This window comes from Sarcina sp. DSM 11001 (assembly GCF_900101015.1).
In the GTDB taxonomy this organism is placed as follows: domain Bacteria; phylum Bacillota; class Clostridia; order Lachnospirales; family Lachnospiraceae; genus CAG-791.
This window is the reverse complement of the sequence record NZ_FNFZ01000021.1, coordinates 1-91113: the sequence shown is the minus strand read 5'-3', so window position 1 is coordinate 91113 and position 91113 is coordinate 1. Positions and strand designations below refer to the sequence as shown.

The window sequence follows — 91113 nt, the reverse complement described above, 5'->3', positions numbered from 1 at the left end:
CCGCAGGCTTTGAAAACAGTTCAGCACCGGCTGATCAGCTCAGGAAAGATCAATTATTTTAACAGTGCTGATCATGACACCACGCTGACAAATGTGGCTGCGGGACGCGGCGTCTGTCTGGCTCCGGGCTTCTTAAACGACCACAGCGGACAGTTCGCGTGGATCCCGTTCGACTGCAAGGAGGGCTTCTCCTGCGTTCTATGCACCCATAAAGAAGACCAGAGAGACAGTCTGAAAACCTTCCTTGATATTCTGAAAAAGCTTTACTCGGACGCGGTTGCGTTCCCACTGTAAAGAGCAAAAAAATAAGCCCGGGAGAATAACGATGAATAAATACAGATTTACTCACCTGCCCGGGGCCAGCTTATATTTCTTGTATTACCTGACTGAGAAGTGTTTTGGATTCTTCTTCTCCAAATTTTCAAACATGATATCCACGGGATTCTGGAACTCTTCATCATCCTCCCGGACCTCCATGGCGCCGATGAAATCGATCAAGGCTGCGATTTTCTTTTCCTCATTAACTACTGTTTTCTGGGTCAGATTGCACGAAAACAAACTTTCTATTCCTCATTTACTACTGTTTTCCGGTCAGATTGCGCGAAAACAAACTTTCTATTCCTCATTTACTACTGTTTTCCGGTCAGATTGCGCAAAAACAAACAAAAAGTTTAGGGCATGAAAAAAGCCCGGAAACGTTGAATTTCCGGGCTTCTTTGTGTCGTTGTAAAATATTCCGATCAGCGCTTGCTGAACTGAGGTGCACGCCTTGCGCCTTTGAGACCGTATTTCTTTCTCTCTTTCATACGAGGGTCACGGGTCAGGAAGCCTGCTTTCTTGAGGACAGGACGAAGGTCGGGATCAGCCTCGATCAGGGCACGGGAAATGCCGTGGCGGATCGCGCCGGCCTGGCCGGTGGTGCCGCCGCCCTTGACGGTGATCTTGTAGTCGTACTGGCCGGTAGTGCCGGTAAGGACGATGGGCTGGTTGACGATGACCTTGAGGGTCTCAAGTCCGAAATAATCATCAATGGTCCTGCCGTTGATGGTCATATTGCCGGTGCCGGGGGTAATGAAAACGCGGGCAACAGAGGATTTCCTTCTGCCGGTTCCGTAATAGGTCGCTTCTTTAGCCATTGTAAATCTCTCCTTTCAAACTCCGATTGGAACTTAGAACTTCAGCTCTTCGGGCTTCTGTGCCGCATGCTTGTGTTCGGGGCCTTCATATACGTGGAGCTTTCTGTACATGTCATCGCCAAGTCTTCCCTTGGGAAGCATGCCGCGGACGGCGTGCTCAATAACTCTGACAGGCTTTGTGCGGAGCATCTCACGAAGGGTGGTGTACTTCGCGCTGCCGACGTACTCGGAGTGACGGAAATAGATCTTCTGATCCAGCTTCTTGCCGGTGACTTTGATCTTCTCAGCATTTACAACAATGACATAATCGCCTGTATCCAAAAAAGGTGTAAAATAGGGCTTGTTCTTGCCGCGCAGGGCATTGGCAACTGCACATGCAAGGCGGCCGAGAGTCATGTCGGTCGCATCCACTACATACCATTTCTTCTCAATATCTGCTGCGCCTGGCACATAGGTTTTCATGTATTTTCCTCCATCGGTGCGTCACATGGTCCGGCATCTGACCTCCGGCCCATTTGTTTTATTTATTTCAGTGATTTCGTTAGATTCAAATGTGCGATGTCGCAGTGACAGGCTGCATCCGCCCAAAACCGGGGAGTCTGGGGCACACAAATAGATGCGTTCTGTCGTCGCACCCGAATATTTTAGCTTACACAGATACCAGTGTCAACCGGTAATTGTATTTTTTTCCGTTCTCTTTTCCCTTTTCCCGTTCGCATTTCCATTCAGTCTTTTCCCTTTGCTGAAGTGAAAAATCATCCATCTCAAGATACTTGCTGCTGATGGTTTTCTGGTCCACACCGGTTTCATTCATCGTGGATTTCCAAAATTCGGTATTTTTCTTAATCAAATCCCTGATAAGATTGATTGAAACAGCCCCCCGGCAAGTACTGGGAAGAGTAGTGTATGCAAGTGGAGATAACCAAGGCAACAAAAAAGAAACTCCGTTCAAAAGTTCGATTCGGCAGGGGAAGCTGAATCATCTCCTTTTTCATATTTCTTAATTATTTTTCCATATTCCTTAATGGCCTGATCGAATCGGTTCATCACATCCTGAGCTGCATAAAGTCCGTCCGCGTTCATCTCCAGATGTTTCAGCGCTATCGGGAAAATGGCAGGAGGTGTATCGATGTCCAGCAACGTCAGCCCGCGCAATTGATCAGCAGTCTGGTATACCAGATTCACACTGATCCATGCGTTGGAGTCTGCGTCTGTCCATCTGGAAAAGACCAGCTTGCTGCCTATAGGGACTTTTTTCTCGATGGAATCAGGGAGCGTGTAATCTTCTGCGCCGAGAGATGCGAGAACGCTCCCGATATTTGAATCGTGTCCGCAGAGAAAAGAGAATTTTCTGTTCTGGTTTTCCAGCTCATCTTTGACTTCAATCAGAAGCGGATGTGCCACATTCGGAGCCAGAAGCGGTGTTGAAAAGAGGATTTCCTGATAGGTGTCCTTGACTTCGCTGACTTTCTGCCATTGCTCTTTTGTAAGGACATGGCCAAAGGCAGCTTTTTCATCATCCTGTTCTTCATAATACTGGAGGACGAGTGCATCACTGATTCTGCCGCCCATTTTGAGAGAACCGGACAGGTTCGGCTCCTCGTTCAGCTTTAGTATGAGCTCTGTGTCATCAGTACGGAGCGACGCTGCTTCCCCGCTCCTCCAGGCAGGGGAATCCTCCATGTCGATGACATCCTCCAAAAGTCTGTAGTTGTCTGCCAGGGAAGCGATATCGTCCCCATATAGTTCTTTTACCTGTGATTCCACATCTCGGGTATATGCATTGTTGACGAAAGTCAACTGAGGCTTAAAAGTCGGATCCATACTGTCGTACTCGACGTGTGTCTCGACTTCCAGACCTGCCGTGGGTAGAAGTCCCGTTGCAAAGAACTGCGCTGTAGCAATCGTTCGCTGCTTTGCATTTGCATAGATACGAACAGAGCTGTCATCCGGTTGGTAATTCTCAGGAAAAAGTCTTTCTTTTTCCGCCCATCTTCGGAAATACTGCCCCATCATTGTCTCAAGAGCGCCGCCACGGAGAGATAGTTCACTGGGATTTGATGTCCAGGATATCCACTCATGAGGGGTAATTTCAGTCAGCACTGAGCCGCTGCCGCTCATGGGAGAGCGAATATTATGACGGCTGAGTACTACAACCTGCTCCAGGATATATCCTTCATGGGACAATGATCTAAGGCGACCGGCAGGATTTGGATTTTCCTCCTGATCGTGTTCCTGCGCAGCCGCCTGGGCGGTTTTATCAGCATACAATACATGTACATCGGCTGATGACGTGCTGCCTGTGTCTGAGACGTGCGCACCAGCAGATACATTCTCGTTCTGTGTCTGGACAGTATCATTTTGTACAGTCTCAGCCTGGCTCGAACCACCACAGCCCGCCAGAAGTAAGGCGATCAGGAACAGGGTGATAAACAGGTGTCTTTTCTTCTTCTCTTTTTTCATTTTTCTCAGGTTGTTTTATGAATGTCAAAGACCCTCTCCATGCCCGGTTCCAGGATCTCATACCGGACCAGGGTCAGTCCGCAGGCGGGAGCTGTAGGCCCTGCCGCGCGGCGGTCACAGGCATTCAGGATGTCCGGGATCTGGTCAGGCGTCTTCGCTCCCCGTCCCACTTCCATCAGGGTTCCCGCAATGATACGGACCATATTGTAAAGAAAGCCGCGTCCAGTGACGCGGATGACGATCTCCCGCGGCATGCGGGCAGCGGAACTGACGGAATCAGAACCGGGACCGGCATCAGAACGGCTGTCAGAAACGTTCTCAGAGCCTGTCAGTGTGATTTCAGAACCTGGCAGCGCGATTTCAGAACCTGGCAGCGCGATTTCAGAACCTGGCAGCGCGGTCTCAGAACCTGGCAGTGCGATTTCAGAACCTGTCAGTGCGATTTCAGAACCTGGCAGCGCGATTTCAGAACCTGGCAGCGCGGTCTCAGAACCTGGTAGTGCGGTCTCACATCCCGGCAGGATCTCCTCCACATCAACCGCCAGCACCTCGCGGACGGTAGTCTTCGCACTCGTATAAGTACTGCAGAAGCTCTTGAAATCATGTTCGCCCACCAGGTATGCAGCAGCCTCTCTCATTTTATCAATATCAAACCGGTACCGGGAAAAGTACGTATAGAGCCGCCGCATGGGATCCGGCATCTGCGCGTTCCAGATGCGGTATTCATAGGTCTTGACCGTGCTGCACCGGCGAGGGTGAAAATCCGCCGGAACCTCCATGGAGGTCTGGACGCAGATCTGGTCCGGAAGGCGAACGTTTATTGCATGGGCAAATTTTTCCGGGGGAATGCGGCTCTCCGTATCGAATACAGCGAGATTGCAGCGGGCGTGCACCCCCGAGTCCGTCCTGCTGGCCCCGATGACCTCCACTGGTACTCCGGTAAGCTCAGTCAGGGCGCGGTTCAGTTCTCCCTCGATCGTGGGAACACCGCTCTTCTGCGCCTGGAAACCGGCGTAATCCGTGCCGTCATAAGCGACGGAAAGAAGAATTCGTTTACTCATAATGCCATAACTTCTTCCGCGAAATGGTCAAGTTATTTTCGCATAATTCCTGACTGTACAGTTTGCGCAGAATGGATTTTTGCTGACAAAGCGGAAGAACGTATGACAATAATGAATCTACGATCCATGAGCATCAATCCATGAGCATCAATCCATGAACATCGATCCATGAGCATCGTCAGGTGATGGCAACGCTGTTCCGCGGAAATCCAGGCAGGCAAAACGTACAGATTCTTTCGCTACAGTTCCTGAGCCCTGACCCGCATAAAAGCGAAAGAGACAGGGGGACAGATACAAAAGGACCGTCCCTTTGTTTTACAAAAGGACCGTCCCTTTGTTTTAACCGTCCCTTTGTTTCCCAAGCGAAAGAGACAGGGGGACAGATACAAAAGGACCGTCCCCTTGTTTCCTTGTTTCAAAAAGGAAGCGGGAGAACTCTCACAGCCACGCACACCGCAAAATAGATGAAGAGGGTGAGGTAGGCTGCCCGGTCTCTGCCCAGATACACCAGCGGTTTCATCTTGGTCCTCCCGGCGCCGCCTCTATAGCATCTGGCCTCCATGGCCATGGCGAGGTCGTTGGCGCGGCGGAAAGCCGAGATAAACAGCGGCACGAGGAGTGGGACAAGGCTCTTCATTTTTTTTATGAGATTTCTGCTCTCGAAGTCGGCGCCTCTGGCGATCTGCGCTTTCATGATCTTGTCCGTCTCTTCCATCAGGATCGGGATAAAGCGCAGGGCTATGGACATCATCATGGCGATCTCATGCACCGGCACGCGGAAGCGCTTGAGCGGTCCCAGGAGGCTCTCAATGGCGTCGGTCAGCTGGTTGGGGGTCGTCGTGAGCGTCATCAGGGAAGACCCGATCACGAGGAGGGAGAGGCGGATCGCCATCTTGATGGCAAAGGCGAGGCCCTCTCTGGTTATTTTCAAAAAGCCGATACGGAAAATCACCTGGCCCGGAGTCAGGAACAGGTTGAAGGACATGGTGATCAGGAGAAGGATCAGGATCGCGCGCATGCCGCGGACAATATAGCCGACAGGAACATTTGAGAGCACGATCATTGCCGCGAGAAAAATTCCCGCGATGATATAGCCCGTAAAGCTGTCCACCACAAAAAGCGAAATGATATACACCAGAGTCCCCACGAGCTTGACGCGGGGATCCAGGCGGTGGAGCAGTGAATCTGTCTGGTAGTATTGTCCGAGTGTAATATCTTTAAACATATCCGTTCCCAGTCCTGTTACTTTATTTTTTTACGGGGATCTTTGCCAGAATCTCTTCAGCGGCCTGCTCGACAGTCAGGGCATTGGTCCTGACATCGAGACCCTTCTCTTTCAGCAGGTTCATAATGTAGGTGATCTGCGGAGCGGAAAGCCCCAGGTCTTCCAGCTCTTTATAGTGTCTGAAGACACCCTCGGGAGTGTTGTCAAAGATTTTTTTCCCGCCTCCCATCACGATGATCCGCTCGACATAGCGGGCGACATCATCCATGCTGTGGGAGACAAGAATGATGGTCATGGAATACTCTTTTTTCATCCGGGAGATCAGCCCGAGGATCTCGTCGCGCCCTCTCGGATCCAGTCCTGCCGTGGGCTCGTCCAGAATAAGGATGCTGGGACGCATGGCAAGAACGCCGGCGATCGCGACACGTCTTTTCTGCCCGCCGGAAAGGTCAAAAGGAGATGTCTTGAAATACTCCTCTTCCATTCCGACATCGGCAAGGGCTTCGACCGCGCGCTTTTTGCACTCCGCTTCATCCAGCCCCAGGTTCCGCGGACCGTACATGACATCAGAAAGAACGTCCACTTCGAACAGCTGATGCTCCGGGTACTGGAATACCAGCCCTACCGCCGCGCGGAGAACTTTCTTGTCGTATTTGTCCGAGTGGATATCCTCGCCGTTATACAGCACACGTCCTGATGACGGTTTCAGGAGTCCGTTCAGAAGCTGGACCAGGGTCGATTTTCCTGAACCGGTGTGCCCGATCAGACCGATGAACTGATTATCCGGTATTTCCAGGGTCACATCCTGCAGAGCTGAGGTCTGCATAGCCGTACCCTGCTCATAGACATAACTCACTTTTTCTAATTGAATTCCCATCTTCCGTCTGTTCCCCTGCTACTCTGTTTACTGTCTTCATTCCTTTCCGGCCTGGAAGGTATATTCAACCTGCTATTCAATCTGCAGCCTGGCAGATCCAGGGCCTGCTGTCCCTTCCCTGACTGGAAAACCAGTCTGCTCACTTCGCGTCAGGGCAGATTGCCCGGGCGAGCTCCTCTGATGTCAGAATCCCTTCCGGGATATCCACCCCTCTGCTGCGCAGGGTGTGCGCGAGCAGAGTGACCTGAGGCACGTCCAGATGAAGCTCCTGCATCTCTTCCACTCTGGAGAAAATCTCTCTGGGGGAGCCCTGCATGGCGATCCTGCCCCTGTCCATCACGAAGATCCTGTCCGCCTGTATGGCTTCTTCCATATAGTGGGTGATCAGGATAATCGTGATCCCCTCTCCCTTGTTCAGGGTAAGCGCCGCCCTGATGACGTCCGCCCGCCCTGAGGGGTCGAGCATGGCCGTCGGTTCATCCATGACGATGCATCTGGGATGCATGGCGATCACGCCGGCTATGGATACCCTTTGTTTCTGGCCGCCCGACAGGCGGTTGGGGGATTTTTTCCGATACTCGTACATGCCGACTGCCTTGAGGCTCTCTTCGACCCGTTCCCAGATTTCCTCCGTCGGCACTCCCATGTTTTCGGGGCCGAAGCCCACATCCTCCTCAACGACCTGGCCGATGATCTGGTTATCCGGATTCTGAAAAACCATACCGGCGGTCTGACGGATCTCCCAGAGGTATTGCTGGTCTCTGGTATCCAGTCCATTGATCCAGACTGCGCCCTCGGTCGGGAACAGAAGGGCATTGAGATGTTTGGCCAGGGTGGATTTTCCGGATCCGTTGTGCCCGAGGATCGCGATAAACTGCCCCGGCTTTACATCAAGCGAGACATCATCGATCGCGCGGATCGTTCCGGAAGGATTTCCGTCTTCGTCTCTCTGAATATAGTCATGGATCAGTTTGCTGACTTTGATCATATCGATCCTTCCTTCCGGGCAGGCCCTCAGCTGGTTTTCAAAATAGTTTCAGGGGTATAATGCCCCGCGCTGATTTTCAAAAAAGTTCCAGGGGCATAATGCCCCGCGCTGGTTTTTTCAAAAAAGCCTCCGGGAAATCCCTGGAGGCTTTTTAAAATCAATCTTTGGCTGCTGAAATCACGCCATACCGGGTACTGCAGCCTCATTAAGCAGATCAGACAAATTCCAGTACGACTTCCATCGCACCATCGCCGCGGCGCTGGCCGATCTTGATGATCCTGGTATAACCGCCGTTCCTGCCTGCGTACTTGGGGCCGTACTCAGTGAACATCTTGGCGACAAGGTCAACCTTCTTGGTGTTCTTTTTGCGTCCCTTTGCTTCAGTGGGAACTTCTACGACGGGATAGAGGTAGCGAAGGATCTGCCTTCTGGCATGCAGACGGCTGGGAGCATCCTTGGTGACCTGTTTCTCGACTTCGTCGTAAACAGTGACGCGCTTGCCGTCGATGACCTCTTTGACGCGCTTGCCGTCTTTGTCCTTGCGGGCAACCTTGGCCTTGACGGTCACGGTCTCAAAATTGTCGCGCTCCTTGACAGCCATGGTGATCATGGGCTCAACGATCTTGCGGATTTCCTTGGCGCGGGCCTCGGTGGTCGTGATCCTGCCGTGATAGATCAGGGCTGTGACCTGGTTGCGGAGCAGGGCCTTTCTGAGTTTTGTCTTCTTACCTAATTTTCTGTACATTGCCATGATATTTTCCTCCAGTTCATAGTTATGATGATGCCGGCGGCAGCGCTCTTTGGTCTTACCTGCTGCCGGTTCCGGAACGACCGGTCCGTCCTCTGTGCCGCTATGACTGCAGTTGCTGCAGTACACAATTATGTGTACTGCAACGGTACATTGCAGTATATAGTCATACAGTCATTCGTATCTTTCGCGGCGTCTATGACGTTTACAGGTCCTTAATTCCGGCATCTCCTGCTGCGCACCAGACGGATTTACCGCAGCGGGACGGACTCTCCTCAGGAGGGATCTTCGCTCGAATTGAGCTTCAGTCCCAGCTCTTTGAGCTTTTCGAGGACTTCTTCCAGAGACTTCCTGCCGAGGTTCCTGACTTTCATCATCTCCTCGGGGGTCTTGTTGCAAAGTTCTTCCACTGTATTGATGCCTGCGCGCTTGAGGCAGTTGTAGGAACGCACGGAAAGCTCCAGTTCATCAATACTCATCTCAAGTGCCTTCTCCTTGGGATTTTCCTTTTCCTCGGAGATCACCTTTGCGGTCCTGGCCTTCTCAGACAGGTTGATAAAGATACTCAGGTGCTCACTGAGGACCTTGGCGGCAAGGCTGACAGCCTCATCCGGTGCAATGGTTCCGTCAGTTGTGACATCCAGTGTCAGTTTGTCAAAGTCTGTCTGCTGGCCTACACGTGTATTCTCGACCGTCACGTTCACCCTTTCGACAGGTGTGTAGATGGAGTCGATCGGAATCACGCCGATCTTGGTGTCAGGGGTCTTGTTGCGGTCAGAACTGACATAACCCCTCCCTTTTGTGATCGTGAGCTCTACAAAAAGACGGGTGTCCTTTCCGCTCAGAGTGGCAATCACAAGGTCAGGATTCATGATCTCTATATCAGAATCGATCTGGATATCCGAAGCGCGCACAATGCCCTCGCCCTCATAGTCAATGAAGGCTGTCTTGGGCTCATTGGACTCGCTGTCGTTCTTGATCGCGAGGCTCTTAATGTTCATGATGATCTCGGTGATATCTTCCTTGACACCGGGGATCGTGCTGAACTCATGCTGTACGCCATCAATTTTAACCTGACTCACCGCAGCGCCGGGAAGTGAAGAGAGCATGATCCGGCGGAGGGAATTTCCCAGGGTGATGCCATAGCCTCTCTCCAGAGGCTCGACAACAAATCTGCCGTATTTCTTATCATCAGAGATCTTAACGACCTCGATGCTCGGTCTCTCAAAATCAAACACTCGTAAATCCTCCTTTGCGCTCTGCGCACAGTCACATTACTTGGAGTACAACTCGACGATGAGCATCTCGTTTACGGGAACGTCGATCTGCTCTCTCTTAGGCAGCTGGCTGACAGTGCCCTTGAGGTTTTCTTTGTCGACATCAACCCATTCGGGAGTAAGTCTGCCGCCGGTGACCTCGGCAATATCCTTGAAGCGCTGGATGCTTCTGGACTTCTCTTTTACCTCGATCACATCGCCTGCCTTCACGAGATAGGAAGGAACATTGACGACTTTGCCGTTGACAGTGATATGCTTGTGGCCGACAACCTGGCGTGCCTCGCGGCGGGTACGTGCGAATCCCATACGGTAGACGACGTTGTCCAGGCGGCTCTCGAGCATGGTCATCAGGTTCTCACCGGTCATGCCCTTCATCCTGTCTGCCTTGTCATAATAATTGCGGAAAGGCTTCTCAAGGACGCCGTAGATAAATTTGGCTTTCTGCTTCTCGCGCAGCTGGGTGCCGTACTCACTGAGCTTGCGGCTTCTGCGGATCAGCTGTCTCTTGGACTTCTTATCATATCCAAGGAATACGGGATCAAGGTCAAGAGATCTGCATCTCTTAAGTACCGGAGTTCTATTTACTGCCATTGTTCTAATCCTTTCTTATTTCTGCGCCCTGCGAAAAAGATCCGCAGGCACATGTTGTTTACAGCACGGATGTCCGGACAGTCTGTCCTGCCGGTCATTACCGTGTCTTCATCCAATCTGTTCAGGGTCTGTATACCGGCCGTGAAATACGGTCAGACTCTCCTTCTCTTGGGAGGACGGCATCCGTTGTGGGGAACCGGTGTGACATCAGTGATGCTGATGATCTCAAGTCCGTTGGAATTGAGCGCGCGGATAGCAGCCTCTCTGCCTGATCCAGGTCCCTTTACGAAAACATCGACAGCCTTAAGCCCATGGATGAGCGCTGCCTTTGTAGCCGTCTCTGCAGCCATCTGTGCTGCATAGGGAGTAGATTTCCTTGAACCTTTAAATCCAAGACCGCCTGCACTTGCCCAGCTCAGAGCGTTGCCCTGTGTATCTGTCAGGGTAACGATCGTATTGTTAAAAGAGGACTGGATGTGCGCCTGTCCGCGTTCAACGTTTTTCTTGACACGTCTAACCTGCTTCCTTCTGGAGGATTGCTGTTTTGCCATAAAACTAACCTACTTTCTTTCCCATTCTCCGTGCCCCTCAGGCCGCTTTCCCGGCGATGTCCCGGGGGCAGAATACTGTTTTTACATTAATTATTTCTTCTTGTTTGCGATGGTCTTCTTCGGGCCCTTTCTGGTCCTTGCATTGGTCTTGGTCTTCTGGCCGCGGACAGGAAGGCCTTTTCTGTGGCGGATGCCTCTGTAGCAGCCGATCTCACTGAGACGCTTGATGTTCATCGCGACTTCTCTGCGGAGATCACCTTCGACCATGTAGTCTTCGCTGATAACTTCACTGAGTTTCTTGACTTCTTCATCAGTCAGATCCCTGCACCTGGTGTCGGGATTGACGCCTGCCTTGTCGACGATCTTGGTTGCAGAGGTGCGGCCGATCCCGTAAATACTGGTCAGACCGATCTCAACGCGCTTATCTCTGGGTAAATCTACACCTGCGATACGAGCCATTGTAAAACTCTCCTTCTACTAAAAATCTACTGATTGACTGGGGCACAAAGACATGTTCCGTTTCATGTATTTTATGCCCAACCGGCCAAAGCCGGTCTTTCCACTGCGATCAGGATGCGGTCCCGGAAGGATCCGGACGCGGAAATCCCGCACCGCTTCCCCGTGTACCGGCTGGCTCCTCCTGGGAACCGGCAGAGTACATTTCATCGGCATGGTATCAAAGAGTAAAGAACCGCCCCGGTCTGTGTTGATTTGGGTTAACGGGGCGTCATCTATTCTATGATTCAGAGCAATTCAATTAGCTCGCTCAACCCTGCCTCTGTTTGTGTTTCGGATTCTCGCAGATGATCCTGACGATACCCTTGCGCTTAATGACCTTGCACTTATCGCACATGGGCTTGACTGAAGCTCTAACCTTCATCTCCTGCTCCTTTCCTGAATGACACCCGCGGCGGAACCCGCCAGGTGCCTGTTACCGGGTATGTCCGAAATCACCCCGCCCTTTGAAATGCGTAGCCGGAGCCGTTCCCGGCTCCTGACGGTTTAAGACAGGACAATTGAGCAAGGGTCTCCCCCTGCTCATTTACAGACAAATGCAATACTAACATACACAATATTGAAATACAAGATATTTTTATTGTATTTTTTAAAGAACAATACTAAAGCAATATCAGGAGCTGTTTCCCGCAGGGAAAACGGCTCCTGATCAAGCGGACATCTTCTATATTAATCTTCTATATTAACTATATTAAATATTAACTATATTAATAAGAATAAATAAGATTAATGAGAAGTCTTTCTTATTACTTATCTTATTACTTATCTTTTTACTTGTCTCTCCAGATGATCCTTCCTTTTGTAAGGTCATAGGTGGACATTTCCAGTGTAACCTTGTCTCCGGGCAGAATACGGATAAAGTTCTGGCGAAGCTTTCCGCTGATGTGTGCAAGGATGATCGCCCCGTTTTCAAGCTTCACCTTGAACATGGTATTGGGGAGCTTTTCCGTAACAATTCCCTCGAGCTCGATAACATCTGCTTTTGACATAAATTTTTCTCCTTTGCAGTCTATAAGAGCAGCCGGCTGACGTGATCTCTTATTCCTCGAACATCAGCGCCTGTTCTGTTCAGCCTTCCAGGATCGCGCTAATGGCATCAAACACTTCTTTCATATCTTTGGTTCCGTCGACAGTGCGAAGGACTCCCTTGTTCGCGTAGAAGTCGATCAGGGGCTGAGTCTGCTCATGGTAGACGGCGAGCCTGTTCTGGACAGTCTCGGGCTTGTCATCATCGCGCTGGATCAGCTCGCTGCCGCAGTTGTCACAGATCCCCTCTTTTTTGGGAGGAATAAATGTGATGTGATAGGAAGCACCGCATTTGGGACATGAACGGCGTCCGCTCATGCGGTCTACGATATTGCTGTCCGGAACATCCACATTGATCGCGTAATCGATCTGTTCGCCGGTCTTGGCGAGGGTATCTGTCAGGACTTCAGCCTGAGGGATCGTGCGGGGGAATCCATCCAGGATATATCCCTTTGCGCAGTCATCCGCTTTCACCCTGTCCAGAAGGAGCTCTACTGTGAGTTCATCGGGAACGAGCTGGCCGGCATCCATGAATGCCTTTGCCTTCTTGCCGAGCTCAGTGCCGTTCTTGATATTGGCGCGGAAGATATCTCCGGTGGAGATATGAGGAAGTCCGAACTTCTCCGCCATCATCTGTGCCTGTGTGCCTTTGCCCGCTCCGGGCGCTCCGAGCATAACGATTTTCATGGTTTACCTCCTGAGTGTTGATAAGGCACTGTTCTCAAAATTCGGAAGTTATAAAGTAACAGTGCCGAAAGTCCCGTAAATAAAGAACTTCAGGAAAACAGATGAATAATGATGTCATTTGGTTTATTTACGGGCCTGAGTTCCGGGATCCATAAATCAGCAAAAAACAGATTGCGACCGGGCACGGCGCAGGTCCGCCGCGCGGTCATAAAATGAAATGCAACGAAGGCGGACGGTAAAGTGGCTGTCCGCCTTCGAAATTTGTATCAGTCGTTGAGGAAACCTCTGTAATTTCTTACCAGCATCATGGACTCGACCTGTTTAATGGTCTCAAGCACCACGCTGACGACGATGATCAGGCTCGTTCCGCCAAAAGAGATCGAGGCATTGAAAAGCCCGCGGAAAATGAAAGGCAGAATACCGACGATAGTCAGACCAATGGCGCCGATAAAGATAATGTAGTTCAGGATACGGTTCAGATATTCACTTGTAGGTTTACCCGGACGGATACCGGGAATGAAGCCGCCGCGCTTCTTGAGGTTGTCCGCGATCTCGATCGGATTGAAGGTGATCGAGGTATAGAAATACGCGAAGAAGATCAGAAGCAGGATGTACAGCAGCAGTCCGAGAGTATATTTAATGTAGGAAGGATTACACCAGTAAGAGGAGCTCAGGTAGCGGAGGACCTCCGACCACACTCCTGTTCCTCTGTATCCCGCCAGAGTGGAAATGATTCCAGGGAACTCCATCAGGGATGAAGCAAAGATGATCGGCATAACGCCCGCCGTATTGACCTTGAGCGGGATGACCGATGTCTGGCCGGCGGTAAAACGCCTGCCGTTGATCTTCTGCGCGTAGGACACAGGGATCTTTCTCTCTGCGTCATTGAGCAGAATGACCAGGATGATCATGAGAAGAATGACCGCAATGATGATCACGGCGGCAAGGGCTCCGAAGGCCACATTCTTTCCGATTACAAACTGGGTGAACAGTGCGGCGATGTCTTGAGGCATCCTGGAAATAATGTTGATGCACAGGACGATGGAAATACCGTTTCCGATCCCGTGGACGGTGATCTGTTCACCGATCCACATCAGGAAGGCACTTCCTGCGGTGAGAGTGGCAATGACCATGATGATATTCAGGGCATTGAACTCTTCCAGAAGTCCCTGACGTCCGAATCCGATCGCCATGGCGGAGGATTCCAGCAGGGCCAGCGCTACGGTCACATACCTTGTGATCGCGGTCATCATCTTTCTGCCTTCCTCGCCTTCCTTCTGCAGCTCTTCGAGCTTGGGGATCGCGATCGTCAGCAGCTGTATGATGATCGAGGATGTGATATACGGCGTGATGTTGAGCGCCAGTACTGACATGTTCAGGAAAGAGCCGCCGGTAAACGCGTCCACAAAGCTGAACGCATCACCGGTCTGCTGCGCAAACCAGTCTGCGAAATAGTTTCTGTCTACACCGGGTACAGGGAGCTGACACCCGAAACGGATGACGATCATCATCAGAAAAGTAAACAGAAGCTTTATTCTGATTTCTTTTACTTTAAATACATTTTTGATCGAGTCAAACATTCTAACCAGGCCTTTCCGAAATACTTGGCCCCTCCCCCAGCACATCTCTGCCGGAGCCTTCGACCGTTAGGAGGGGGCTGCGCAGGAGCATCCTGTCGGGAAAACAAGGGCTCGCAGGAGCAGTCTCTCTGCCGGACAAAGTTTTCTACTGAAAGCAAAGTGCCGGGATAAAGGGGAAGCCATACCGGGTGTCAGACACTCCGGTATGGCATTGCTATTTCAATGACGATCAGCGGCCAATCGTTTCGGCTGTTCCGCCTGCTGCTTCGATCTTTTCCTTGGCTGCAGCGCTGAAGGCTGTGACCTTGACGGTCAGCTTCTTGCCCAGGTCTGCGTTGCCAACGATTTTGACGCCATCGCCGATCCTGCTGACAGCCCCGCTCTCAAGGAGAGTCTGCTCGTCAACAACCGCACCGTCCTCAAATCTCTCGAGGGTCTTGATGTCAATGGCAACGATGTCTTTCGCATTGTAGTTTTTGAAACCTCTCTTGGGAAGTCTCCTGTAAAGAGGCATCTGGCCGCCTTCAAATCCGGGCCTGGGAGCTCCGCTCCTTGCCTTCTGACCCTTGTGGCCGTAACCGGCTGTCTTGCCGTTGCCGGAAGCATGGCCGCGGCCTCTGCGGTAATTATCGTGCTTGGAGCCTTCCGCAGGCTTAAGATTATGTAAATCCATGATATACCTCCTGACTATTAGTTCAGCTCTTCGACCTTGACCATATGATTGATCAGTCTGATCTGACCCCTGGTCGCGGCGTTGTCAGGAAGGATCACAGAGCTGTTCAGCTTCTTGAATCCCATGGACTTGACAATCGCGCGGTTCTTGGGAACAGCACCGATGGTAGACTTGATCAGAGTGATTTTCAGCTTCTTCGGCTCAGCTGCTGTTTCTTTCACATCTGTAGGCATTTTCGATATCTCCTTTCAGATCGTTTTGTCTTGCTCCGGTCAGCCCTTGAGCTCAGCGACGGTCTTGCCGCGTCTTGCCGCGACTTCTTCCGGAACCTTCAGCTGGCTGAGGCCGTTGATGGTTGCCAGAACGACGTTCTGCTTGTTGTTGGAGCCAAGAGACTTGGTACGGATGTTCTTGATGCCGGCCAGCTCACAGACAGTACGTGCAGGACCGCCTGCGATGATACCGGTACCATCGGGAGACTTCTTCAGAAGGACGGAAGCACTGCCGTATTTGCCGATGTAATCGTGGGAAATGCTGGCGACTTCGTCGAGGGCAACACTGACAAGGTTCTTGGAAGCGTCTTCTCTGCCCTTGCGGATCGCCTCGGGGATTTCAGTGGCCTTGCCCAGGCCGCAGCCGACATGGCCGTTTCCGTCACCGACAACAACGAGCGCCGTGAAGCGCATGTTGCGGCCGCCTTTGACAACCTTCGTAACGCGCTTGATGGCCACAACCTTATCGGAAAGTTCCATCTGGCTTGTATCGATCATTGTATGTTTCATCACACATTCTCCTCCTTAGAATTCCAGGCCGGCCTTGCGGGCAGCGTCTGCCAGAGCTGCAACCTTGCCCATGTAGATGTATCCACCGCGGTCAAAGACCACTTCCTTGATACCCTTCTCGGCTGCTCTCTTTGCGATCACTTCACCGACCTTCTCAGCTGCTGCGATATCATCTGTATGCTCAACAGCATCCTGGATTTCCTTCTCGATCGTACCTGCAGCCACCAGAGTGGTCTGGGCGTCGTCGTCGATGATCTGTGCATAGATGTGTTTATTGCTTCTGTATACGGCAAGGCGGGGGCACTGTGCAGTCCCGCTGATCCTGTTGCGGATCCTGGAGTGCTTTTTCTCGCGGATCGCCTTCCTGTTTGCTTTCTTTACCATTATGAATTCCTCCAAGTATATGCCGCCGGATGCCTTCCTGTCACATCCTGATGTCCCAGGTAAGTCATCAGTTCCTCAGGTCTCTGCCTTCCGGCAGCCAGAACAGAATTATGGCTTATTCAGTCACGCGGACTGAAGCTGTAATTTATTTCTTGCCGGTCTTACCAACTTTGCGGCGGATGGTCTCATCCGAGTACTTGATGCCCTTGCCCTTGTAAGGTTCAGGTCTGCGCTTGTCTCTGATGTTGGCTGCAAACTGTCCGACGGCTTCTTTATCAATCCCCTTGACGGTGATCACATTGCCCTGGACCTCGGTGGTGACGCCTTCGGGATCTGTCATCTCAACGGGATGGGAATATCCTAAGCTAAGCGTAAGCGTATTGCCTGACTTCGCCGCTCTGTAACCAACGCCGTTGACTTCCAGCTTCTTCTCGAAACCGGCAGACACACCGACCACCATGTTGTGGAGCAGGCTTCTGGTCAGTCCATGAAGGGATTTTTCCTTCTTCAGATCATTGGGTCTCTCGATGGTGATGACGCCATCGTTCTGCGTGATCTTCATCTCACCCGGAAGGGTTCTCTCCAAAGTACCTTTGGGACCCTTTACAGTCACTTTATTATTTTCTGCTATCTCTACAGTGACGCCTGCAGGAATAGCGATTGGCATTTTACCGATGCGTGACATGCCCGTACCTCCTGATTGTATTTTCTTTTCTAAGCAGTATTCCATATACCGGATCCAGGTCTGTGCTGTGGATCACGGCATAATCGATATGGTCCTGATTCTTATTGATTTCTTTTTCCTTTTTCCCCGGGGCGGCCTGACGCCGCCTCTACGGTATTACCAGATGAATGCAAGCACTTCGCCGCCGACTTCGAGCTCTCTGGCCTTCTTGTCGGTGATCACGCCCTGGTTGGTGGAAAGGATCGCGGTGCCGAGTCCGTCAAGTACCTTCGGAACTTCATCCTTCTTGGCATAGACGCGAAGACCGGGCTTGGAGATCCTCTTGAGACCGGTGATGATCTTGTCATTCTTGTCCGCGCCGTACTTCAGGGTGATGCGGATATCCTGGAAATTGCCGTTGTCGACCATCTCATACTTCCTGATGTAACCTTCGTCGAGCAGGATGTTCGCGATCGCGAGCTTCATCTTGGAAGAGGGAATATCGACTGTATCGTGTTTTGCAGTGTTTGCGTTACGGATTCTTGTAAGCATATCTGCAATAGGATCGCTCATTGTCATTGATTTTGCCTCCTGATAGTGGATTCACCAAATTTCAAATAACTCCGCTTTGTTTAAGGGGCTGAAAACGAATAAATAGTTTCAGTTCCTTACCAGCTGGCTTTCTTAACGCCCGGAATCTGACCCTTGTATGCCAGTTCCCGGAAGCAGATTCTGCAGATTCCATACTTTTTAAGAACCGAGTGCGGGCGTCCACAGATCCTGCAGCGGGTGTAGGCTCTGGTGGAAAACTTGGGTTTCGCCTGCTGTTTCATTTTCATAGCTGTTTTTGCCATTATTTTATCTCCTGATTCTATATCCGTCGGAGCGTTCTGTGCTCACGGCTCTGGACTGTCCCAACAGGTTGACAGGGTTACTGCTGCTCCCTGGCAAAAGGCATATTGAAGAGGCGAAGGAGCTCCCTTGCTTCCTCATCGGTTTTTGCCGTGGTGGTGAAAATGATGTCCATGCCCCTGACCTTGTCGATCTTGTCGTACTCGATCTCGGGGAAGATCAGCTGTTCTTTGATGCCCAGCGCGTAGTTGCCTCTTCCGTCAAAGGAATTGGGGTTTACGCCGCGGAAGTCACGGACACGGGGAAGTGCCAGGTTGACAAGCCTGTCAAGGAACTCGTACATGCGGTCGCCGCGAAGTGTGACCTTGCAGCCGATAGGCATGCCTTCCCTGATCTTGAAGTTAGCGATGGACTTTTTCGCTTTTGTGATAACGGGCTTCTGTCCGGTGATGATGGCCATATCCCTTGTGGCTGCGTCGAGGATCTTCTCGTTCTCTCTTGCCTCACCGATGCCCATGTTGACGACGATCTTGTCCAGCTTCGGAACCTGCATGATGTTCTTGTAGCCGAACTTCTTCATCATCTGTTCGCGGATCTCATTCATATACAGATCTTTGAGTCTACTCAACGTATTTTCCTCCTAATATGCTGTTACTCCTGAGCTCCGTCAGGCGGCCGGCCGGATCACGCGATGCCGGTGATTGATGCCTGACAGGGCCTGAGCATAGTCGACAAACCTGCGCTCCAAAGCGTCACGCCTGTCACGCTGCGGCTGTATTACTCGACCACCTTGCCGGTCTTCTTGGCGATGCGGACTTTGCTCCTGCCCTCACCGCTGAAACCTACGCGGGTGACCTGGCCGTCAACGACCAGCATGACATTGGAGATATCCATGGCAGCTTCCTGCTGCACGATGCCGCCGTTCTGGTTTGCCATGGAAGGCTTCTGATGCTTTGTGACGATATTTGCACCTTCTACGGTGACTCTGCCTTTTTTACGGTCGACGGAGATAACCTTGCCCTCATGACCCTTGCTCTTGCCGGTCATGACTCTGACAGTATCGCCAACCTTGATCTTATTCATTGCCATAGCTCTCTCCTCCTTATAAGACTTCAGGAGCCAGGGAGAGGATCTTCATGAACTTCTTCTCACGAAGCTCTCTGGCCACAGGTCCGAAGATACGTGTGCCTGTCGGAGTCTGGTCGTCTTTGATAATGACTGCGGCGTTCTCATCAAATCTGATGTAGGAACCGTCTTTGCGCCTGGTTGTGTTGACCGTGCGGACAACGACAGCCTTGACAACATCACCCTTTTTGACGACGCCGCCGGGAGCTGCTTCCTTGACAGTCGCGATAATGGTATCACCGATCCTTGCATATCTTCTTGTGGAGCCGCCGCAGACGCGGATGCAGAGGATTTCCTTCGCACCGGTATTATCGGCAACTCTGAGTCTGCTTTCCTGCTGAATCATATCTGTTTTTTCCTTTCTTGCGGTTCTGGTACAGGCCCTTACCGCCGGGAAGCGTTTTCCCGGCCGGTGCCCGTACGGCCCAGAGGAGCAGGGGCGCGTCCCGCTTTCATCCGCGGGCTTTCACGGCTTTCTGCTCATACGGCCATTCCTGTAACTGCGATCTCGTCAGGCAGATTACGATGCAGGGTAATGATCCTACTGCGATCGATTACCTTGCCTTCTCGATGACGTTCACGACTCTCCATCTCTTGGTCTTGGAGAGCGGTCTTGTCTCCATAACGCGGACGGTATCACCGATTCCGCACTCGTTCTGCTCATCATGTGCTTTGAGCTTGTATGTCCTCTTGACGATCTTTCCGATCAGCGGATGCTTGATGTGGTCTTCGATCGCCACGACGACGGTCTTGTCCATCTTGTCGCTGACAACCTTGCCGATGCGGACTTTTCTAAGATTTCTTTCCACGGTTATTCTCCTTTATTCTCAGAATCTCCCCTGGCTGCCCCAAGGACAGCACAGGGTGCTGTAAATCCTGCTCACTGCTCATTGGCGCTGATCATGGTCTTGATCCTGGCAATATTTCTGCGGACTTCTCTGATCCTGGCCGTGTTCGTCAGCTGGTTCGTGGCATTCTGGAATCTCAGATTGAAAAGCTCTTTCTTGGCGGAAACAAGTTCCTGGTTCAGCTCTTCGATGTTTTTACTTCTAAGGTCCTCGACGTACGCTTTACTCTTCATTTAAACTGCACCACCTTCCAATTGCGCTTTCGAAACGATCTTGCACTTGCAGGGAAGCTTGTTGGCTGCAAGGCGGAGTGCTTCTTTTGCAGTCTCTTCAGGAACACCGGCGATCTCGAACATGACTCTGCCGGGCTTGACAACAGCTACCCAGTATTCCACAGCGCCCTTACCGGAGCCCATACGGACCTCAGCAGGTTTCTTGGTGACGGGCTTGTCAGGGAAGATCTTGATCCAGATCTTACCGCCTCTGCGGACGTAACGGGTCATGGCGACACGAGCTGCCTCGATCTGATTGGAACGGATCCAGACGGGCTCGGTGCAGACAAGACCGTACTCACCGTAAGCGATCTTTGTGCCCCTGGTGGGCGTACCTGCCATGCTGCCGCGGAACTGTTTACGATATTTCACTCTCTTGGGCATTAACATCAGCGGTCACCCCCTTCTGCTTTATCTGTGTTCTTTGTGGGAAGCACCTCACCCTTGTAGATCCACACCTTGACGCCAACCTTGCCGTAGGTGGTATTTGCTTCCGCAAAGCCATAATCGATATCCGCGCGCAGTGTCTGCAGCGGAATGGTTCCCTCGGAGTAAGTCTCGGTACGCGCAATGTCAGCGCCGCCCAGACGTCCGCCGCAGGCAGCCTTGATTCCGAGAGCGCCGGCCTTCATGGTTCTGCCCATGCAGGACTTCATGGCTCTTCTGAAGGAAATACGTCCCTCAAGCTGCTGCGCGATATTCTCAGCGACCAGCTGTGCATCCTTGTCGGGGTGCTTGATCAGCTTGATGTCAAGAAGGATCTTCTTGCCGGTCATCTTGGAAAGCTGTTTTCTGGTATTCTCGATCTCAGCGCCGCCCTTGCCGATGATGACACCGGGCTTCTGCGCGTAGACGACGACCTTGACGCGGTCAGACGCGCGCTCCACCTCAACCTTGGAGATGCCGGCGCTGTAGAGCTTTTTCTTCAGAAATTTTCTGATATTGTAATCTTCAACGAGCAGGTCCGCGAAGTCGCCTTCAGCATACCACCTGGAGTCCCAGTCCTTGATGATGCCTACGCGCAGACCATGAGGATTAACTTTCTGTCCCATTCTTGGCTCCTTTCATTTTTCCGCTTACGCTTCACTCTTCTTCTCGTCAAGGACGATCTTGAGGTTGCTCATCCTCTTCAGGATCCTGTAGGCTCTGCCCTGTGCCCTGGGCCTGATCCTCTTCATGGTCGGGCCGTCAAAGGCATAGCACTCGGCGACGTACAGGTTGGCGGGATTGAGGCCGAGGTTGTTCTCGGCATTCGCCACTGCGGAGTTGAGGAGCTTCAGGATCACTTCTGAAGCATATCTGTTGTTATATGTAAGGATGCCTGCTGCTGTCTCGACATCTTTGCCGCGGATCGCGTCCATGACGAAGCATGCCTTCTGAACAGGAATCCTGGCGTAAGAAAGCTTTGCGGAGGGACGGGTGTCCTTCTGAGCGTTTCTCTCTCGTTTAATCTGGGTTCTATGTCCGTTTGCCATAGTTCCACTCCTTTCAATGAATCAACTCCGGGGCTCAGCCTGCCGAAGACTTTCTCTCATTCTTGTTGTTGCCCTGGTGTCCTCTGTAGGTTCTGGTCATAACGAACTCTCCGAGCTTGTGTCCGACCATATCTTCGGTCACATACACCGGCACGTGCTTGCGTCCGTCGTGGACAGCAATCGTGTGGCCAACAAATGACGGGAAAATCGTAGAACGGCGGGACCAGGTCTTGATGACCTGCTTGCTGCCGGAAGCGTTCATCTCGTCAATCTTCTTCAAAAGGCTCTTATCCGCAAACGGTCCCTTTTTCAATGATCTTGCCATGGTAAGTATTCTCCTTATTTAACCTCAGCGCCGGCCTTTTTCATCCGGGTCGCTGTATTCACCTTTTTTTACTTCTTGGCGCCGCGTCTTCTCACGATCAGCTTATCAGAAGCTTTCTTCTTACGTGTCTTGTAGCCAAGTGCAGGCTTGCCCCAGGGAGTGGAAGGTCCCGGACGTCCGATCGGAGCCTTGCCTTCGCCGCCGCCGTGAGGATGGTCGTTAGGATTCATGACGGAACCGCGGACTGTGGGACGAATGCCCATGTGGCGCTTCCGGCCTGCCTTACCATAGTTGATCAGGTTGTGGTCGATGTTGCCGATAACGCCGATAGTGGCACGGCACTCCAGGGGGACCATTCTCATTTCGCCGGAGGGAAGACGCAGGGTAGCGTACTTGCCTTCTTTAGCCATCAGCTGCGCGCTTGTGCCGGCGCTGCGGACCATCTGGCCGCCCTTGCCGGGCTTGAGCTCGATGTTGTGTACCTGGGTACCAACAGGGATCGCAGACAGAGGCAGGCAGTTGCCGACTCTGATCTCGGCCTTCTCGCCGTTCATGACGGTCATGCCGTCAGTCAGTCCCTGGGGAGCAAGGATGTAGGATTTCTCACCATCCGCATAGCAGATCAGCGCGATGTTGGCTGTTCTGTTGGGATCGTACTCGATGCCGATGACCTTTGCGGGGATGCCGTCCTTGATTCTCCTGAAATCAACCAGTCTGTATTTTCTTCTGTTTCCGCCGCCGTGATGTCTGACAGTGATCTTACCCTGATTGTTGCGTCCCGCATTCTTTTTGAGGGACTCGACAAGTGATTTCTCAGGGGTCTTCTTTGTGATTTCGCTGAAATCCGATCCCGTCATGTTTCTTCTCGACGGTGTATAAGCGGTATACTTTTTAATTCCCATGATTGGTTCTCCTATTCATGTCTGTTTGCACCGCGCTGTGCAGGATCCGTATACCCGGCGGGGTCTTTTTTTCCAAAAGCCCCTGCACGGATCCTGTCTGATCCGATGCCCATGCAATGTTCATCAAAGTCCGCTGAAGACCTCAATGTCCTTGCTGTCGGGGGTGAGCTTGACGATAGCCTTTTTGGTCTTTGCCGTCTTGCCGAAGACCATGCCTCTTCTCTTCTTCTTGCCGTCGCAGTTCAGAGTGTTGACCTTCTCGACCTTTGCGCCTTCGAAAAGTCTCTCAACGGCAGTCTTGATCTGATATTTATTCGCATCGGGATGTACCAGGAAGGTGTACTTCTTCTCGGCCATCATTTCCATGCTCTTCTCCGTGATGACGGGCTTTAACAGAATGTCGTAATATTCGAGCGTTGCCATTATGCATACACCTCCTCGATCTTCGCGACAGCGTCTTTGGTCATGACCAGTGTCTGTGCATTCATGATGTCATAGACGTTGATCTCAGACGTCTGGGTTGTCTTGGTATCAGGCAGGTTCCTTGCGGAAAGGATCACGTTCTGATCCATATCGCCGAGAACGAAGAGGGACTTGCCGCCGATCTTCAGGTTCTCAAGAACCTTTGCGAAAGCTTTGGTCTTGATCTCGTCGAGCTTGAGCTCGTCGAGGACGATGACTCTGCCTTCCTGCACGCGGTCGCTCAGTGCGGACTTGAGGGCGATCCTCTTTTCCTTCTTGTTCATCTTGAAGGAATAGTCGCGGGGAACGGGCGCAAATACAACGCCGCCGCCCTTCCACTGGGGAGCTCTCGTTGAACCCTGACGCGCATGGCCGGTACCCTTCTGTCTCCAGGGCTTTCTGCCTCCTCCGGAGACCTCGCCGCGGGTCTTGGCTTTCTGTGTCCCCTGGCGCTTGTTTGCCAGATGCTGGACAACTGCCATGTGGATCAGGTTCTCATTTACTTCGACGCCGAAAATCGCGTCATTGAGGTCCATCTTTCCGACCTCATTGCCTTCCATATTGAAAACAGATACGTTCGCCATCTGCGTTCCTCCTTTCTAAAGACCTGTGATCAGGCGTCCGCCTTTGTGGTCTCTTTGATGGTCACAAGGCCCTTCTTGGGTCCGGGAATCGCACCCTTGACAAGGAGCAGGTTCTTTTCAGCATCCACGCGGACGATCTCAAGGTTTCTGACCGTCACCTGTACGCTGCCCATATGTCCGGGCATTCCTTTGCCCTTGAAGACCCTGCTGGGATCGGAACTTGAACCATTGGAACCCTGATGACGATGGAACTTGGAGCCGTGTCCCATGGGGCCTCTGTGCTGGTTGAAACGCTTGATGGCGCCCTGGAAGCCTTTGCCCTTGGTAACTGCAGTGGCGTCGATCTTGTCGCCTGCCGCGAAGATGTCAGCCTTGATCTCATCGCCGGGCTTGTATTCGGAAGCATTCTCGAAGCGGAACTCTTTGACGTGCTTCTTCACCTGAACGCCGGCCTTGTCGAAATGGCCCTTCATGGCCTTTCCGACGCCGTGACGGTGAGCAACTTCCTTCTTGCCGTTCTTGTCCACTGTGGTGATGCGCTCTTTCGCCTCGCCGTAGCCGACCTGAACTGCTTCATAGCCGTCATTTTCCATTGTCTTGATCTGTGTGACTACGCAGGGGCCTGCCTCAAGGACTGTCACCGGAATCAGTGTGCCGTCCTCCTGGAAAACCTGAGTCATACCGATCTTTGTTGCCATAATCGCTTTCTTCATTCTTACCTCTTTTCTGCCAGGGCATGGCCCTCGGCTTTTTGTCTACAGCGGACATCAGCGCATCCACAGCGCGCATTGGCATCCTGCGCATTCTGCTTCCTTCATATATGTTCCCTGATACAGGGATCATTGTTGATTTATTTACCGTCGGTCTGCTGTCTGGCCGGCGGGGGATGTGCCGCTCCTGCGCCGTTCTCTTCATCTTCTTCCTATATAATAAGGAATCGACCGGAATGAACGGGCCGGGATGTCATACTAGTAGAGGTTAACTTCCTCCCGCGCCGCGTGGCCATTGAACTGCGGGGCGGGCGCCGCCTGTGGGATCGTGTGATCCGGCGGTTTCTTTTTACCAACTGCACACGGAGAGTGCAGCAGCAAGCATTGTCAGGTCAGGTATTATTTCGTCTTCATCTTGATGTCGATGTAAACACCTGCGGGCATCTCCAGTCTCTGGAGAGCATCCACCGTCTTCTGGGTGGGAGTGATGATGTCGATCAGGCGCTTATGAGTGCGCTGCTCGAACTGCTCACGAGAATCTTTATATTTATGAACGGCGCGGAGGATAGTAACAACCTCTTTGCGGGTGGGAAGCGGAACGGGGCCGCTCACCTGGGAGCCGTTCTTCTTAACTGTTTCGATGATCTTCTTCGCGGAAGCATCCACGAGCTCGTGATCATACGCCTTCAAAGTGATCCTCATTACCTGATTTGCCATAAAAAAATAGTCCCCTTTCTTTTCGCACTTTTGGGTAAGTACGACAAGCGGTGACTGTACACTAGCCCGTGTGTATCGCGGTCTCTCAAAAATAAAAACCGTGCTCACACACGTCGTTTCTGCTCAGGCAGCGCAGCCGCCCTGCAGACATTTATCGGTACAGTGACTTGTCGTCAGATTTGCGAGCCGCTCTCCAAATGGCTCATGAAGAGTGCTCCAGACATTCGCTCCACGGAAAACCTGCGGAAGCTCCGCAGCAACCTCACGCTTCACAGCTATCATGTCACAGCAAAAAGTATATTAGCATGCTTCGCGGGGTTGCGCAAGCGGTTTTTGTCTCTGTATACCGATTTTTTTCGGTAAAAAATGTCCGGAAAGAGGTGCAATCGCTTCATTCCCTGAAAAAAGGTTTCTTCCCGTTTTAAAAGGATTTTTCCCGTTTTAAAAACTGAGGCCTGAGGTCCGGAGTGTCAGGGCACCCTGGACCTCAGGCCGATAGCAATCACTTTTCAATCGCTGTTCAATTCTTGTTCAATCCCGCGCTTTTCCTCTGAAGGATCAGCTCCGGGCAGATCACTGTTTGCGATGCACTTCGTCGTAAATCTTGGTGACGACCATCGAGGGTTCTTTTGTCATAAGGCTCACAATAACGTTTACCGCAAGACCGATCAGGAAAGCGGGGAGCAGCTCATAGATAGCGAACACACCGCCGAGACGGGAGATCCCGAATTTCCAGATAAAGATCATCAGGCCGCCGGCGATCATACCCGCGAGCGCTCCCTTGCGGTTGGACCTGCGCCAGAAGAGGGCCAGCAGCATGGTGGGACCGAAGGCCGCGCCGAAGCCCGCCCATGCGAAGGAGACGACACGGAAGACAGAGCTGTTGGGATTCCAGGCCAGGATAATGGCGATGGCGGCGACGCCTACGACTGTAGCGCGCGCCGCGATCATCTGTCCGGCTGCGGTCAGCTTGACGCGCATGAAATCCTGCAGGAAATCCTCCGACACACTGGAAGCGGCCGCGAGGAGCTGGGAGTCAGCCGTGGACATGGTAGCCGCGAGGATACCGGCCAGGATAACACCCGCCACAATAGCGAAAAGGAAACCGTTCTGGCTCATAAGGTCCGCTATCTTCATGATGATAGTCTCGGACTCCGAGGAACTGGAATTGAGCATGGGGATCTCTCCCGCGAGAGACATGCTGTAACCGATGATACCGATGAAAATGGCCACTGCCATGGAGATCACGACCCAGACGGAAGCGATCCTTCTGGAAATAGTCAGTTCCTTTTCATTGCGGATGCCCATGAAGCGGAGCAGGATATGCGGCATTCCGAAATATCCCAGGCCCCAGGCCATTGTCGACGCCACGCTCAGCAGGCTGTAGCTGGAAGCGGAATTTGTTGTGACATCATATCCCTGCATAATATTGAGGTAACCCGGAAGCGATTTTGCGTTTTCCATCACGACACCCATGCCGCCCGCCTTGTCGAGGCCGAAAAAGATGATCGTGATGAGGGCAATGGACATGACGATACTCTGGATCAGGTCTGTCGTCGAGACAGCGAGGAATCCGCCCATCGTCGTATAGAAGACGATGATCAGAGCGCCGAATATCATGGAAACATGATACTCGATCCCGAACAGGCTGTTGAAAAGAGTGCCGACAGCCTTGAATCCGGACGCTGTGTAAGGAACGAAGAATATAATGATGATCAGAGCTGCCACGACTGACAGTGTATTTTCCTGATCCGCATAGCGGCGGGAAAAGAAATCGGGGATGGTAAATGCTCCGATCCTCTCTGAATAGCGGCGCAGGATCCGCGCTACGAGCAGGAAGTTCAGGTAAGTGCCGACAGCCAGGCCAATGGCGGTCCAGCCGACCTCAGCCACACCGGCCAGATAAGCCAGGCCGGGAAGACCCATCAGCAGCCAGCTGCTCATGTCCGACGCCTCCGCGCTCATGGCGGTGACCAGGGGGCCGAGCTTTCTTCCGCCGATATAGAAACCGTCCGACGTATCCGCAGCGCCAGCTTTGTTAAAGATGACACCGACCAACATCATGCCGAACAGGTAGACCACGATCGTCGCAATAATGATTATTTGTGCTGTTGTCATACTCTCTCCTCTCCAATAGTTTCTAAAATTGTACTGATTCCGTTTAAAGTTCCGCGCTTTAACACATCAAAACGTCAAAACGTCAAAACGATAAAACGATAACCACAATATCTTACCACAAGTTAATTTTAATGAAAAGTCACATATTTACTTTTTTAAAAGCTGCAGGTAGACTATTAATACTGGTGATGTACCCGCGGACGACGCCCTGCGCCGGCCGGGATTTTACGCACTGATTTGATAATTATTGCAAATATTATAGACTTGCCCTCTTTGACCGGCCCCCGGGGTGCTTTTTTCGTTTCCTGAAAAAAACGATGCGGCATTGATCATGAATGAGAACCCCCCGGGTCAAAAGGACCCATCGCCGGTCACTTCTACATTCTGCGGCAGAAAGGACTGGCACCATGTGGATCGCTGATCAATGGACCGATTATGAAGTAATAGATACCTCCATGGGGGAAAAGCTGGAGCGCTGGGGACAGTACCGCCTCATCCGTCCTGATCCCCAGGTCATCTGGAATACCCCCCGCGGCAGGGAGTGGCGAAAACCCAACGCCCACTACCACCGCAGTAAAAAAGGCGGCGGTGAATGGGAATTCTTTGATCTCCCGGACGACTGGTGCATCCGGTACGGCAGCCTCACCTTCCGCCTCAAACCCTTCAGCTTCAAGCACACAGGCCTTTTCCCTGAACAGGCCGTCAACTGGGACTGGTTTTCCTCGCTGATCCGCGGCCGCATCAGATCCGGCCGTCCCGTCCGCGTCCTGAACCTCTTTGCCTATACAGGCGGAGCCACCGCTGTAGCGGCAGCGGCTGGGGCCAGCGTGACACATGTGGACGCATCAAAAGGAATGGTCTCCTGGGCAAAAGAAAATGCCCAGCTGTCCGGCCTCGGGGAAGCTCCCATCCGATGGCTGGTGGATGACTGCGGCAAATTTGTAGAGCGTGAGATCCGCAGGGGAAACCATTACGACGCCATCATCATGGACCCCCCCTCCTACGGCAGAGGACCAAAGGGCGAAATCTGGAAGATCGAGGAAAGCATTTATCCCTTCCTGCAGAGAACAGCCCTCCTGCTCTCCGACCATCCCCTCTTCGTGCTGGTCAACTCCTACACGACCGGCCTGCAGCCCGCCGTACTGAGCTACATGCTCCACACCGTCCTCGACCCGCTGCATAAAGGAACAGTGGAATCACAGGAGATCGGCCTTCCTGTCACCGGAAACGGCCTTGTCCTTCCCTGCGGCGCCGCCGGAAGATGGTCAGCAGGGCAATGACCCTGTGCTAAACACCGGACACAGCTTCTGGACCTTTGACTCTGCTCTCGAGCTTTTGACTAAACTCCCGGAATATTGGCTCTGCTCCCGGAATTCCGGCTCTGCTCCCGGAATTGTAATTCTGCTCCCGGAATTCCGGCTCTGCTCTGAAAAAAGACAGGGGATAGTTCTGAGTCTCCTCCAAGGAGGAGACTCAGAACTATCCCCTGTCTCTTTTTTGCAGACTGTCTGCCCTATGGAAAAGGGCGGAAACAGCTGTCTGTCACTTATACCCACTGTGATCTCTCACCGGTACTTTCATTCATCTCGATCCGGTCTCTGATCTGGAGCATCCGGCGGTCAAGCTGGTTGATCAGGTCCGCGCTGTATCTGAGCTCTTCTACGATCGACTCCTCGTTCTTGACTTCCTTTTTATATTTCATCGTATGCTCTACGCTTGCCCAGAAGTCCATAGCGATAGTGCGGAACTGAAGTTCCACATGCATATACTTTTTTTCCTGCATCAAAAAGATCGGTATCTCCAGGATCAGGTGCAGGCTTCTGTAGCCGTTCGGTTTAGGATGTGCGATATAATCTTTTTCCTGGATGATCCTGACATCATCCTGGGCAGCCAGGCTGTCCCTGATATTGTAAATATCATCGATGAAGGAGCAGATCACGCGCAGGCCCGCAACATCAGTGAGGTACTTTTCGATGTTCTCGACAGAAAAAGGGATCCGGCGGAGCTTCAGTTTTTCATAGATGCTCACGGGCTTTTTAAGCCGGCTTTTGATTGATTCAAAGGGGTTGCGGTTCTTTTTGAGGGTCACCTCTTTGTTCAGGACATCGAGCTTGGTCCTGACCTCGGCAAGAGCGCAGTCATAGTACATCATGAGGACCTCGAAGGCTTCGAGCTGCCCTGTGAGCTGGAGGACACGGTCGATGTCCTCCTGGGAGATCTGGCGCATCTCCAGATGCCGGATCCTCACACGCTCTGTCCCGGGATAGTCAAAGGGATTGATCTCCCCCTTCTCCTCCTCATGGTTCTCCCGGCCGGTCCTATTGCCCGGGATATACTCGCTGCGGTCACCCATTGCAGCCTGGGTGTGAATCGAACCGGGGTCCACTGCAGGAGCCGGGGCAAAAGCCGGAACGGGATCCCCTGCAGGAGTGGCGGCGGGTGCCTGAGCGGAGTTTATCGCGGGAGTCTCTGAGGAGACAGTATTCTCAGGAGCTCTGTCCTCTGCTTCCTCATGTCCCCTGCCAGCCGCCCTGGCAGTATTCCGCCCTGAGCTGGCTGTCTTCTCCCCGGTCTCCGTCTTCATTCCAGCACGGACAGCAGCCGGATCCTGTGTTTCCATAAAATCTTTTTTTCCTGTGGTTTCCGTCACTGCTTCTTCCTCCAAGGCCAGGGCTTATTATCTCTAACCGTTACCGATAACAGGCTGTCAAAAAGCCTCGCCGATATATGCTTTTGTCGTTATCATCGTTCATTGCGACGCGATCCGCAGCAATGAGCGATCTTTCATGAAGGTGTTTGCACCGTACAGATAAAGGATCTTTGTCGGCTGGTACTTTTCAGCCAGGGACATAAGGGATCTCGTGCTCTCAGACGGGTGCACCAGTATGATCTTTTCAAAAGAGGAGACAAAAAGAGGAACAATGCTGTTCGCTGTCCGGTCTCCGATGACAAGAAGTGTTTCTCCGTTGATCGCTGCCGAATAGATCTCAGTAAGCGGTCTGTCGCCTCCGAAGAAGACATTAAAGGGATCTTCCGAGTCCAGGCTGGAGGAATCATAGAGGGTTCCGTACCAGACCCCGCTCGCCTCATCAATGCGATAATATGCCGGTTCATCCTCCGGAACATAGATTTCGAGACGTTCTCCGGGATGCTCCCCGTATTTCTGCATCAGAGTCCGGTCACTGGCCAGATTTCCCTGATAAGTATCAGAGAGCAGGTAGCAGGTTTCTCTGGATTTGGAAAACTCCGCTCCCATCGCGCCGACAGCAGCCTTCGCCGCATACCGGCTGCCCCATCCGGTCAGATAAGGCGCAGTGGCGTAAAAAAGCTTCTCTCCTTCATGGTCATTAAACAAGCTGATCAGATCCACCCATTCCAGGTTCTGCTGCAGAACACTCTGGATCTGCGCGAGGTCCTGCGCCTGATCACGCACCTTTCCCGCGTTTTCAGGAAGATACTCCGACTGAATACAGGCCGCTGAAGGGACAAGCATCATGTACTGCCTGATCTCCGGATGTGCTTTTGCCAGCAGCTCCGTCCCTTCCCTGACCCCGTCAATGATCTCCTGATCGGGAACAGCGGGTTCCTCCATCAGTCTTCCGTCTTTGCACCGATATACACCGTGCCGGAAATCCCGTTTCTGATCTTTGAACATCAGCACAGCGCAGGCGCCGATCAGGAGGATACACAGAACCACTATTACCGCACGGCCGGCAGAGTTCTTCTTTTTACGCCGGGACATACGGCCCGGGGATCTTCTTTCTTCCATATATAATATACCGCAATATAATAGACCGCATAAAACAGACTGCAGGTTGAATGAGTTGATTATTACGGGAATCTGATTTAAAAGGACAGGAACCCGTGTTTGAGGTCATAGACCCCCAGGAGCTGATTTTCAGCCCAGTAATGATAGAAATCCGGGGCTATATGCACTCCATCCATGGCATACAGGTCCTTGTGATCCTCTACGATGGATGTATTGTCGATAAAGCAGATCTCCTTCTGCTCACACATCTGGCGCACTGCTTCACTGTATTCCGGCAGGTTCTCCCAGAGAGGATGCTGCTCTATGGCATCGTCCGTCGCAGGGAGGATCGAATTGACGTAAATCTCCGCTTCCGGAAAGCTTTTGCGCAGTTCATCGATCCTGGCGCCAAAGTCCCTGGCGTACTCCTGGGCAGTAGGCCACAGGCCGAGATTGACGTCATTGATGCCGTAACTGATAAAAATATAGCGGGGGGAAAGCTCTTCCATGGCTTCGACCCTGTCGTCAATTGCCAGAATCGTATCACCGGCATCCGCCAGGATCCTGTCAGAATCCAGAAAACCGTAGACATCGAAACCGACGACCCGGGAGTCTCCCAGAAAAACGTAATCTTTAAAGCTGGACCAGACTTTATCCCCGGACAGTTTTTTGTGATAAGCATCCCTTTCTACCGCGTAGGCTTTTTTCTTTTTTTCCAGCTGAAAAGCAGCCCTGGCTTCGTCGACCCGGACCTGCATCTCCGCGGCTGTCCTCTCATCGAGATATCTCAGATACTGTCTCCCCAGTTCCAGTTCAGTAACTGTATGGACCTGGGATTCCGCAGCTCCGCCATCTTTGCCGGCTTCTTTTTCTTCTCCTTCAGCAGCAGGTTCTGTCTGCGTACCGGAAGCCCCGGCTTCTTCAGGCTCAGAATTCTCTCCGGATTCAGCTGCAGGTTCTGCTTCTGTTTCTTTTTCCGGGTCCCCGGAAGCAGTCTCCCCGGCAGATGGTTCTGCCGTCTGGTCTGTCGCCTGTCCTGTCGCGGATTCTGTCTTCGTCCGGGCTGGAGCGGCAGCCTCTGCGGTCTCCGCAGTCTCAGCAGGAACTGCTGCCGCAGTTGTGGCTGCAGCTTCTGCAGTTTCCGTCTTCCCCGCCTTTTCGGCTTCTTTTTCAGCAGGAGCAGCTTCTGTGCTCTTTTTATCCGCAGCAGCGTCCTTGGAGGTATCTTTCTTCTTTTCCGAAGCGGTGTCCTTGGAGGTATCCTTCTTCTTTTCCGAAGAAGCATCCTTGGAGCTGTCTTCCTTCTTTTCTGAAGAGGTGTCCTTGGAGGTATCTTTCTTCTTTTCCGAAGCGGTGTCCTTGGAGGGCTCCTTCTTCTTTTCCGAAGCGGTGTCCTTGGAGGTATCCTTCTTCTTTTCCGAAGCGGTGTCCTTGGAGGTATCCTTCTTCTTTTCTGAAGAGGCGTATAAAATCATGGAGCCCTGATCCCCTGATCCCGGTGCCGCACAGCTGATCTGTGCAGGCTGAATAGAAGCAGCGATCAGCAAAGCGGCCGCTGCCTGCAATATAAACCGGCGGAATCTCCCGCCCGAGAGTTTTGTGTCTTTCATTCCACTCCATAACTGCAACGTACAGCAGTATTGCTGTTTATGCTTGTACCGCTGTTCATGCTGTACTGCTGTTCATGCTGTACTGCTGTTTTTGCTGTACTGCTGTTTTTGCTGTACTGCTGTTCACGCTGTACTGCTGTTCACGCTGTACTGCTGTTTACGCTGCATTCCAGATGATGGTTTTTATGTCTTGTGTATGTCTGTCCGGGATGTAATAAGCCCCGCCGTGAGGGTTCGCGGCGGGGCATAATCATCTTATTTGCGCCGGCCTGCGCCGGTGCCTGTCATCCTTCAGAATGACCGTATTACAGAATCAGTCCTGATATTAGTCCAGAACGGAAGCAACACGGCCGGAACCGACAGTGCGGCCGCCTTCACGGATAGCGAAGGTAAGACCCTGCTCCATAGCGATGGGGTGGATGAGCTCGATGGTCATCTCGACGTGATCGCCAGGCATGCACATCTCAGTTCCCTCGGGAAGGGAGATAACACCGGTAACGTCAGTTGTTCTGAAATAGAACTGAGGACGATAGTTGTTGAAGAAAGGGGTATGACGGCCGCCTTCATCTTTGGTCAGGACGTAGACCTGAGCGGTGAATTTCTTGTGGCAGGTAACGGTGCCGGGCTTTGCAATAACCTGGCCACGCTCGATAGCGGTTCTCTCAATACCACGAAGAAGAAGGCCTACGTTGTCGCCTGCCTCTGCGTAATCCAGAGTCTTGCGGAACATCTCGATACCGGTGCAGACGGACTTCATTGTCTCTTCCTTGATACCAAGGATCTCAACGGGCTCCATAGCCTTCAGCATACCACGCTCGACACGGCCGGTAGCAACAGTACCACGACCGGAGATTGTGAAGACGTCCTCGATGGGCATAAGGAAAGGCTTGTCGTTCTCACGCTGAGGGTTGGGGATATACTCATCAACAGCATCCATGAGCTCCATGATGTTGTCAGCCCACTTGCTGTTCGGATCCTCGAGAGCCTTCAGAGCAGAGCCGCGGATAACGGGAAGGTCATCGCCCGGGAACTCATACTCGGTCAGCAGATCACGAACTTCCATCTCGACCAGGTCGAGGAGCTCTTCGTCATCAACTGCGTCGCACTTGTTCATGAATACTACGATATAGGGAACACCGACCTGGCGGGCCAGCAGAACGTGCTCTCTGGTCTGAGCCATAACACCGTCAGTAGCGGCAACAACGAGGATGGAGCCGTCCATCTGAGCAGCGCCGGTGATCATGTTCTTGACATAGTCAGCATGTCCGGGGCAGTCTACGTGTGCATAGTGCCTCTTGGCAGTCTCATACTCGACGTGAGCGGAGTTGATGGTGATACCACGCTCTTTCTCTTCGGGAGCCTTGTCGATCTGATCGAAAGCAACTGCTGTGCCGCCCTGGCGGACTGCGAGAACGCTGGTGATAGCAGCGGTCAGAGTGGTTTTGCCGTGGTCAACGTGGCCGATGGTGCCGATGTTGCAGTGCGGTTTTGTTCTGTCAAAATGCGCTTTTGCCATTGTCTAATTTCCTCCTTAAATAATTGGGTTACAACCTTTAAAACTATTAAGCTGCAGATGACTGTTCATATTTAAGGCAATTTTTAACAGTCACTGCACAACATTATAATAAACTCACCTGTATATTTCAACAGGGATTTTGTGCGGAAACGCAAAATTTTATTTGATGTTCAGGACCTTGTCCGCAACATTTTTGGGAACGGGCTCATATTTTTCAAAAAACATGGAGTAATTTCCGCGTCCCTGGGTCTTTGAACGGAGGTCCGTCGCATATCCGAACATCTCGGAGAGCGGAACGAATCCTGTGACCATGCGTCCGCCGCCGATCTCATCCATACCGCTGATGCGGCCGCGCCTGGAGTTGATATCTCCGATGACGTCGCCCATATACTCTTCCGGCATGGTGACTTCAACGCGCATGATCGGCTCGAGGAGCACAGGCTCCGCTTTCTTCATGGCTTCCTTGAAGCAGAGCGAACCTGCAATGTGGAAGGCCATTTCCGAGGAGTCGACCTCATGATAGGATCCGTCAAAGACTGTCGCATGGATCCCGACGACCGGGAAGCCGCCGAGGGAACCTGCGCGCATTGCCTCTTCGATGCCCGCGCCGACAGGCGCGATATATTCCTTGGGAATACTGCCGCCGACGACCTCGGAGTCATACTTGAAGAGCTCCTCGCCGTTGGCATCCATGGGCTCGAAACGTACTTTGCAGTGGCCGTACTGGCCGCGTCCGCCGGACTGCTTTGCGTACTTGTATTCCGCTTCGACGCTCTTTGTAAAGGTCTCTTTATAGGCGACCTGAGGTGCGCCTACATTTGCTTCCACCTTGAACTCGCGCAGAAGTCTGTCAACGATGATCTCAAGGTGAAGCTCGCCCATACCCGCGATGATCGTCTGGCCGGTTTCCTTATTGGTATGCTGGCGGAAGGTGGGATCCTCCTCCGCAAGCTTTGCCAGGGCTTCGGCCATCTTGGTCTGTCCTGCCTTTGTCCTGGGTTCGATCGCCAGCTCGATAACCGGTTCCGGGAACTCCATGGACTCAAGGATCACAGGGTGGCTCTCATCGCAGATGGTGTCGCCGGTCGTGGTGAACTTCAGGCCGACCGCCGCAGCGATGTCGCCCGAGTAGACCTGCTCCAGCTCGGCACGCTTGTTGGCGTGCATCTGCAGGATGCGGCCGAGGCGCTCCTTTTTATCCTTCGTGGCATTCAGGACATAAGAGCCGGCGTGGGCTACGCCTGAATACACGCGGAAAAAGGCAAGTTTACCGACAAAGGGATCGGTCATGATCTTGAAGGCAAGTGCGGAGAAAGGCTCCTCATCGGAGGAGTGGCGCTCCACCTCATTGCCCTGCAGATCCGTGCCCTTGATGGACGGGATATCCGTGGGGGCGGGCATGAACTCGACCACTGCATCGATCAGCTTCTGAACACCCTTGTTCCTGTAGGCGCTGCCGCAGCAGACCGGAACAGCAGTACAATCGCAGGTCGCCCTGCGCAGGACTGCCTTGAGCTCCTCCTTGGAAGGCTCCTCGCCTTCGAGGAATTTCTCAGTCAGGTCGTCATCCAGCTCACAGATCTTTTCGACAAGCTCTGCCCTGTAGAGCTCTGCCTGTTCCATGACTTCATCAGGGATCGGGCAGACCGAAATATCATCGCCCTTGTCGTCATTATAGATATAAGCTTCCATCTCGAACAGGTCAACGAGCCCGCGGAAGGTCTCCTCAGCCCCGATCGGGATCTGGATCATGATCGCGTTTTTGCCCAGACGATTCCGGATCTGTTCGACACTGCCGAAATAATCCGCGCCGATCACGTCCATTTTATTGATGAACGCCATGCGCGGGACATTATAGGTGTCCGCCTGACGCCATACGTTCTCTGACTGCGGTTCTACGCCGCCCTTGGCACTGAATACGCCGATCGCGCCGTCAAGGACGCGGAGCGAACGCTCGACTTCCACTGTGAAATCAACGTGTCCGGGAGTGTCGATAATGTTGATACGGCATTCCTTTTCTCCCGGTTTGACTTTCATGTGGTCGTGCAGCGTCCAGTGACAGGTTGTCGCCGCAGACGTGATGGTGATACCGCGTTCCTGTTCCTGTTCCATCCAGTCCATGGTCGCGGTACCCTCGTGGGTCTCACCAATCTTATAATTAACGCCTGTATAATACAGGATCCGCTCTGTGAGCGTAGTTTTGCCCGCATCGATGTGGGCCATAATACCGATATTCCTGGTTCTTTCCAGGGGGTACTCTCTTGCTGACACTGCCTTTCCTCCTGCGGAACCAACATTCGTCACCCGGGAGAACCTCGGGCTGATCACCCTGAACTCCCTTTTTTAAAAACCGTCCTGATCCGGATGGACGGGGCATGACCGGTTCCTTTTCTGTCAGATCATCTCATGCTGCAGCCTTAGTGTCCTCGGGCTGCTGATCAGAATCTGTAGTGAGAAAATGCTCTGTTGGCGTCTGCCATCTTGTGCATGTCTTCTTTTCTCTTGACAGATGCGCCGGTGTTGTTAAAGGCATCCAGCAGCTCGCCTGCAAGCTTATCTTCCATTTTCTTCTCGCCTCTCTTGCGGGAGAACATAACGATCCAGCGGAGCGCGAGGGCCTGGCGCCTGTCGGGACGGACTTCGATCGGAACCTGATAGGTGGCACCACCGATACGTCTGGCCTTGACTTCGAGCACAGGCATGATATTGTTCATTGCACCTTCAAAAACTTCTACTGCCGGCTTGCCGGTCTTTTCTTCCATCTTGGCAAATGCACCATACACAATCTTCTGTGCGACACCCTTCTTGCCGTCAAGCATGATAGCGTTGATCAGCTTGGTGACCACTTTGTTGTTGTATAAGGGATCTGCCAGTACATCTCTTTTCTGAACATGTCCTTTACGCGGCACGTTACTTCCCTCCTTATCAATTTTGATAAATCACAGGTACTCACTAATACGCAGATTCGTGTCCGTGCTGTCTCTTCTATTAATATTACAGGTCATGCCGGGCGACGCCGTGCAGTGTCTGTCCCGTTAAAACCGGGACAGCTGTATTCTCATAGAACTCCAACACTAACATTACTTGTGATTAGTCTGACTCTGGGGAGAGGTCCCCGTCATGCCGCCGGCATCCGTACTGCCGGAAAGCGGGGGGCTCTCACATTCTCAGAGCCTGTTCTGCTGCCATGGATCAGGCAGCGGACTGTACCTCACTTCTTAGCAGCTTTGGGCCTCTTCGCGCCATATTTGGAGCGAGCCTGTTTGCGGTTTGCAACACCGGCTGTATCCAATGTACCGCGAATGATGTGATATCTGGTACCGGGCAGATCTTTAACTCTTCCGCCTCTGATCAGAACCACGCTGTGCTCCTGCAGATTGTGCCCTTCGCCGGGGATATAAGATGTAACTTCGATGCCGTTGGAAAGACGTACTCTGGCAATTTTACGAAGCGCTGAGTTAGGCTTCTTGGGAGTAGCTGTCTTGACGGCCGTGCAGACACCGCGCTTCTGCGGGGCGCTGACATCGATGGAACGCTTGCGGAGAGAGTTAAAGCCTCTCTGCAGTGCCGGCGCTGTGGACTTCTTGACAGAAGTCTCGCGACCCTTTCTAACTAGCTGGTTAAATGTTGGCATTCTATTTCACCTCCTTGTAAGATTTTTCGCTGTCTGTTGCTGACGGAGCAGTCATGACAGCATTTGAAAAGGGTGTGGCCAGAGCCACACCCTTGGATTATACGTACAAGCATACCGCTTGTCAATAAAAATTTTTATTTCTCTTCTTCCGATTCAGGTACAGGTTCAAGTACATCAGACCCGGAAAGATCCACATCATCCAGGCTGGTCTCCTTTTCCTGCTCAGCCGGGGATCCGGGAGCGTCGATGCCGAATTCCTCCTTGAATTCCTCGAAAAGGGAATCTTCAGGTCCTTCAGACTGTTCAAAGCCTGTCTCCGGCTCTTCGTAAGGAACAGCGTTCTGAGAGGCTACCATGGAAGCGATCTCTTCCTTGGTCAGCGGCTGATTGTTCTCATCGTTCTGTTCTCTCTTCGCGGCGTTTGCCCTGACCCTGGCATCCGTGCTCAGGCGTGTCGTGCGGTAGCGTTTCATGCCGGTGCCGGCAGGGATCAGCTTACCGATGATGACATTCTCCTTCAGACCGATCAGAGGGTCGACCCTTCCGTGGATCGCCGCATCCGTAAGGACCTTGGTCGTCTCCTGGAAAGAAGCCGCGGACAGGAAGGAATTCGTTGCCAGAGCTGCTTTTGTGATTCCCAGGATGACCTGCTTGCCCTCAGCAGGGACAAGGGCCTGCTGGGTCAGGCGCTCGTTTTCTTCCTCGAAATCAAGGACATCCACAAGGCTGCCGGGCAGGAAACTCGTATCTCCGCTGTTCTCGATCCGGATCTTTTTGAGCATCTGGCGCACGATCACCTCGATGTGCTTGTCGCAGATGTCAACGCCCTGGAGGCGGTAGACCTTCTGGACCTCCTGGAGCAGGTAGTTCTGCACCGCGCGGATCCCCTTGATCTTGAGAAGGTCGTGGGGATTGATGCTTCCCTCAGTCAGCTCATCACCGGCCTCAATGCTTGTGCCGTCGATAACCTTGATTCGGGAACCGTAGGGGATCGGGTACTCCTTGGATTCGCCGGTCTCATCATCTGTGACGATAACTTCGCGGCTCTTCTTATTGTCGCGGACAGTCACGGTGCCGCCAAACTCGGAGATGATGGCCAGACCCTTGGGTCTTCTGGCTTCGAACAGCTCTTCGACACGGGGAAGACCCTGTGTGATATCGCCGCCCGCAACACCGCCGGTATGGAAGGTTCTCATGGTCAGCTGTGTACCAGGCTCACCGATCGACTGGGCGGCAATGATGCCGACCGCTTCACCGACCTGGACCATCTCTCCGGTCGCCATGTTGGCGCCGTAGCACTTGGCGCAGATGCCGGAGTGGGAACGGCAGGTCAGGATCGTGCGGATCTTGACCCTGGTCGCGCCCTTGGCAATGATCCTGGAGGCGCGCTTGGGAGTGATCATGTGGTTCTTTTTGACGATCAGACTGCCGTCATTATCATAAATATCTTCACAGGAGACACGGCCGGTAATACGGTCCTGCAGGCCTTCGATCGTCTCCCTGCCGTCCATGAATGCCTTGACGGACATTCCCGGAACAGCCTCTTTACCCTCACAGCAATCAATCTCGCGGATGATCAGTTCCTGGGAGACGTCTACCATACGTCTGGTCAGGTAACCGGAGTCCGCGGTACGCAGGGCTGTATCGGAAAGTCCCTTACGGGCGCCGTGGGCAGACATGAAGTATTCCAGAACGTCCAGACCTTCGCGGAAATTGGACTTGATCGGCAGCTCGATGGCACGGCCCGTGGTATCTGACATCAGTCCGCGCATGCCCGCCAGCTGTTTGATCTGCTGGTTGCTGCCTCGGGCGCCGGAATCGGCCATCATGAAGATATTGTTGTACTTGTCAAGGCTTTCCAGCAGGGCCTTGGTCAGTCTCTCATCGATCTCGTCCCAGGTCTGCTTGACCGCTCTGTATCTCTCTTCCTCCGTGATCAGGCCGCGGCGGAAGTTCTTGAAGATCCTGTCGACAGTGTGCTGGGCTTCGTCCAGCAGCTGCTGTTTCTGCGCGGGAACAGTGATGTCCGCGATGGAAACTGTCATGGCCGCGATAGTGGAGTACTTGTATCCCATGGCCTTGAAAAGGTCCAGGACTTCCGCCGTCGCGAAGGTTCCGTGAGTGTCGATAATCCGCTGCAGGATCTTTTTCAGATCACCCTTCTTGACCAGGAAGTCGATCTCGGGCTTGAGGAAATTCTCCGGTTTGGATCTGTCGACAAAGCCCAGGTCCTGAGGCAGGATCTCATTGAAGAGAAGCCTTCCCAGTGTCGTGGAGATCACACCGGTGACAGTCTCTCCCTCCGCATTCTTTTTGGAAGTGCGGACATGGATCTTGGTGTGCAGGGTGATGTAATGGTTTTCGTAGGCGAGGATCGCCTCGTTCATATTGCGGAAGTACTTGCCTTCCCCGATCTCTCCCTCACGCTCCTGGGTCAGGTAGTAGATACCGAGCACCATATCCTGAGAAGGGACCGCCACCGGTCCGCCGTCGGAGGGCTTGAGGAGGTTATTGGGAGAAAGAAGCAGGAATCTGCACTCCGCCTGCGCCTCAACAGAGAGGGGAAGATGGATAGCCATCTGGTCACCGTCGAAGTCGGCGTTGAAAGCAGTACAGACCAGGGGGTGGAGCTTGATGGCCTTGCCTTCGACAAGGATCGGCTCAAACGCCTGGATGCCCAGCCTGTGCAGGGTAGGCGCACGGTTGAGCATGACGGGATGCTCTTTGATTACGTCCTCCAGGATATCCCAGACCTGGGCGTCCACCTTTTCCACCAGCTTCTTGGCGTTTTTGATATTCTGGGAGATTCCTCTGCTCTCCAGCTCCTTCATGACGAAGGGCTTGAACAGCTCCAGGGCCATCTCTTTCGGAACACCGCACTGATAGATCTTGAGCTCCGGCCCGACGACGATAACGCTTCGGCCCGAATAGTCGACACGTTTGCCCAGAAGGTTCTGACGGAAACGTCCGGATTTACCCTTGAGCATATCGGAGAGCGACTTGAGGGCGCGGTTGCCGGGTCCTGTGACCGGGCGGCCTCTGCGGCCGTTGTCAATGAGGGCGTCGACCGCCTCCTGGAGCATGCGCTTCTCGTTGCGGACAATGATATCCGGCGCGGAGAGATCGATCAGCCGTTTCAGGCGGTTGTTTCTGTTGATGATCCTGCGGTAGAGGTCGTTCAGGTCAGACGTGGCAAAACGGCCGCCGTCGAGCTGGACCATGGGACGCAGATCCGGAGGGATGACCGGAATGCGGTCCAGGATCATCCATGCGGGAGAGTTGCCGGACTCGCGGAAAGCCTCGATGACTTCGATGCGCTTGATGATGCGCGCGCGCTTCTGGCCGGTGGCTTCCACCATCTGTTCAGACAGCTCTTTGTATTCTTCTTCGACATCGATATTGAGGAGAAGCTCCTTAATGGCTTCAGCCCCCATTCCGACGCGGAATTTATTGCCGTATTTTTCTCTGGCTTCCTGATATTCCCTCTCGGAGAGGACCTGCTTGTATTTCGGATAGTCCTTCTCGAGATCCTTGTCGATCTCCTCAAACCCGGCTTCCTTGTTCCTGCCGTTTCCCTTGCCGTCATCCAGCACGATGTAGGAGGCAAAATAGAGGACCTTCTCCAGATTCTTGGGAGACATCTCAAGGATCAGACCCATGCGGCTGGGGATTCCCTTGAAATACCAGATGTGGGAGACAGGAGCTGCGAGCTTGATATGTCCCATACGCTCGCGGCGCACGCTGGACTTCGTGACCTCGACGCCGCAGCGGTCACAGATGACGCCCTTATATCTGATCTTCTTGTATTTGCCGCAATGGCATTCCCAGTCTTTGGTAGGTCCGAAAATCTTTTCGCAGAAAAGGCCGTCCCGCTCAGGCTTGAGAGTCCTGTAATTGATAGTCTCCGGCTTTGTCACTTCACCGTAGGACCACTCTTCTATTTTTTCAGGGGAAGCGAGGCCGATTTTGATGGAATCAAATGTGACCGGCTGATAACTCTGCTGCTTCGTATTCGGCATGTTTTTCTCCTTAAATCAGATGGCTGTGAGGAACCGCCCGCAAACAGCAGGGACCGGTTCCCAAAGCATCGGCAGAAGCTCCGGGCACTGCCAGCAGTGCCCGCATAATAAAATGTTCACATTAACATGTTTACAGCTTCTTACTCGAAATCATCGCTTCCGTAGCTTTCCGAATCATATCCATTATCCGAATCATATCCATCTGGTTCGAAACTGTCGTAGTCCTCGTTTCCGGTTTCCGCAGACAGAGAGGCGGGAACGGGAGCTGCATCTTCCAGTTTACCCTTCTCGTTAAACTCTTTGCTGCTGAATCCTGCGCGTCCGAGGCTGCTGTCATCCGTACCGCCGTAGTTTTTGAAATTGTTCGCCATCTCGAACCTGTATACAGAGGACTCGCCATAGTCAATATCCTCGGCGATCTCGACCTCAGTCCCGTCCTCCTGCAGCACGCGGACATCAAGACCGAGTGCCTGAAGCTCCTTGAGCAGGACCTTGAAGGATTCCGGAATGCCGGATTCGGGGATGTTTTCTCCCTTGATGATGGCCTCATAGGTCTTGACACGGCCAACGACATCATCGGACTTGACCGTCAGGATCTCCTGAAGGGTATAGGCCGCGCCGTAGGCCTCCAGAGCCCAGACTTCCATTTCTCCGAAACGCTGTCCGCCGAACTGGGCCTTGCCGCCCAGGGGCTGCTGCGTTACCAGGGAATAAGGGCCGGTGGAACGGGCGTGGATCTTGTCGTCCACCAGATGGTGGAGCTTGAGGTAATGCATGTGGCCGATGGTGACCGGGCTGTCAAAATACTCGCCGGTGCGGCCGTCGCGGAGCCAGACCTTTCCGTCCGGAGTGATCGGGACACCCTTCCACAGCTCTCTGTGAGCGCGGTTCTCATACAGATAATCCATGATCTCCGGCAGGACGCTGTCCTTGTATTTTGCCTCGAACTCCTCCCACTCCGTATTCACATAGTCATTCGCCATGGTCAGGGCGTCCTGGATATCCGCGTGGCTAGCGCCGTCAAAGTTGGGAGTGGCCACGTTGAATCCCAGCGCTTCCGCAGCGAGGGAGAGATGGATCTCCAGGATCTGTCCGATATTCATACGGGAAGGGACACCCAGAGGATTCAGCACGATATCCAGCGGGCGGCCGTTGGGCAGATAAGGCATATCCTCGATGGGCAGCACGCGGGAGACGACACCCTTGTTTCCGTGACGGCCCGCCATCTTGTCGCCGACCGAGATCTTTCTCTTCTGGGCGATGTAGATACGGACGGACTTGTTCACGCCGGGAGCCAGTTCATCTCCGTTCTCCCTTGTGAACTTCTTGGTGTCCACAACGATACCGTACTCACCGTGAGGAACCTTCAGGGAAGTATCCCTGACTTCGCGGGCCTTCTCACCGAAGATCGCCCTAAGGAGACGCTCCTCAGCCGTCAGTTCGGTCTCTCCCTTGGGAGTGACCTTGCCGACCAGGATATCTCCCGCACGCACTTCGGCGCCGACACGGATGATCCCCTCCTCATCGAGGTCTTTGAGCGCTTCCTCGCCGACACCGGGTACATCGTCGGTAATATCCTCCGGTCCCAGCTTGGTGTCGCGCGCTTCGCACTCGTATTCTTCTATATGGACGGATGTGTAAACATCGTCCCTGACAAGACGCTCGCTCAAAAGAACGGCATCCTCGTAGTTGTAGCCTTCCCAGGTCATGAATCCGATCAGGGGATTCTTGCCGAGTGCCAGCTCGCCGTTGGAGGTGGAAGGGCCATCCGCGATGACCTGCCCCTTCACAATGCGCTCGCCGGTATTGACGATCGGCTTCTGGTTATAGCAGTTGCTCTGGTTGCTTCGCTCAAACTTGGTCAGCTGATAGGTCCGGCGCGTCCCGTCGTCCTCGTGAACGACGATCGCTCTGGCATCCACAAACTGGACGACACCGTCCGCCTCCGCGATCACACAGACACCCGAGTCGATGGCGGCTTTGACCTCCATGCCAGTGCCGACGGCCGGCGCGTCTGTAGTCAGAAGCGGGACAGCCTGACGCTGCATGTTGGAGCCCATCAGGGCGCGGTTGGCGTCATCGTTCTGCAGGAAGGGGACCAGGGAAGTCGCAACGGAGAAGACCATCCTGGGGGAGACATCCATAAACTCAAAAACCTTCTTATTATAAGAAGATGTCTCTTTCCTGTATCTGCCGGAAACATTCTCGTGGACAAAATAGCCGTTCTCGTCGAGCTCGGTGCTCGCCTGGGCGACGTGGTAATTGTCTTCCTCATCCGCAGTCATATAGACGACTTCATCGGTGACGCGCGGGTGGTTCGGGTCGGTCTGGTCGACCTTTCTGTAAGGCGCCTCAATAAAACCGTACTGGTTGATACGGGCATAGCTGGCCAGGGAGTTGATCAGTCCGATGTTGGGACCTTCAGGGGTCTCAATCGGGCACATCCTCCCGTAATGTGTATAGTGAACGTCACGGACCTCGAAACCTGCGCGGTCTCTGGACAGACCGCCGGGACCCAGGGCAGACAGACGGCGCTTGTGCGTCAGTTCACCCAGCGGGTTGTTCTGGTCCATAAACTGCGACAGCTGGGAGGAACCAAAGAATTCCTTGACTGCCGCCTGGACGGGTTTGATATTGATCAGAGACTGGGGAGTGATCTCCTCAGCAGAATCATGGGTGGTCATGCGCTCACGGACCACGCGCTCAAGCCTGGAAAGGCCGATGCGGTACTGGTTCTGGAGCAGCTCGCCCACGCTGCGGATACGGCGGTTGCCCAGATGGTCGATGTCGTCATCTGTTCCGATCCCGTATTCCACATGCATGTTGTAATTGATCGAAGCGAGGATATCCTCCTTGGTCACATGCTTGGGGATGAGCTCATGGACACTCCTGCGGAGGATATCTCCGAGAGTCTCAGCGTCCTCGTCCTCGCTCTCCTGGAAACGGGCCAGGATCTCGCGGAGGGCAGGATAATAGACCTTTTCCGTGATCCCGAGCTCCTCAGGCACGCAGTCCACATAATGGGTGATATCCACCATGAGGTTGGACAGGACCTTGACATTCCTCTCCTCAGTCCTGATCCAGACATAGGGAACTGCCGCATCCTGGATCAGGTCTGCCATATCGCGGTCAACGACATCTCCGGCGCTGCCGAGGATATCGCCGTTCGCCTCATCGACCACATCCTCCGCGAGTACGTGGCCAACGATCCTGCTGCGCATGGCAAGCTTCTTGTTGAATTTATACCTGCCGACCTTTGCCAGATCATATCTGCGGGAGTCAAAGAACATGGAGTTGATCAGGCTGTCCGCGCTCTCGACAGAAAGCGGTTCGCCGGGACGGATCTTTTTGTAGAGTTCAAGAAGACCGGACTCATAATCGTTGGAAGGGTCCTTCGCAAAGCTCGCGCGGATCTTGGGCTCGTCGCCGAAAAGCTCGATGATCTCCTCATCTGTGCCGATTCCGAGTGCGCGCACCAGAACAGTGACAGCGACCTTCCTGGTCCTGTCTACACGGACATAAAAAATATCGTTCGAGTCCGTCTCATACTCCAGCCATGCGCCCCTGTTGGGGATCACCGTGCAGGAAAAGAGCTTCTTGCCGTACTTATCATTACCGATCCCGTAATAAATGCCGGGGGAACGGACCAGCTGGCTGACGATAACACGCTCAGCCCCGTTGATGACAAATGTTCCGTTCTGGGTCATCAGAGGGAGATCTCCCATAAAGATCTCCTGCGCCTTGATTACACGGTTGTTTTCCTTATCATAAAGATGAACAAATACCTTCAGGGGAGCCGCATAGGTGCGGTCGCCCTCTTTGCACTTTTCGATGGAATACTTTGCGTCCTTCTCATCGAACCTGTAGCTCGAAAACGTAAGGCTCAGATGTCCGCTGTAGTCCTCGATCGGAGAAATGTCGTCCAGCACCTCCCGGAGACCCTTCTCGCGAAACCACTGATAGGAGTTCTTCTGAACTTCGATCAGATTCGGCATCGGCAGGACTTCCTTTTGTCTCTGGTAGCTCATACGGATGTTTCTGCCACTGCCTGTAGGATGTATCCTGTATTTTTCCATCAAATTTACCCCGTTAAATCAACGTTGTCGGCGGCTGCTTGGGAGCTGTGCATAAATTAACTGTACACAGATCCTCAGGCCTTTGATCATTGATGCAGCTTTTCCCGGCCACATTCACAGAACTTTCCATGATTTTTACGGAAAGATAAGGAAATGTTCCATTCAAAGTACAATCCTGCACTCTGAAAAAAAAGGCATCAAAATAACACGCAAAAAAGATGCGAATAACATTGTACTACCACAGTATACTTTCGTCAACAATTATTTTAAAAACAAGAAGAAAAAGGAGAAAAAGAAAAACAAAGACAGCGGCGGGCCACATGGCCTGCCGCTGCGGGATCAAATCCAAAATCGAAAAGTGAGGAAAGATTACTTGAGGGTGATCTTTGCGCCGACTTCTTCGACCTTTGCCTTGATTGCCTCTGCCTCTTCCTTGGAGACGCCTTCCTTGATGTTCTTGGGAGCGCTCTCAACGAGTTCCTTAGCTTCTTTCAGGCCCAGGCCGGTGATCTCACGGACAACCTTGATAACCTTGATCTTCTGATCGCCGAAGCTGGTCAGCTCGACGTCAAACTCGGTCTTCTCTTCCTCAGCGGCGGCTGCGGGGCCGGCTGCAACAACAACACCGGCTGCTGCGGAAACACCAAATTCCGCTTCGCAGGCCTTGACGAGCTCGTTCAGTTCCATAACGGACAGCTCTTTGATCGCTTCGATAAATTCAGCAGTAGTAAGTTTAGCCATTGTATGACCTCCTTAAATCAAATCACATAAAAATAATCAAACCAGAATGCTGTTTCATAAAGAAAAATGCTGTTCGCAGTTTCTTGAGAGCCGTGCGATGTTCCCGGACCTGTGCCGGATAACAGAACAGATATCTCTTTCACACCGCCGGCCTGAGGCCATTAAGCCTCTACTGCTGCAGCGCCTTCGCCATCCTTGTCGGCGATCTGCTGGATGACGCGTGCCAGGTTGGCAACAGGGGACTGCATGCTGCCGAACAGTCTGCCGAGCAGGATGTCTCTGGAAGGGATCTGGGAGACCTCTTCAAGAGCTTTGATGTCGAGAACTCTGCCCTCGACTACGCCGCCCTTGACCTCGAGGTTCTTTGCAGTTTTTGCAAACTCATAGATGATCCTTGCGGGAGCAGTCGCATCTTCCTTGGAGACCGCAATCGCGCTCGGGCCGTTGAGCAGATCAGAAAGGCCTTCGAACTCGGTTCCCTTGAACGCGAAATTCATCATGGTGTTCTTGTAAACCTTGTAGAACACACCGGCCTCACGGAGCTGTTTGCGGAGTTCCGTATCCTGCTGAACCGTCAGTCCTCTGTGGTCTACGAGAACCAGAGACTGGGCGCCGTCGATCTTCTCGGAAATTTCCTGGACGACCGGCTGCTTCAATTCAACTTTTGCCATTATCTTACCTCCTTACAGATTTTTTGCAGGGGATACAGGCTCCCCCGCATTTTTCAGGCGGAGAGTAATAAAAGCTCTCTGCCGCGAAGACAGAGAGCTGAAAAATCCATGCTTCACCGCCGCGCCCTCTCCAGTATCATCCGGGAGCGGGGATTTCCGGCGGATCTTGTCCAGATCATTACTCATCCTCGGCGGGCGGAATGCTTCCATTCCTTTACGCACACGGCTGCCAGCGGCTTCCGCGCGCACCTGCTGTCTTCGGTGGGTGAAAACATATTATAAATTAACACCAGTGTTTTCCTCTGTCAAGAGGAAATTTTATGATCCTGTCACAGGATCATATTCAGCGCGCTGAACCCGCAGACCAGGCCGCGGATCCCGCGCAATGAGGAAATTTATCAATATCTGTTGCAGACGACCTTGACGCCGGGGCCCATGGTGGTTGCAAGAGAGATGCTCTTGATGTACTGGCCCTTGACTGCAGCGGGTCTGGCCTTGACGATAGCATCGATCAGGGCGTTGTAGTTGGTCAGCAGCTGCTCCTCAGAGAAGGAAGCCTTGCCGATAGGGCAGTGGATGATGTTGGACTTGTCGAGCCTGTACTCGATCTTACCTGCTTTGATATCGTTGATTGCCTTGGTAACATCCATCGTGACAGTACCGGCCTTGGGGTTCGGCATCAGGCCTTTAGGTCCGAGGATACGGCCGAGGCGGCCGACAACGCTCATCATATCAGGGGTAGCAACGACAACATCAAAGTCCAGCCAGCCTTCATTCTGGATGCGGGGAAGGAGCTCCTGGCCGCCGACGAAATCAGCGCCTGCTGCCTGGGCCTCATCCAGCTTCGCGCCCTTTGCGAACACGAGAACGCGGACCTTCTTGCCGGTGCCGGCAGGAAGAACGACAGCGCCGCGGACCTGCTGGTCTGCATGACGTCCGTCGCAGCTTGTACGGATATTGATCTCTACGGTCTCATCAAATTTGGCAGTTGCGGTCTTTTTCACAAGAGCGATAGCATCTGCCGGCTCATAAACGACTGCGCGGTCGACGAGTTTCGCCGCTTCAGTGTACTTCTTACCATGTTTCATTTCTGTTTCCTCCTATCGGCGATTACTCATTCTTTAACAGTGATACCCATGCTTCTTGCTGTGCCTTCGATCATGCTCATGGCAGCTTCAAGGCTTGCGGCGTTCAGATCGGGCATCTTCAGCTCGGCGATCTCTTTGATCTGGTCCTTGGTGACCGAACCGACCTTTTCCTTGTTCGGAACACCGGAGGCCTTCTGGAGACCTGCAGCCTTCTTCAGCAGAACGGGTGCCGGGGGAGTCTTGGTAATGAAGCTGAAGCTTCTGTCCGCGTAAACCGTGATGACAACGGGGATGATCAGATCGCCCTTGTCAGCAGTCCTTGCGTTGAATTCCTTGGTGAACTGGACGATGTTGACACCGTGCTGACCAAGGGCAGGGCCTACCGGGGGAGCGGGGGTTGCTTTGCCGGCAGGAATCTGCAATTTGATGTACCCAGTTACTTTCTTAGCCATTTTTTCCTCCTTTGTGGTAACCGCAGCATGGCTGCTGCTCCCACGAAACTATATGTTGCCCGCAGCGATCGCTGAAAACGGTCAGGTTCTCAGGAATACTTGCGGATCTCCGCAAATCCGATCTCAACGGGTGTTTCGCGCCCGAAGATCTCCAGGTTGATCCTGGCGGACTGCTTTCCATAATCCATTTTCTGAACGACCCCGATCTGGCCCTTCCAGATTCCGGCAACTACGGAGACCGTGTCGCCGACCTCGAAATCGACAGAAATATTTTTGACCCGGATGCCGAGAGGCTTCATCTCTGCCTCTGTCAGCGGGACCGGCTTGCTGCCCGGACCCACAAAGCCTGTGACGCCCCTGGTGTTGCGCACGACATACCACGTGTCGTCATTCATGATCATGCGCACCAGGACATAACCCGGGAACATTTTCCTGGAGACATTTTTCTTTTTGCCGTCCTTGACTTCTACGGCATCGTGCATGGGAACACGCACTTCAAAGATCTGGTTCTCCAGATGACGGTTCTGGATCGTCTTTTCTATGTTGATCTTTACCTTATTCTCATAGCCCGAATATGTGTGTGCCACATACCACTTCGGCTCATCCGTGATCGCGCTCTCGTCGAGCTTCTCCTCTTCCGGAGCGCCCTCCTGGGCGGCAAGGGAAGCGGCTACCGCGGCGGCTTCCTGCGCGTCTTCGACGGCGAAGGCGGCATCTTCCGGAGCCCCGTTTTCCTCCTGGATCAGAGCCTGCTGCCTGGCTTCCTCTGTCTTCTCTATATCTGCAGCGCTTTTGGAAAAATCAGGCCGCCTGATCTGGCGTACTCCGGGAAGTACACCCGGTTTGAGCTTTGCCTTAACGGGCTTTGCATCGAAGCTGTTCTCTGCCATTCATCTACCTCATCAAACAATCGGCTTACCGCCGTCAGGCGGCATTAATCTGCACGAGTAGATCGATCAGGTTCTGCGCCCCGAAATCAAGAACCGCGATCAGCAGTCCCGCGACCACTGTCACGCAGACCACTGCGATCAGCTGTTTGACCATAGTCTCACGGCCGGGCCAGATGATCTTGCCAAACTCAGTCCTGACGCCCTTGAAAAAAAGGCCCAGTCCCGACTGCTTCGCATTGCCTTTCTCGTTTGCTGCCATAAAGTCACTCCTTTATTTAGTCTCTTTATGAACTGTGTGCTTCCTGCAGAATCTGCAGTATTTTTTCATCTCGAGACGCTCAGGATGTGTTTTCTTATCCTTGGTTGTGTTATAATTTCTCTGCTTGCACTCAGTGCATGACAATGTAATCCTTGTACGCATGCCGAACCTCCAACTTTACAAAAGTTAATACGTTGTTACCTTATAGATATTTTTATTTCCGCGCGCAGACACAGCCCTAATCCGGCTCCCGGGGCAGGCGGCCCTGCGATTTCGCGCAAAAAAAAAAGACCTTTTGCAACCTTTGATATACATTACCACAGATGATTCTGTTCGTCAATCACAAAATCAATCACAAAAACAACCAGAGCACAGCGCAAAAAAGCAGACAAATATACAAAAACCGGCCGCAATGGCAGGCACATACGCAAACGCCGGCCGCATTTGCAGGCATATACACAAACGCAGGGCCGCAATAGCGGGTATATACACAAACACCGGCCGCATTTGCAGGCATATACACAAACGCCGGGCCGCAACGGTGGGCATTGCATCAATCACAGAAAAACAAGGCAAGACAGAAGCTCATAAACAGGAGTAAAAGCAATTGAAAAACGACTCTGAAAATGAAAACGAGACCCGCAGGAAGCAACGGATTCAGAACATTCTGCTGATCCTCCTCCCCATCCTGATCGCCGCCACCCTGTTCTTTACCTCCAGGGCAGGAAAACGCAGACACAGAGAAGAGCCCCAGCCCCCGGACCGGGAGCCTCCCACGATCCATCTCACCAGGGACAAAAACTATTTTGTCATGCCGGGAGAACAGTACGAGGAGGAAGGCTACGCGGCCTACGACGACCGCGACGGCGACCTGACCAAAAAAGTAGAATCCTCCATCAACGGAGATATGGTCCGTTACCGGGTCATGGATGAAGCCGGCAATATCACTGTCCGCTTCCGCAGGATCCCCTACGCGGACCGGTCCCTTTTGAACGACCAGGAGGAATGGGACCTGATCAGAAGAGGGGCAGGCGGCCAGAGTGATAAGGACGTGAAGGATCAGAAAGCCTCCAAATCATCCGAACGGTCTGAGCAGTCCGGTGCTGCCTCCAGCAGCGAAGACGGCACCAGGTCGGAATCTAAATAGAAAAAACGCCTCAGCTGACAACCGTTGCATAACCGGCAGCTGAGGCGTTTTTTAATTTCTTAATGTGTTTTTATATGTGTTATACCAGTTTAATAACACTATTTTTTAATAACACTATTTTTATTGAGCACTATTCACTGAAATGTCCTGATCATTATTTATCAGTATTTATTCTTCTTGTTTCCCATTTCCTGGTCAGCGATCGTATTGATTCCGATCGTGCCGTCTTATAGCGCCTGCGCTTCCTGATCAAGCCAGAGCTGCGGTAACGATTGCCATGGAATAAACTTCCGAAGCGTTGCAGCCGCGGGACAGGTCGTTGATCGGAGCGTTCAGACCCAGAAGGATGGGGCCGTAAGCGTCGAAGTTACCGAAACGCTGAGCGATCTTGTAGCCGATGTTGCCTGCGTTGATGTCAGGGAAGATGAAGGTGTTGGCATGGCCTGCGACCTTCCAGTCCGGAACCTTGGTGCGTGCGACAACAGGGGAAACAGCAGCGTCGAACTGCAGCTCGCCGTCGATCGGCAGATCGGGATATGCCTGTTTGGCCTTCTGAGCCGCATTGCGCATCTTTGTGACATCGGGATCCTTTGCGGAACCGTTGGTGGAGAAGGAAAGGAACGCAACCTTGGGTTCTACGCCGAAGACCTTTGCGCACTCTGCTGTCTCATGGCAGATCTCAACCAGCTCGTCCTCGTTGGGATGAATGTTGATGGCGCAGTCGCCCATCGCCACGACTTCATTGCCGCCGGTCGCTGCAGTACGGACCAGGATGAAGCAGGAGGATACGATGCTGTTGCCGGGCTTGGTCTTGATGATCTGAAGTGCGGGACGGACTGTGTCCGCGGTCGAATAGGTCGCGCCGCCCAGCAGGCAGTCTGCGATGCCCATCTGCACCAGCATGGTGCCGAAATAGTTGCCCTGGGAAACGATCGGAAGTGCCTGCTCGGGAGTCATTCCTTTGCTCTTTCTGATCTCGCAGAATGCATTCACGACATCATCCATCTTTTCATAATTCTTGGGGTCGATGATGACCGCTCCGCGGATGTTGTCGCCGTCTTCCTCGGCCACGCGGGTGATCTCATCCGGATCGCCCAGAAGGATGGGGGTCAGGAAATTGCTGGCCAGAAGTTTGGAAGCAGCTTCCAGAATACGGGGATCAGAGCCTTCAGTAAAGACGATTGTCTTCGGGTTTTTTTTCAGCTTTTTAACCATGGAGTCAAAACTGTACATATGAAACCTCCCTTTACATACAATTAATCAGATTCATCAGTGAGTAGTCAAGTATTACCCTTAGATGCTATTGTACCATGGATTTGCCAAACTGCACCACTGTTTTCAGTCTTTTTTTTACAGCCCATGCACAGAATTGTATACATTAATACCTCCGATGACCGGCCAAAAACTGCCAGTCAGGGACTGCGCTGTCTTTTTAATGACATCAGTCCTGCCAGCGCGGTGATGCTCTGTCAAAGGATGCTCTGTCAAAAAGCCTGCAGCCGGGGACTTCGCTGTCTTTTTCCTCCCCCCTGTGCTATACTTCAGATATCCGGTGTCGCTTTATATTGACCGGCCCGGGAGTGGTTTTTCTGACTGCTTAATATCTGGATTTTGTAATGCTTAACAGCTGCATTTTCTAATACGTAATAACTACATTTTCAATGTTTCGATTTGGAGGTTCTCGTGAAAAAAATAGCGATTTTGGGTTCTACCGGCTCCATCGGCCGGCAGACGCTGGATGTTGCAAGACAACAGGGAGACATAGAGGTCACTGCGCTCTGCGCCAGGCAGAGCGTCGGCCTGATGGAGGAGCAGATCCGCGAGTTCCGCCCGGGCGTGGCAGTCATGTGGGACGAAGCGGCCGCGAAGGATCTGCGCGAGCGGGTACGGGATCTGGATGTGCGGGTCCTGACCGGCATGGACGGGCTTCTGGAAGTGGCCTCCATGGACGGATTTGAATATTTCGTCACTGCCATCATGGGCATGGTCGGCGTCCGGCCCACAGTCGCCGCGATTGAAAGCGGTAAAAAGATCGCGCTCGCCAACAAGGAGACACTGGTGACAGCGGGACACATCATCATGCCCCTGGCCGCGTCAAAGGGCGTCCCGATCCTCCCCGTGGACAGCGAACACAGTGCCATCTTCCAGTCCCTGAACGGCGAGGCGGGCAACCGCATAGACAAGATCTGGCTCACAGCCTCCGGCGGGCCGTTCCGGGGCCGGACGGCAGAGAGTCTCAGGGACGTACGCCCGGAAGACGCTCTCAAACACCCCACCTGGGCCATGGGCCGGAAGATCACCATCGATTCCTCCACCCTGGTCAACAAGGGGCTCGAGGTGATGGAGGCCAAATGGCTCTTCGATGTTGCCCCGTCGCAGATCAATGTCCTCGTCCATCCCCAGAGCGTCATCCACTCCATGGTGGAATATGAAGACGGCGGCATCATCGCCCAGCTCGGCGTCCCGGACATGCGGCTCCCGATCCAGTATGCCCTCTATTACCCGGAGCGCCGCCCGCTCCAGGGAGAACGGATGGATTTTTACTCTCTTGGACAGATCACCTTCGAACGGCCCGACATGGAGACCTTCCCCGCTCTCCGGCTCGCCTATGAAGCGATTGAAAAAGGCGGAAACCTGCCGACTGCTTTTAACGCCGCAGATGAACTTGCTGTTCAGCAGTTTCTGGACAGAAAGATCGCCTTCCCTGAAATCGCCGATATGATCCAGTACTGCATGGAAAAATGCCGCTTCCTCCCGGCCCCTACCCTCGACGAAGTCTTTGCGACAGAGCAGGAGGTCGGGGAGCTCCTCTCGACTTGGAAGAGATAAAAAAATCCTTTCTTTTCCAGTCTGACAGCTGCGGATCATCTGCCGTTCACTTCACTTTTAGAAAACTGTTGAATGCATGAAAGTGTACAGTCAAAGTGTGCAGTCAAAAAATGATCAAAGATCGATCAAAGATCGATTAAAGAGCGCTTAAACAGATTGATCGAAAAAGATTGGTCAAACAACGACCTGCGACTATTTTACTAACGGCTATTTTACTAACGGCTATTTTAAACTAAAAAAGGACCTGCCGGTCTTCCTTCCATCACTGGAGACCGGCAGGTCCTTTGCTATTTATACCATTTATATCATTTATAACTGTTTTACAGCAGTTATGACAACTTTTTTGACAGAAAGCCGTCCTTATGCACCATCTTTATTATTCTCATTCTGCGTCCCATGAACTGTCGCAGGGGGTGCCGTCCGGAGTTCCGTCCGGCTGCCCTTCCAGCCGTTCCTGGATTTTACGGGAAATGGAAACCGCATCGATGCCGGAGGCTCTGCTTAGTTCATCGGGAGATCCGTGAGGCAGGAAGCGGTCAGGTATGGAAATGTTCAGAAGAGGCATCCGGATCTCGTTTTCCGAATACCATGCGTCGACATGTTCGCCGAAGCCTCCTCTGCGGACATTTTCTTCCATTGTCACGATCAGGGAATATTTTTCCGGGGCAGTCCGAAGCAGGTCTGTGTCCATCGGACATACAAAACGGGCGTTTGCAATGGAGCAGGCAATCCCCCTGGAGGCAAGTATCTCCCTGGTCTTTTCCGCCGTTTTTACCATACTTCCCACAGCGAGCAGCAGGACGCTGCCTTTTTTCTCCTCATAGATCATCTCTGCGCGTCCCTCCTCCAGAGGAGCGCGGTGTTCGGCGAGGCCGTCATAGGCGGTTCCGCGGGGATAGCGGATCGCGGCTGGCCGGCCCAGAGTGAGTGCAAAGCGGAGCATATCCGTGAGCTCCTGGCCGTTCTTGGGGGCCATGACGGTCAGCCCGGGGATAGAGGACAGCCAGGAAAGATCAAAGATCCCCTGATGGGTCTCTCCGTCCGCACCTACGATCCCGGCCCGGTCAATGGCAAAGACCACCGGAAGCTGCTGCAGGCAGACATCCTCCACGATCTGGTCATAAGCGCGCTGCAAAAACGTTGAATAGACCGCAACGACCGGCTTCATGCCTCCCGCAGCCATTCCCGCGGCGAAGACCACTGCATGCTGCTCCGCGATCCCGACGTCAAAAAAGCGGCGGGGATAGCGGCGGTGAAATTCCTTGAGCCCCACGCCGTCCTCCATGGCTGCCGTAACACTCACCAGACGCGGTTCCTCCTTGGCCAGGCGAAGCATTGCCTTTGAAAAGACACCCGTGTAAGAAGTTCCCTTCGGCGGCTGTAAGGGTTCTCCCGTCCTGATGTCAAAAGGCGGCGTGCCGTGAAAACGGGAGGGGTTCTTTTCCGCAGGGCCGTAACCCTTTCCCTTTTTCGTACAGGCATGGATCAGGACTGCTTTGTTCACCCTTTTGGCGTCCTCAATTGCCCTCACCATATCCCGGACGTTATGCCCGTCGACCGGTCCCAGGTAAGTGATCCCCATCTCCTCAAAAAACATTCCCGGGAGCATGAATGACTTCAGAGACTGTTTCGCCCGGCTGATACCCTTGACCACCTTCGGCATTGTGTCATTGAGGGAATCATGGATCCTGTCCCGCAGCTGTATATAGCTGTTGGAGGTACGGATACTGCCCAGATACTTGGAAAGTCCGCCGACATTCTTGGAAATCGACATGTCGTTATCATTGAGGATGATGATCAGGTTGGAATTCAGACGGGCCATATTGTTCAGCGCCTCATAGGCAAGGCCCCCCGTCATCGCACCGTCTCCGATCACCGCCACAACGAAACCATCCTGACGACAGAGATCCCTCGCGCGGGCCAGACCCAGCGCCGCACTGATCGAAGTCGAGCTGTGCCCTGTGTCATAAGAATCACAGCTGCTCTCATTCCGTTTCGGAAATCCGCTCATACCGCCATAAAGGCGAAGGCTGTCAAAGCCCTCCTTTCGTCCGGTCAGAAGCTTATGCGTGTAGGACTGATGACCAACATCCCAGATGATCCTGTCTTTTGGCAGATCCAGTGAGAGATGAAGCGCCATCGTCAATTCGACCGCTCCCAGATTACTGGAAAGATGGCCCCCCGTCACACTTACCTTTTCAACCAGAAACTGCCGGATCTCCTCTGCCAGATGATCATATTCCGCCGCCGGTATCTTTTTGATATCGTTTGGTTTTTGAATCCGATCGAGCAGTGCCATCGGCATTTCTCCTTTCACAAACAAAGCGGATTCGCTTTTATATTGTGTGTGTGCGAAAAAATGTGTGTGTGCGAAAAGAGCCGTGAACAAACTGTTCACGGCTCTTTTCCACGTTTTCTCGGAGTGACGGGATTCGAACCCACGACCCCTTCGTCCCTAACGAAGTGCGCTAGCCAGCTGCGCTACACCCCGATCTGTTAAAACAGAAGCATGCCGCGTTGCTCCGCAACACGCAAGTAGTATATTAACCCCTATCCAACAAAATTGCAAGTACTTTTTTCATAAAATATTTGCCATTTTTCAGGCCCATTTTTTCAGGGGCTGTTTTCAGGGATCTTTTTCAGGGCTCTTTTTTTCAGCGGCCTATTTTCAGTGCCCATTTTTCAGCGGCTTATTTTTTCAGCACAGAAGCATCTAACAGCCGTCAGCAGGCCAGAGAGTGGACCATGGGAAGCTACATCACGTCCTTGAGGGCATCGGTCATGGGGATCGCGCGAATCTTGCGGATCTCGAAAGCTGCGACCGCAGCATAGGTCACAGTGCCGATCAAAAACATTTTGTAAAAAACGGACCGGGGGATGTCGTAAGTGATCCATCCCGTCATCCTTGCGGCGAGATAGTTGCGGAAGATCAGCTCCATGATGGCATTGACTGCCGGAATCGTCACCAGAAGCAGCAGGACCGTCACTACACTGGTCGTCCATATATAGAGTCCGGCAATCTCCCCGTCGGTATAGCCCAGGATCTTTGTCATCGAAATGGCATGGGCGTTCTTTTCGATCACGATCCTGGAGAGGAGGTAGATCAGGATCATGAAGAGGACAACGGAAAAGCCGTCGACCACGACCATCATGCCTCCCATGGAGACGTCCAGCTGCCTGCTGATCTTGATGAGGGCATCGTAATCTATGACAGAGGCGATCAGGTCTCTGCTGACGTCCGTGATTCTGCTGTCCGAAAAGTATCCCGACCGGTAGTCCTCAAAGAGGCCGAAACGCTCACAGAGGTCTTCCATTCGCATAAACATACACAGACCTCCCATGTAGTCGTATATGCCGTCCACATGGAATTCATAGGTCCGGTCCTCGTAAGGCTCTCTGAGCCGGATCGTATCTCCTTCGGAGATCCTGCACTTGTCCGCATAGGCTGATGAGACCCATATTTCACCCCGGCGGATCGGGATATGGATATAGCGGCTGTTCTTTTTGATCCCGTAGACATTGATGTCCTCAACCCGCAGAGCCTCCCCTTCCGGAATGCGCAGGGTGTAGGAGGCGAAAGGCTCCGCGTCCTTGTTGGAAGTCATCGTAGCTGTTCGCAGAAAAGAGAAGGACAGGATCTTGTCAAATTCATAATCCCTGTCCATCCTGTAAGCCGGGATCTTCAGATAATACTGATAGTCGCAGAGCATGTTGTCCTTCATGGACTCCTGATAGCGGTCCAGAACCGCCGGCAGGGCCAGACCGAACAGGAGAAGGAGGTTCGCGAACAGGATCCCGATCAGCAGGACCGCATAATTTCCCATATTCTGAAAAAAGATCCTCAGGCGGAATCTCAGCAGAAAAGGGAGCCGGGAAGGGAGAAACAGGGCGCGGTCCCTGCTGCGGCGGCTCAGTTCCTTCCTCAGAAACTGGAGGGGTGAGAGCCGCAGTCGGCGCTGCAGGGTCAGAAAGGTCACTGCCAGCATGATCAGAACGGGCACCACTGTGGTAAGCACAAAAGCTTCTCCGTTCCAGACAGTGACATAAGTCGGCAGGCTGTAGCTCGCGTAATACAGACCGGCGCAGACCTCCTTGAGCGCCGTATAGCCGAGGACATTTCCGACTATCGCGGCCGCCAGCGTCACCAGGACCGGGAGAGTCATATAATGCCGGACCAGTTCGCCCTTTGTAAAGCCCGAGGCGCGCAGGGTGCCGATCACTGACGCCTCCCGGGCGATCGTGTCCCGCACCGTGATCATAAATACGAAAGCCACGATGACTATGATGATATACAAAAGCATCAGCATCATGGCCCGGTCGCCGCCCATATCCTCCCCGGTAAACTGGATCGCCTGGTTCATATATCGGGGGATAAAATCCTCCAGATAGATGATATCCGCCACGTCCTCCATCAGGCGGTCCGAAACCTTTTTTTCCTCCTCCTTCGACCCGGGCGGATCCGCATATTTCCAACTGTAGCACCAGGTCAGCTCATCCGACGCGAAGCTGTCAAAGTCCTCCCTTCCCACTGCGCCAATCCCGAATTTGACTGCATCGAACATCGCGTCGCTGTTGTTCTGAAAAAGGGCGCTGTAATCCGGAAAAGCCACAAGCCCGGTCACGACAAAAATCGACTTCCCGAATTGCAGCTCATCTCCGACATGAATGCCATTGTTGTCCGCATACATCCGGTCGATGACCAGATCTCCTCTTTTTTCCGGAAATCTTCCTTCCATCAGGCACAGGAGATTGATCTCCTCCCTGTTTTTAAAAATGCGCAGTGTATTCCCATCCTTCAGCTTTTTTTCAATATAGAAATTATCATAAAGGATGACCCCGGACTTCTCGATCTTTCTCCGGTTTGCCCTGGAGATCTCATCATCTGTCTGGAAATTTCCATCCTCGATCCGGTACTTCTCAAAGCTCTCATTATAAGCAATGATCATACTCCCGTCGGCCACCAGAAACCCGGAGATCAGACCGATCGTAAAGACCAGAAGGATAAAAATGACCAGATATTTCCCGAAATCTCCTCTCAGCTCCCGCAGGTACCGTTTCCGCAGGGGATTCTGCCTGTTTTTCTTCATGCCCGTTCTCTCTGTCCATCCTGCAGGCTCACCCGCATCATAATTTTACAGCCTGTTTATTCTTCAGCGCGCTGTACCCTTAACTTCAGATAATAACCCTTGACTTCAGATAATAGTTGTGGGATACCCGCGTGCGAGTATTAAGTATTCACATATGACATAATGACCATTCCGACTGGTCTGCCGGCATCCTGGTAACATTTACCGTGCGGTCGCGGATAATCACAATTACCATTCCAACTGGTCTGCCGGCATCCTGGTAACGTTTACCGTGCGGTCGCGGATCGAGCCGTCTCTCAGCCGGATCACCGTGTCCGCCATAGCCCCTATCGCCTCATTGTGGGTGACCATGATGATCGTGGTCCCATACTGCAGGCTGATTTTTTCAATGAGACGCAGGATCTCTCTGGACGTATTGTAGTCCAGCGCTCCTGTCGGCTCGTCGCAAAGCAGGATATCGGGATTCTTGATGATTGCCCTGCCTATGCTCGTCCTCTGCTGCTGGCCTCCCGAAAGCTGGTTGGGAAGCTTTCTGCGGTGCTCGTACAGCCCGAGCGTATGCAGGATTTCGTCGACATCCAGCGGATCCCTGCCCAGATAAGCCCCGACTTCGATATTCTCCCTGACAGTCAGATTAGGGATCAGGTTGTACATCTGAAAAATATATCCCAGGTGACGTCGCCGGTAACGGGTCAGTTCCTTCTCTCCCATCGCGCTCATCCGTTCTCCGCCGATCAGAATCTCCCCGCTGTCCGTACTGTCGATCCCCCCGATAATATTGAGGAGCGTTGACTTGCCGGAACCGGAAGGTCCAAGCAAAACACAGAACTCTCCTTTTTTTACATCGAGACTGATTCCGCGCAGCACTTCCACACGGTTTTCCCCTTTTCCAAAAGCTTTACGGATATCCCTTAATTCCAATAGCACTGTGGTTTCCATGGTTTTTCCAGATTCCCCGGTTTTTTCAGTCAATTGTCTGCTGCCGACTGTTCCATGTCTGATGTCTTTGATGTCTTCCATTGCTGCCTGATGACCTCTGTATAACGACGATTGTCTGCTGTCCCCAGCATTGCGATGATCGTCCACCGATCATTACCTGCCTGTTATTTCCGGTGCGGGCACGCTTCAGGCAGGATGGTTAGCTTGCATTAACTATTATAACGCACTTTTTCTTTTTTTACACCTTCTCCGACGAAGTCGAAGATAGAAAAAAAGGAAGATTGAAAATAGTTAAAAAAGAAAAATTAAAGAGCCAAAAAGGCCTCCTGCCGTTTCAGGCAGGAGGCATGTGAATCCATACCGGCAGTATTCATATTCTGATCAGCTTTGTGTAAGAAGGAACTGCTGCAGTGATTATACGGGGTTAATCATGGCAACTGCAGACTGTATGAACGGAGAAGCAAAGCAGCAGAAACCGGAAATGGACCCATTCCTTATATCAGCGCAGCTCCGAGCGCCTTGCAGTTTGCTTCACCCTCATCATCCGGAGCGCCGTTGACGATCACGCAGTCGGCTGCCAGGACTGCACCTGCGCCTTTTGCTTCGTCTTCCCAGGTGCGCATCCACTCGCCGTCTCCCCAGCCATAGGAGCCAAAAAGGACGACCTTTTTACCGGAGAGCTCTCCCTTTACCTCATCCCACATCGGCTGGAAGTCAGCTTCCTCGAGCTGCTCTACGCCCATTGAGGGGCATCCAAAGGCAATTCCGTCATAACCGGCCACTGCAGCCGCGCCGAAATCGGAAGGACCCATGACGGTCACTTCCGCCCCCTTTTCCTGCGCGCCCGCCGCTACAGCATTCGCCATAGCCTCTGTATTGCCTGTACCGCTCCAGAACACAACTGCAATTTTACTCATTCTTTCGATTTCCTTTCTTTTTGTTTTGTCACTTTTTTACTTTGCCAAAATCTGCATATCCGTAAACATCATAAGGTCGGATCAGGAAACAATTCCTGAGACTGCCCGAACTGACAGGAGACAAGGGACGCTTCTCTGTCTCTTCACGGGGAGGGCAGGCCCCGGCAGGTGACAGAGGATACGCTGGAAAACTCTGTGTCTACTCACGGGGAAGTTAACCCTGGTACAGCTCTGGGACTGGATTCAGAAGTACCCGGCCGAGATGTTTTACACGGCAACAACGAGCCTTGACAGCGGTACTCCGCTGGACCACTGTCTGCAGTAATTTTCGGTGCATTTCCGGTATTCCTCAAAAGTCTTTCTGGCTTTCTGAACATCACCGTAAACGCGCCAGGTTCCCACCAGCTTGCAGCCGACTGACCTGTTTTCTCTGTGAGAAATAAATCCACGCACATCTTCCGGGGGATAACTGAGAAACAGACCGATCTCGTGCGGAAATTCAGTGTCCACGTCATTGATACGACGAATCAGCTCTATGACACACTGATTCGCGTTCTCATGGCGGTAACCTGCGTTTTCCAACAACTCTACGGCTTCCTTCTCCGACAGATCCTTTTCCAGGCGGGACGACCGATAGAGATATACAAGTACCCTTTCCGCTGAGTAACGCAGGGGCAGGATCCGCAGTCCTTTCGGCACGAGTCTCTTGTTCAGCTGCTGCAGTTCATGCATTGTCTGCCGTCTGTCCGTATATGGACATGTGAACAGATTCCCGGTCTTGATTCCCGCCAATGTCGGTGAACCGTTTTGCACAAGCATTTCATCTGACATCTGTATTCCTCCGGCTCCGTTATTAGTCGCAATCTACATGTCTGTCATGCTCCCTGCTGAAGGGTGTGTTTTATATTGTTCTGCAACGACGATGCGGCGTTTAAGTCATGCTCCCTGTTGGAGGGTGTGTTTCTCAAGAATGCTGCGCAGAGCCGCGATAGATGCGGTCCTGGAATGCTCTACCATTGTGTTTTTTCCCTTAATCTCGCTCTGGGCGCATTTCAAAACTTTATGGGACAGGGCTCCGGTGAAACAAATCATCAGATCAGGATTCCCCAGCTTGTTTCTAAGGCTCCCGGAAGGTTTGATAAAAACCTTAGCCCGGCACTTGTACTCTTTACAGAGATCTTTGTACTGGCGCTCCATACATTCATTTCCGCCAAGGATAATCACGCTCATCTTCCACCTCTTTATTAATTCCTGGTTTAGTTTATTCTTGCTTTAATTTATTTCTGGTGTAGTTTATTTCTGCTGTAGTTTATTCCTGGTATAGTCAGTCCTGGTTTATTTCAGTCCTTTTTTCGTTCAGTCCTGGTTTAGCCAGACCCGGTTCAGGTTATTCCTTTTATCTGGGTTATGTTTCTTTACAGGATGGTTAGAATTGTCTAACCTATTCCCCTGAATAAAGCGCCTTGCAAGGCGCCTCTGTCTGTATCTGCTCTAATCGTTGGGTTAAGTATAGCTAACCATTACTGGCAAAACAACTCCAAAAAGACTCATTTACTCTAACGTTGAAAAAATCCCCAGGTAACAGTCCTTGCTTTTGAATGTTCCATACTACAAAAAAGTAAAGAGATCTTTCGGGGCCGGTGGCATGAGGTCACCTATGTTGTGAAAAAGTAAATTCGATATTTCGGATTCGCAAGCCCGAGGTCACCCATGACCCGAAATAGTAAAGCGATATTTCGGATCTGGAGGCCCAAGGTCACTTCAAAAGAGCAATTTAAAGGGTTGTTGCCTGGCTGAGCTTTCAGCTAATGCAACAACCCTGTTTCACATTCCTTTTTCCCAAAGGCAAAAATCCGAAAATTAATTGTCTTTATCACGTAATACCCACGTCTTCAAACATGGGTAACACGCGCAAAAGGGAAACTAGCTTCATCATGAGTACAATCATCATGGGTACAATCATCATGGGTACAATCCCGCGATGAAGAAAAGCAGGTCCTACATGCTATCCACACCGAGATACTCTGTTTCAGAGCAGATTCTTCATGTTGTCCACACCGAGATACTCTGTTTCAGAGCAGGTCTTTCATGCTGTCCACGCTGAAATAGATGGTGGAAAGATTATGCAGCAGAGCCGCGCGGGCAGAGGGCATGTAGCCCAGGAGGCCCAGGGCGATCAGCAGGCCGTTAAAGGTCATGATCCTCCGGTAATTTCCGTTGATCCTGTCCATCAGGGCATTGCTCAGGCGTCTGAGTACGACAAGCTCCCGCAGGTCTTCTGCAGAGATCGTGATGTCGGCGATCTCTCTTGCAATCGCAGCTCCGGCCGAAATAGCGATTCCTGCGTCTGCCTCCGAGAGGGCCGGGGAATCGTTGATCCCGTCTCCGATCATCACGACCTTACGTCCCGCCTCGTGTTCTTTTTTGACAAAGGCAGCCTTATCCTCCGGGAGGACTTCCGCATAGAATTCATCCATTCCGAGGCGGCCGGCGACAGCCTCGGCGGTCCTGCGGCTGTCTCCTGTCATCATGACCACTCTCGAGAAGCCTGCGCCGTGGAGGGCTTCCACAACGCTCTTCGCCTCTTCCCGGATCGGATCCTCGATACAGATCACTGCCGCCAGTTTGTTGTCCAGAGCAAGATAAAGCAGCGAGCAGTCGTCGGGAAGGGCATCATATTTTTCCTGTGTGCCCTCGGGGAGCGTACATTTTTCATCCTCAAAAATAAAATGCCAGCTTCCGATCAGCGCCCGGACTCCATTGATGGAACTGGCGATCCCGTGTGCCACGACATATTCCACCTTCGTGTGCCGCTCCTCGTGAATCAGGCCTCTCTCCGCAGCCTCCCTGACGACCGCATTGGCGATCGAGTGGGGGAAATGTTCCTCCAGGCAGGCCGCAAGGCGCAGAAGCTCATTCTCATCATGATCCCCAAAGGAAATGATCTCGCGCACACTCGGTGTGGCGTAGGTCAGGGTTCCGGTTTTGTCAAAGACGATCGTATCGGCCTGAGCAACTGCCTCCAGGAACTTACCGCCTTTGACGTTGATATGATGGTCACTGCACTCCCTCATGGCAGAGAGGACACAGATCGGCATTGCCAGCTTCAGCGCGCAGGAGAAATCCACCATCAGGAAGGAAAGCGCCCTCGTGACATTGCGGGTGAGCAGCCAGGTCAGGGCTGTGCCTCCCAGGGACCAAGGCACGAGGGAGTCCGCCAGGTGGGATGCGCGGCTCTCTGTCGCGGACTTCAGTTTCTCAGAGTCTTCGATCATATTTACGATCTTGTCATAGCGGCCGCTGCCCAGAGCCTTGTCGACCCGGATCTCCAGTTCGCCCTCCTCGAGGACTGTGCCCGCATAGACATACGCGCCCTCCGCCTTGCGGACAGGAAGGGATTCTCCAGTCATTGAAGCCTGGTTCACGCTTCCCTCTCCGCTCATCACGGATCCGTCAAGAGGAATCACGTTTCCTGTCCTGACCACGATGCAGTCTCCAGGCTCCACATCACGGACGGAAACCAGGACTTCGCCCTCCGGCGTCCTGATCCAGGTCTTGTCCACATTGAGGTACATCCGCCTGGCCAGATCGTCCACGGATTTCTTATGGGTCCACTCCTCCAGAAGTCCTCCGGCATCCAGGAGAAACATGACTGAACCCGCTGTGCCGTAATCCTCCCTCAGGAGTGAGACAGCGATCGTAGTCGCATCCAGCACAGGCACTTCCAGCCTTCCTCTGAGCAGACATTGGAGGCCTGCCCGCAGATAATGAGCCGCTCTGCACAGGCAGTAAGCCCGCCTCAGCGGGTTCGGCAAAATAAGCTCACGCACCGCCCGGCCCAAAACCATAAAGAATAGTTTTTCCTCATAGACACGGTTGAGTTCCCGTCCCGTATGCTCCGGAACGGCTACTTCTGTGCGCTCATATCCAAAACCGGACAGCTCCGCAATGAGTTTTTCACGGCCGCAGGATTTTTCATTGTACAAAATCGTCGCGTCCGCCGTACGCTCTGAAACTGTCACTTTTGTAACGCCGTCCAAAGAGAGCAGGAAATAGTGCAGCATGTCCGCCTGAGCACCGGTCATACGGCGCTGCAGCATACGCACCCGCATCCTCCCTCTGGACTCATGTAATATTCTGCATTTCATTCTTTTTCTTTTACCAGTTTTACGCCCCTGTCACAGGCGCTGTCTCTTTTTTCCTTATCCGGCCAACCCCTCAAGGCGCACTCCGTCAAAGCACATTCCCTCAGGGCCTAGTCTCTCAAGGAACATTTCCCCAGGATTTAGTCCCTCAAGGAACATTCCCTCAGGGCTTAGTCCCTCAGGGCACATTCACTCAGGGCTAAGTCCGGGTTATGGGTTTACATCTCGTTTTACGCCTCTGCAGCCGCTGCTGTCTCCGCTTCTGCTGAAGCCAGAAGAGCCTTTGCGTCCTCAATCTGCTGAGCATCATATTCCGCCTGGCGCTGCTCATTAATTTCCTTCGCATCTGCTGCGATGTCCTCACAGTTTTCGCGGAGCAGGGTCACGTCTTTGAGCACTTCATCTTTCATCCTCAGGACTGCTGCTGTTCCCTGGGTATACAGTTTCTTCATATCCCTGCTGGTAAGGAGCTTCACTCCGTAGGTTCCGAGGAGCACACCAGCTCCGAGCCATCTGCAGTTTTTCCACTTAAAATCAAAAAACATCTCAATACCTCCTGATTCTGTTCTCTAATTATGAAATCGTGTCTGTCCAGGTCATTTGCCTATCGATCACAGGCTCCCTGTCGACCACAAAATCATGATAATGAGTTAGTTTTAATTTCTTCGACTCCAAAAAGGCACCGGACAGAGGTTAGTCCAGACTCTTTTGGCTCCAAAAAGGCACAGGACAGGTTAGTTTTCTCTCCTTTGGCTCCAAAAAGACACAGACCGGGTTAGTTCTGTCTCTTTCAGCCCCCAAAAAGGCACAGGGCAGGTTAGTTCTGGCTCTTTTGGCTCCAATTAGACAAATCTGCCCACAGGCGCAGGAGATGAATTGCCCTATCTGATCTGCTCAGACCGCTTCCGACTCTTCTTTTTGCATAAGCATTATCCGCCTGTATCTGCCCGGTGAAATACCCATGACATCCCGAAAAGCCCTTGCGAACTTGCTTCCGTTCTCGTACCCGATCCGTCCAGCGATTTCCAGAATAGATTCATCCGTCTCGGCGAGCAGTTTCGCAGCCATTTCCATTCTGCGCTTCCGGGCAAAAGTAAACACCGGAACTCCATATACTTTACGAAAGCACACTTTGACCTGAGTAGGGGAAACATGCAGATTTCTTGCCATTTCCACGATTGTAAGATGCCTCTCCAGATTGCACATAATCAGCTGATAAGTCTTGTCTGCCACTTCTTTCTGCTCAGCAGAAAAGCTTTTCTGCTCAGACGAATAACTATTCTGCTCAGCATCTGAACGATTACTGGCTGAACAAGCTGTTCCGGCAAGACTGCTTTCCGACGGATAAGTTCCTGCCTGCTCAACACATCTGCTGCCCTTTATCTCCGTACTCATATCTCAATCTACCCTTTTGAAGTTTGAAAAATAATTAGAAAAATGAAAACCGGCAGTTTTCTATACATCAAATCCAGCTGCCGATATTCCCGCCGTACTAAAAGTCATCATCATCCCCCCCCCGGCCGAAAACCGTCATATTTTCCCTTCGTCATATTTTTCCTTAATCCTGAAGGCCTGAATTTATTAGTATCTTCTAACCAGAAGGGCAAAAAATAGTGCTGGCTAACCCAGCACTTCTAGTTTAATACTTCTAACTATAACTGTCAATCAAAAAGTTATGTTAAGCAAACTCTAAATATAATGAAAAAAAGCGATGATGGCCAAAGGGCTACAACGGATAAGAAATATATAGAGAGCCTGTACGCAGAGTTTAAAGTTCGCTGAAGCCGGTATAGATAAGGCAGGAATACTGTTATGGAGGCAACGGAGAATCATTTTGCATAGACAGCAAAAGGAGCTGGTCCAGAAATGGGATCAGCTCCTTTTTGGAAGCATGGATGACGTATGGATTTAGAGAGATATTTAACCGTCACCTTGTCCCGGTTCACTCGAGCCCGGACTAAGGGACCGTTCCCTGGTCCACACCTTGTAAGGAATCCTCAGATTTCTTCTTCCGGTATTTTTATCGAAATGGCAGCATTTTTATAGGCGTCTTCATCGGTGATCTCACGGATCACGTGCAGCTGGTCGGGGATGCGGATCTCCTGATCCTCCTGCTGAAGCTCGATTTCCAGGACCGCCCGGTCTTTCCAGAAGGGATAGACATCGATCTCATAGTATTGGTTTTCCCAGGTCAGGCAGTATCTTGTCTTGCGCACAGGGCGTCTTTGAACGTCGGCATCGAGCAGGCAGGTGAGGTATTCTTCATAAGACAGGCGGCGTTCGATGATATATCTTTTGACGCCGTTGATCTTTCTCTTCTTGGTCTCGTAATAGACAAAATGGCCGTCGACCCCTCGCTGGCGGACCCGGATCTCTTCATCGTCCGCCGAATACAGATAGGTCTGAATGATCTCGACCCGCTTGCAGCTTTCCTGCTGTTCCAGCCATGCCAGGTCGGGGAATCGGATCAGATATTTGCGCTGGATCTGCATCGATACCGGCTCGCCCAGGAAGGCGGTGATCTCTGAGAGCAGCCTTCTGAGTTTAGCTTCAAATCCAGTGGAATTATCGATTATGCGCAGATGGGGATGACCTGTCCAGGCCGCGACGATCCTCTCATCAATTCGGACAGCCTCCTCCACTGTTTCTGTCCTCGCCTGGTTATTCGAGGTGGTGTAGGCTTCTTCCGCACCCTTGGCTGCTGTGACCAAATGGAAGACCGCGTCATAGGTATCCCGAAGCTCGACTTCACTGAGCCCAAGCTTGTTCAGGACGATCTCAAATTCCTGATCATCCATGTAGGCTTTATTGTCCAGGGCGCCCCGGTCGCAGATAATCAGGACCTTGTCCGCCTTCATGCCTGAAGAGGCCTCCGTAAAGATTCGTTCCTTCTCCAGCTGCAAATGCATTTGAAAGACCTGGTACTGCAGGTTCGATGAACAGGTCCAGGGAGCCACTCCGCCCGTGAGGAGCTCGGTCGCGGTCTCCGGCACGATCAGGACCCGGTACCCCCTCCTGCCGAATTCATTTTTGATCCAGCTGAGCGCCGTCGTTTTCCCTGCGCAGGGGCCGCCCGTAAGCACGATGCGGATCACCTGCGGCTCCGCTCCCGCCGCTGCTTCTGTTTCTTTTAAAGTTTCTTTTAAACGCAAATTGGTCCGCTCGTCTACTGACATAATGATCTCCATTCCCACGATTTATAACCCGCAGCCGGGCAAATGCCAGCCCTCTCTGTTGATTATATTTAAAAAAATGTTCTTTCCCGGTAAAGACCCGCAGCCGGGCAAATGCCCACCCTCACTGTTGATTTTTTAAAAAGTGAAGTTCTTTCCCGGTAAAAACTTACCCTGTGCAAACAGGGTACGCACCGCCGCCTCATACCGGACCAGGTCCCTGGCCTTGCGGATTTCTTTGAGAAAACGGTCAGAATCAGCGAAATTCCTGCCCATGTAAAACCAGAGTTCCTTCATTTTTCCGATCAGGGGTGCAGCCCCGGGCAGGGTCTGGCGCAGAGCCATATAGAGTGAATCATGGTATCGGCGCAGTTCCTCTTTTTCCAGCGGCGCTCCGCCGCGGATCTCCCTGGCAAGCGCAGGATTAGCGATCAGGCCGCGTCCGATCATGACCGCAGGGCACTCAGGAAAGCGTGTAATAAGCTCTGTGTAATCCTCTATAGTAAAAATATCTCCGTTATATACGACCGGGTGCGCGCTGTCCTCCAGGATCATCTCAAAAGTCTCCAGGTCCGGAGTCCCTTTATAGAGATCTGTCTGAGTGCGCGGATGCACGATCAATTCACAGAGCGGATACCTGTTGTAGATCTTCAGAAGTTCCGCGGCGTTTTCCGCGGTGCGCAGACCGATACGGGTCTTGATGGAAAACCGCAGTTTTCCTTCTGAACAGGTTTTTTCATCATTTCCTGTTCTGATGTTTCCTTTTTCATCAGACAAACCGTATTTTTCCATGCCGGTACAAATCTGTTCCAGAAAAAGATCCAGAGCATCGAGGTCTTCGAGCTGTCCGGAACCGCGGTGTTTTTTGACGACAGTCGGCATGGGGCACCCCAGGTTCAGATTGATCTCTCTGTACCCCATCTCAACCAGTTCTCCGGCGGCCCACAGGAAATCATCTGCCCGGTTTGTCAGGATCTGCGGAATCAGAGGAATATCCTTGTTATGGGCAGGGTCGACATCCTCCCGGTCACGGGTCTTCCAATGGTGAGTGTAGTTGGGAGCCGTAAAGGGAGTATAATATTTCTCCACTGACGCAAAGGCGGCATAGTGGGTATTTCTAAAAGCAAAACCGGTGATCCCTTCCAGAGGAGCAAAATAAATACTTGTCATATTTTTCCTTTTCATGCACTTCATTTTTAGACAATTATATTACATTGTTTCCTTTTAATACACAGCGAATTAATACACTGCATATTAATACGCTGTGAATAATACACTGCGAATTCGCCCGGCTCTTTGCCCGGTCTACTCCGCGCGGCCTTTTTCACCTGGCTTTTTTAACCCGGCTTTCTCCATCCGGGCTTTTTCACCCGGGCTTTTTAACCCAGGCTTCTCCGCCCAGCCTTTTTAACCCGGAAACGTTTTCCGATTGACATAAAAAGGCCACAGAGATATATTAGTCTAGTCTAATAGTTAGCAATTACTAACTATTAGAAGATACTTTTATACGAAGAGTAAGCGGTGTTCAGGAAACCGTCAATGCGCATTTTTTGAAGGTTGGGCCTCGTGGAGTAAACCTGTTACTTTTCAGACCGGCACGAAATTCGAGGTGTTTTTCGCGCGCTTTTCGCGAAAAGCCCGAGTTTTACGACGAAAATCCCATCTCGCAACGATAACAAAGCTTCGCATTGTTGGAATGGGTTTTCGCACGTTATCTCTACACGCCCACGGTAGGGCGTGGAGTAACGTAAACCTTCATGAAGCCGGGCCAGCGCTTCACTCTTTAACCACCAGGTGACATGCAGAAAGGAGAAGTTATGAAAAGGAAACGCAAAGCGTGCCTCCGGAAACCAGTGTCCTGGCTTCTGGCATTTGCCCTTGCCATAGGGCTGGCCATCCCGCAGGCAGCTGTTTACGCAGGTGAACCGGGCAGTATGGATGGTGTCCCTGCGCAGTTTGAGGAAGTATACGAACCGGGGCTTGGTTCGGAGTCCGCGGAGTCATACTCATCAGGAGAAGAGTATGACAGCCTTGATGCCGGACAGTCTCAGGTACAGACGGCAGATGAAGGGGATATCCTCGAAGCGGATCCGGAGCAGGATTCTTCTTCCGCGGGAGAGACCTCTTACGATGAGGTAATACCTGCAGAGGAAGGGGATGCAGACCTTCCTTCTGAAGTTTCAGAAGACGCAGTGACTGCGGATGATGACGGGTCCTTTGTTGACCCGCTCTCCGAAGATGGTTCCGGAGAGGAAGGAAATGCAGACCTTCCTTCTGAAGTTTCAGAAGATGCAGTGACTGCAGATGATGGCGGGTCCTTTGTTGACCCGCTCTCCGGAGATGGTTCCGGAGAGGAAGGAAATGCAGACCTTCCTTCTGAAGCTTCAGAAGACGCAGTGACTGCGGATGATGACGGGTCCTTTGTTGACCCGCTCTCCGGGGATGGTTCCGGAGAGGAAGGGGACGAGAGCATCCTGTCCGAGCCTGCAGAAGGCACTCCTGCCACAGAGGAATACGCCACAGAGGAAGATGCCGCAGCGGAAGCCACCTCAGAGGAAGACGCCGCAGATGTAGACGCTGCAGCGGAAGGCGGTTCCCGGGAAACCGGGCTCCCTGAGGAGGCAGGGGACACGGATGTTTCTTCCGAACCTTCGGAGGCGGGAAACCCGTCACTCCTGCCGGCTGACGGATCAGTTGTTCCGGATGCGGCAGGACAGGAAGAGACTGCCGCTGAAGCACAGGCGGCGGCAGATGGAGCTGAGGGAGCTTCCTCTCTTCTTTCCACGCCTGAGGTCCAGTATCGTGACGGAACATATGAGGGATCAGGAAACGGACGCAACGGCGTGATCGTCATGGCAGTCACCATCGAAGAGGGCAGGATCGCAAAGATCGAAGCGGTCTCCCAGAATGAAACCGATGAGTACTGGAACGAAGCTGTCAAAATGACGGATGCCATGATCGAAGCCCAGACGGCGGATGTCGATATGGTCACCGGCGCGACCAGATCCTCGGAAGGCATCCTTCAGGCGGTAAGAAATGCGCTGGACAAAGCACTGGTGCCTGAAAATGCCGAGGCTTTCGAATCCGGGAGCGGCACAGAATCCAATCCTTTTATCATCATGACAGCAGACCAGCTGGCCGCCTTTGCGGTCTCCGTTGACGAAGGTACAACCTATGAAGGCCAGTATATCCGTCTGGGATCGGATATCGACCTTTCCGCCATCGAGACCTGGAACCCGATCGGTGACGAGAGCAAACCCTCCACCTGCAAAGACAAGCTCTTTAACGGCGATTTTGACGGGGCGGGACACACTGTTTCCGGTCTTTCCATTACGGGACCGCACGCGGAGTGGGAAAATATAGGCCTTTTCTCCACGCTCAATATCTCCGCTAACGTCCATGATCTCGCGCTGGCGGATTTCGGCATCGCGGTCTCCACGGACGCGACCATGCGGGCAGGCGCCCTGGCGGGCGATACTCTGGGCAATAGCAGCGGGATCGGTGTAGTCGTGGATTCCGTCTCCGCAAAGGGAATGGTCAATGTCCAGGCGGATAATGATTCCATGCTCTTTGCGGGCGGTCTGTTCGGCCGTGCGATGGCGGGCGCCGTCATCAGCAACAGCTGGACGGATGTTTCCGTCACGGCGGAAGCGAAGGGGGCCGGTTATCCGAGCGTCTATGCAGGCGGCCTTGTCGGTATGGGCGGCAATAACATGGCGATCGTCAACGCAGCCGCGTTCGGACAGGTATGGGGCAGCACTCCTCAGGGCGACTCTCTCGTCGGCTACGCGGGCGGCCTTGTCGGCATGTATCCCGGCAGGCTGTGGAACAGCTATGCGACCGGCGATGTCACCTATGACCGCCTCGCCTCCAGCCTGCACACCTGGACAGGCGCGCTGGCGGGACAGATGACGACAAAAGCATCCGCGGATCACGTCTATCACGCCCTCGACAGCGCCATCACGCTGGAAGCCTGGGAAGGAGACTCTTATACGACACAGGCACTGACCGGCGCATCAGGAAGCTCCACAAAGAACACAAGCTTCCTGACCATTGAGCCCGCGGGCACATTCCCCCTCGCGGAAATGACCGGCGATTCCTTCGCGGATACGCTCAACGCAAATATGCAGAGTGTCTTTAATCAGATGAGAGATGCGAGCCTGGCAGACGTCTTTACACTCAGGACCTGGGTGGTCTCCGACGGAAGGGTCGTCCCTGCGGGTGATTTCTGGTACAACGACCAGCCCGATACCGGAGTGTTTGCGTCGGGAACGGGCACAGAAAATGATCCTTATATCATTGAGACAGCAGACCAGATGTTGGCATTTGCCGCATCCCTCGGGGAAAAGCTCAATTACGACGGTTACTTCATCGCGCTGGGCGCGGACATCGATCTCTCCGGAGCGGACTGGACCCCTGTCGGTCTGGGCGAATACGGTTTCGCCGGCACCTTTGACGGAAGAGGATATACGATCAGAGGCATGCATCTGGGAACCGCCGAAACACCCGCCAGCAAGGGCGCAGATCAACCCTATTTTGCCCTGTTCGGCGTGCTGGAACGCACGGCTGTCGTCAAAAATGTGAATCTGACAGAAGTTTTTGTCAATGCCTCATGGCCGGCCTCCTCCTATGTGGCCGGTATCGCGGGCTACATGGCGAGCGTGCAGGACGATTCCCGCGCCGGCGCCTGGATCGACAACTGCCATGTCAGCGGGCAGATCACGACTGTCCAGGACAATGGAAACCTGTTTATCGGCGGCATCGCCGCTTATCAGTACAAGGGCGCGATCACAAACTGCAGTACGGACATGGATCTGTCCGGAACGGTACTGGGCGAAGCCCTGGCTGAGGTCGGCGGAATCGCCGCTCTCGTCAACAGAGGGCTTGTGGCCAACAGCTATGCGCTGTGCAATGTCTACGGCAGTGGAAACCGTGAAAACGACCTGGAGGGCATGGCAGTGGTCAGCTCCCTGGTCGCAGTGGATGCAGGCGACGTCGTCGGCTGCTACGGCTCCGGAGACAACACGACAAAAGAATTCTCCAACTACGCGGGCATGGTATCCGGCTGGGTCACGGGTATCGGCAAGGCGTACAGCTGCTGGTATAACAGCGAATCGGTCATGACTGTCAACGGGTCGAATATCAATCCTCCCGAAACCATCGGCACGAAGGTCCCGGCAGGTGTATCCGAAGATGAAATGGTCTATTCCGGCGGCGTCGTGGATGACCTCAAGGGCTATACAGCCCAGACCTATGCCTCCGTTGCGGATGCGCTGAATAATAAATTTACCGCATATCCGATTGAGATCACGCAGTATGGTATTCCCGCGGACGCCCTCAGCAAGTGGGTCTATACAGATCAGACAGTCACCTTCTCCGGTGAGAAACAGGCTGTGACCTATGTCCAGCCGGCAGCCGAACAGTATGTGAAGCCGGAAGCCGCACTCCGGGACGGAGTCTGGTATGGACGTGATCAGGACAAGACGACCGTTGTCAGGATCACTGTCGCCGAAGGCGCTGTGACAGAAACAGAAGTGCTCAGCGGCGCCGGATCAGGGGAAGCCTATGAGGCCGCCCTGGAAACCGCAAAAACAAAAGGAACCTATGGTGACTTCAGCCACTATGAAGCGGCAGATCCCTCCAGGTTCGGAGGCGGCAAAGGAACCCAGGGTTCCCCTTATCTGATCAAAAACGCTGAACAGCTCCAGTACCTCGCCTGGTCCATCAATGAAGACACGGACTGGGAAGGTGTCTGGTTCAGACAGACCGCAGACATCTCCCTCGAGGGCATCGACTGGATCCCGATCGGCTGGGCGCTGGAAGCGGAGATCAACAACCAGGAGGAAACTGTCTGCGCTTATCCTTTCTGCGGCTGCTTTGACGGCGGCGGCTATACCATCAGCGGCCTGACCGTCGGTTCTGCCGAAGCTCCTTCCGGACTGATGACAGCCGCCCTCTTTGGACTGACCTCCGGGGAGTACACGACGAACGAAGCTCCGACAGACGATGTGCGCCGCGTCGTTCTGAAGGATATCCACCTCAGAGATGCCGCGGTCTACGCGGATGTCCGTTACCAGCTCTACGCGGGCACCCTCGCGGGAACCTGCCAGTACGGTGTCGAAATCGACAACTGCGACGCCACAGGATTCGTCCAGGGTGTGACAGCGGACAGCCACTGCCGCGCAGGCGGCCTGATCGCCAGCGGGCTCCGCGGCAGGATCACCAACAGCTGGACAGATGTGACCGTCAACGCCTATACCGATACCGGCAGGGCATACGGCGCAGGCATCGTGGCAACCTCCAACCGCCTGACAATCGTAAATGTCTATTCACTGGGTGATGTATACGGCGGCTCCTCCAGCAGCAACATGACCTTCCTCGGCGGTATTGACGGCATGGAAGGCGGCGTCCACCTCAACTGCTATTCTTCAGGAAACATTACTTCAAGCAAAGCGACATCCGGGATCGGCGCCATCAACGGCCTCGTGGGCGGCATCAGCCTGAACAAAGCCTGCTATTACAACAGTGACAGCACACTCACTGCGGCAGGCAGTCCGGCAGAGATGAAGGCAAGCGGAGCCAATTATTCCAATGTGACCGATGAAGCCTTCCCTAAGACCTATGCGGAGATCACCGGTGAAGAGTTCGCGCAGCTACTCAACACCAATGCCGCAGGCATTTCCCAGCTCCTCGACGAAGTCAGACAGGGACTGGATCTCGAGAGGCACGCGCTCTACTACACCGGAGACGGTTCCGATCTTGCCCGCTGGGCCGTGATCGACGGTGCCGTCCGGTTCACACCCGGGACTCAGGAAATCACCGTCTCCTCACCCGTCTTTGATGTGACCTACGGCGACAAACCCTTCAACATCGGCGCAAAGGCAAAGACAGCCCTTACTTATGTATCCGACAACGCATCCGTCGCAGCTGTAAATGCAAACGGCAAGGTGACCGTGGGTAACGCGGGAACCGCAAAGATCACCATCAGCGCCGCAGCCAACACGCAGTACAGCGCAGCCGAAAATGTCACCGTGACCGTCAATGTCGCAAAAGCCGCCAGCAGTGTCACATTGAAAGCCAAAACCGTGACATACAACGGGAAGGCGGCCGCGATCGGAAAAGCGTCCGTAAAGGGAAGCACCGGAAAGATCACCTATAAATACTACAGTGATTCCAAGTGCGCCGCACAGGTCAAATCAGCGGTGAATGCCGGTACCTATTATGCAAAGGCTTTCGTGGCGGCAGACAAAAACTACAAGAGCGCTTCCAGTAAAGCCGTCAAACTGACCATCTCTAAAGCAGCCACCAAGGCCACCCTGAAAAACAAAACAGTGACCTATAACGGGAAAACGATCGACCCGGCCAGGCCGACTGTGACCGGCAGCAAGGGCAAAATCACCTATAGGTTCTATTCGGACTCCAAGTGCAAAAAGGCTGTCAAGGGGCATTCCAAGGCGGGAACATATTATGTAAAAGCAGATGTCAAGGCGGACAAAAACTACAAAGCCGCCACCAGCAACGCGGCTAAGCTCGTTATCAAAAAGGCTGCCCAGAAGGTCAAGACCATCACGGCCAATGCGACCGTATCCGCTTCAAAGCTGAAAAAAGCCGCACAGACTGTCAAGATCAAGACTACGATCGTCGGAAAAGGCAAAGTCACCTACGCAAAGAGTTCCGGAACCAAATCGATCAAAGTCAGCAAGGCAGGAACGATCACAGTCGCTAAAGGACTGAAAAAGGGCACCTACACGATCAAAGTTAAAGTAGCTATAGCAGGCACTGAAAACTTCAGCTCAGCCTCAGCCGTAAAGGCGATCAAGATCACCGTGAAGTGACGGGCGCCACAGCATAATTACCGTGAGGTAATGAACATCACAACATAATTATCGCAATGCGATAAACATCACATCAAAAACATGAAAAGCGGGAGCTGCTGCACAGCTGGAATTTCTATTCTCAGCCGATGCTGCAGCTCCCGTGTTTTTATCCGCTCAGGAACTAAATACTCTATACTTTTTTTATTATTTGGCGATATTTTTATTATTTGGCGATAAATGTTCCGGTAACAGTCTTGTAGGTCTGGTTTCCTTTCACGCGGACGCCGGTGATCTTGTAGGTGTATCTTGCGCCCTTTTTAAGGGTCTTCACTCTGACCTCAATGCCGTCGTTGTCTTTCTCAAGGATCTTGACCACATAGTTTTTCTTTCCGTCGGAAATGGTGACCTTAGGGGCTTTCCACTGAACAGCAGTGGTGAAATCGAAGTCAACTTCGTTATCATGACGGTCGTACTCAACCTTTTTGGCTTTGGGTGCCGAAGTGGTCGCAGGGATGGTGACCTTGCCGCTTACCTGGCCGTAGTTCTTCTCGTTTTTCTGCTTGACACCGGTGATGGTATATTTATAGGTCACGCCCTTTTTGTAGCTCTTGATCTCAAAGGTAAGGTCATCTTCATCCTTGCTCCGGATCACTGTGCTGTAGGCTTTACCTTTGGTATCAGTGACTTTGACCTTGACGTTCTTATATTTGACATCTGTCTTGAATTCGACATCGACACGTCCGCTGCCTTCGTACTCCGCTTCGCGGATCTTCGGGGATGCCAGCGCCGGGATAGCCGCTGCCATCACAAACATCATAACCATCAGGGTGCAGACCAGTCTTCTAATTCTTTTCTTCATAAGCATTTCCTTTCTCAGCCATTACTGTTTCGATATAGACTTTTACTCTTCTCAGGTATTACTGTTCTCGATATGGACTTTTACTCTTCTCAGGTATTACTGTTTCGATATGGATTTTTTACTTGGATTTTTACTATCCGGACTATTTCCGCTTCACCGCTTTCAGTCGTCGGTTTCGACTTCAGAGTCGAGAATCCGGCCGGTCACTGCGTCGATCTCATATTCATATTCAAGATTACCGCGGTAAAATTCAACGTCATATTCTTTCCTGCCGCCATCATCCTCGAATTTCGCAGTCGTGAATTTTACTTCATCTTCCTTTAGGCCCGCATGCTCCAGAGCGATCTGCTTGGCGCGGTCCACGCTGATATATTTGTTGTCTGCTGCCGGTTCTTCCTTATCTGCGGCATTTGCGCCAGTCTCTGCAGCTGCAGGAGCAGCTTCGCTCGTCTGTGCCGGCTGCTCTTTTGCAGGCTCCGGTGCGTCCTCTCCGATCTGAGCCGCGGCTTCAGGTGTGATCTCTTCCTGCACGGCGGCATCGTCGGAAGCTGTCTGACTGTTCTTATTTGCGGCCGCATCGGTCCTGACTTTCGGTGTTCTGTCTTCCTTGTCCCTGTCCAGGACTACACCGTCTTCAGCGCGGATCTCGTATTCGTATTCGATATTGCCGACATAGAATTCTATATCGTATACGTAAACACCGTCATCCTTTTCCAGATGTGTCCGGAGGTTCGTGACTTCATCCTCTTTAACGTCTGCATCCATAAAGGCAAAGGTTTCCGCTTCCTGCTGATCCAGAAGACCGTTGTTGGCCACCGTGGAGGCGGCATATGCGGTTCCTCCACCCAATGCAGAGACGAGGAGCAGTCCCGCCATTGTCTTTGCCAGTGCCAGTGTGCTGATCTTTCTCATGCATTCTCTCCTTTCTTTTCTCGTTTGTTTTTCTTGTTTCATTTGATGATGCAATGATACATTGGAAAGATTAGAGTATTCTTAGAGAAAAAAGAAAAAGAAAAAATATTGCAAATCTTTTAAAAACCATTTTTTAAATTTATTTATGAAGGCAGCTTTCAGCAGGAAAGACCAGACAGAAGGTACTGCCCTGCAGGGGAAGGCTCTCTACACTGACAGTTCCTCCGTGGATCTCCATGATCTTTCTGACCATGGAGAGACCCAGACCTGCGCCGAAAACATTCCGGGAGCTGCGGGAGCTGTCCGCCCGGTAAAAGCGTTCAAAAATGCGGGACTGGTCTTCTGCGGGAATTCCGATCCCGTCATCGGTGACAGACAGGATCACCCCTTGGTTTTTGTCCTTGTCATTTTTCCTGTCACTTCCCCAGTTCCTTTCCTTGTCACTGTCCTTGTCACTTCCCTTGTCACATCCCTTGCTCTCAAGCCGGACAAGGATATGTCCCTCTTCTTTTCCGTATTTATAGGCATTGTCGATCAGATTCTGCAGGGCGCGTTCCAGCAGGAGCTGGTTTCCGCGGATCCGCACGCCGGGCTGTATTTGAGCAGTCACGGTAATGTTCTGGGTGCGGATGAGCGCCATGTCGCGGGCGGTGGAATCCGCAAGCTCTGATAGATCTATATCTGTGAGCGGATAGTTTTCAGGCCGCATCTCTATTCTGGTGTAGTCCAGCATGGAAGCGATAAGGGCATGCATCCGTCGGCCCTGACGCAGGATCACGGAAAGCGAGCGCCGGTATTCTTCCGGCTGTCTTTCTTTTTCCAGGGCGAGTTCAGTCTGGGTGAGGATGACAGTCATGGGTGTCCGCAGCTCATGGGAAGCGTCGGAAGTAAACCTCTGTTCCGCTTCAAAGGAGCGCTCCAGACGGTCCAGCATGCCGTTAAAGGCCTCCGCAAGGTCACAGAGTTCCGCGTCGACCTCTCCGATCTCGATCCTCCTGGCAAGATCAGTCCCCCTGGATATTTCAGACGCCGTCTGTTCAATTCTTTTGACCGGCATCAGGGACTGTCTGACCGTCACATATGTCCCGGCAATGCCTGCCAGCAGCAGCACCGGCACAAAGAAAATCGATGTCCGGAAAATATCCTCGATCTGCCGCTCCTCCGACCACAGAGGAACCACGCCGCGGATCCACAGATCTTCCATTGCTGTACCATTCAGTTTTCTGTCATAGACAAAATAGCGGTCCCCGCCTCCCGCCATATAGCGGTAGACCCGGGAAGCGGTAAACGCTTCCTTCTCCATGAGTCTGGCGATTGGATTCTTGCCGTAAAGCATCGTTCCGTCCGACGTGTACAGGGCGCTCTGCACATCGTTGATCTCATCAAGAAAGTCATCGTCGATCTCCAGCCACCCGTCCTTGTAGCGGATATAGACATCGTTCAGGTCGTTGTCATCCGCCTGCTCCCTGTCCTGATAGAAGGCGATTTTATTAGTATTTTCATTCACGGAACTAAGCAGGTAGCCTCGTATGGTTTTCTGCAGGATAGAACCGCTGACCAGCCGGAAAACAGCAAAGGTCAGGATCATGAGGACTGTCATCACGAGAAAGAGCCAGCCCGTGATCCGGAATGTGATGGAATTTCTGATTTTTACTTTCAAACTCATACCCTCTTCTGTTCATATTTCGCGCAAAGCACAGCCGATGTGCGCTCCCTGACATTCAGCCTTCGCGGAGCACATAGCCTGCTCCCCGCACGGTGTGGATGAGCTTTTTCTGCCCTTTTCCGTCAATTTTTTTTCGAAGATAGCTGATGTAGACATCTACAACATTAGTGCCGCCTTCATAATCAAAATTCCAGATATGGTTTTCAATCTTTTCCCGGCTCAGGACGATCCCCTTATTGTGAAGAAGATATTCCAGCAGCTGGTATTCCTTGGCAGACAGCGGGATCTGTTTACCGCCCCGTTTCACCTCGTGGGAAGCGATGTCCATCGTCAGGTCATCCGCAGTGAGGACATTTCCGCTGCTGCCATGGAAGGCCCGGGTGAGGACTCGCACCCTCGCCATGAGCTCATCCAGGGAAAATGGCTTGACCAGATAGTCGTTCGCTCCCGCGTCGAGTCCCCGGACACGATCCTCTATTGCGTCCCGCGCAGTCAGAAACAGGACAGGTGTGTTCATGCCCTTTTTCCTCATCGTCTCCAGGACCGAAATGCCGTCCCTTTTCGGCATCATGATATCAAGGATCACTACATCATAGGCTGCCGAGGACAGGTATAAGAGGGCCTCTTCCCCGTCCAGACAGCTGTCGACGCTGTAACCCGCGTCCGAAAGCTTCATTGTCAGGATATCATTCAGATCCATTTCATCTTCCGCCAGCAAAATCCTCATCCTGTTCCCTCCTCGTTCTGATCTGCTTTATTACAGAATTACAAATCATTTTCTATATATACCTTCTTTTAAAGTCATTAAAAGGTTTTTGACAGCCTTTCCTGCCGGTATACAGCGGTCACACTGCATGATTCATCTTTCTTCTAAACCGGTTTAAAAGCGGTTTTGCGCCGCCTTTACTGATACCTTTACAGATACAGATGAATTGCAGGCATGCATCTGATCAGCCGTCCGACAGGTTCCCATAAATATCCTATCCTTCTTTCATGAGAATGAGATTAGAGGCTTATCATTTCCCGGGATATTCTCCAAACCCGATGTTTCAACTAAAATAGTTCCCCGGTATTATGCCAGGAATATTTACCCGCATTTCCCCGGGAATATTTGTCCTTAGTATTTACCCGGATTATCAATCCTGTCACTTCGCAGTGGTGTGCTCAGTTTTCTCCTCTTTTGGTGCGTTTGTTGCAGCCTGCCTCATTAGATTGGCAGCGATCGCTCCGGAGATATTATGCCAGGCGCTGAAAATCGCGCCCGGAACCGTTGCCAGAGCAAGGGACGGAAAGCAGGAGGCCGCAAGCGTGGAGGCCATGCCGGAATTCTGCATCCCGACCTCAATGGAAATGGCATTACGCTTAGCCGGAGGCATTTTAAAAACAGTCCCGATCAGGAATCCCAGGAGATAACCGATTATATTGTGAAGAACAACGACGAAGATGATCACAAAGCCGTTCGCAAAAAGCTTTGCACTGTTGGCATCGATCACATAACCCACGATCAGGCAGATACCGATGCAGGAGATCAAGGGCAGGATCTCCTCAATTTTCTGCGTGATATTGCTGAAAAACCTGTTCAGGATCAGGCCGAGCGCGATAGGCAGAATGACGATCTGAATGATCTGCACAAACATGCCCATGGCATCCACCTGAACCGCCTGTTCGGCGCCCATACCGGTATACAGCTTCACGCAGGCTGTGCAGAGAAGCGGCGTCAGAAACGGCGCCAGAATGGTAGAAACCGCCGTCATACCCACGGACAGCGCAACGTCACCACCGGCCATGAAAGTCATGACATTGGAGGAGGTTCCTCCCGGACAGCATCCCACAAGAATGACACCGACCGCCAGTTCCGCCGGCAGGTTGAACAGTCTGCATAAAACAAGCCCCGCCAGGGGCATGATCAAATACTGGGCTGCTTCACCCGTCAGAATATCCCCGGGCTGTGAAAACACCACCTTGAAATCAGAGAGCTTCAGGGTCAGCCCCATGCCAAACATGATCAGCATCAAGAGATGGCTGGTGTTGATAAAGCCATTTAGAAAGCCCGGGTTGGCCACCCAGCTGGTAAAGCTATTGTCCACCAGATAAGCAAAGACCGTCACTGCAATAACGATCGCCGCCATATACCTGGTAACAAATTTCGATGTGTTTTTTAAGATGTTCATACGCAGTCTGCTCCTGATCTATATTTTCTGCTTTCTGCATGTGTATTCCCTATATGTATATTCTCTATGTATGCATTCTCTGCAAGTATATTCTCAATATGCATACACCCTGTGTATATAATCGCTGTATTCATATTTACAGCTATGGGCAAGTACCCGTAAACATATATTTTCATGGAAAAACAAGACTTCCTGAATTTATTATATTGCGAAAAAACCATTCCAACAATGCGAAGATTTGTCAGCGCTGTGCGATGGGATTTTCGCCGTAAACTCGGGATTTTCGTGAAAAGGGTCTCGAATTTCGTGCCGGTCTGAAAATAACTATGCTTCATTCTTTTGCACAAATATTCATATAACAAATTACCAGAGCATCGCTGCGGTTTTTCAGACTGAACTCCAAAAAAACCTCCGGGACCGTGAATGAATCACGGCACCGGAGGTCTATTCTGTATAATTTATGCTCACATGGACTTGAACACATACAACTATTCCCGCAGCAATGTCAGGGAATCTCTCTCTTAAGCCCTGCAGAAACATCGTATACTTTCCGGCAAGGTCACTTAGTGATCTTCACGCTATTCACCGGGCTCCAGCCGGAGAAGTATTTGGTGCTGCCCACTGTCTTGAATGTGCGGATCCTGACGTAATAAGTCTTGCCTTTCACGAGGCCGGTAATCGCTCTGGACACTGTGGAAGCGCCCGAAACGGTCACTGACTTGTTCCCGGTCTTAAAGGTCTTGTCCGGACAATACTGGACCTGATAGCCGGTCGCTTTGGCGTTTTTGCCCCATTTGACCGTCATCTTATTTGCTTCGCTGTTGGTCAGAGAACTGATCGCCGGCCTGTCCACCCGGTAGGCCGTAACGCTCTTTGAGTGCGTGCTTCTGCCGGTAACAGAGGCGCTGGCGATGATCTTGTAAACATATTTTGTCCCGTTAGTATTTGCTTTTTTGTCCGTGTAGGTGACGACGGACCCGTCTCTGACAGCCGCGATCTGCGTGCCGTCGCGATAGATGAAATAGGCGTTCGCTCCGGCGACCTCCTTCCAGGTAAGCCTGATGCCTGTAGGTTGATTGGCTGCCGTGAAACCAGCTGTGGCGGCAGGGACAATTTTGATGTCGACAGTTTTTGAGCAGGGATTGAAATCAGAAGTCTCCGCAAAATTAACTGTAATCCGGGCTTTACCGACCTTGACTCCCTTGACCGTTCCATTGCTGTTGACAGTCGCAATGCTCTTTGAGGAGGTCTTGTAAGTCACTTCACCCTTTGCTCCTCTGACCTGTATGGCTGCTGTATCACCGACTGATATACTGGAAGCAGATATCTTCACTGTAACAGGCTGCTCAGCCTTATTAATTGTAAAGGTTGTCTTTTTAGTTCCACTAAAGTTGTTGATTCCTCTGACTGTCACTGTCGCAGTCCCAACATGTGTATTGTTGGCATAGGAGACCTTATAATCGACGCCTACCGTAAGCGCTATATCATCTAATTTCACTGCAGGTTCAGGTTTATGCGCCCTGCCGTTATAGGTCACAGACTGAATCTTAGACAGTGCTGCCTCATTTAAATTGATAATATGCGCACAATGAAGAACTGCATTTCTGAGATATTCATTAGCCCCGCTCATCGATATTCTGTTCCAGTCTCTTTTTGAGCCAGCATAATAAACGTCTGCTAAACTATTGCAATTGTCAAATGCAGAACTCCCGATATTGGCAATACTTGACGGAAGAGAAATCGCTGCCAAACTGGTGCAGTCACAAAAGGCAAGCCTTCCAATTCTCGTCACGCTTTCAGGAATCGTTACTTCAGTAAGATTGCTACATCGGTCAAATGCTCTATCTACTATGTTCGTCACGCCATTTTCGACAGTAACTTTTCTGATTTGAGCAGAATGCCCATCACACCACGAATTGCCGGTCATTTGACCTGTCCCGGAAATGATAAGGGTACCTTCATCATCCAGCGTCCAGGTCAGATTATTTCCACACGTCCCGCTGGCAACTTCGTCAAAAGGCGTGAGAGGTCCCTCGTTGGGATCCGGCTCACTGCCCGTATCCTCGTCACCGCCCGTAGCTTTGTTGCCGCCTACAGCCTCCTCGAAGGGGACAAAAGGCCCCTCGTTAGGTTCTGTTCCACCGTTCTTAGCTTCGTCGATGACCGGAGCTTCGTCGCCGGCTGTAGCTTCGTCGATGACCGGAATTTCGTCGTCGGATGTAGCTTCGTCAATGACCGGAGCTTCGTCGCCGGCTGTAGCTTCGTCGATGACCGGAATTTCGTCGTCGGATGTAGCTTCGTCAATGACCGGAGCTTCGTCGTCGGCTGTAGCTTCGTCAATGACCGGAGCTTCGTCGCCGGCTGTAGCTTCGTCAATGACCGGAGCTTCGTCAAAGGGAGCAAGAGTTTCCTTGTCGGATTCTATTTCACCGCTTGCTGTAGATGCGTCAGATGATACCTCGCTAATCTCCTGATCAGCTTCATCTGCCGTTTCTTCAGCCAGTTCCTCTTCCGCGATCTCGAAGGTCTGGTCTGTATTTTCCGGTACTTCGAAAGCTTCAGCCGCCTCTTCTTCTGCCAGCGCCTCTTCCGAGATCTCGGAGGTCTGGCCAGAATCTGCCAGGGCTTCGGAAGCTTCAGCCGTCTCTTCTTCTGCCAGTTCCTCTTCAGAGATCTCGGAGGTCTGACCAAAGTCTAACAATGCTTCGGAAGTATTAGATGTCTCTTCTACAGCCAGTTCCTCTTCCACAATCTCGGAGCTCTGGCTGGGATCAACATCAATTTCTAAAGCAAAAACACTCCCTGAAGCTAGTCCAATAACCAACATGCCGGACAGCAGCATCGCCGTTATTCTTTTTGCGAAATTTGTACGTAAACTCATTTTCGTGACCCTCAGTTATTATGGTGGCTCCTTTGGTAGGGATCGTCTGAAAGCTCTATGATTCAGTTTCATTCTCACAACATTAAATCGCTTTTTCTTTACACCATTATAAAATTGCGGATTGTTCACTGTCAAACAAATATACGTGACCCATATGGTTCTGCCTGGCTTACAGGATGATCTCAGTCATGGTAAAAGTAAGGCAGAAGCCTCACATTTTCTGATCCATTCGTCCAGAAACCGCATCTGATCCTCTGTGTGAAACCAATGTTCGCCGCCTTCCATCACCGTAAGTTTTGCATTGTGCTCTCTTGCAAAGGATGCGATTGTTTCCGATGAGGTAAGATTATCGTTTTCCCCATACAAGATTTCAGTCGGAGCACTCCATTTGATTGGATGCTCCCGCACATAACACAAATAGTCCCATGACAGATCCTCGCCGGAGACAGTTGGGATTACGCCCTCCGCTTTCAATTGCTCCTCCGTGACATTGACAAATCCCATAACTTCACAGATCAGCCGTTCCATATCGACGACAGGGGAAATAAAATATGCCTTGCTGATCAGCCTGTCGATTTCTGCATTCATGCAAAAAAACGCGCCGATACTGTTGGCGATAAGAGTGATGCCTTCATATTCTATTTTTATTCTTTCCACTTCTTCGTGAATCTCCTCCCCCGCCTCCCAGGGAGTAAAGGTCTGATAATCCAACCCGATCACTTCGTGTCCGGGAAACAAGGGTCTGTAATGGTCGCACTCCGCGGCGTTCCCGCCTTTACCGTGGATGTACAACACCAATGGACTTTTGGTTTTAAAGTTTACGTTCATTCTGTTCATTTCTCCTTATGATTTTCTTAAAATTCCGACTGAAGGCTTCACTCTGAGCAAGCAATCGCTTAGTCTGTTTTCTCTGGCTCCCGGTCACGCAGACGAATCAGGGACCAATGTCACTGCTGCCTATATTGGAAATAAGAATACAAAGAAAATTCATAAGTCCAGCTGCTCTTCCGTCGGCAAAATGAATGAGTCTAACAAAGTCGGGTTTAATTCCAGATCGGCTGCAATCTCCGCTGGATACGATCCGTGCAAAAACTGCAGCCCTTAATGCAAAAGCCTCCGGCTGCTGTTATGGCAACCGGAGGTTTTTATTATCATGTCACAGACCGCCTCCTTGATCCGTGACATCCTACGTTCTTCACTTACTAATCTTTACACTCTTAACAGCACTCCAACCCGAGAAGCACTTGGTGCTTCCGACTGTCTTGTATGTCCGGATTCGCACATAGTAGGTCTTGCCCTTCGTGAGGCTCGCGATAGCCTTTGCCACAGTACCTGCGCCCTTAATGTTCACAGATTTGTTACCGGACTTAAATGTTTTGTCCGTGCAATAGTGGATCTGGTAGCCGGACGCTTTCGCGTTCTTACCCCACTTGACGGTCATCCTCTTCGACGCACTATTGGTCACCGAGCTGATCGCGGGTCTTGCCACGCAGTAGGTGGTCACGTACTTTGCCGGGCCATTCCCGGTCAAGGCGGTCGGTATGATCTTGTAAATATACTTCGTACCGTTGGTGTTGGCCTTGCTGTCCGTATATGTGACCGTGGATCCGCTCTTGATCGTGGCAATCTTTGTGCTGCCGCGATAGACAAGGAATCCTGTCGCGCCTGTGACCTTCTTCCAGGTAAGCTTGATGCCCTTGGCCTGATTGGTTGTCGAAATCCATGCGGTTGCTGCAGGAACCACCTTCACAGTGACGATCTTGGATGCAGCATTGTAATTTGCTGTCGCGGCAGATGTTGCTGTAATCTTGACTGTGCCGACCTTCTTCGCAGTGACTTTACCGGCAGATGTTACTGTGGCGATGGTGGTGTCAGAGGACTTATAAGATTTGGAACCCTTAACTCCCGTGACAGAGACAGTCGTTGTCTTGCCGACTGCAACAGATGAGGCTCCAATTTTGGCTGTGATGGACTGGGTGGCTTTTGCAATTTTCACAGTAATCTTCTTTGTTGCCGATTTATAATTACTTGTCGCTGCCGCCGTAATCGTAATCTTTGCAGTGCCCGCGCCCTTTGCTGTCACCTTGCCGGCAGAATCTACAGCGGCAACAGCTGTGTTATCGGACTTATAAGTCAGCTTTCCTTTATTTCCGGATGCGGATATTGTTCCGCTCTTCAGATACGTCAGGGACATATCAGAAGCCGTTATCGACTGGGCAGCTTTGCTTATTGTGAATGTCTTTGTTACCAAGCCGACATAAAGGCCTGTGCCCGTAACAGTCACTGCAGCCGTCCCGGCATTCAGGTTATTATCATAGGCAACTGTGTAATCATTTCCTTCTGTCAGCGTTTCCCCATTCCGGGTTACCGTGACTTCCGGTGTGCATTTTTTCCCTGTGTACGTGTAGGATGTCTTTGAAAGCGTGAAATCCTCAGGAAGGTTGTACATACTGAACAGGACTTCGCCGTACTGCAGACCTTTTCCTGCAGAAATACTGTTCCATGTTTCCTCTGATCCAAGGAAGACGATCGTCATCTCTCCATTGTACAAAGCCCTGCTGCCGAGACTGCTGACACCGGATGGAATCACGATATCGGTCAACTCTGAACAGCCCCTGAAAGCTGCTTCTCCAATAGAAGTGAGGGAAGACGGCAGGATCACGCGGCTCAGCGCGCCGCTTCCCATAAAAGCATAACTGCCAATCGATGTAATTCCCTCACCGATACGTACAGTCTCTGCCTCCGGCCAGGGAACGTCATCGTTCCCGTAAGAGCGCATCTGCCCTTTTCCGAGGATTGTGAGCCTTCCGCTCTCATTGATGATCCAGCGCAGACCATCCCTGCAGGTGCCCGAATCTACGATCCTGGAATCTGTAAATGTTATTTTCGTCGGCAGATCGCTGTAATCCGCTACATCTACATCTGTGTACGAAATATCAACTGTTTTGAGGCCTGTATTCTCAAACAGCACAGCGATGTCCGACATGTTGTTAAAAGAAAGATCCAGCGTTTCGAGCGCCTGAAATTGTGAAAGAATCGCAAGATCAGAATCCATAAGCTCACAGGCGGAAAGATTCAGTTCCGTCAGTGCTTCCGCCTCTGCCAGTCCATCCATATTTACCAGCATATTTCCGGACAGGCTGAGTGTTTTCAAGCCTGTACACTCTTTCAGGGAGGGGACTGTTTCCAGCATGTTCCCTGAAATATCCAATGTGACAAGCTTTGAAGCTGTCGAAAGCTGTGACATGTCTGTCAGCTGATTATCTCTTACGTAGAGACTTGTCAGGTTTTCAACATTCAGACCTTCCAGTGTCTGAATGCCGCAGGAAGTCAGATCCAATTCTTCCAGTCTGCTCATCCCGCTCAGTGCGCTGAGGTCACTGTCGTTTAACTGGGCATTCGCCGCACGCAGGCTCTTCAGCCTCTCCAGCGAAGAGAGCGGTGACAGGGATGTAACTCCCGTGTCCGTAATATCCAGTTCCTTAAGTGCCGCAAATCCGCTGACGGCAGCAAGCGAAGATACTGGATTGTCGCTGATATCAAGGTACTCCAGACCACTTAGTCCGGAAAGTGCCAAAATATCCTCGACATTCTGACCACTGACATCCAGATACTTGAGTCTTGTCAAAGAAGAAAGAGGAGAAAGATCAGATATCTCGTTATCGTCCAGAATCAGTGTCTGCAGGCTCTTCAGATGCTGGAGTCCATCCAGTCTCTGTATAAACCGTCCGCTGAGGTCAAGGAACGTCACCTCATGTTCTTTTGAAAAATCCGGTTCTCCATTGCTGTCGCTTCCCAGCAGTTCGATCAGCGCCTCCTTCAGGAATTCATCCGTGACCGTATCAGAGACTTCTGTAAACTTAGGCGTTTCCGTAACGGACTCAATGCCAGACTGCGGCTCCTCAGGCTGCAGCTCTTCAGACTCCTCCTCTTCATGCATCACAGACCCGGATACCCCTTTCTTTACAGCTCCTTTCATCTTCTCTTTAATAGAGTTTGAAACAACCCCCCAGATTCCACTCAGATCCCCGTCCCAAAGGACTTTCTGAAGCTTGAAGGAATTCTCGATTCTTTTTATCTCTTTTGTTTTTGTCTCATACATAGTACCGAAAAGATACTTGTTGATCATCTTCTCAAAATATGTTTTCGCATATTTATCCGCGTGTTTTTTTATAATTCCCTTTATTGTATCTTCATTGTAGGTTCTCGAAGGAACAGCTCCTGTCACGAACTTGTAATATTCCTTCACATAAGTTTCTGCAAGATACGTGGCTGCCTGCGCCTGAAAATTGACTGTGCTTCCTCCCGCTTTTGTGCCAAATATCTGTGGATTATCACCGTCCTTATCACTCAGTATAACTTGTCCAAAAACTGCATAATTCCCATAGGTAGTCGGATTATATCGTATCCTGTATTTCTTCCCATGGAGTTCAAAATACATATCATATTTCTGCTCTGTGATTTCCAGCAACCCTCTGTTGATCTGCGGCTGTACGCTCCCCACCCAGATAAGAGCAAGCCGGGTTACAAATTCACAGTCCTCACTGGTAAATCCCGGATAGTAAGACAGCAGTGCCGCTGTCTGAGAATTTCGAATCAGATTCTTATAATAAGCCCCCAGGGTTTCAGCCCATGCCGAGCTGAGCTTCTCCGGCACGCTTTCACGTTTCAATCTCCATTTTTCTGTTTCGGACTGCACTACCCCCATGTGCTGCAGTGCAGTGACATAGTTTTGATCACCTGCTCCAACCATATCAAACGCATCCGAATCTTCTGCATATACAGTTCCGATATTGCTTTCCTTGTCAAATTTAAATTTACCTTTCGTTGTATCCCCGTAAAAAACCGTTTTCAGACTGATCCCTCTGAAATTCTCACTTACTTCCAGAGACTTTCCGATATAAAGGTATCCTTGAAGAATGTTATAACTGTCTCCCTTGTAAACAAAACTGTTTGTCGCAATGATCTGATCATCATTCATTGCGATCTCACAGTTTCCAGCTCCTTTCACCTTTATATTTTCGGCTTTCAAAGCGCCATTTTCCACGCGGATTTTACCTCCGGGGTCTGCTGAAAACCAGGTGCCGCCTTCCGCAGTTACATCAGTGGCATTGACTCTTCCGCCATCTATATGTAATTGCCCACCGGCTTTGATGTTGATCTTTTGTGCATTGAGGATTCCCTTGACGTGCAGAATACCGTTTTTCTTTATGGTGATTGTCTTATTCGCTGTATAGGTTGAAATTCTTTTTATTTCCACCGTCGAAGTGATCGGGTCTGTAACATCAAGCTCACCATTTTCAGAGTCCTCAAGCGTGTAATTCTGGCTGCCGCTGAGATGGGTCTGTGTCCCCCCAACTGAGACGACATTCTTATCTTCATCAATAACTGTAATATCCGCTGTCGCAGACCTTCCTCCGGACATGGTGACCGTCACACTGCAGATTCCTGATTCTACTCCGGTTATTTCACAAAAAGACCTTCCGTTGACCCCCGAGAGTCTTGATATTTTCGCCTTTCCGGTTTCACAATTTTCTATCGTCCACCTTGCAGTACCTGATGATGCGATATCCTGCCCGTTCTTACCACATGCCTGAACTGTAATTTTTTTGCCGACTTGAACTTTGATATCGGGAGGGCTGATGCTGAGCCCTGTCAGGCCCGCAGAGTTGTAGTGAATCGTGACGGTATCCGAAATCTGATCAATCCCGGAGATCCGGTTCCAGTCTTCCTCTCCAGCGCCATAATAGATGTCGGTAAGATAGATGCAGCCCGCAAATGCGGAGCTGCCAAAAGTCGTTACGCTCTCTGGGATCTGCACTTTTGCTGCATAGTTAATAAATGAATCATTATACTGCATGCATGCTTTGTTAGGGATCTTTGTCATCCCTCCCTCGAACACCACATCCTCCACCACGGATCCTGTCAGGCAATAGGCGCAGCTTGTGACGTTCTTCGGGATTGTGATCGACTTAATCCCGGTTCCTTCGATGAAATATGAACCTATCACAGTTATGCTTTCCGGCAGGGTCAAAGAGGTCAGGGATGAACAGTCGGAAAATGCATAGTCTTGGATTTCCGTCACATTTTCCGTCAGTTCGACATGGGACAAGCTGCTGCAGTTGGAGAAAGCGCAGCTTCCAATCGTAAGGCTGTACGGCTGTCTTATGTTGCCGGCTGTAATCACGATTTCATCATTATAATTAAACTGCACTGATTGCAGCCCGGTGCAGCCGCTAAAGGCGTA

80 protein-coding genes, 1 tRNA gene, 1 pseudogene and 1 other annotated feature are annotated in these 91113 nt (G+C 52.1%); of the genes and pseudogenes, 5 read left to right on the top strand and 77 right to left on the bottom strand.

Annotated features, from left to right (window positions below):
* Positions 1-294 (top strand): annotated as a pseudogene (locus tag BLT02_RS11895) (LysR family transcriptional regulator); the annotation flags it as partial.
* Positions 295-378: 84 nt separating this feature from the next.
* Here BLT02_RS11895 and BLT02_RS11890 read toward each other — a convergent pair.
* From BLT02_RS11890 to BLT02_RS11700, 40 genes are all read right to left on the bottom strand, one after another.
* Positions 379-558: a hypothetical protein gene (locus tag BLT02_RS11890; RefSeq protein WP_092995664.1), complete on the bottom strand. Its 180-nt coding sequence runs from the start codon at positions 556-558 to the stop codon at positions 379-381.
* Between the two features lie 182 nt (positions 559-740).
* Positions 741-1136 (bottom strand): 30S ribosomal protein S9, encoded by a 396-nt coding sequence (gene rpsI / locus BLT02_RS11885; protein WP_092995661.1) that lies wholly within the window; start codon positions 1134-1136, stop codon positions 741-743.
* Between the two features lie 33 nt (positions 1137-1169).
* Positions 1170-1598 carry a 50S ribosomal protein L13 gene (rplM, locus tag BLT02_RS11880; protein WP_092995657.1) on the bottom strand — a complete coding sequence of 143 codons (429 nt, stop codon included), beginning with the start codon at positions 1596-1598 and terminating at the stop codon, positions 1170-1172.
* 187 nt (positions 1599-1785) lie between these two features.
* Positions 1786-1950: a hypothetical protein gene (locus tag BLT02_RS17200; RefSeq protein WP_175453811.1), complete on the bottom strand. Its 165-nt coding sequence runs from the start codon at positions 1948-1950 to the stop codon at positions 1786-1788.
* A gap of 134 nt (positions 1951-2084) precedes the next feature.
* Positions 2085-3599: a histidine-type phosphatase gene (locus tag BLT02_RS11875; protein ID WP_092995654.1), complete on the bottom strand. Its 1515-nt coding sequence runs from the start codon at positions 3597-3599 to the stop codon at positions 2085-2087.
* 5 nt (positions 3600-3604) lie between these two features.
* Positions 3605-4660 carry a tRNA pseudouridine synthase A gene (locus BLT02_RS11870; RefSeq protein ID WP_092995651.1) on the bottom strand — a complete coding sequence of 352 codons (1056 nt, stop codon included), beginning with the start codon at positions 4658-4660 and terminating at the stop codon, positions 3605-3607.
* 415 nt (positions 4661-5075) lie between these two features.
* Entirely contained in the window at positions 5076-5885 is an 810-nt protein-coding gene (locus BLT02_RS11865; RefSeq protein ID WP_092995648.1) for an energy-coupling factor transporter transmembrane component T family protein, read from the bottom strand.
* A gap of 22 nt (positions 5886-5907) precedes the next feature.
* Complete coding sequence (locus tag BLT02_RS11860) at positions 5908-6762, bottom strand: energy-coupling factor transporter ATPase (RefSeq protein ID WP_092995645.1); 855 nt, start codon at positions 6760-6762, stop codon at positions 5908-5910.
* 139 nt (positions 6763-6901) lie between these two features.
* A complete protein-coding gene (locus BLT02_RS11855; protein WP_175453815.1) occupies positions 6902-7756 on the bottom strand; it encodes an energy-coupling factor transporter ATPase in 855 nt (284 codons plus the stop codon).
* Between the two features lie 208 nt (positions 7757-7964).
* Positions 7965-8501, bottom strand: a complete 537-nt coding sequence (locus BLT02_RS11850; RefSeq protein ID WP_092995683.1) for a bL17 family ribosomal protein — start codon at positions 8499-8501, stop codon at positions 7965-7967.
* A 272-nt stretch (positions 8502-8773) separates the two neighbouring features.
* Positions 8774-9736, bottom strand: a complete 963-nt coding sequence (locus BLT02_RS11845; protein ID WP_092995639.1) for a DNA-directed RNA polymerase subunit alpha — start codon at positions 9734-9736, stop codon at positions 8774-8776.
* 36 nt (positions 9737-9772) lie between these two features.
* The gene (gene rpsD, locus BLT02_RS11840) at positions 9773-10366 is read right to left on the bottom strand and encodes a 30S ribosomal protein S4 (protein ID WP_092995636.1); all 594 of its coding nucleotides are present in this window, start codon (positions 10364-10366) and stop codon (positions 9773-9775) included.
* 152 nt (positions 10367-10518) lie between these two features.
* Positions 10519-10917 (bottom strand): 30S ribosomal protein S11, encoded by a 399-nt coding sequence (gene rpsK, locus BLT02_RS11835; RefSeq protein ID WP_092995633.1) that lies wholly within the window; start codon positions 10915-10917, stop codon positions 10519-10521.
* A 90-nt stretch (positions 10918-11007) separates the two neighbouring features.
* Positions 11008-11376 (bottom strand): 30S ribosomal protein S13, encoded by a 369-nt coding sequence (rpsM, locus tag BLT02_RS11830; protein WP_092995630.1) that lies wholly within the window; start codon positions 11374-11376, stop codon positions 11008-11010.
* A gap of 307 nt (positions 11377-11683) precedes the next feature.
* Positions 11684-11797: a 50S ribosomal protein L36 gene (gene rpmJ, locus BLT02_RS11825; RefSeq protein WP_092995628.1), complete on the bottom strand. Its 114-nt coding sequence runs from the start codon at positions 11795-11797 to the stop codon at positions 11684-11686.
* A gap of 406 nt (positions 11798-12203) precedes the next feature.
* A complete protein-coding gene (gene infA / locus BLT02_RS11820; protein ID WP_092995625.1) occupies positions 12204-12422 on the bottom strand; it encodes a translation initiation factor IF-1 in 219 nt (72 codons plus the stop codon).
* Positions 12423-12501: 79 nt separating this feature from the next.
* Positions 12502-13146, bottom strand: a complete 645-nt coding sequence (locus BLT02_RS11815) for an adenylate kinase (protein ID WP_092995622.1) — start codon at positions 13144-13146, stop codon at positions 12502-12504.
* Between the two features lie 266 nt (positions 13147-13412).
* On the bottom strand, positions 13413-14726 hold the full coding sequence (gene secY / locus BLT02_RS11810; RefSeq protein ID WP_092995619.1) for a preprotein translocase subunit SecY: 1314 nt from the start codon (positions 14724-14726) through the stop codon (positions 13413-13415).
* 229 nt (positions 14727-14955) lie between these two features.
* Positions 14956-15399, bottom strand: coding sequence for a 50S ribosomal protein L15 (gene rplO, locus BLT02_RS11805; RefSeq protein WP_092995616.1), 444 nt, complete (start codon positions 15397-15399; stop codon positions 14956-14958).
* A gap of 17 nt (positions 15400-15416) precedes the next feature.
* Positions 15417-15632 (bottom strand): 50S ribosomal protein L30, encoded by a 216-nt coding sequence (rpmD, locus tag BLT02_RS11800; RefSeq protein ID WP_092995613.1) that lies wholly within the window; start codon positions 15630-15632, stop codon positions 15417-15419.
* Positions 15633-15671: 39 nt separating this feature from the next.
* The gene (gene rpsE / locus BLT02_RS11795; RefSeq protein WP_092995610.1) at positions 15672-16181 is read right to left on the bottom strand and encodes a 30S ribosomal protein S5; all 510 of its coding nucleotides are present in this window, start codon (positions 16179-16181) and stop codon (positions 15672-15674) included.
* A 15-nt stretch (positions 16182-16196) separates the two neighbouring features.
* Positions 16197-16565 carry a 50S ribosomal protein L18 gene (gene rplR, locus BLT02_RS11790; protein ID WP_092995607.1) on the bottom strand — a complete coding sequence of 123 codons (369 nt, stop codon included), beginning with the start codon at positions 16563-16565 and terminating at the stop codon, positions 16197-16199.
* A 145-nt stretch (positions 16566-16710) separates the two neighbouring features.
* The gene (gene rplF, locus BLT02_RS11785) at positions 16711-17250 is read right to left on the bottom strand and encodes a 50S ribosomal protein L6 (RefSeq protein ID WP_092995604.1); all 540 of its coding nucleotides are present in this window, start codon (positions 17248-17250) and stop codon (positions 16711-16713) included.
* Positions 17251-17406: 156 nt separating this feature from the next.
* A complete protein-coding gene (gene rpsH / locus BLT02_RS11780) occupies positions 17407-17808 on the bottom strand; it encodes a 30S ribosomal protein S8 (protein ID WP_092995601.1) in 402 nt (133 codons plus the stop codon).
* 89 nt (positions 17809-17897) lie between these two features.
* Positions 17898-18083 (bottom strand): type Z 30S ribosomal protein S14, encoded by a 186-nt coding sequence (locus BLT02_RS11775; RefSeq protein ID WP_092995597.1) that lies wholly within the window; start codon positions 18081-18083, stop codon positions 17898-17900.
* A 77-nt stretch (positions 18084-18160) separates the two neighbouring features.
* A complete protein-coding gene (gene rplE, locus BLT02_RS11770; protein ID WP_092995594.1) occupies positions 18161-18709 on the bottom strand; it encodes a 50S ribosomal protein L5 in 549 nt (182 codons plus the stop codon).
* Between the two features lie 149 nt (positions 18710-18858).
* Positions 18859-19164 carry a 50S ribosomal protein L24 gene (gene rplX, locus BLT02_RS11765; RefSeq protein WP_092995680.1) on the bottom strand — a complete coding sequence of 102 codons (306 nt, stop codon included), beginning with the start codon at positions 19162-19164 and terminating at the stop codon, positions 18859-18861.
* A gap of 19 nt (positions 19165-19183) precedes the next feature.
* A complete protein-coding gene (gene rplN, locus BLT02_RS11760; protein WP_092995591.1) occupies positions 19184-19552 on the bottom strand; it encodes a 50S ribosomal protein L14 in 369 nt (122 codons plus the stop codon).
* A gap of 208 nt (positions 19553-19760) precedes the next feature.
* A complete protein-coding gene (rpsQ, locus tag BLT02_RS11755) occupies positions 19761-20015 on the bottom strand; it encodes a 30S ribosomal protein S17 (RefSeq protein WP_092995588.1) in 255 nt (84 codons plus the stop codon).
* A gap of 71 nt (positions 20016-20086) precedes the next feature.
* Positions 20087-20287, bottom strand: coding sequence for a 50S ribosomal protein L29 (gene rpmC / locus BLT02_RS11750; protein WP_092995585.1), 201 nt, complete (start codon positions 20285-20287; stop codon positions 20087-20089).
* Entirely contained in the window at positions 20288-20716 is a 429-nt protein-coding gene (gene rplP, locus BLT02_RS11745; protein ID WP_092995582.1) for a 50S ribosomal protein L16, read from the bottom strand.
* The gene (gene rpsC, locus BLT02_RS11740; protein ID WP_092995579.1) at positions 20716-21378 is read right to left on the bottom strand and encodes a 30S ribosomal protein S3; all 663 of its coding nucleotides are present in this window, start codon (positions 21376-21378) and stop codon (positions 20716-20718) included. Before rpsC ends, rplP begins: the two co-directional genes overlap by 1 nt.
* Positions 21379-21402: 24 nt before the next feature.
* On the bottom strand, positions 21403-21801 hold the full coding sequence (gene rplV / locus BLT02_RS11735) for a 50S ribosomal protein L22 (protein ID WP_092995576.1): 399 nt from the start codon (positions 21799-21801) through the stop codon (positions 21403-21405).
* Positions 21802-21835: 34 nt separating this feature from the next.
* A complete protein-coding gene (gene rpsS, locus BLT02_RS11730) occupies positions 21836-22126 on the bottom strand; it encodes a 30S ribosomal protein S19 (protein WP_092995573.1) in 291 nt (96 codons plus the stop codon).
* 68 nt (positions 22127-22194) lie between these two features.
* Entirely contained in the window at positions 22195-23028 is an 834-nt protein-coding gene (rplB, locus tag BLT02_RS11725; RefSeq protein ID WP_092995570.1) for a 50S ribosomal protein L2, read from the bottom strand.
* Positions 23029-23151: 123 nt separating this feature from the next.
* A complete protein-coding gene (gene rplW / locus BLT02_RS11720) occupies positions 23152-23451 on the bottom strand; it encodes a 50S ribosomal protein L23 (RefSeq protein WP_092995567.1) in 300 nt (99 codons plus the stop codon).
* Positions 23451-24074, bottom strand: coding sequence for a 50S ribosomal protein L4 (gene rplD, locus BLT02_RS11715; RefSeq protein WP_092995564.1), 624 nt, complete (start codon positions 24072-24074; stop codon positions 23451-23453). The genes rplW and rplD overlap by 1 nt, the downstream gene beginning before the upstream one ends.
* 29 nt (positions 24075-24103) lie before the next feature.
* Positions 24104-24787, bottom strand: a complete 684-nt coding sequence (gene rplC / locus BLT02_RS11710) for a 50S ribosomal protein L3 (RefSeq protein WP_092995561.1) — start codon at positions 24785-24787, stop codon at positions 24104-24106.
* A 396-nt stretch (positions 24788-25183) separates the two neighbouring features.
* Positions 25184-25501 carry a 30S ribosomal protein S10 gene (gene rpsJ, locus BLT02_RS11705; RefSeq protein ID WP_092995558.1) on the bottom strand — a complete coding sequence of 106 codons (318 nt, stop codon included), beginning with the start codon at positions 25499-25501 and terminating at the stop codon, positions 25184-25186.
* A gap of 573 nt (positions 25502-26074) precedes the next feature.
* Entirely contained in the window at positions 26075-27619 is a 1545-nt protein-coding gene (locus BLT02_RS11700) for a sodium/proline symporter (protein WP_092995555.1), read from the bottom strand.
* 407 nt (positions 27620-28026) lie between these two features.
* On the opposite strand from BLT02_RS11700, the gene BLT02_RS11695 reads away from it, so the two are divergent.
* A complete protein-coding gene (locus BLT02_RS11695) occupies positions 28027-28899 on the top strand; it encodes a class I SAM-dependent methyltransferase (protein WP_092995552.1) in 873 nt (290 codons plus the stop codon).
* Between the two features lie 266 nt (positions 28900-29165).
* Here BLT02_RS11695 and BLT02_RS17905 read toward each other — a convergent pair whose 3' ends face one another.
* From BLT02_RS17905 to rpmG, 16 genes are all read right to left on the bottom strand, one after another.
* Positions 29166-30269 carry a GTP pyrophosphokinase gene (locus BLT02_RS17905; protein ID WP_242869791.1) on the bottom strand — a complete coding sequence of 368 codons (1104 nt, stop codon included), beginning with the start codon at positions 30267-30269 and terminating at the stop codon, positions 29166-29168.
* Positions 30270-30368: 99 nt separating this feature from the next.
* A complete protein-coding gene (locus tag BLT02_RS11685; RefSeq protein WP_092995548.1) occupies positions 30369-31388 on the bottom strand; it encodes a DHHW family protein in 1020 nt (339 codons plus the stop codon).
* Positions 31389-31465: 77 nt separating this feature from the next.
* Entirely contained in the window at positions 31466-32977 is a 1512-nt protein-coding gene (locus BLT02_RS11680) for an SGNH/GDSL hydrolase family protein (protein ID WP_092995545.1), read from the bottom strand.
* A gap of 325 nt (positions 32978-33302) precedes the next feature.
* The gene (tuf, locus tag BLT02_RS11675) at positions 33303-34493 is read right to left on the bottom strand and encodes an elongation factor Tu (protein WP_092995541.1); all 1191 of its coding nucleotides are present in this window, start codon (positions 34491-34493) and stop codon (positions 33303-33305) included.
* Between the two features lie 159 nt (positions 34494-34652).
* The gene (fusA, locus tag BLT02_RS11670; protein WP_092995538.1) at positions 34653-36764 is read right to left on the bottom strand and encodes an elongation factor G; all 2112 of its coding nucleotides are present in this window, start codon (positions 36762-36764) and stop codon (positions 34653-34655) included.
* Between the two features lie 167 nt (positions 36765-36931).
* Positions 36932-37402, bottom strand: coding sequence for a 30S ribosomal protein S7 (gene rpsG / locus BLT02_RS11665; protein WP_175453810.1), 471 nt, complete (start codon positions 37400-37402; stop codon positions 36932-36934).
* Between the two features lie 302 nt (positions 37403-37704).
* Positions 37705-38127, bottom strand: a complete 423-nt coding sequence (gene rpsL / locus BLT02_RS11660) for a 30S ribosomal protein S12 (protein ID WP_092995531.1) — start codon at positions 38125-38127, stop codon at positions 37705-37707.
* A 134-nt stretch (positions 38128-38261) separates the two neighbouring features.
* Positions 38262-42146 carry a DNA-directed RNA polymerase subunit beta' gene (rpoC, locus tag BLT02_RS11655; protein WP_092995528.1) on the bottom strand — a complete coding sequence of 1295 codons (3885 nt, stop codon included), beginning with the start codon at positions 42144-42146 and terminating at the stop codon, positions 38262-38264.
* A gap of 140 nt (positions 42147-42286) precedes the next feature.
* Complete coding sequence (locus BLT02_RS11650; RefSeq protein ID WP_092995525.1) at positions 42287-46222, bottom strand: DNA-directed RNA polymerase subunit beta; 3936 nt, start codon at positions 46220-46222, stop codon at positions 42287-42289.
* Positions 46223-46591: 369 nt separating this feature from the next.
* Positions 46592-46963 carry a 50S ribosomal protein L7/L12 gene (gene rplL, locus BLT02_RS11645; protein WP_092995522.1) on the bottom strand — a complete coding sequence of 124 codons (372 nt, stop codon included), beginning with the start codon at positions 46961-46963 and terminating at the stop codon, positions 46592-46594.
* Positions 46964-47124: 161 nt separating this feature from the next.
* A complete protein-coding gene (rplJ, locus tag BLT02_RS11640; RefSeq protein ID WP_092995519.1) occupies positions 47125-47634 on the bottom strand; it encodes a 50S ribosomal protein L10 in 510 nt (169 codons plus the stop codon).
* A 58-nt stretch (positions 47635-47692) separates the two neighbouring features.
* Positions 47693-47914, bottom strand: a sequence feature (ribosomal protein L10 leader region).
* A 118-nt stretch (positions 47915-48032) separates the two neighbouring features.
* Positions 48033-48722, bottom strand: coding sequence for a 50S ribosomal protein L1 (rplA, locus tag BLT02_RS11630; RefSeq protein WP_092995512.1), 690 nt, complete (start codon positions 48720-48722; stop codon positions 48033-48035).
* 26 nt (positions 48723-48748) lie between these two features.
* Positions 48749-49174 carry a 50S ribosomal protein L11 gene (gene rplK, locus BLT02_RS11625; RefSeq protein ID WP_092995509.1) on the bottom strand — a complete coding sequence of 142 codons (426 nt, stop codon included), beginning with the start codon at positions 49172-49174 and terminating at the stop codon, positions 48749-48751.
* A gap of 89 nt (positions 49175-49263) precedes the next feature.
* Positions 49264-49785 carry a transcription termination/antitermination protein NusG gene (gene nusG / locus BLT02_RS11620; protein ID WP_242869792.1) on the bottom strand — a complete coding sequence of 174 codons (522 nt, stop codon included), beginning with the start codon at positions 49783-49785 and terminating at the stop codon, positions 49264-49266.
* A 313-nt stretch (positions 49786-50098) separates the two neighbouring features.
* Positions 50099-50323, bottom strand: a complete 225-nt coding sequence (gene secE, locus BLT02_RS11615) for a preprotein translocase subunit SecE (protein WP_092995503.1) — start codon at positions 50321-50323, stop codon at positions 50099-50101.
* 12 nt (positions 50324-50335) lie between these two features.
* Positions 50336-50485 (bottom strand): 50S ribosomal protein L33, encoded by a 150-nt coding sequence (gene rpmG / locus BLT02_RS11610; RefSeq protein ID WP_092995500.1) that lies wholly within the window; start codon positions 50483-50485, stop codon positions 50336-50338.
* A 445-nt stretch (positions 50486-50930) separates the two neighbouring features.
* Here rpmG and BLT02_RS11605 point away from each other — a divergent pair, with 445 nt between their 5' ends.
* Positions 50931-51470 (top strand): DUF5011/hyalin repeat domain-containing protein, encoded by a 540-nt coding sequence (locus BLT02_RS11605; RefSeq protein ID WP_092995497.1) that lies wholly within the window; start codon positions 50931-50933, stop codon positions 51468-51470.
* Between the two features lie 249 nt (positions 51471-51719).
* Here BLT02_RS11605 and pta read toward each other — a convergent pair whose 3' ends face one another.
* Entirely contained in the window at positions 51720-52703 is a 984-nt protein-coding gene (pta, locus tag BLT02_RS11600) for a phosphate acetyltransferase (RefSeq protein WP_092995494.1), read from the bottom strand.
* A 450-nt stretch (positions 52704-53153) separates the two neighbouring features.
* Between pta and BLT02_RS11595 the strand changes: the two genes are divergently transcribed.
* Complete coding sequence (locus BLT02_RS11595; RefSeq protein WP_092995492.1) at positions 53154-54299, top strand: 1-deoxy-D-xylulose-5-phosphate reductoisomerase; 1146 nt, start codon at positions 53154-53156, stop codon at positions 54297-54299.
* 382 nt (positions 54300-54681) lie between these two features.
* On the opposite strand, the gene dxs is transcribed toward BLT02_RS11595, so the two are convergent.
* The 12 genes from dxs to BLT02_RS11535 all read right to left on the bottom strand — a co-directional run bounded on the left by dxs (position 54682) and on the right by BLT02_RS11535 (position 69730).
* Entirely contained in the window at positions 54682-56598 is a 1917-nt protein-coding gene (dxs, locus tag BLT02_RS11590; protein WP_092995489.1) for a 1-deoxy-D-xylulose-5-phosphate synthase, read from the bottom strand.
* A gap of 118 nt (positions 56599-56716) precedes the next feature.
* Positions 56717-56790: transfer RNA gene (locus tag BLT02_RS11585), tRNA-Pro, on the bottom strand.
* 262 nt (positions 56791-57052) lie between these two features.
* Positions 57053-59386, bottom strand: a complete 2334-nt coding sequence (locus BLT02_RS11580) for an ABC transporter permease (RefSeq protein ID WP_092995486.1) — start codon at positions 59384-59386, stop codon at positions 57053-57055.
* 228 nt (positions 59387-59614) lie between these two features.
* Positions 59615-60313 carry an ABC transporter ATP-binding protein gene (locus tag BLT02_RS11575; RefSeq protein WP_175453813.1) on the bottom strand — a complete coding sequence of 233 codons (699 nt, stop codon included), beginning with the start codon at positions 60311-60313 and terminating at the stop codon, positions 59615-59617.
* A 506-nt stretch (positions 60314-60819) separates the two neighbouring features.
* Positions 60820-61242 (bottom strand): flavodoxin, encoded by a 423-nt coding sequence (locus BLT02_RS11570; protein WP_092995484.1) that lies wholly within the window; start codon positions 61240-61242, stop codon positions 60820-60822.
* A gap of 267 nt (positions 61243-61509) precedes the next feature.
* Positions 61510-62073, bottom strand: coding sequence for a DUF3793 family protein (locus tag BLT02_RS11565; protein ID WP_092995481.1), 564 nt, complete (start codon positions 62071-62073; stop codon positions 61510-61512).
* Positions 62074-62178: 105 nt separating this feature from the next.
* Positions 62179-62472, bottom strand: coding sequence for a DUF2325 domain-containing protein (locus BLT02_RS11560; protein WP_092995478.1), 294 nt, complete (start codon positions 62470-62472; stop codon positions 62179-62181).
* Between the two features lie 842 nt (positions 62473-63314).
* On the bottom strand, positions 63315-65390 hold the full coding sequence (locus tag BLT02_RS11555; RefSeq protein ID WP_092995475.1) for a heavy metal translocating P-type ATPase: 2076 nt from the start codon (positions 65388-65390) through the stop codon (positions 63315-63317).
* A gap of 227 nt (positions 65391-65617) precedes the next feature.
* The gene (locus BLT02_RS11550; protein WP_092995472.1) at positions 65618-65932 is read right to left on the bottom strand and encodes a DUF6110 family protein; all 315 of its coding nucleotides are present in this window, start codon (positions 65930-65932) and stop codon (positions 65618-65620) included.
* Between the two features lie 349 nt (positions 65933-66281).
* Positions 66282-66782: a helix-turn-helix domain-containing protein gene (locus tag BLT02_RS11545; protein ID WP_092995469.1), complete on the bottom strand. Its 501-nt coding sequence runs from the start codon at positions 66780-66782 to the stop codon at positions 66282-66284.
* Positions 66783-67384: 602 nt separating this feature from the next.
* Positions 67385-68563: an AAA family ATPase gene (locus BLT02_RS11540; protein WP_092995466.1), complete on the bottom strand. Its 1179-nt coding sequence runs from the start codon at positions 68561-68563 to the stop codon at positions 67385-67387.
* 135 nt (positions 68564-68698) lie between these two features.
* Entirely contained in the window at positions 68699-69730 is a 1032-nt protein-coding gene (locus BLT02_RS11535; protein ID WP_092995670.1) for a tRNA dihydrouridine synthase, read from the bottom strand.
* Positions 69731-70377: 647 nt separating this feature from the next.
* Here BLT02_RS11535 and BLT02_RS11530 point away from each other — a divergent pair.
* Complete coding sequence (locus BLT02_RS11530; RefSeq protein WP_175453809.1) at positions 70378-76395, top strand: FMN-binding protein; 6018 nt, start codon at positions 70378-70380, stop codon at positions 76393-76395.
* 205 nt (positions 76396-76600) lie between these two features.
* Here BLT02_RS11530 and BLT02_RS11525 read toward each other — a convergent pair whose 3' ends face one another.
* From BLT02_RS11525 to BLT02_RS11480, 8 genes are all read right to left on the bottom strand, one after another.
* Positions 76601-77236, bottom strand: a complete 636-nt coding sequence (locus BLT02_RS11525) for a hypothetical protein (RefSeq protein WP_092995460.1) — start codon at positions 77234-77236, stop codon at positions 76601-76603.
* A gap of 162 nt (positions 77237-77398) precedes the next feature.
* Positions 77399-78148, bottom strand: coding sequence for a PepSY domain-containing protein (locus tag BLT02_RS11520; RefSeq protein WP_175453808.1), 750 nt, complete (start codon positions 78146-78148; stop codon positions 77399-77401).
* Between the two features lie 139 nt (positions 78149-78287).
* Positions 78288-79808 (bottom strand): sensor histidine kinase, encoded by a 1521-nt coding sequence (locus tag BLT02_RS11515; RefSeq protein WP_175453807.1) that lies wholly within the window; start codon positions 79806-79808, stop codon positions 78288-78290.
* Positions 79809-79869: 61 nt separating this feature from the next.
* Positions 79870-80541 carry a response regulator transcription factor gene (locus tag BLT02_RS11510; protein WP_092995451.1) on the bottom strand — a complete coding sequence of 224 codons (672 nt, stop codon included), beginning with the start codon at positions 80539-80541 and terminating at the stop codon, positions 79870-79872.
* A gap of 418 nt (positions 80542-80959) precedes the next feature.
* On the bottom strand, positions 80960-81985 hold the full coding sequence (locus BLT02_RS11505; protein ID WP_092995448.1) for a bile acid:sodium symporter family protein: 1026 nt from the start codon (positions 81983-81985) through the stop codon (positions 80960-80962).
* A gap of 559 nt (positions 81986-82544) precedes the next feature.
* Positions 82545-84866 carry a leucine-rich repeat protein gene (locus tag BLT02_RS11495; RefSeq protein ID WP_092995442.1) on the bottom strand — a complete coding sequence of 774 codons (2322 nt, stop codon included), beginning with the start codon at positions 84864-84866 and terminating at the stop codon, positions 82545-82547.
* 186 nt (positions 84867-85052) lie between these two features.
* Entirely contained in the window at positions 85053-85694 is a 642-nt protein-coding gene (locus tag BLT02_RS11490; RefSeq protein ID WP_092995439.1) for an alpha/beta hydrolase, read from the bottom strand.
* Positions 85695-86061: 367 nt separating this feature from the next.
* Entirely contained in the window at positions 86062-90876 is a 4815-nt protein-coding gene (locus BLT02_RS11480) for a leucine-rich repeat domain-containing protein (RefSeq protein ID WP_242869790.1), read from the bottom strand.
* Between the last annotated feature and the right edge of the window lie 237 nt (positions 90877-91113).

Bases quoted from the DNA above. Each gene is read 5' to 3' on its own strand.
- rpsI (WP_092995661.1), bottom strand. From the start codon at position 1,136: ATGGCTAAAGAAGCGACCTATTACGGAACCGGCAGAAGGAAATCCTCT.
- rplM (WP_092995657.1), bottom strand. From the start codon at position 1,598: ATGAAAACCTATGTGCCAGGCGCAGCAGATATTGAGAAGAAATGGTAT.
- BLT02_RS17200 (WP_175453811.1), bottom strand. From the start codon at position 1,950: ATGAATGAAACCGGTGTGGACCAGAAAACCATCAGCAGCAAGTATCTT.
- BLT02_RS11875 (WP_092995654.1), bottom strand. From the start codon at position 3,599: ATGAAAAAAGAGAAGAAGAAAAGACACCTGTTTATCACCCTGTTCCTG.
- BLT02_RS11870 (WP_092995651.1), bottom strand. From the start codon at position 4,660: ATGAGTAAACGAATTCTTCTTTCCGTCGCTTATGACGGCACGGATTAC.
- BLT02_RS11865 (WP_092995648.1), bottom strand. From the start codon at position 5,885: ATGTTTAAAGATATTACACTCGGACAATACTACCAGACAGATTCACTG.
- BLT02_RS11860 (WP_092995645.1), bottom strand. From the start codon at position 6,762: ATGGGAATTCAATTAGAAAAAGTGAGTTATGTCTATGAGCAGGGTACG.
- BLT02_RS11850 (WP_092995683.1), bottom strand. From the start codon at position 8,501: ATGGCAATGTACAGAAAATTAGGTAAGAAGACAAAACTCAGAAAGGCC.
- rpsD (WP_092995636.1), bottom strand. From the start codon at position 10,366: ATGGCAGTAAATAGAACTCCGGTACTTAAGAGATGCAGATCTCTTGAC.
- rpsK (WP_092995633.1), bottom strand. From the start codon at position 10,917: ATGGCAAAACAGCAATCCTCCAGAAGGAAGCAGGTTAGACGTGTCAAG.
- rpsM (WP_092995630.1), bottom strand. From the start codon at position 11,376: ATGGCTCGTATCGCAGGTGTAGATTTACCCAGAGATAAGCGCGTTGAG.
- rpmJ (WP_092995628.1), bottom strand. From the start codon at position 11,797: ATGAAGGTTAGAGCTTCAGTCAAGCCCATGTGCGATAAGTGCAAGGTC.
- infA (WP_092995625.1), bottom strand. From the start codon at position 12,422: ATGTCAAAAGCAGATGTTATCGAGCTCGAGGGAATTGTTACGGAAAAG.
- BLT02_RS11815 (WP_092995622.1), bottom strand. From the start codon at position 13,146: ATGAAAATCGTTATGCTCGGAGCGCCCGGAGCGGGCAAAGGCACACAG.
- secY (WP_092995619.1), bottom strand. From the start codon at position 14,726: ATGTTTGACTCGATCAAAAATGTATTTAAAGTAAAAGAAATCAGAATA.
- rplO (WP_092995616.1), bottom strand. From the start codon at position 15,399: ATGGATTTACATAATCTTAAGCCTGCGGAAGGCTCCAAGCACGATAAT.
- rpmD (WP_092995613.1), bottom strand. From the start codon at position 15,632: ATGCCTACAGATGTGAAAGAAACAGCAGCTGAGCCGAAGAAGCTGAAA.
- rpsE (WP_092995610.1), bottom strand. From the start codon at position 16,181: ATGAAACATACAATGATCGATACAAGCCAGATGGAACTTTCCGATAAG.
- rplR (WP_092995607.1), bottom strand. From the start codon at position 16,565: ATGGTAAAGAAAGCAAACAGGAAGGCGATCCGCGAGAAAAAGCACTCC.
- rplF (WP_092995604.1), bottom strand. From the start codon at position 17,250: ATGTCACGCATCGGTAAAATGCCAATCGCTATTCCTGCAGGCGTCACT.
- rpsH (WP_092995601.1), bottom strand. From the start codon at position 17,808: ATGACAATGAGCGATCCTATTGCAGATATGCTTACAAGAATCCGTAAC.
- BLT02_RS11775 (WP_092995597.1), bottom strand. From the start codon at position 18,083: ATGGCAAAAACAGCTATGAAAATGAAACAGCAGGCGAAACCCAAGTTT.
- rplX (WP_092995680.1), bottom strand. From the start codon at position 19,164: ATGAATAAGATCAAGGTTGGCGATACTGTCAGAGTCATGACCGGCAAG.
- rplN (WP_092995591.1), bottom strand. From the start codon at position 19,552: ATGATTCAGCAGGAAAGCAGACTCAGAGTTGCCGATAATACCGGTGCG.
- rpmC (WP_092995585.1), bottom strand. From the start codon at position 20,287: ATGAAGAGTAAAGCGTACGTCGAGGACCTTAGAAGTAAAAACATCGAA.
- rplP (WP_092995582.1), bottom strand. From the start codon at position 20,716: ATGTTAATGCCCAAGAGAGTGAAATATCGTAAACAGTTCCGCGGCAGC.
- rpsC (WP_092995579.1), bottom strand. From the start codon at position 21,378: ATGGGACAGAAAGTTAATCCTCATGGTCTGCGCGTAGGCATCATCAAG.
- rplV (WP_092995576.1), bottom strand. From the start codon at position 21,801: ATGGCAAACGGACATAGAACCCAGATTAAACGAGAGAGAAACGCTCAG.
- rpsS (WP_092995573.1), bottom strand. From the start codon at position 22,126: ATGGCAAGATCATTGAAAAAGGGACCGTTTGCGGATAAGAGCCTTTTG.
- rplB (WP_092995570.1), bottom strand. From the start codon at position 23,028: ATGGGAATTAAAAAGTATACCGCTTATACACCGTCGAGAAGAAACATG.
- rplW (WP_092995567.1), bottom strand. From the start codon at position 23,451: ATGGCAACGCTCGAATATTACGACATTCTGTTAAAGCCCGTCATCACG.
- rplD (WP_092995564.1), bottom strand. From the start codon at position 24,074: ATGGCGAACGTATCTGTTTTCAATATGGAAGGCAATGAGGTCGGAAAG.
- rplC (WP_092995561.1), bottom strand. From the start codon at position 24,787: ATGAAGAAAGCGATTATGGCAACAAAGATCGGTATGACTCAGGTTTTC.
- rpsJ (WP_092995558.1), bottom strand. From the start codon at position 25,501: ATGGCAAATCAGGTAATGAGGATCACTTTGAAGGCGTATGATCACGAG.
- BLT02_RS11700 (WP_092995555.1), bottom strand. From the start codon at position 27,619: ATGACAACAGCACAAATAATCATTATTGCGACGATCGTGGTCTACCTG.
- BLT02_RS11695 (WP_092995552.1), top strand. From the start codon at position 28,027: ATGTGGATCGCTGATCAATGGACCGATTATGAAGTAATAGATACCTCC.
- BLT02_RS11685 (WP_092995548.1), bottom strand. From the start codon at position 31,388: ATGGAAGAAAGAAGATCCCCGGGCCGTATGTCCCGGCGTAAAAAGAAG.
- BLT02_RS11680 (WP_092995545.1), bottom strand. From the start codon at position 32,977: ATGAAAGACACAAAACTCTCGGGCGGGAGATTCCGCCGGTTTATATTG.
- tuf (WP_092995541.1), bottom strand. From the start codon at position 34,493: ATGGCAAAAGCGCATTTTGACAGAACAAAACCGCACTGCAACATCGGC.
- rpsL (WP_092995531.1), bottom strand. From the start codon at position 38,127: ATGCCAACATTTAACCAGCTAGTTAGAAAGGGTCGCGAGACTTCTGTC.
- rpoC (WP_092995528.1), bottom strand. From the start codon at position 42,146: ATGCCGAATACGAAGCAGCAGAGTTATCAGCCGGTCACATTTGATTCC.
- BLT02_RS11650 (WP_092995525.1), bottom strand. From the start codon at position 46,222: ATGGAAAAATACAGGATACATCCTACAGGCAGTGGCAGAAACATCCGT.
- rplL (WP_092995522.1), bottom strand. From the start codon at position 46,963: ATGGCTAAACTTACTACTGCTGAATTTATCGAAGCGATCAAAGAGCTG.
- rplJ (WP_092995519.1), bottom strand. From the start codon at position 47,634: ATGGCAAAAGTTGAATTGAAGCAGCCGGTCGTCCAGGAAATTTCCGAG.
- rplA (WP_092995512.1), bottom strand. From the start codon at position 48,722: ATGAAACATGGTAAGAAGTACACTGAAGCGGCGAAACTCGTCGACCGC.
- rplK (WP_092995509.1), bottom strand. From the start codon at position 49,174: ATGGCTAAGAAAGTAACTGGGTACATCAAATTGCAGATTCCTGCCGGC.
- secE (WP_092995503.1), bottom strand. From the start codon at position 50,323: ATGGCAGCAAACGAGAAAGGCAATGCGAAGCAGTCGGGACTGGGCCTT.
- rpmG (WP_092995500.1), bottom strand. From the start codon at position 50,485: ATGCGTACAAGGATTACATTGTCATGCACTGAGTGCAAGCAGAGAAAT.
- pta (WP_092995494.1), bottom strand. From the start codon at position 52,703: ATGTACAGTTTTGACTCCATGGTTAAAAAGCTGAAAAAAAACCCGAAG.
- dxs (WP_092995489.1), bottom strand. From the start codon at position 56,598: ATGGCACTGCTCGATCGGATTCAAAAACCAAACGATATCAAAAAGATA.
- BLT02_RS11580 (WP_092995486.1), bottom strand. From the start codon at position 59,386: ATGAAGAAAAACAGGCAGAATCCCCTGCGGAAACGGTACCTGCGGGAG.
- BLT02_RS11570 (WP_092995484.1), bottom strand. From the start codon at position 61,242: ATGAGTAAAATTGCAGTTGTGTTCTGGAGCGGTACAGGCAATACAGAG.
- BLT02_RS11565 (WP_092995481.1), bottom strand. From the start codon at position 62,073: ATGTCAGATGAAATGCTTGTGCAAAACGGTTCACCGACATTGGCGGGA.
- BLT02_RS11560 (WP_092995478.1), bottom strand. From the start codon at position 62,472: ATGAGCGTGATTATCCTTGGCGGAAATGAATGTATGGAGCGCCAGTAC.
- BLT02_RS11555 (WP_092995475.1), bottom strand. From the start codon at position 65,390: ATGAAATGCAGAATATTACATGAGTCCAGAGGGAGGATGCGGGTGCGT.
- BLT02_RS11550 (WP_092995472.1), bottom strand. From the start codon at position 65,932: ATGTTTTTTGATTTTAAGTGGAAAAACTGCAGATGGCTCGGAGCTGGT.
- BLT02_RS11545 (WP_092995469.1), bottom strand. From the start codon at position 66,782: ATGAGTACGGAGATAAAGGGCAGCAGATGTGTTGAGCAGGCAGGAACT.
- BLT02_RS11540 (WP_092995466.1), bottom strand. From the start codon at position 68,563: ATGTCAGTAGACGAGCGGACCAATTTGCGTTTAAAAGAAACTTTAAAA.
- BLT02_RS11535 (WP_092995670.1), bottom strand. From the start codon at position 69,730: ATGACAAGTATTTATTTTGCTCCTCTGGAAGGGATCACCGGTTTTGCT.
- BLT02_RS11530 (WP_175453809.1), top strand. From the start codon at position 70,378: ATGAAAAGGAAACGCAAAGCGTGCCTCCGGAAACCAGTGTCCTGGCTT.
- BLT02_RS11525 (WP_092995460.1), bottom strand. From the start codon at position 77,236: ATGAAGAAAAGAATTAGAAGACTGGTCTGCACCCTGATGGTTATGATG.
- BLT02_RS11520 (WP_175453808.1), bottom strand. From the start codon at position 78,148: ATGAGAAAGATCAGCACACTGGCACTGGCAAAGACAATGGCGGGACTG.
- BLT02_RS11510 (WP_092995451.1), bottom strand. From the start codon at position 80,541: ATGAGGATTTTGCTGGCGGAAGATGAAATGGATCTGAATGATATCCTG.
- BLT02_RS11505 (WP_092995448.1), bottom strand. From the start codon at position 81,985: ATGAACATCTTAAAAAACACATCGAAATTTGTTACCAGGTATATGGCG.
- BLT02_RS11495 (WP_092995442.1), bottom strand. From the start codon at position 84,866: ATGAGTTTACGTACAAATTTCGCAAAAAGAATAACGGCGATGCTGCTG.
- BLT02_RS11490 (WP_092995439.1), bottom strand. From the start codon at position 85,694: ATGAACGTAAACTTTAAAACCAAAAGTCCATTGGTGTTGTACATCCAC.